This window comes from Uliginosibacterium aquaticum (genome assembly GCF_012972705.2).
Lineage (GTDB): Bacteria > Pseudomonadota > Gammaproteobacteria > Burkholderiales > Rhodocyclaceae > Uliginosibacterium > Uliginosibacterium aquaticum.
Map to the genome: position 1 here is coordinate 1,019,429 of NZ_JABCSC020000001.1, position 112,470 is coordinate 1,131,898.

The 112,470-nt window shown below is 62.3% G+C and carries 107 protein-coding genes and 6 tRNA genes (1 of these 113 running past the window's edge); 61 read left to right on the forward strand and 52 right to left on the reverse strand.

Annotation, left to right across the window (positions count from 1 at the left end; translation table 11 throughout):
• Positions 1-224 precede the first annotated feature (224 nt).
• Together HJ583_RS04645 and HJ583_RS04650 are read left to right on the forward strand one after the other, a co-directional pair.
• A complete protein-coding gene (locus HJ583_RS04645; RefSeq protein WP_170020839.1) occupies positions 225-2,465 on the forward strand; it encodes a hypothetical protein in 2,241 nt (746 codons plus the stop codon).
• A 72-nt stretch (positions 2,466-2,537) separates the two neighbouring features.
• Positions 2,538-4,961 (forward strand): pectinesterase family protein, encoded by a 2,424-nt coding sequence (locus HJ583_RS04650; protein WP_170020840.1) that lies wholly within the window; start codon positions 2,538-2,540, stop codon positions 4,959-4,961.
• A 108-nt stretch (positions 4,962-5,069) separates the two neighbouring features.
• Here HJ583_RS04650 and HJ583_RS04655 read toward each other — a convergent pair whose 3' ends face one another.
• The 5 genes from HJ583_RS04655 to HJ583_RS04675 all read right to left on the reverse strand — a co-directional run bounded on the left by HJ583_RS04655 (position 5,070) and on the right by HJ583_RS04675 (position 9,683).
• Positions 5,070-5,753, reverse strand: coding sequence for a nitroreductase (locus HJ583_RS04655; RefSeq protein ID WP_170020841.1), 684 nt, complete (start codon positions 5,751-5,753; stop codon positions 5,070-5,072).
• Positions 5,754-5,818: 65 nt separating this feature from the next.
• The gene (locus HJ583_RS04660) at positions 5,819-6,532 is read right to left on the reverse strand and encodes a FadR/GntR family transcriptional regulator (RefSeq protein ID WP_328824825.1); all 714 of its coding nucleotides are present in this window, start codon (positions 6,530-6,532) and stop codon (positions 5,819-5,821) included.
• A 207-nt stretch (positions 6,533-6,739) separates the two neighbouring features.
• Entirely contained in the window at positions 6,740-7,750 is a 1,011-nt protein-coding gene (locus HJ583_RS04665; RefSeq protein ID WP_170020842.1) for a TRAP transporter substrate-binding protein, read from the reverse strand.
• Positions 7,751-7,856: 106 nt separating this feature from the next.
• The gene (locus HJ583_RS04670; RefSeq protein ID WP_170020843.1) at positions 7,857-9,134 is read right to left on the reverse strand and encodes a TRAP transporter large permease subunit; all 1,278 of its coding nucleotides are present in this window, start codon (positions 9,132-9,134) and stop codon (positions 7,857-7,859) included.
• Positions 9,135-9,146: 12 nt separating this feature from the next.
• A complete protein-coding gene (locus HJ583_RS04675; protein ID WP_170020844.1) occupies positions 9,147-9,683 on the reverse strand; it encodes a TRAP transporter small permease in 537 nt (178 codons plus the stop codon).
• A 208-nt stretch (positions 9,684-9,891) separates the two neighbouring features.
• Here HJ583_RS04675 and HJ583_RS04680 point away from each other — a divergent pair, with 208 nt between their 5' ends.
• Positions 9,892-12,060, forward strand: a complete 2,169-nt coding sequence (locus HJ583_RS04680) for a dihydroxy-acid dehydratase domain-containing protein (RefSeq protein WP_170020845.1) — start codon at positions 9,892-9,894, stop codon at positions 12,058-12,060.
• Between the two features lie 22 nt (positions 12,061-12,082).
• Here the strand turns inward: HJ583_RS04680 and HJ583_RS04685 are convergent, their stop codons facing one another.
• A complete protein-coding gene (locus HJ583_RS04685; RefSeq protein ID WP_170020846.1) occupies positions 12,083-12,970 on the reverse strand; it encodes a hypothetical protein in 888 nt (295 codons plus the stop codon).
• A 185-nt stretch (positions 12,971-13,155) separates the two neighbouring features.
• Positions 13,156-13,710, reverse strand: coding sequence for an NAD(P)H-dependent oxidoreductase (locus HJ583_RS04690; protein ID WP_101941287.1), 555 nt, complete (start codon positions 13,708-13,710; stop codon positions 13,156-13,158).
• Positions 13,711-13,869: 159 nt separating this feature from the next.
• Here HJ583_RS04690 and HJ583_RS04695 point away from each other — a divergent pair, with 159 nt between their 5' ends.
• Positions 13,870-14,280 (forward strand): winged helix-turn-helix transcriptional regulator, encoded by a 411-nt coding sequence (locus HJ583_RS04695; RefSeq protein WP_216821658.1) that lies wholly within the window; start codon positions 13,870-13,872, stop codon positions 14,278-14,280.
• Between the two features lie 9 nt (positions 14,281-14,289).
• Here HJ583_RS04695 and HJ583_RS04700 read toward each other — a convergent pair whose 3' ends face one another.
• The 4 genes from HJ583_RS04700 to HJ583_RS04715 all read right to left on the reverse strand — a co-directional run bounded on the left by HJ583_RS04700 (position 14,290) and on the right by HJ583_RS04715 (position 21,050).
• A complete protein-coding gene (locus HJ583_RS04700) occupies positions 14,290-15,621 on the reverse strand; it encodes a methyl-accepting chemotaxis protein (RefSeq protein ID WP_170020847.1) in 1,332 nt (443 codons plus the stop codon).
• Between the two features lie 216 nt (positions 15,622-15,837).
• Positions 15,838-17,031, reverse strand: a complete 1,194-nt coding sequence (locus HJ583_RS04705; protein ID WP_170020848.1) for an MFS transporter — start codon at positions 17,029-17,031, stop codon at positions 15,838-15,840.
• A gap of 5 nt (positions 17,032-17,036) precedes the next feature.
• Positions 17,037-19,574: a DNA mismatch repair protein MutS gene (gene mutS, locus HJ583_RS04710; protein WP_408058179.1), complete on the reverse strand. Its 2,538-nt coding sequence runs from the start codon at positions 19,572-19,574 to the stop codon at positions 17,037-17,039.
• Positions 19,575-19,736: 162 nt separating this feature from the next.
• Positions 19,737-21,050, reverse strand: coding sequence for an MFS transporter (locus HJ583_RS04715; RefSeq protein WP_101941671.1), 1,314 nt, complete (start codon positions 21,048-21,050; stop codon positions 19,737-19,739).
• A gap of 305 nt (positions 21,051-21,355) precedes the next feature.
• On the opposite strand from HJ583_RS04715, the gene HJ583_RS04720 reads away from it, so the two are divergent.
• On the forward strand, positions 21,356-23,164 hold the full coding sequence (locus tag HJ583_RS04720) for an ExeM/NucH family extracellular endonuclease (protein ID WP_170020850.1): 1,809 nt from the start codon (positions 21,356-21,358) through the stop codon (positions 23,162-23,164).
• 48 nt (positions 23,165-23,212) lie between these two features.
• Here the strand turns inward: HJ583_RS04720 and ureG are convergent, their stop codons facing one another.
• The 15 genes from ureG to HJ583_RS04795 all read right to left on the reverse strand — a co-directional run bounded on the left by ureG (position 23,213) and on the right by HJ583_RS04795 (position 37,480).
• Positions 23,213-23,836, reverse strand: a complete 624-nt coding sequence (gene ureG / locus HJ583_RS04725; protein WP_170020851.1) for an urease accessory protein UreG — start codon at positions 23,834-23,836, stop codon at positions 23,213-23,215.
• 10 nt (positions 23,837-23,846) lie between these two features.
• Positions 23,847-24,521 carry an urease accessory protein UreF gene (locus HJ583_RS04730; RefSeq protein WP_217423319.1) on the reverse strand — a complete coding sequence of 225 codons (675 nt, stop codon included), beginning with the start codon at positions 24,519-24,521 and terminating at the stop codon, positions 23,847-23,849.
• A 2-nt stretch (positions 24,522-24,523) separates the two neighbouring features.
• The gene (gene ureE / locus HJ583_RS04735; protein ID WP_170020853.1) at positions 24,524-25,009 is read right to left on the reverse strand and encodes an urease accessory protein UreE; all 486 of its coding nucleotides are present in this window, start codon (positions 25,007-25,009) and stop codon (positions 24,524-24,526) included.
• A 93-nt stretch (positions 25,010-25,102) separates the two neighbouring features.
• On the reverse strand, positions 25,103-26,803 hold the full coding sequence (gene ureC, locus HJ583_RS04740; RefSeq protein WP_170020854.1) for an urease subunit alpha: 1,701 nt from the start codon (positions 26,801-26,803) through the stop codon (positions 25,103-25,105).
• 1 nt (position 26,804) lies between these two features.
• Entirely contained in the window at positions 26,805-27,110 is a 306-nt protein-coding gene (locus HJ583_RS04745; protein WP_170020855.1) for an urease subunit beta, read from the reverse strand.
• 10 nt (positions 27,111-27,120) lie between these two features.
• Positions 27,121-27,699, reverse strand: a complete 579-nt coding sequence (locus HJ583_RS04750) for a HupE/UreJ family protein (protein ID WP_170020856.1) — start codon at positions 27,697-27,699, stop codon at positions 27,121-27,123.
• A gap of 140 nt (positions 27,700-27,839) precedes the next feature.
• The gene (gene ureA / locus HJ583_RS04755) at positions 27,840-28,142 is read right to left on the reverse strand and encodes an urease subunit gamma (protein ID WP_170020857.1); all 303 of its coding nucleotides are present in this window, start codon (positions 28,140-28,142) and stop codon (positions 27,840-27,842) included.
• Positions 28,143-28,234: 92 nt separating this feature from the next.
• Complete coding sequence (locus HJ583_RS04760) at positions 28,235-29,110, reverse strand: urease accessory protein UreD (protein ID WP_170020858.1); 876 nt, start codon at positions 29,108-29,110, stop codon at positions 28,235-28,237.
• Between the two features lie 155 nt (positions 29,111-29,265).
• The gene (gene urtE / locus HJ583_RS04765; protein WP_170020859.1) at positions 29,266-29,958 is read right to left on the reverse strand and encodes an urea ABC transporter ATP-binding subunit UrtE; all 693 of its coding nucleotides are present in this window, start codon (positions 29,956-29,958) and stop codon (positions 29,266-29,268) included.
• A 68-nt stretch (positions 29,959-30,026) separates the two neighbouring features.
• Complete coding sequence (gene urtD, locus HJ583_RS04770) at positions 30,027-30,893, reverse strand: urea ABC transporter ATP-binding protein UrtD (RefSeq protein ID WP_170020860.1); 867 nt, start codon at positions 30,891-30,893, stop codon at positions 30,027-30,029.
• The gene (gene urtC / locus HJ583_RS04775; RefSeq protein WP_170020861.1) at positions 30,890-31,993 is read right to left on the reverse strand and encodes an urea ABC transporter permease subunit UrtC; all 1,104 of its coding nucleotides are present in this window, start codon (positions 31,991-31,993) and stop codon (positions 30,890-30,892) included. Before urtC ends, urtD begins: the two co-directional genes overlap by 4 nt.
• A gap of 17 nt (positions 31,994-32,010) precedes the next feature.
• The gene (gene urtB / locus HJ583_RS04780; RefSeq protein ID WP_235943698.1) at positions 32,011-33,771 is read right to left on the reverse strand and encodes an urea ABC transporter permease subunit UrtB; all 1,761 of its coding nucleotides are present in this window, start codon (positions 33,769-33,771) and stop codon (positions 32,011-32,013) included.
• Positions 33,772-33,799: 28 nt separating this feature from the next.
• Positions 33,800-35,074: an urea ABC transporter substrate-binding protein gene (gene urtA, locus HJ583_RS04785; protein WP_101941272.1), complete on the reverse strand. Its 1,275-nt coding sequence runs from the start codon at positions 35,072-35,074 to the stop codon at positions 33,800-33,802.
• A gap of 120 nt (positions 35,075-35,194) precedes the next feature.
• A complete protein-coding gene (locus tag HJ583_RS04790) occupies positions 35,195-36,601 on the reverse strand; it encodes a tetratricopeptide repeat protein (RefSeq protein ID WP_170020862.1) in 1,407 nt (468 codons plus the stop codon).
• Between the two features lie 102 nt (positions 36,602-36,703).
• Positions 36,704-37,480 (reverse strand): TIGR01458 family HAD-type hydrolase, encoded by a 777-nt coding sequence (locus tag HJ583_RS04795; RefSeq protein WP_170020863.1) that lies wholly within the window; start codon positions 37,478-37,480, stop codon positions 36,704-36,706.
• 126 nt (positions 37,481-37,606) lie between these two features.
• Between HJ583_RS04795 and HJ583_RS04800 the strand changes: the two genes are divergently transcribed.
• Complete coding sequence (locus HJ583_RS04800) at positions 37,607-37,744, forward strand: hypothetical protein (protein ID WP_170020864.1); 138 nt, start codon at positions 37,607-37,609, stop codon at positions 37,742-37,744.
• Positions 37,745-37,771: 27 nt separating this feature from the next.
• Positions 37,772-39,286 (forward strand): methyl-accepting chemotaxis protein, encoded by a 1,515-nt coding sequence (locus HJ583_RS04805; protein ID WP_170020865.1) that lies wholly within the window; start codon positions 37,772-37,774, stop codon positions 39,284-39,286.
• A 31-nt stretch (positions 39,287-39,317) separates the two neighbouring features.
• Here the strand turns inward: HJ583_RS04805 and HJ583_RS04810 are convergent, their stop codons facing one another.
• On the reverse strand, positions 39,318-40,259 hold the full coding sequence (locus tag HJ583_RS04810) for a response regulator transcription factor (RefSeq protein ID WP_101941268.1): 942 nt from the start codon (positions 40,257-40,259) through the stop codon (positions 39,318-39,320).
• Positions 40,246-43,704 (reverse strand): hybrid sensor histidine kinase/response regulator, encoded by a 3,459-nt coding sequence (locus tag HJ583_RS04815; protein WP_170020866.1) that lies wholly within the window; start codon positions 43,702-43,704, stop codon positions 40,246-40,248. The genes HJ583_RS04810 and HJ583_RS04815 overlap by 14 nt, the downstream gene beginning before the upstream one ends.
• A gap of 277 nt (positions 43,705-43,981) precedes the next feature.
• On the opposite strand from HJ583_RS04815, the gene HJ583_RS04820 reads away from it, so the two are divergent.
• Positions 43,982-46,618 (forward strand): DUF3141 domain-containing protein, encoded by a 2,637-nt coding sequence (locus HJ583_RS04820; RefSeq protein ID WP_170020867.1) that lies wholly within the window; start codon positions 43,982-43,984, stop codon positions 46,616-46,618.
• 88 nt (positions 46,619-46,706) lie between these two features.
• On the opposite strand, the gene HJ583_RS04825 is transcribed toward HJ583_RS04820, so the two are convergent.
• Complete coding sequence (locus HJ583_RS04825) at positions 46,707-47,198, reverse strand: hypothetical protein (protein WP_170020868.1); 492 nt, start codon at positions 47,196-47,198, stop codon at positions 46,707-46,709.
• Between the two features lie 118 nt (positions 47,199-47,316).
• On the opposite strand from HJ583_RS04825, the gene HJ583_RS19305 reads away from it, so the two are divergent.
• Entirely contained in the window at positions 47,317-48,270 is a 954-nt protein-coding gene (locus tag HJ583_RS19305; protein WP_170020869.1) for a DnaJ C-terminal domain-containing protein, read from the forward strand.
• Entirely contained in the window at positions 48,267-48,581 is a 315-nt protein-coding gene (locus HJ583_RS04835) for a chaperone modulator CbpM (protein WP_170020870.1), read from the forward strand. The genes HJ583_RS19305 and HJ583_RS04835 overlap by 4 nt, the downstream gene beginning before the upstream one ends.
• 25 nt (positions 48,582-48,606) lie before the next feature.
• Here the strand turns inward: HJ583_RS04835 and HJ583_RS04840 are convergent, their stop codons facing one another.
• Positions 48,607-49,821 carry an MFS transporter gene (locus tag HJ583_RS04840; protein WP_170020871.1) on the reverse strand — a complete coding sequence of 405 codons (1,215 nt, stop codon included), beginning with the start codon at positions 49,819-49,821 and terminating at the stop codon, positions 48,607-48,609.
• A 119-nt stretch (positions 49,822-49,940) separates the two neighbouring features.
• On the opposite strand from HJ583_RS04840, the gene HJ583_RS04845 reads away from it, so the two are divergent.
• Entirely contained in the window at positions 49,941-52,598 is a 2,658-nt protein-coding gene (locus tag HJ583_RS04845) for a cation-translocating P-type ATPase (RefSeq protein ID WP_170020872.1), read from the forward strand.
• Here the strand turns inward: HJ583_RS04845 and nhaR are convergent.
• Positions 52,581-53,483 (reverse strand): transcriptional activator NhaR, encoded by a 903-nt coding sequence (gene nhaR, locus HJ583_RS04850; RefSeq protein WP_170020873.1) that lies wholly within the window; start codon positions 53,481-53,483, stop codon positions 52,581-52,583. The genes HJ583_RS04845 and nhaR overlap by 18 nt on opposite strands.
• A gap of 116 nt (positions 53,484-53,599) precedes the next feature.
• Between nhaR and HJ583_RS04855 the strand changes: the two genes are divergently transcribed.
• From HJ583_RS04855 to HJ583_RS04870, 4 genes are read left to right on the forward strand one after another with little or no spacing between them, the layout of a single operon-like run.
• Positions 53,600-53,956 carry an HPF/RaiA family ribosome-associated protein gene (locus tag HJ583_RS04855; protein WP_170020874.1) on the forward strand — a complete coding sequence of 119 codons (357 nt, stop codon included), beginning with the start codon at positions 53,600-53,602 and terminating at the stop codon, positions 53,954-53,956.
• Between the two features lie 29 nt (positions 53,957-53,985).
• Positions 53,986-54,666 carry a Bax inhibitor-1/YccA family protein gene (locus HJ583_RS04860; protein WP_170020875.1) on the forward strand — a complete coding sequence of 227 codons (681 nt, stop codon included), beginning with the start codon at positions 53,986-53,988 and terminating at the stop codon, positions 54,664-54,666.
• A gap of 32 nt (positions 54,667-54,698) precedes the next feature.
• Positions 54,699-55,172, forward strand: coding sequence for a hypothetical protein (locus HJ583_RS04865; protein WP_173863639.1), 474 nt, complete (start codon positions 54,699-54,701; stop codon positions 55,170-55,172).
• 34 nt (positions 55,173-55,206) lie between these two features.
• Entirely contained in the window at positions 55,207-56,229 is a 1,023-nt protein-coding gene (locus tag HJ583_RS04870) for a TerC family protein (protein ID WP_170020877.1), read from the forward strand.
• 246 nt (positions 56,230-56,475) lie between these two features.
• Here HJ583_RS04870 and HJ583_RS04875 read toward each other — a convergent pair whose 3' ends face one another.
• The 6 genes from HJ583_RS04875 to HJ583_RS04900 form a co-directional block, all read right to left on the reverse strand.
• The gene (locus HJ583_RS04875; protein WP_170020878.1) at positions 56,476-59,199 is read right to left on the reverse strand and encodes a nitrate reductase; all 2,724 of its coding nucleotides are present in this window, start codon (positions 59,197-59,199) and stop codon (positions 56,476-56,478) included.
• Positions 59,200-59,210: 11 nt separating this feature from the next.
• Entirely contained in the window at positions 59,211-60,032 is an 822-nt protein-coding gene (locus tag HJ583_RS04880) for a type IV pili methyl-accepting chemotaxis transducer N-terminal domain-containing protein (protein WP_170020879.1), read from the reverse strand.
• 67 nt (positions 60,033-60,099) lie between these two features.
• Positions 60,100-60,411, reverse strand: coding sequence for a nitrite reductase small subunit NirD (gene nirD / locus HJ583_RS04885; protein WP_170020880.1), 312 nt, complete (start codon positions 60,409-60,411; stop codon positions 60,100-60,102).
• A gap of 210 nt (positions 60,412-60,621) precedes the next feature.
• Positions 60,622-63,072, reverse strand: coding sequence for a nitrite reductase large subunit NirB (gene nirB / locus HJ583_RS04890; protein WP_170020881.1), 2,451 nt, complete (start codon positions 63,070-63,072; stop codon positions 60,622-60,624).
• Between the two features lie 302 nt (positions 63,073-63,374).
• On the reverse strand, positions 63,375-65,075 hold the full coding sequence (locus tag HJ583_RS04895; protein WP_170020882.1) for a bifunctional protein-serine/threonine kinase/phosphatase: 1,701 nt from the start codon (positions 65,073-65,075) through the stop codon (positions 63,375-63,377).
• A gap of 171 nt (positions 65,076-65,246) precedes the next feature.
• Positions 65,247-66,455 carry a nitrate/nitrite transporter gene (locus HJ583_RS04900; RefSeq protein WP_101941252.1) on the reverse strand — a complete coding sequence of 403 codons (1,209 nt, stop codon included), beginning with the start codon at positions 66,453-66,455 and terminating at the stop codon, positions 65,247-65,249.
• Here HJ583_RS04900 and HJ583_RS04905 point away from each other — a divergent pair.
• Positions 66,454-66,672, forward strand: coding sequence for a hypothetical protein (locus HJ583_RS04905; RefSeq protein WP_170020883.1), 219 nt, complete (start codon positions 66,454-66,456; stop codon positions 66,670-66,672). The genes HJ583_RS04900 and HJ583_RS04905 overlap by 2 nt on opposite strands.
• 133 nt (positions 66,673-66,805) lie before the next feature.
• Here the strand turns inward: HJ583_RS04905 and HJ583_RS04910 are convergent, their stop codons facing one another.
• From HJ583_RS04910 to HJ583_RS04925, 4 genes are all read right to left on the reverse strand, one after another.
• Positions 66,806-67,597 (reverse strand): ABC transporter ATP-binding protein, encoded by a 792-nt coding sequence (locus HJ583_RS04910; RefSeq protein WP_101941250.1) that lies wholly within the window; start codon positions 67,595-67,597, stop codon positions 66,806-66,808.
• Between the two features lie 11 nt (positions 67,598-67,608).
• The gene (gene ntrB / locus HJ583_RS04915) at positions 67,609-68,541 is read right to left on the reverse strand and encodes a nitrate ABC transporter permease (protein ID WP_170020884.1); all 933 of its coding nucleotides are present in this window, start codon (positions 68,539-68,541) and stop codon (positions 67,609-67,611) included.
• 66 nt (positions 68,542-68,607) lie between these two features.
• Positions 68,608-69,867, reverse strand: a complete 1,260-nt coding sequence (locus HJ583_RS04920; RefSeq protein ID WP_170020885.1) for a CmpA/NrtA family ABC transporter substrate-binding protein — start codon at positions 69,865-69,867, stop codon at positions 68,608-68,610.
• Between the two features lie 392 nt (positions 69,868-70,259).
• Entirely contained in the window at positions 70,260-70,838 is a 579-nt protein-coding gene (locus HJ583_RS04925; protein ID WP_101941247.1) for an ANTAR domain-containing response regulator, read from the reverse strand.
• Positions 70,839-71,058: 220 nt separating this feature from the next.
• Here HJ583_RS04925 and rpsF point away from each other — a divergent pair, with 220 nt between their 5' ends.
• The 4 genes from rpsF to rplI are packed head-to-tail and all read left to right on the forward strand — an operon-like array spanning position 71,059 to position 72,499.
• A complete protein-coding gene (rpsF, locus tag HJ583_RS04930; protein WP_101941246.1) occupies positions 71,059-71,445 on the forward strand; it encodes a 30S ribosomal protein S6 in 387 nt (128 codons plus the stop codon).
• Between the two features lie 5 nt (positions 71,446-71,450).
• The gene (gene priB / locus HJ583_RS04935) at positions 71,451-71,759 is read left to right on the forward strand and encodes a primosomal replication protein N (protein ID WP_408058166.1); all 309 of its coding nucleotides are present in this window, start codon (positions 71,451-71,453) and stop codon (positions 71,757-71,759) included.
• A 2-nt stretch (positions 71,760-71,761) separates the two neighbouring features.
• Positions 71,762-72,034 carry a 30S ribosomal protein S18 gene (rpsR, locus tag HJ583_RS04940; protein ID WP_101941244.1) on the forward strand — a complete coding sequence of 91 codons (273 nt, stop codon included), beginning with the start codon at positions 71,762-71,764 and terminating at the stop codon, positions 72,032-72,034.
• A 15-nt stretch (positions 72,035-72,049) separates the two neighbouring features.
• The gene (rplI, locus tag HJ583_RS04945; RefSeq protein ID WP_170020886.1) at positions 72,050-72,499 is read left to right on the forward strand and encodes a 50S ribosomal protein L9; all 450 of its coding nucleotides are present in this window, start codon (positions 72,050-72,052) and stop codon (positions 72,497-72,499) included.
• Positions 72,500-72,644: 145 nt separating this feature from the next.
• Here rplI and thrC read toward each other — a convergent pair whose 3' ends face one another.
• Genes thrC through HJ583_RS04965 form a run of 4 tightly spaced genes read right to left on the reverse strand, consistent with a single transcriptional unit; the run spans position 72,645 to position 77,195 of the window.
• The gene (gene thrC / locus HJ583_RS04950) at positions 72,645-74,075 is read right to left on the reverse strand and encodes a threonine synthase (protein WP_170020887.1); all 1,431 of its coding nucleotides are present in this window, start codon (positions 74,073-74,075) and stop codon (positions 72,645-72,647) included.
• A gap of 47 nt (positions 74,076-74,122) precedes the next feature.
• Positions 74,123-75,433, reverse strand: a complete 1,311-nt coding sequence (locus tag HJ583_RS04955) for a homoserine dehydrogenase (protein WP_170020888.1) — start codon at positions 75,431-75,433, stop codon at positions 74,123-74,125.
• Positions 75,430-75,834 carry a GNAT family N-acetyltransferase gene (locus tag HJ583_RS04960; RefSeq protein WP_328824827.1) on the reverse strand — a complete coding sequence of 135 codons (405 nt, stop codon included), beginning with the start codon at positions 75,832-75,834 and terminating at the stop codon, positions 75,430-75,432. Before HJ583_RS04960 ends, HJ583_RS04955 begins: the two co-directional genes overlap by 4 nt.
• 59 nt (positions 75,835-75,893) lie before the next feature.
• Complete coding sequence (locus HJ583_RS04965; protein WP_170020890.1) at positions 75,894-77,195, reverse strand: pyridoxal phosphate-dependent aminotransferase; 1,302 nt, start codon at positions 77,193-77,195, stop codon at positions 75,894-75,896.
• 125 nt (positions 77,196-77,320) lie between these two features.
• Between HJ583_RS04965 and HJ583_RS04970 the strand changes: the two genes are divergently transcribed.
• The 4 genes from HJ583_RS04970 (at position 77,321) to HJ583_RS04985 (ending at position 80,409) form a co-directional block, all read left to right on the forward strand.
• The gene (locus tag HJ583_RS04970; protein ID WP_170020891.1) at positions 77,321-77,698 is read left to right on the forward strand and encodes an Mth938-like domain-containing protein; all 378 of its coding nucleotides are present in this window, start codon (positions 77,321-77,323) and stop codon (positions 77,696-77,698) included.
• A gap of 109 nt (positions 77,699-77,807) precedes the next feature.
• Complete coding sequence (locus HJ583_RS04975; protein ID WP_170020892.1) at positions 77,808-78,260, forward strand: peroxiredoxin; 453 nt, start codon at positions 77,808-77,810, stop codon at positions 78,258-78,260.
• A gap of 57 nt (positions 78,261-78,317) precedes the next feature.
• On the forward strand, positions 78,318-79,739 hold the full coding sequence (locus HJ583_RS04980) for a PhoH family protein (protein ID WP_170020893.1): 1,422 nt from the start codon (positions 78,318-78,320) through the stop codon (positions 79,737-79,739).
• A 130-nt stretch (positions 79,740-79,869) separates the two neighbouring features.
• Positions 79,870-80,409, forward strand: a complete 540-nt coding sequence (locus HJ583_RS04985) for a C40 family peptidase (protein WP_101941236.1) — start codon at positions 79,870-79,872, stop codon at positions 80,407-80,409.
• Between the two features lie 51 nt (positions 80,410-80,460).
• On the opposite strand, the gene HJ583_RS04990 is transcribed toward HJ583_RS04985, so the two are convergent.
• A complete protein-coding gene (locus HJ583_RS04990; protein ID WP_170020894.1) occupies positions 80,461-81,894 on the reverse strand; it encodes an ExeA family protein in 1,434 nt (477 codons plus the stop codon).
• 5 nt (positions 81,895-81,899) lie between these two features.
• Positions 81,900-83,375: a sigma-54-dependent transcriptional regulator gene (locus HJ583_RS04995; RefSeq protein WP_170020895.1), complete on the reverse strand. Its 1,476-nt coding sequence runs from the start codon at positions 83,373-83,375 to the stop codon at positions 81,900-81,902.
• 290 nt (positions 83,376-83,665) lie between these two features.
• Between HJ583_RS04995 and HJ583_RS05000 the strand changes: the two genes are divergently transcribed.
• From HJ583_RS05000 to HJ583_RS05065, 14 genes are all read left to right on the forward strand, one after another.
• On the forward strand, positions 83,666-84,487 hold the full coding sequence (locus tag HJ583_RS05000; RefSeq protein ID WP_170020896.1) for an ABC transporter ATP-binding protein: 822 nt from the start codon (positions 83,666-83,668) through the stop codon (positions 84,485-84,487).
• A gap of 7 nt (positions 84,488-84,494) precedes the next feature.
• Positions 84,495-85,271 (forward strand): lipid asymmetry maintenance ABC transporter permease subunit MlaE, encoded by a 777-nt coding sequence (mlaE, locus tag HJ583_RS05005; protein WP_217423258.1) that lies wholly within the window; start codon positions 84,495-84,497, stop codon positions 85,269-85,271.
• A 5-nt stretch (positions 85,272-85,276) separates the two neighbouring features.
• Positions 85,277-85,753: an outer membrane lipid asymmetry maintenance protein MlaD gene (mlaD, locus tag HJ583_RS05010; protein ID WP_101941231.1), complete on the forward strand. Its 477-nt coding sequence runs from the start codon at positions 85,277-85,279 to the stop codon at positions 85,751-85,753.
• Positions 85,754-85,764: 11 nt separating this feature from the next.
• Positions 85,765-86,475 carry an MlaA family lipoprotein gene (locus tag HJ583_RS05015; protein ID WP_328824828.1) on the forward strand — a complete coding sequence of 237 codons (711 nt, stop codon included), beginning with the start codon at positions 85,765-85,767 and terminating at the stop codon, positions 86,473-86,475.
• 24 nt (positions 86,476-86,499) lie between these two features.
• On the forward strand, positions 86,500-87,114 hold the full coding sequence (locus HJ583_RS05020) for an MlaC/ttg2D family ABC transporter substrate-binding protein (RefSeq protein WP_170020898.1): 615 nt from the start codon (positions 86,500-86,502) through the stop codon (positions 87,112-87,114).
• Positions 87,111-87,428, forward strand: coding sequence for an STAS domain-containing protein (locus HJ583_RS05025; protein WP_217423259.1), 318 nt, complete (start codon positions 87,111-87,113; stop codon positions 87,426-87,428). Before HJ583_RS05020 ends, HJ583_RS05025 begins: the two co-directional genes overlap by 4 nt.
• Complete coding sequence (locus HJ583_RS05030) at positions 87,424-88,338, forward strand: ABC transporter ATP-binding protein (RefSeq protein ID WP_101941668.1); 915 nt, start codon at positions 87,424-87,426, stop codon at positions 88,336-88,338. Before HJ583_RS05025 ends, HJ583_RS05030 begins: the two co-directional genes overlap by 5 nt.
• A complete protein-coding gene (locus HJ583_RS05035; RefSeq protein WP_101941227.1) occupies positions 88,335-89,090 on the forward strand; it encodes an ABC transporter permease in 756 nt (251 codons plus the stop codon). The genes HJ583_RS05030 and HJ583_RS05035 overlap by 4 nt, the downstream gene beginning before the upstream one ends.
• A gap of 3 nt (positions 89,091-89,093) precedes the next feature.
• On the forward strand, positions 89,094-89,345 hold the full coding sequence (locus HJ583_RS05040; RefSeq protein ID WP_101941667.1) for a BolA family protein: 252 nt from the start codon (positions 89,094-89,096) through the stop codon (positions 89,343-89,345).
• A gap of 100 nt (positions 89,346-89,445) precedes the next feature.
• Complete coding sequence (gene murA, locus HJ583_RS05045; RefSeq protein WP_170020899.1) at positions 89,446-90,696, forward strand: UDP-N-acetylglucosamine 1-carboxyvinyltransferase; 1,251 nt, start codon at positions 89,446-89,448, stop codon at positions 90,694-90,696.
• A gap of 10 nt (positions 90,697-90,706) precedes the next feature.
• Positions 90,707-91,360: an ATP phosphoribosyltransferase gene (hisG, locus tag HJ583_RS05050; protein WP_170020900.1), complete on the forward strand. Its 654-nt coding sequence runs from the start codon at positions 90,707-90,709 to the stop codon at positions 91,358-91,360.
• A complete protein-coding gene (hisD, locus tag HJ583_RS05055; RefSeq protein WP_170020901.1) occupies positions 91,357-92,652 on the forward strand; it encodes a histidinol dehydrogenase in 1,296 nt (431 codons plus the stop codon). The genes hisG and hisD overlap by 4 nt, the downstream gene beginning before the upstream one ends.
• A 39-nt stretch (positions 92,653-92,691) precedes the next feature.
• Complete coding sequence (pgeF, locus tag HJ583_RS05060) at positions 92,692-93,492, forward strand: peptidoglycan editing factor PgeF (RefSeq protein WP_328824830.1); 801 nt, start codon at positions 92,692-92,694, stop codon at positions 93,490-93,492.
• A 79-nt stretch (positions 93,493-93,571) separates the two neighbouring features.
• Complete coding sequence (locus HJ583_RS05065; RefSeq protein WP_170020902.1) at positions 93,572-94,495, forward strand: hypothetical protein; 924 nt, start codon at positions 93,572-93,574, stop codon at positions 94,493-94,495.
• Here HJ583_RS05065 and hisC read toward each other — a convergent pair.
• Positions 94,488-95,549 (reverse strand): histidinol-phosphate transaminase, encoded by a 1,062-nt coding sequence (hisC, locus tag HJ583_RS05070; RefSeq protein WP_170020903.1) that lies wholly within the window; start codon positions 95,547-95,549, stop codon positions 94,488-94,490. The genes HJ583_RS05065 and hisC overlap by 8 nt on opposite strands.
• Before the next feature lie 134 nt (positions 95,550-95,683).
• Here hisC and hisB point away from each other — a divergent pair, with 134 nt between their 5' ends.
• From hisB to tatC, 10 genes are all read left to right on the forward strand, one after another.
• Positions 95,684-96,271: an imidazoleglycerol-phosphate dehydratase HisB gene (hisB, locus tag HJ583_RS05075; protein ID WP_101941222.1), complete on the forward strand. Its 588-nt coding sequence runs from the start codon at positions 95,684-95,686 to the stop codon at positions 96,269-96,271.
• Between the two features lie 55 nt (positions 96,272-96,326).
• Positions 96,327-96,962: an imidazole glycerol phosphate synthase subunit HisH gene (gene hisH / locus HJ583_RS05080; RefSeq protein WP_170020904.1), complete on the forward strand. Its 636-nt coding sequence runs from the start codon at positions 96,327-96,329 to the stop codon at positions 96,960-96,962.
• Positions 96,963-97,042: 80 nt separating this feature from the next.
• A complete protein-coding gene (hisA, locus tag HJ583_RS05085) occupies positions 97,043-97,792 on the forward strand; it encodes a 1-(5-phosphoribosyl)-5-[(5-phosphoribosylamino)methylideneamino]imidazole-4-carboxamide isomerase (RefSeq protein ID WP_170020905.1) in 750 nt (249 codons plus the stop codon).
• A 3-nt stretch (positions 97,793-97,795) separates the two neighbouring features.
• On the forward strand, positions 97,796-98,554 hold the full coding sequence (hisF, locus tag HJ583_RS05090) for an imidazole glycerol phosphate synthase subunit HisF (protein WP_170020906.1): 759 nt from the start codon (positions 97,796-97,798) through the stop codon (positions 98,552-98,554).
• On the forward strand, positions 98,551-98,952 hold the full coding sequence (gene hisI / locus HJ583_RS05095) for a phosphoribosyl-AMP cyclohydrolase (protein ID WP_170020907.1): 402 nt from the start codon (positions 98,551-98,553) through the stop codon (positions 98,950-98,952). Before hisF ends, hisI begins: the two co-directional genes overlap by 4 nt.
• 20 nt (positions 98,953-98,972) lie before the next feature.
• Positions 98,973-99,296 (forward strand): phosphoribosyl-ATP diphosphatase, encoded by a 324-nt coding sequence (locus HJ583_RS05100; RefSeq protein ID WP_101941217.1) that lies wholly within the window; start codon positions 98,973-98,975, stop codon positions 99,294-99,296.
• Positions 99,293-99,637: a histidine triad nucleotide-binding protein gene (locus tag HJ583_RS05105; RefSeq protein WP_170020908.1), complete on the forward strand. Its 345-nt coding sequence runs from the start codon at positions 99,293-99,295 to the stop codon at positions 99,635-99,637. Before HJ583_RS05100 ends, HJ583_RS05105 begins: the two co-directional genes overlap by 4 nt.
• A 12-nt stretch (positions 99,638-99,649) precedes the next feature.
• The gene (gene tatA, locus HJ583_RS05110; protein ID WP_101941215.1) at positions 99,650-99,865 is read left to right on the forward strand and encodes a Sec-independent protein translocase subunit TatA; all 216 of its coding nucleotides are present in this window, start codon (positions 99,650-99,652) and stop codon (positions 99,863-99,865) included.
• An 80-nt stretch (positions 99,866-99,945) separates the two neighbouring features.
• Positions 99,946-100,455 (forward strand): Sec-independent protein translocase protein TatB, encoded by a 510-nt coding sequence (tatB, locus tag HJ583_RS05115; RefSeq protein WP_170020909.1) that lies wholly within the window; start codon positions 99,946-99,948, stop codon positions 100,453-100,455.
• On the forward strand, positions 100,455-101,180 hold the full coding sequence (gene tatC, locus HJ583_RS05120) for a twin-arginine translocase subunit TatC (protein WP_170020910.1): 726 nt from the start codon (positions 100,455-100,457) through the stop codon (positions 101,178-101,180). The genes tatB and tatC overlap by 1 nt, the downstream gene beginning before the upstream one ends.
• Before the next feature lie 36 nt (positions 101,181-101,216).
• Here the strand turns inward: tatC and HJ583_RS05125 are convergent, their stop codons facing one another.
• The gene (locus HJ583_RS05125; RefSeq protein ID WP_170020911.1) at positions 101,217-102,380 is read right to left on the reverse strand and encodes a Do family serine endopeptidase; all 1,164 of its coding nucleotides are present in this window, start codon (positions 102,378-102,380) and stop codon (positions 101,217-101,219) included.
• 55 nt (positions 102,381-102,435) lie between these two features.
• Here HJ583_RS05125 and HJ583_RS05130 point away from each other — a divergent pair, with 55 nt between their 5' ends.
• Positions 102,436-103,182, forward strand: coding sequence for a Nif3-like dinuclear metal center hexameric protein (locus HJ583_RS05130; protein ID WP_170020912.1), 747 nt, complete (start codon positions 102,436-102,438; stop codon positions 103,180-103,182).
• 70 nt (positions 103,183-103,252) lie between these two features.
• Positions 103,253-103,729, forward strand: a complete 477-nt coding sequence (locus tag HJ583_RS05135) for an FKBP-type peptidyl-prolyl cis-trans isomerase (protein ID WP_101941210.1) — start codon at positions 103,253-103,255, stop codon at positions 103,727-103,729.
• Positions 103,730-103,939: 210 nt separating this feature from the next.
• On the opposite strand, the gene HJ583_RS05140 is transcribed toward HJ583_RS05135, so the two are convergent.
• Positions 103,940-104,281 carry a hypothetical protein gene (locus HJ583_RS05140; RefSeq protein WP_170020913.1) on the reverse strand — a complete coding sequence of 114 codons (342 nt, stop codon included), beginning with the start codon at positions 104,279-104,281 and terminating at the stop codon, positions 103,940-103,942.
• Between the two features lie 328 nt (positions 104,282-104,609).
• Between HJ583_RS05140 and rimO the strand changes: the two genes are divergently transcribed.
• From rimO to HJ583_RS05180, 8 genes are all read left to right on the forward strand, one after another.
• A complete protein-coding gene (gene rimO / locus HJ583_RS05145) occupies positions 104,610-105,959 on the forward strand; it encodes a 30S ribosomal protein S12 methylthiotransferase RimO (RefSeq protein WP_170020914.1) in 1,350 nt (449 codons plus the stop codon).
• 5 nt (positions 105,960-105,964) lie between these two features.
• Positions 105,965-107,377, forward strand: a complete 1,413-nt coding sequence (locus HJ583_RS05150; protein WP_170020915.1) for an FAD-binding oxidoreductase — start codon at positions 105,965-105,967, stop codon at positions 107,375-107,377.
• 115 nt (positions 107,378-107,492) lie between these two features.
• Positions 107,493-107,568 (forward strand) — tRNA-Ala (locus HJ583_RS05155).
• Between the two features lie 26 nt (positions 107,569-107,594).
• Positions 107,595-107,670: transfer RNA gene (locus tag HJ583_RS05160), tRNA-Glu, on the forward strand.
• 69 nt (positions 107,671-107,739) lie between these two features.
• Positions 107,740-107,816, forward strand: a tRNA-Asp gene (locus HJ583_RS05165).
• Between the two features lie 44 nt (positions 107,817-107,860).
• Positions 107,861-107,936 (forward strand) — tRNA-Ala (locus tag HJ583_RS05170).
• 37 nt (positions 107,937-107,973) lie between these two features.
• A tRNA-Glu gene (locus HJ583_RS05175) sits at positions 107,974-108,049 on the forward strand.
• A gap of 67 nt (positions 108,050-108,116) precedes the next feature.
• Positions 108,117-108,193 (forward strand) — tRNA-Asp (locus tag HJ583_RS05180).
• 141 nt (positions 108,194-108,334) lie between these two features.
• Here HJ583_RS05180 and HJ583_RS05185 read toward each other — a convergent pair.
• Together HJ583_RS05185 and HJ583_RS05190 are read right to left on the reverse strand one after the other, a co-directional pair.
• Complete coding sequence (locus HJ583_RS05185) at positions 108,335-108,910, reverse strand: DUF3568 family protein (RefSeq protein ID WP_170020916.1); 576 nt, start codon at positions 108,908-108,910, stop codon at positions 108,335-108,337.
• A 103-nt stretch (positions 108,911-109,013) separates the two neighbouring features.
• Positions 109,014-109,253 (reverse strand): hypothetical protein, encoded by a 240-nt coding sequence (locus HJ583_RS05190; protein WP_170020917.1) that lies wholly within the window; start codon positions 109,251-109,253, stop codon positions 109,014-109,016.
• On the opposite strand from HJ583_RS05190, the gene HJ583_RS05195 reads away from it, so the two are divergent.
• The 3 genes from HJ583_RS05195 to HJ583_RS05205 form a co-directional block, all read left to right on the forward strand.
• A complete protein-coding gene (locus tag HJ583_RS05195) occupies positions 109,252-109,422 on the forward strand; it encodes a hypothetical protein (protein WP_158239145.1) in 171 nt (56 codons plus the stop codon). The two genes, HJ583_RS05190 and HJ583_RS05195, sit on opposite strands and share 2 nt — an antisense overlap.
• A 119-nt stretch (positions 109,423-109,541) precedes the next feature.
• Entirely contained in the window at positions 109,542-110,885 is a 1,344-nt protein-coding gene (gene hflX / locus HJ583_RS05200; protein WP_170020918.1) for a GTPase HflX, read from the forward strand.
• Positions 110,886-111,086: 201 nt separating this feature from the next.
• On the forward strand, positions 111,087-112,470 hold the 5' portion of the coding sequence (locus HJ583_RS05205) for a cellulase family glycosylhydrolase (RefSeq protein ID WP_170020919.1). It continues 257 nt past the right edge of the window; only the first 1,384 of its 1,641 coding nucleotides appear in the window; its start codon is at positions 111,087-111,089; its stop codon lies beyond the right edge, outside the window.

Here is a 112,470-nt window from a genome sequence, read left to right on the forward strand (position 1 = left end):
CTTGAAAAACTGACTTTTTGGCCCGGTTTTCCGGGCGGTAGTGGGTGGGCTTTCCACACAATGTGGGGAGAAGCCTGTGGATAATCCATCCGAAAGCCGGCCAAGGCCGCTCTGCTGCGGGGCGCGGCCGTGTTGCGCATTTTTTGCGCAGAGATGACGGTCATGTGACGCATGTCACATGAGCCCTGCGCTATGCTCGCCGCTCTATCCCGGCGGAGCCCGCGATGCGCGCATTCCTTGTCTCTTTCCTGCTGCTGCCCTTGTTCGCCCTGGCAGCGCCTGTGAAGCCCGGCTTCGATGAGGCGACATTGGCGGCGCTGCGCGAGAGCGTGGCAGAGCGCGAACAACGCTTCTTTAGCGGGGAGCAGCTGAAACCGCATGCCAGCGTAATCGACACGGCCGGGCTGCTGCTGGATGCGCTGGCCAGCGGGGCGGAACCCGCGCAGCAGTCACGCTTGCTGGCAGCCATTGATGCGCAAATTGATCGCGATACTGCGAGTCGCAGCTACGGCAATATTCACTGGTATCAGGGCGATCAGACATTGGTGGATCGCAATGGGGTGGAGTTCGTGACGCGCATGACGGCGCTGGCCTGGCTGCTCTATGGCGATCAGCTCGGCGTGGCAGAACGCCAGCAGTTGCGAAGCTTGCTGGAGTGGGCGCGGATCGGTGTGACGCGGCACGCGGTGGCCATCAGCTACACCAACATCTGGCTCATGAAATGCTGGAACCTGATCGCGCTGGGTGAAGGGCTGCAGGACGAGGCGCTGGCCCGCCAGGGCTACGCCATGCTGACGGAATGGCTGGCCTATACACGTCGCACCGGAATCAACGAGTACCTCAGCCCGAGTTATTACCCTGTCGATCTCGAAAGCCTGGCCCTGATCCATCGTCTTTCTGCCCAGCCGCAGGCGCGTGCCGAAGCACGTGAGGCACTGGACCTGCTGTGGCATGACGTTGCGCTGAACTGGTATGCGCCGGCGCGGCGCCTGGGCGGTACTCATAGTCGTGACTATGACCGGCTCTTCAACCTGGGTGGCCTGAATGCCTGGGTGAAGCGTGCGGGCTGGACGGGGGAGCCCGTTCAGCCCGCACGCGGCCCTTACACTGCCCTGGCCTGGGCACCGCCGCCGCCCGCTGCCGGCCGCTGGTTGCAGGGACCGTTCCCGCGTCTGGTGTCATCCCGCTGGGGAGAGGAGCCCGAAAAGCGCCATACGCATTACCTGGGACGCAGTTTCAGCATCGCTTCGGCCGAGTCCGGCTATTACGCGGGGCATGACAACTCGCCGCTGGTGATCAATCTGGGGGGCGGACAGGATGTACCGATCATCAACTTTTTCATGGATGGCCGTCGTGACTACTACGGTCAGAACAAGACCCTGGAGGCGGGTTCCGGTCACCTGAAGGCGCTCCACCTGCGGCCCTTCCTGGCCAGCGTGCAGCGCGAGGGAGAGGTGTTGTTCCTGGCCTCGGTGCGTGAGCGTAAGCCTGAGTATGTGGCACTGGAGTCAGTGCTGACCCTGCCGGCGAACGCCGAATTCTGGCTGGATGACAAACGCCTGGACGTGTTCCGGGCCGTCAGCCGCTGGCGACCGGATTACGCGCCGAATGGCCGCACAAGCTCCCTGCAGGTCGAAGCACGCGAGGGCGTGATTGAATTGCATCTGAGCGATCGCGATGAAGCGCAGGGTGTTGGGGTGTCGCAGAGCTTTCCGGTGCAGGGTGGGCAGCGCTATCGCCTGGCAGCCAGCTTGCAGGGTGGCGAAGTTTTTCTCTACCTGAACTACCTCGATGTAGAGCGGCGCCTGATTGGAGGCGAGCATTCGCTCAAAGTGGCGGGTGGGCAAGACGGATTTGCAATGCGTGAATTTACATTGCCGGCGCCTGAGGGGGCGGTGTGGTGCAAGGCCTGGCTGTACTCCACGCGTGCCAATCGAACCGAGCTGCGTGTGCGTGATCTGCGCTTCGAACAAGTCGGGCCTGAAGGGGCGACGCTGCTGGGCGGTTTTGATTTCCAGGTTTTCCAGCCGCAGGCGATTGCGCTACCGGCGGGCCGCACGCTCTTTGTGCGTCGCGGTGATGCGGTGGCCGCGCTGCGCCTGCTGGCTGCTTGGGATGTGGCCGGGACGCCGATCGGTTTCACTCTGCATAACGACGGACTCGCCTGGCAGGCCTTGCGCCTTACCGCCGTGCATTCGCCGCAGGCGACGGATCAGCGGGCCTCGCTGGCGATGTGGGCCTGGGCTGGCGAAGGCCTGGCTGACGAGCAGGCCTTCGCGCGCGAGCGGCAGCGGATTCTCGGCCTGGGTGGCGAGGCCACGTTGCAGGGGGATGTGGTCCGCGCCAGCGTTGGGGTATTGCAGTTGCAGGCTGACGTGGTGAGCGGCCGGCGCCTGTTGCGGCAGGGCCACGCCGAAGTGCCGGACTCGGCCTGGAGTGTGGATGGCCGGGCGTGGCAGCCCTAGCGCAGGTGTAACATGCGACCGGTTCCAGCCCTGCGTATGGCGGGCTGTTTTTCACCAAATAAAGGGGATGTGATGGCTTCTTCTCTGCGTCAAATCACACTGGCTGCCGCGACGGTTTCAGCCGCCTTGCTGGCGGCCTGCGCCGTTCCGCAGGGGGGCAGCCAGCCCGCTGCTGCGCCGTCTGCGGCTGCGCAATGCGCGCCAGGGATCTGGTTCTGCGAAAACTTCGAGAGTGGCACGCTGGCACGCTGGGATCTGCTCCCGGCGGGGGGCGCTGCCACCATCGGCAAGGCCGATGGCGTGGCCATCGTGAAAACGGAGGCCGGTAACAGCTTCATGCAATATGACGCTGGCCAGAGCAAGGGCGTGGTGGCTGCGCTCAAGAGCGAGGCTTTCGCGGGCGTGAAGACGGCGGACTACTTTGTTGAAGCCCGCATCAAGCCGATCAACAATCAGACCAGCAACAAGTTCCTGTGCCTGCTGGGCCGCTATCAGGATGTGAACAACTGGTATGGCGGCTGCCTCAACGTGCAGAACAGCGCCAGCTCCAAGGTCGAGTTTCACAAGGCCAATGGTGGCAAGTGGCTGCGCGCACGCCAGTTCCCGACCCGTAGCATCGTGAATGACCAGTGGTACAAGCTGCGTATGGAAATGAAGGGCGATACGCTCAGTTTCTATATCGATGATGACCTCACTGGCAGCTTCACCGATGCCAGTATCAAAGGGCCGGGCAAGCTGGGCCTGTGGTTGGACAACCGCTCCTTCGCCATCGACGATATCGTGGTGGGCGATGCCAGGGTCAAACCGGTCCTGCTTTCGCTGGATCAGCCGGGAGAGTGGAACGGTGAAGTGGGAGGCGCGGAGCGGGTGATCGAAGTGTCCGCAACCAAGACGGATTCTTCGGCGGACAGCTTCAGCGTGGTGTCGAGTGATCCGAAGGTGGTGGCTGTGACCCAGCAGGGCAACCAGGTCAGCCTGCGTGCGCTGAGTGCCGGCTCGGCCAGCATCACCTTCAAGAGTGGCAGCAACCCGGCTCTGCAACGTTCAGTGAAAGCCAATATCGAACCGGCCTTCGCGCTCTCTGCCGCCAGCTACGGCAATCTAGCAAAGAAAACCGAGCCGGCCGCGGGCAGCAAGGCCGCGTATGCCGATGGCGAACTGACCCTGAGCTTCGATGCGCCACCGGTGCTCAACAGCATCGGCTCCTTGCGCATCTTCCGCGCCAGCGATGATCAACTGGTCGACGTGATTCGTCCGAAGGGCGAAGGCAATGTCTTTGGCCCCTCGTCGGATGGTTTCTACCGTGGCGTGAACATGCCGCTGATGCGCGTTGTCGGCAACAAGCTCGTCGTGCGTCCGCACAACGGCAAGCTGGCGTACAACACGGCCTACTACGTGGCGCTGTCCGACAATCTGCTGAAGGACGCCAAACTCGCTGGCAAGCCCTTCACCGGGCTGGGCAAGAAGGCCGGTTGGAGCTTTGTCACCAAGAAAGCGCCGGCGGCCTCACTGACCCGGCTGACGGTAGATGACGATGGCAGCAAGGCTGACTATCGCAGCGTGCAGGGGGCGCTCGACCACGCCATGAAACTGCCGAAGGAAACGCCGGTCAGCATCAGTGTGAAGAAAGGCAGCTATGAGGAAATCCTGTTCCTGCGTGGCAAGGATAACGTCAGCATTCAGGGCGAGAGTCGCGAAGCTACGGTGATCCAGTTTGATAACTACGAGTCTCTCAATACCGGTCTTTCCATCGGCATGAACAAGCCGGTGGCCAGTGGCGGTGGGCGCGCGGTGTTTGCCGTGGGCAATGCCGACATGCTGGTGATCGATCGTCTGACCCTGAAGAACACCCATTACAAGCGTCTGGGCGTGAATGGCCAGGCTGAGACGATTTTCTTCATGGGCGACAAGGAACGTCTGATCGCGAAGAACGCCAACTTCATCAGCCGTCAGGACACCCTGCAGCTCAACGCCTACAGCTGGTTCTACAACACCCTGGTGGCGGGGGACGTGGACTTCATCTGGGGCAGCTCGAAGGCCGCCTTGTTCGAGAACAGCGAAATCCGCACCGTGGTTGATTCCACCGATGCAAGCAAGGGCGGCTATGTGCTGCAGGCCCGCGTGAGCAATGCGGCGGACAAGGGCTACGTTTTCCTCAACAGCCGCCTGACCCGGGAGGAAGGGGTGCCCGATGGCTCCACCGTGCTCGCCCGCAGTGCCGGCAGCCCGAACTACTTCGACAATGTGGTGTTCGTGAATAGCCGGATGGACAAGCACATCGCGCCCGAAGGCTGGTGGCTGAACCCGCTGCCGAATCCGGCCAAGGCCAGCGAGAAGGCCGGCTGGCGCGAATATGCCAGCGCCACCTTGCAGGGCGCCCCGCTCAACGTTGGCGGTCGTGTAGCTGCTGCCCGTGGCCTGAGTGCTGCAGAGGCCGCGCCTTACGCCACCCGCGAGCAGGTGTTCTCGGCCATCGGCTGGGCACCCAAGCCCTGAGTGCCAGCGCACACCGGCTAAAGAAAGGGGCAGCTGAGGCTGCCCCTTTTTCATGCTTGTGCGGATCGTGTGTTTGTCTGGGCGCGACGTGAGCCGAAGGCTCGTTCTTCAGTCGTGAAACTGGGTGAACTCGCTTGCCGGGATGCGCGGCAGCTCCAGGGTGTTTTCGGGAGCGCTTTCGTCGGCATAGCCCAGCGACATGCCGCAGACCACCATCTGGGTGTCGGGAATCGCCAGTTGGGCTTTCACGATCGGGTGATATTCGCAGAAGGCTGCCTGCACGCAGGTATGCAGGCCATGCGCGCGGGCAGCCAGCATCAGGGTCTGCAGGAAGCCGCCGTAGTCGATCAGGCTACCCTGGCCGAGCACTTTGTCGATCGTGAAGATCAGGCCCACCGGAGCGTCGAAGAAGGTGTAGTTGCGGGCCCATTGCTGGCGCATGCGGGCGGTGTCCTTCTTGTCGATCCCCAGCAGCGAGTAGAGCGCGAGGCCGGTGTGGCGGCGGCGGCCCAGATAGGGCTCGCCCCAGGATTCCGGGTAATAGGCGTACTCGCCCTTGTGCTCGAAGCTGGGGCTTTCGTACTCGGCGAGAATCTTTGCGCTGAGGGCTTCTTTCGCCGCTCCGGTCACAACATGCACATGCCAGGGTTGGGTATTCACGCCACTGGGCGCGCGCGCGGCAAGGTCCAGCAGCGCGAGCAGGGTGTCACGCGGAACGGGGTCGGGCAGGAAACGGCGGATCGAGCGACGACTGCCGACGATCTCGGCGAAAGAGTTGGGGGTCTGATTCATGAGGCAAGTCCGGCAAGGAAAACGATGGCGGCAAGCCTAGCAGTTTTGGACTCCGTCGCGTTTGATCAGGCCGCGCTCTCGAGCTTGATATGGGCGCGGCTGGCAGTGCGCGAGATCATGCCCTGAGCCATGTCTTCGGCGGCGACCGGGTTCTTCATGCGGATCATGTCGAACAGATCCGAGTGTTCCTTGATCGTGAGCGCCATGTGGCCGGGATCGGAAAGATAGGTGTGATCGAAGATCGCGCGCTGCAGGGCGCTGATCGCGTCGGCTAGTTGCTGGATCACGAAATTGTGGGTGGCGGCGACGATGGCGCGGTGGAAGGCGATATCGGCCTCCATGAAGGCGTCGCGATTGGTGGTGTTGGCCTTCATGCCGTTGAGCGCGGCTTCGATGGCGACGAGATTGATGGCGGTGGCGCGCTCGGCGGCCCACCGCGAGATCGCCGGCTCGATCAGGCTGCGCACTTCGATCAGCGAGGCAATCAGCGCCGGGTCGGCATCACCATCGCCGGAAAGCGCCCATTCCAGTACGTTGGCATCCAGATAATTCCATTGCTCACGCGGCATCGCAAACAGGCCGCGATAGCTCTGAGCGTCGATCAGGCGCTTGGTGGCGAGCACCTTGATGACTTCGCGCATCACGTTGCGCGAGGTGTCGTAACGTTCGCACAGCTCGGCTTCAGAGGGCAGGGCGGCTCCAGGTGTGAACACGCCCTGGACGAGGTCGCGGCCGAAGGCGTTGATCAGGCGGTCGGTCTTCGTCAGCTTGGGGCTCACTGCGGTTTCCTTCAGGTTTTCAAGCAGTCGGTATCCTAGCAGGGAAGCTGCTGAAATCCGGGGCGGTGAGGCGCCCCGGATTTCAGTGAAGGCGAGAAGGATCGGGAAAAATGAAGCGCCGCGATCCTGGCACGGCGTGCCGATGCAGCCAGCACTGGCGTACCTCAGGAAGGTGCCGCGCCGCCAGAATCACTTTCTCCCGGTCCTTTACTTGCGCAGCTTGGCGAGCTCGGCCTGCAGCTCCTTCACTACTTCGGCATGACCTGGCTGGGCGGCGAACTTGTCGACCGCCACCGTGGTGGTGGCGCGCATGCGGCCCAGCTCGGTGTCAGACGGCGTGGTGATCTGCATGCCCTTCTGCTTCAGAACTTCAATGGCCTTGGCGGAGGCGGCGCGGCTGTCCTTGCGCTCGAAGTCACGCGAGGCGGCGGCGGCTTGCTGCAGGGCCTTCTTCTCGTCGGCGGAGAGGCCGTCGTACCACTTCTTGGAGACGGTCACGATCCATGGGCTGTACACGTGGCGGGTCAGTGCCAGGTGTTTCTGCACTTCGTAGAACTTGGAGGACTCGATGGTAGTCACCGGGTTTTCCTGGCCATCCACGGTGCCGGTTTCCAGCGCGGTGAAGAGTTCCGAGAAGGCCAGCGGCACGGCATTCGCGCCGAAGCCCTTGAACATGTCGATATAGACCGGGTTCTGCATCACGCGCAGCTTGATGCCGGCCATGTCTTCCATTTTGTTGATCGGGCGCTTGGAGTTGGTCAGGTTGCGGAAACCGTTTTCCCAGTACACCAGGCCGACCATGCCCTTGGCCTGCAGCTTGTCCATCAGCTTCTGGCCGAAGGGTCCGTCGAGCACGGTGTCAGCCTCCTTCTCGTTGGCGAAGACGAAGGGCAGGTCATACACGCCGAAATCGCTGACGATGCCGACCAGGGTGGCGGTGGAGCCGACCATGATTTCCTGCGCGCCGCCGATCAGGGCGTTCTGCATCTGCGGATCACTGCCGAGGCTGGCGCCGCCGAAGCCTTTGACCTTCCACTTGCCGCCGGAGAGCTTGCCCATTTCTTCGGCGAAATAGCGCACGGCACGGCCCTGGTTGCTGTCTTCAGCCAGACCATAGCCGAAGCGTACGATGCGCGGCTTGAAGTCGGCCGCCTGGGCCGAGGCGAGGCTGCCTGCGACAGCCAGACCGATGACGATGGATTTGAAGAGACGGTTCATGATTCCTCCAGCGGATGCGGGGTTGAGAGCAAAGTCGCGAAGCGGCTTCTTGAAACGTCCCCCTCCCGGTGGGGAGGAGGATTGAGGGAGATGAAAGGAATGCCTGTCAGCGGAACCAGGCCACCGGTGCGGTGATGATTCCCGGGAAGATCACGAACAGCGCGATCAGGATCAGGTAGGCGAGCAGGAAGGGCCAGATGCCTTTGGTCGCACTTTCGAGCGAGATCTTGGAGATGCCGCAGACCACGTTAAGCACGGTGCACACCGGCGGATGGATCAGGCCGAGGGTGCCGACGAGCACGAACATCACGCCGAAATAGGTGGGGTCGATGCCGGCCTTGAGGGCGATCGGCATCAGCACCGGGCCCATCACCAGAATGGTCGGGGTCAGGTCCATCACGGTGCCCACCGCCAGCAGCAGGAGCATGATCGCCGCCATCAGGATGCGCGGATCGTGCATCAGCGGACCGAGAAATTCGGTGACCTGTTGCGGCAGATCGGCCAGCGTCACCATATAAGACGAGACCAGCGCGCCGGCACACAGGAACATCACGGTGCTGGTGGTGCGCGCCGCGTCGACCAACAGCTTGACCAGCTGAGTGAATTTCACTTCGCGGTAGATGAAGATCGCCACGAACATCGAGTAGGCGGCGGCGACTACGGCGGCTTCGGTCGGGGTGAAAAAGCCGCCACGCAGGCCACCGAGGATGATCACCGGCAGCATCAGCGCCCAGATGCCGTCCACCGCGGCCTGACCACGCTGGCCCCAGCTGCATTTGGGTTGCGGGGTGACGTCCATTTTCTTGGCCAGACGGGTCCATACAAAGATCAGCGCGAGGCCCATCAACAGGCCCGGCACGATGCCGGCGAGGAACAGGTTGGTGATCGAGGTGTTGGTGGTGACGCCAAAGATGATGAAGGGCATCGAGGGCGGAATGATCGGGGCGATGATGCCGCCCGCAGCGATCAGACCGGCCGAGCGCGGCACCGAATAGCCGTGCTCACGCATCATCGGGATCAGCAGGGTGGCAAGTGCGGCGGTGTCGGCAATTGCCGAGCCGGACAGGCTGGCCAGCAGCACCGAGGCGGCGATGGTCACGTAGCCGAGGCCACCCTTGATATGGCCGACCAGCGTCACGGCCAGATCAATGATCCGCCGTGAGATGCCGCCGGCATTCATGAGTTCGCCGGCGAGGATGAAGAAGGGCACCGCCATCAGCGGGAAGCTGTCGGCGCCGGAGAGCAGGTTCTGGGCAACCAGCTGGGCATCGAAGAAGTCCAGGTGGAACATCAATGCCACGCCGGTGAGGATCAGCACGAAGGCGATCGGCATGCCCAGCAGCATCAGGCCGAGCAGGCTGCCGAGGAAAACTACGAGTGTCATGATCGGGCCTCTTTACTGGCTAACTTCGGGGTCGGAAGCGTGGGCACGGTCGTGTGCCTGCGCTTCGCCGGGGATACGGGCGGCCGGATGGCGGGTCACGATGCGCCACAGGTTCAGGCCTACCATCGGCAGCATGGCCAGCGCGCAGATCAGACCACTGCCGGCCATCAGCGCGGTGGGGAAGCCCAGCACGGTGGAGTAGGTGTCGAGCCCGATCACGGTCTGGCTCCAGCTGCCTTCGAGAAACAGCCACAGCGCGTAGAGCATCAGCAGGTGGCTGACGATCGCGCAGCCGCGGCGCAGGCCGGCGGGCAGGTGGGCCTGAAGGATCTCCATGCCCAGGTGCGAACCATGGCGCAGGGCCAGGATCGCGCCGAGAAAGATCATCCACACGAACATCAGGCGGGCCACTTCCTCAGCGGCCGGGATGCCGGTATTGAACACGTAGCGCAGCACCACGTTGCTGCCAATGGCCAGCACCATTACGGCCAGCGCAAGCGCCATCAGCCATTCAACGGCGTGTTCGAGGCGCGGGGTCAGTTGTTTCACGATGATTCTCCTTGCTGTCGTGCCGGCCCGGCTGCGGGAGTGTTTTCGCGCACCGGACTGGCTTGGGATGAAATGTAGTGCATGAAACTCTTATGAGCCCATAGGTGTTTTCCATGATACGACGACATGTGTATTGTTGTACTACAATCATCTGGAACGCAGCCGATGGGCAGTCTCGCCCTTGCTGGTCCGGAAGGAAGAAAGCGCCATGGACAACACCGCCGTCGTGAACCCCGAATTTGCGGACCTCTATATAGAAGAGGCTTACAACCCCTATCGCAGCTGTATTCAAGGGCTGGCCAACGAGCCGATCACGGTGCGGGCGCTGTTGCGCCGGGCGGACGACCTTCTGTGCGATGAGCCGGAGTTCGCCGGTCTGGGAGATCATTCGCTGGAGGCGATCGTGGCGCGCCTGGCCGCTAACCGCCCGCGCGTGGCAATCATCCAGGGCTCGCCGGATCATCCCGCGCACATGTTCGATCACGAGCACACGCTGCGTGCTGCCGCGCGCATCTGGCAGAACGGCGGCGTGCCTTTTACCTTCGGCATTCCGGTGATCTGCGACGGCACCGCGCAGAGCAATATTGGCCAGAGCTACTCGCTGGCCTCGCGCAATCACACGGCCACCGCCGTGAACATCAATTTCGAGGGCCACAGCTACCACGCGGCCTATGTGCTCTCGGGCTGCGACAAGACGCCGACCGGCATCCTCTCCGGCCTCGCCTCGGCGGATCGCGCCCGGCGCCAGCCGGCACGCGGCACCGCGCCGGTGTGGGCGATCTTCGTGCCGGCGCATGTGCTCAAGGGCGGCACGATTCCGAAACGCACGCGCCAGAAACTGCAGGCGATCCAGGACGCCGCCATTGCCGCAGGCGACGCCCAGCTGGCTGCGGACATCGAAGAGAATTGCCACTACATCCTGCAGTGCTCGTCGGACGAAGCTTTTCTCGGCCATCTGCAGCGCGCGGAGGAGAAGGGCCTGGTGACGCGTGCCGAGGCCGATGCGATTCTTAACGAGCTGGCGGCCGCCACCTGCGACGACAAGGGCGGCATCTGTGCCTTCAACGGCACCGGCAACTCCTCGCGCACCCTGGTCGCGGCGCTCGGCTTCGTGCCGGCCGAATCGGAGTTGCTGACCGACGAGCCGGGCACCGATGTCGTGCAGCGCAATGTTGATCAACTCTTCCGCATGTTCAACAAGCCCGAGTATTCGGTCTGCAATCTGCTCGAGAAGAACTACGCCAATGCCATCCGCATCCACGGGGCGACTGGCAGTTCCTCCAACCTGATGCTGCACATGCCCTGCGTGATGCGCCATGCCGGTTATGACGTGAGCCTCTTCGACTACGCCCGCGTGCGCGATTCACACGCCGTGCCGGATGTGTTTGCCCACAGCCTCACCGAGGGGCGCGACACCTTCGTGCTGGCCCAGCAGGCCGCTGCCGGCCTGCACCACGGCATGACCAGCCTGTTCAAGGTGCTCACCGATCTGGGCGTGCCGATGGATCTGGACGCGCCGACCGTGGCCGGCCTCACCTGGCGCCAGCGTGTGGCGGCGATTCCGGTGGCCGTGTCGCCGGCGCTGCCGCAGGAAAAGTCGGTGATTCGCATCCAGCCGATCCGCGCCATTTCCGGCACCGACGTGATGCGCGGCAACTTCTTCTCGTCCTGCACGCTGAAGGTTGCCGGCATGAGCAGCGAGTCCTGGCAACGGTTCAACGGCCGTGTGTTTCTGGTGCGCTATTACGAGAACGAGATCGACTGCAACGACGACCTGCGCTCGACCAATCTCGTCGAACGCCTCGCCGCACGACCTGCGCTGACCCCCGAATTGCTCGCCGCGATCCGCCGCCACGCGGGAGCGCCGGCCGACCAGAGCGTCACCGAGATGATCACCAGTGGCGTGCTGGCCTTCGCCTTCGTCATTGCCGGGCAAGGGCCGAAGGCCTTCGGCATGCCCGAGATGTTCGCGCCGAGCCAGTACATGCGCCATCACGGGGTGATCGAGAAGACTTCGATCATGATTACCGACGGCCGCTACTCCGGCGTGACCAAGGGCGCCTGCGTCGGCCACATGGTGCCAGAAGCCTATGAGGGCGGCGGTATCGGCGCGCTGGTCGATGGCGATCTGCTGTGGGTGCAACTGGCCGAACGCCGGATCGATCTGCTCGATACGCCAGACTTCCTCGCCGGCCGCCTGCGCCCCTTGCCGGCAGCGCCGGCCCGCGCGGAACTGGTGGCCGCGCGCCGCGCGCGGATCGAGGAACGCCAGTTGCAGGTGGCAGCCTGCAGCATGATGGAAGGCGTGACCGACGCTGAATACGGCGTGGTGCCTCTGGCGGTGCACAAGCGCGCCACCCTGCGCTGGCCAGCCTGAGGCTGCGCAGGGCCAAGGGTGATCAGAAGGGCTTCTTGGGGTCGAAGTAATACTTCTGGTAATCGAAATCGATGCGGCCGATGTCCGGGTTCTGCAGGTGGAAGATGCGACGCTGATCGAGGTGGGCGAACTCCAGGGCGCTGCGGAACTCCGACAGCCAGAGCTTGCGCAGGGAGCCGTCCTTGTACGCCCTCTGCATGCCGCGGGTAATCCGTTGGAGTGCCGGGCCATTTCGTGCGCTGGAGAAGAAAAAGCGTGGCAAGGGATAGGCCAGGGCGAAAGAGCTGTCCACCAGCAGGTTCAGTTGCCCTTCATGGCTCTTCAGCTCGGGCTCCAGCTCATTGATGCCGCGGCAAAAAAGATCCACCCGGCTGGCGGCTACCATGCCGAACAGGCTCTCGTAGCTGCCAACCTCCTGCACCGTGAGCCGGTTGTGGCGCAGGATGTTCACATCCGCCCAGCCCAGGCCCTGGGCGATGGTGTACTTGCGTAGATCTTCGAAGCTTTCGAGGCGGGCAATTGCATCATGGGCCGCCGGGGAAACGAAGCACACGCGGTAGCCGGTCACACCGAAATCAACCGGAAAGCGGGCGTAGTCCAGGCCCTGGTCCAGCAAGGCATTCTGAAAAGTGGTCATCACCAGCAGGTTGGTGAGGCTACCGGCCCTGGCTTCAGCCAAGGCCCGTGCAGTATTCATGGGCGCACTGGTTCGGATCTCGTAATCGCCGTATTCCGCGCGGGTTTTCTCCAGCGCCAGCGTCACCAGTTTCAGGTTGTAGGAAGTGCGCGGATCGCTCCCGCTCTCCGCCGCCGTCAGGGTGAAGATCTCTGCCTGCAGTGTGGTGCTGCCGAACAGGCAGAAGAGCAGAGTCAGCAGTGGGATGAGGTGCTGTACGAGAGGCTGGAGCATGGCAGGCGCAAGAAGGCGGATGCAGTCATAACGGTCGCTGCGACAGATATCTGAAGCCGCCCTTCAGCATATTCGCCCCTGTTGGCCATTCTGCAGGCTTGCCCAGATTGCCGATCACGTCGTCGGCTGTTTGCGCCCAAAAAAAGGGGCTGCCGTGGCAGCCCCGTGCGATGTATCAAGTGGCTTCAGGCCTTCAGGCGTGAGGCGATTTCGGCCACCCGTGCGCCATACTTTCCGGCGGTATCCAGGTCGCCTTGCGGAATGGCTTCGGCGCCAGCGTCGGATGGCGATTGCACCAGCAGGCCAACCGAGCCGCCGAGGTTGTTGACGTCCTGGCGAGTGGAGGCCAGCGTGTTGGCCGGCGGCAGCCCAAGGCTCACCCAGATGCCGCCGTGCTGCGAAGCCAGGGTCTGCAGGCTGATCAGTGTGACGGCCTTGTCGCCATTGAGGCTGGCGCTATTGGTGAAGCCGCCGAAGACCTTGTCCTGCCAGGCGCGGGTAAACCAGGCCTTGGAGGTGGCATCGGCAAATTTCTTGAATTGCCAGGGGGCGGAACCCATATAGGTCGGCGCGCCGAAGATGATGCCATCGGCGGCTGCCAGCTCATCCCAGCCGGCCTCCGGGATATTGCCTTCGCTGTCGACTGCAAGCAGCGATGCGCTGGCGCCTGCGGCAACCGCTTCAGCAATGCGGCGGGTATGGCCATAGCCGGAGAAATACACAACGACGATCTTGCTCATGAGGACGTCCTTTCAATTGGGCACTGCTGGGGAGAAAATCTGTATCGCTTCAGGCATGAGCGTTTGGCTCGCTCGCGATGAGTCTGGATGGATGGTATCTTCTGGAAACCAGGTCAACAAGAAGGCACTTTGTACTCACCTGGTTACCTTGGAGAAACCATGTCTGTAGTGACTTCGAGTGAGCGCTGCATGTCCGGCGCCTATGACGTCTATTCCCGTCATTGTCCGGCCCGTCTGGTGCTTGATCGCCTTGCGGACAAGTGGGCGCTGCTGGTGATCGGCCGCCTGCGCGGCGGCACCCTGCGTTTCAATCAGTTGCGCCGCGAGGTGGATGGCGTATCGCAAAAGGTCTTGTCGCAGACGCTCAAGAAGCTCGAGCGTGATGGCCTGATCGGGCGCAGCGTGATTGCAACGGTGCCGGTCACGGTCGAATACTCGCTGACTGGGCTTGGCAACACGCTGGCCGAAACCATCGAGCATCTTTCGCGCTGGGCCGAATCCAACATGCCCGGCATCCTGGCCGCTCAGCAGAGCTATGACCAGCGCAGCGGCCTGACTGAAGTGCCCTGAGCGGGGGGCTCAGTTGGCTGAATGTGCCGCCGCCTCCTTCAGTTCTTGCACGATAGTGACGACTTTCCCCGCGCCGTCCTGAATCTGGCGGATCGTTGTGCCGACGTCCGAAACCATGCGGGTGCCTTCTTCAACCCCCTGCAGGCTCTTGTCCATGCTGTCGATCACCGTGCGGGTTTCGCTCTGGATCTCGCTGATCATCCGCGAGATATCCCCGGTGGACAGACTGGTGCGCTCTGCAAGCTTGCGGACTTCATCGGCCACCACGGCAAAGCCGCGCCCCGATTCTCCCGCACGTGCGGCTTCAATGGCGGCGTTCAGGGCCAGCAGATTGGTCTGGTCGGCGATTTCCTTGATCGTATTGACGATGGAAGTGATCTGGCTGGTCTTCTCACCCAGGCCATACACCTGACCCGACGAGGCATTCATCTGGGAGGACAGCTTTTCCATCTGCGCAATCGTGTCAAGAATAGTCAGATTGCCATGGTTGGAAAGCGCTTCGGCCTCCAGTGAAACTTCGCTGGCAGTTTCTGCACTCTGATGCTCGGCCTGCGCGCGCAGCACGCGCTGCGTGACATCGCTGGCGAATTTCACGACCCGGCAGGGCTTGCCCTGTTCATCCAGCACCGGGTTGTAGCTGGCCTCAAGCCAGACTGTTTGCCCCTGTTTCGTGACGCGCTCCACAAGGCCGGTGAAAAACCGGCCGCTATTGAGGGCGCGCCAGAATTCAGCATATTCCGCACTGGCGGCATGGCTGGCGGTGCAGAAAATGCGGTGATGCTGGCCGGTGATCTCGTCGTGGCGGTAACCCATGACGGCGAGGAAGGGAGGGTTGGCGGTGATGATCCGGCCCTGCATATCGAATTCGATGACCGCCATCGAGCGGTTAAGGGCATCGAGCAGGGCTTGGCTTTGCTCTGCAGCTTTGACGCGTTCCGTGACGTCGCTGGCGATCTTGATCACCTTGCAGACCTTGCCCTCTGCATCGCTTACCGGGAAATACGTGGCCTCAAGCCAGACGGTGGCGCCATCCTTGCGCAGGCGGCGGAACTTGCCCGTAAAAGACTCGCCACGGCGCAGGCGCTGCCAGAAATCACGATATTCATCGCTGTTTGCAAAGGCGGGTTCGCAGAAGATCTGGTGGTGCCGGCCAATCACTTCACTGGCGGCATAAGCCATCGTCTGACAGAAAAGAGAATTTGCACTGCGGATCACCCCATCGCTGCCGAACTCGATACGCGCCACGCTGCGATCCAGTGCTGAGGCAATTTCGCGCAGGGATGAAAGCTCGGTGCGCAGTTCCGTGATTTCCTGGGCTTGTTTTCTTGAAGGGCCGAACATGCGCTTCTCCTGTTGAGCGGCGCATGGTCTGACTCTCGCCGGCACAGCGAAGCGGACGGGTTTGCATGGCATGCGGCCGGACCATCCATTACCGGGATGGGCTTGCTTCAAGAAATAGCGGCAGGCAGGAGCAGGGGCTTGAGCAGGGAAAACCCTTTTTCCCGAAGGGGCGCCCGGAGATGCGTAGAGAGGCCGGTATTGCGTCGGCCTTTGGCGTCAGTGCGGAACTTTGGTGGCGTCCGGACGTGAGATGCCGCGCATGGCATGGGGCGTCAGCAAGGCCACGAGGACGGCGAAGAAGGCCACAACCAGCAGGCCGGTGGCGAGAGTGCTGTGCTCGGCGATGGCGCCGATCAGGGGCGGGCCGCACATGAAGCCGAGATAGCCAATGCCGGAAACGCCGGCGATACCGCTGGCGGGCGACACATTGGGCACACGGGCAGCGGCCGAGAACAGCACCGGGATCACGTTTGAAAGCCCCAGCCCGACCAGAGCGAAACCGCCGATGGCGGCCCAGCGTTCGCCGATCAGCAGGGTCAGCAGCATGGCCGCACCGGCCAGCCAGGCCGAGCACTGCAGGGTGCGGCTGGCGCCCAGCCGTCCACGCAGCCAGTCGCCACCGAAACGGCCGGCCGCCATCGCGCCGGAGAAGGCGGCATAGCCCAGCGCGGCGATGCTGGCCGGGCTGGCCAGCTCCTGGCTCATGTAGAGCGTGCTCCAGTCGTACATCGCACCTTCGCTGACCAGCGCCAGCGCGGCCAGCAGGCCCAGAAGCAACAGCACGCCATGCGGCAGGCGGAAGCCCTGATGCTGCTCTTCCGGCGAATGGGTGGCGTGGGTGGGCAGCATGGCACGCGCGGCAAACCACACCAGGGCAAAACCCGCCGCACAGGTGAGTGCAACGTGCAGCACCGGGCGAACTCCTGCTTCGGCGACGAGGCTGCCGATCAGCGCGCCCGCGAGTCCGCCCAGGCTGAAGAAGCCGTGGAAGGACGACATGATCGGCTTGCTCATCTCGCGTTCCACCGCCACGGCTTCGGCATTCATCGCCACATCGAAGCCGCCGCTGCCCAGCCCGAAGGCAAACAGCAGGAACATGAGTACCACATAGCCGGGCGCGAAAAGCAGGGCAGCCAGACTGGCGCAGACCACGCTGGCGCCGCACAGCACCACCGGGCGCGCGCCGTGGCGTGCCACCCAGCCGCCCACGCGGGCGAGCGAGATCAGCGAACCAATGCCGGCGGCCAGCATTAGCCAGGCCAGCTGAGCCTCGCTGAGGCCGAACTGCGCCTTCACGGTGGGCACATGCACGCCCCAGGTGGCGAAGAGCAGGCCGCAGATGAAGAAGTGGGCCTTGGTGGCGATGCGCGCGTGCAGTAACTGGCTTGCCGGCAGGGTGGGGTGCTCCATGGCGCTTACTGCTGCAGGGTTTTGCGCAGCGCGTAGAGTGCTTCCATGGCCTCGCGCGGGGTCATACTGTCCGGGTCGATTTCGGCCAGCGCCGACAAGGCCGGATGGCTGACCTGCGCGGGTTCCGGTTCGGGCAGCGAGGCGAACAGATCATCCTGCGGGCCGCTCGCCACTTCGCGGTTTTCCAGCGCCCGCAAGCGGCGCTTGGCGTCGCGCACCACCGCCGGCGGAATGCCCGCCAGCGCGGCAACTTCGATACCGTAGCTTTGCGAGGCCGAGCCGTCCTGCACCGCATGCAGGAAGACGATGCTGTGGCCATGTTCCACCGCGCCCAGATGCACGTTGGCGCACTCCGGGTAGTCCTGGCCGAGGCGGGTCAGCTCGAAGTAGTGGGTGGAGAAGAGCGAATAGCTGAGATTCTTGTCGAGCAGATGCTTGGCGATCGAATAGGCCAGCGCCATGCCGTCGAAAGTGGAGGTGCCGCGGCCGATTTCGTCCATCAGCACCAGGCTTCTGTCGGTGGCACCGTTGAGGATCGCTGCCGCCTCGGTCATCTCGACCATGAAGGTCGAGCGGCCGGAAGCCAGATCGTCGGATGCGCCGATGCGCGTGAAGATTGCATCGACCGGGCCGATGCGGCAGGCACTCGCCGGCACGAAGGACCCGCAGTGGGCGAGCAGCACGATCAGCGCCACCTGACGCATGTAGGTCGATTTACCGCCCATGTTCGGGCCGGTGACCAGCAGCATGCGGCGCGTCGGGGCGAGGCGGGTGTCATTGCTGATGAAGGCGTCGACCTGACGCTCGACCACCGGATGGCGGCCGGCCGTGATCTCGATGCCGGGCTCGTCCGAGAGCTCGGGCGCGCGATAGTCGAAACGTGCCGCAGCCTGAGCGAAGGCGTTGAGGCCATCGAGCAGGGCCACGGCGTGGGCGATCTGTTGCAGGCGCGGCACTTGCGGTGCGAGTTGGGCGACCAGTGCCTCGTAGAGCATCTTCTCGCGCGCCAGCGAGCGGTCCTGCGCGGACAGGGCCTTGTCCTCGAAGGCCTTCAGTTCGGGCGTGATGTAGCGCTCGGCATTCTTCATGGTCTGGCGCCGGCGGTAGTCCTCCGGCACCTTGTCGGTGTTGGCGTGGGTGACTTCGATGTAGAAGCCATGCACCCGGTTGAACTCGACCTTCAGCGTCGCGATGCCGGTGCGCTCGCGCTCACGCGCTTCCAGCGCGATCAGGAACTCGCCGCAGTTGTTCTGGATGTCGCGCAGCTCGTCCAGCTCCGCGTCATAACCGCGCGCGATCACGCCGCCGTCGCGCACCTGGGTGGCCGGTTCTTCGGCAATCGCGGCGCGCAAGAGCAGGAGTGTGTCGAGCGGGGTTTCCAGATCCATGTGGATGTGCTGTAGGAGACTGGAATCAGCCTGCGGTAGCGGCGCACGCACCGAGTCGAGCGCGCCAAGGCTCTCGCGCAGCGCGGCGAGTTCGCGCGGGCGCACGCTGGTCAGCGCAATGCGGGTGGCGATGCGTTCGATATCGGCAATCGGGCGTAGTGCTGCGGCCACGGCATTAAGCGGGCCATCGCCAGCGTCGCCCAGCAGCGCACCGACTACTGCGTGGCGCTCGCGGCAGGCATTGCGCGAAGCCAGCGGGTGATGCAGGGCATGGCGCAGCCAGCGCGAACCCATGCTGGTTTCGGTCAGGTCCAGCAGCGAGAGCAGGGTGGGCGCAGCTTCGCCGCGCAAGGTTTCGGAGATTTCGAGATTGCGGCGAGTCTGCGCATCCATGCGCAGGTAGTCGCCCTCGCTCTCGACTTTCAGCGTGGTGATGTGGGCGAGCGTCTGGCGCTGGGTGCTGCGCGCGTATTCAAACAGCGCGGCGGCGGCGGCGAGCGCCACGTTCAGCCCTTCGGCGCCGAAGCCTGCCAGATCGCGGGTGCCGAAGTGGCCGGTTAATAGTTCCTGCGCGGTCTTGGCATCGAACTGCCAGTCGGCCAGACGCCGAATCGCCGGCACGCGCGCTTCCAGCGCCGGCAGCTTGAGCGATTCGGGGATCAGCGCCTCGGCCGGGCGCAAGCGCTCCAGATGGCTGATCAGGTTCTCGGGCTCGGTCTCGACCAGGCGGAAGTCGCCATTGGCGAGGTTCAGCCACACTAGCCCCAGTACGCCGCGATGGAGTTGTACCGCCAGCAGCGGCGCCTCGGCGCGTTCGTCCAGCAGGGCGGCGTCGGTCAGGGTGCCGGGGGTGACGATACGCGCCACGGCGCGCTCCATCGGCCCCTTGGTGGCGCCCGGCTCGCCCACTTGCTCAGCGATCACGGCGGATTCGCCCATCTTCACGATCTTTGCCAGATACGGCTCCAGCGCGTGATGCGGTACGCCGGCCATCTTGATCGGCATGCCGCCTGAGGCGCCACGCGTGGTGAGCGTGATGTCCAGAATCCGTGCGGCTTTCTCGGCATCCTCGAAAAACAGCTCGTAGAAGTCGCCCATGCGATAGAAAAGCAGGGTGTCCGGATGCTGGTTCTTGATCCGGAGGTACTGCTGCATCATGGGGGTATGAGCTGCGAGTTCCTGGTCGCTGAGGGGCTTGAAGGGCTGCAAGCTGGGCTTCCTGCTGTGTGGGTGCGAAGCCGGGAATTGTAACAGCTCGGTGAACGTGCCCCTGCAGAAGGCCTGCCCCCAGCGAGCAGGGACAGGCCCGCGGGCAGCTTACCGACGGTGTTCGTTGGCCCAGCCGTAGGCTGCCAGCGAGGTGAAGGCCAGCAGCATCGCCAGTACCGATACCAGCGCCACATAGTGTGCGCCGGCCAGCGCATCCTTCTGCAGCCACAACTGAGTCAGCACGGGCGTCAGGCCGCCGAAGATTGCGTAGGCGATGTTGTAGGCGAAGGACAGGCCTGAGTAACGGATCATGGGTGGGAAGGCGCGCACGCCAACAATGGCCATGGTGGCGATGGCGCCAACGAAGAAGCCCATCAGGCCGTAATTGAACACCAGCTCGCCATAGCTCACGCCGGCGGGCAGCACGGTGAAGAAGTGGTAGGCGCTCAGGGCGAGACCGCCCCAGCTGATCAGCAGCGTCAGACGCATGCCGACGCGATCAGCCAGCCAGCCGAAGAAGCCGCAGCCGAGCACCAGCATCAGGGTGCCGACGCAGTTGGCTTCGAGCGCTGTGGCTGGCGCGATGTGGTGCATCTTCTGGAGCAGGGTCGGCGTCATCAGGATCAGTACCACGACGGCAGTGGACAGCGACCAGGTGTAGGCTCCTGTCAGCAGACAGGCCGCGCGGTGCTCGCGCAGCACGGTCTTGACGGGCATTTCTTCGGCCAGTGCACGCTGTGCGGCGAGTTCCTTGAAAACCGGGGTCTCGGACAGGAAGCGGCGCAGATACACCGAGATGAATCCGAACAGGCCACCGAGGATGAAGGGAATTCGCCAGGCATAGCTGCCGATTTCTTCCTGCGTGAAGCTGCGGTTGATGGCGATCGCGATCAGCGAACCGAGCAGGATGCCGCCGCAGATGCCCGAGGTCAGCACTCCGACGCTGAAACCGGAATGGCGTGGCGGTACGTGTTCGGACACGAAGACCCAAGCGCCTGGCATTTCTCCGCCGATAGCGGCGCCTTGCAGTACGCGCATTGCGAGCAGCAACAATGGGGCGGCCACGCCGATGACCTCATAGGTCGGCAACAGGCCGATGAGCAGGGTGGGCGCCGCCATAAGGAAGATGGACAGCGTGAACATGCGCTTGCGACCGAGTTTGTCGCCGTAGTGCGCAATGATGATGCCGCCCAGCGGGCGCGCCAGATAGCCGGCCGCGAAGATGCCCAGGGTTTGCAGCTGGATCATCCAGTCGGGCAGGGTGGATGGAAAGAACAGGCGGCCCAGTGTGGCCGAGAAGAATACGAAAATGACGAAGTCGTAGAACTCCAGCGTGCCGCCGAGCGCGGACAGGGAAAGAGTCTTGTAGTCCTCGCGTCCCATGGGACGGGATGGTGCAGGGGTCGAATCGTAGGTGGTCATGGTCTGTACATCGAAGTCGCGCCAGCTCGCAGAGGCAAACAACTGCGACCCGAACTCAGCAGACCCGGGCCGGGAGGGGCGTGAGGATTGAGGGGCGTGCCGCAGGAGGAGTCAGCTTGCGCGTGGCGCAGAATTCGCAGGCCGGCCCTGGCCGCCGCACGCATCATCCGCCGTGCGACAGTCGGGGCGGTAATCATATTCGCGCGGCCAATGGCACGCAAATTCCTGCTTTGCAAGCAGGTGTTTTGTGGGGAGCAGGGCAGGTATAGTTTGCGGCTGCCTGGCCGTACCGTCCCCCGAATTGCATGAAAAACGTCTTGCTGTTCCTTGTTGCCTTCCTCTGTCTTGCCCTTGCTGCCGAGGCTGCAGAACCCTCGGTGGTCGTGTCGATCCCGCAGATCCAGGGGCGAGGTGCGCGTAGCCCGCTGGAGGGGCAGAGCGTCACGACCACCGGGGTGGTGAGCTTAGTGACCAATCTCGGCTTCTTCATGCAGGACGAAACTGGTGATGGTGATGAGAGCACTTCGGACGGCATCTACGTGCATCAGGGCCTGATGCCCTGGGTAACGCCAGGAGATCGGGTCAGGGTCCAGGGGGGCGTGAATGAGTATGTGCCGGAGAGCAGCGCGCTGGCGCGCGCCAACCCGCATACCGAACTGACGCGTGTGCAGGTCGATATCCTGAGCTCAGGCCCGTCGCCGGTGCCGAAGCGGATCATGTTTCCCCCGGCAGCAGAGGGCGATCTTGAGCGGGTGGAGGGCATGCTGGTTGAATTGCCCGGGCTGCTGACCGTGACCCAGAACTACTTTCTCGGCCGTTACGGCCAGCTTACGCTGGCAGCAGGTGGGCGCCTGATGCGCCCTCTCAGCCAGTTCGTGGCGGGCTCCGCGGAGGCGCGGGCTCTCGCCGCGGAAAATGCCCGCCGGCGGATCGTGCTCGATGATGGCAGTAGCCGCCAGAATCCGGATCCCACTCCCTATCCGGGCAGCGGGGGGCAGGTGCGGGTCGGGGATCGTGTGCAGTCGCTATTGGGCGTGATCGACTACGGCTTGTCCGGCAACGAGGGAGCCGGGCTGACAGAGTATCGCCTTCATCCCCTTACCCCCCCCCTGTTCACGCGCGGCAATCCGCGTCCCGAGCTGCCTCCGGCGCCGAAAGGCGACCTTCGCATCGCCAGCTTCAATCTGCAGAATTACTTCATTACGCTGGATCGCAGCGGAGCGGACTGCGGACCCGGGGCTTCCCGCAATGATTGCCGCGGCGCCGACAGCGCAATGGAGCTGCAGCGTCAGCGCACCAAGATCATCCACGCCCTGGCGGCCTTGAGCGCGGATGTGGTGGGCTTGCTGGAAGTTGAGAACCGTGGCAACGAAGCGGTGCAGGACTTGGTGGCCGGGTTGAACGATCGGCTGGGAGCCGGGACTTATGCCAGCGTGTCTCTGCCGGAGGGGGGCGCCGGGAGCGATGCGATCCGCAGCGCTATGATCTATCGACCCGCGCGGGTTGTGCCGCTCGGAGCAAGCGTGAGCGATAGCCGCCCGGTACATAACCGCCCCTTGCTGGCGCAGACCCTGGTTGCGCAAGGGCGGCGCTTTAACGTGATCGTGGCTCACTTCAAGTCCAAGGGGCGTTGCCCGTCAGAACCCGGAAGCCTGGATGGGGATCTGGGCGACGGTCAGGGCTGCTGGAATGCCCGGCGGGTGGCGCAGGCGCAGGCGACGCGCACCTTCATCAGCGCCATGCAGCGGCGCAGCGGAGCGCAGGACGTATTGCTGATCGGCGATCTGAATGCCTATGCCCGCGAAGCGCCGGTACTGGACCTGGTTCATAACGGCTTGGTCGACCAGATCGCGCGTTTCGATACGAAGCCCTATTCCTACGTGTTCGACGGAGAGTCGGGCGCGCTCGATCATGCCCTCTCGAACGAAAGCCTATGGCCTCGGATCGTCAGTGCAGGGCATTGGCATATCAATGCCGATGAGCCGGTCTATCTGGATTACAACCTGGAGTTTCGTCAGCCGGCTTGCCGAAGCTGCGCCCCGGATCACTATCAGCCGGATCCGTTCCGCAGCTCGGATCACGATCCGCTCTACGTGGATATCCGGCTGCGCTGAAGCAGTCTGCCCCCTTTGGGGCTGAGCACCCCAAGGGTGCCCCAGCCTTCAGGCTGCCGTGCGCAGCATGCCCTGGGTTTCAATGAAGGCGATGATTTCGGCTAGGCCCTGGCCCGTTTTCTGGTTGCTGAAGACGAAAGGCTTGGCGCCGCGCATCTTCTTCGAGTCGCGATCCATCACCTCCAGCGAGGCGCCCACCAGCGGAGCCAGATCGATCTTGTTGATGACCAGCAGGTCGCTCTTCATGATGCCGGGCCCGCCCTTGCGCGGAATCTTGTCGCCCGCCGAGACGTCGATCACATACAGCGTGAGATCCGAGAGTTCCGGCGAGAAAGTCGCCGCGAGGTTGTCGCCGCCGGACTCCACGAAGATGATCTCCAGACCCGGGAAACGCCGGTTCAACTGGTCGATCGCCTCCAGATTGATCGAGGCATCCTCACGGATCGCCGTGTGCGGGCAACCGCCGGTTTCCACGCCGAGGATGCGCTCGGCCGGCAAGGCCTCGTTGCGCACCAGAAACTGCGCGTCTTCCGCGGTGTAGATATCGTTGGTGACCACTGCGATGTTGTATTTATCGCGCAGGGCCGTACATAAAGCGAGCGTCAAGGCGGTCTTGCCGGAGCCGACCGGGCCGCCGATGCCGACGCGCAGGGGTTGAGATGTTGAGTTCATGTTTCGTACCTCAGGATCTGAAGAGTCTTGTGTATTGGGTTTCGTGTTGGCTGCTTGCCAGCGTCATGCCGGGGGTGAAGTTTTCCCAGTCCTCTGTATCCGCTCGGCGAACGGCTTCAAGCGCGAGGGCCGGCAGGTCTTCGGCCAGCGCGACGAGCATGCGCTGGCCGGCGGTCTGGCCCAGTGGTACCAGTTTCACGGCGGCCATCACCTGATTCTCCAGCCAGGCCCACAGATAGGCGTTGGCGGCGTCTAGCTCCTCGATTTGCCAGTGCGCTGCCGCTGTGGCCCAAGGGGTAGGGAAGGCGATTTCGCGCAGCTCGAGCAACGCGGTTTTGGTGGCCTCTGGTGTGTCCGGCAGATCGCGCAACAGGCGCGCCAGCGAGTAGCCCATTTGCAGGGTTTCGGCGCGCAATTCGCTGGTTTCGCGGGTGGCGATGAACTCAGCGTTCAGACGCGCCACTTCGCAAGCGTTGCCCGCTTTCCATGCCCGCAGCAGACCGATCAGGGCTGGGGCTTCACAGCGGGCCAGTGCTAAATGCAGGGCGTCGCGAATCCAGCGTTGCGCGGCGGCTTCTGACGTGACCGCGCCCGATTCAACCGCCCATTCCAGCCCTTGCGAGTAAGAGAAGGCGCCGACCGGCAAGGCCGGGCTGGCGAGATGCAGCAGGCGTACGAGTTGCAGGTTCAAGCGCTGCCGCCCATGACGTGGATCTTGGCTTCAGTGGCGCCACGCTCAGAGTGGTGATGGCCTGGGGCATAGGCGCCAGCTTCAGGTTCGAAAGCAGCTACGATGTGTAGCAGCTCGGCGCCGAGGCCTTCGAGCATGTGTTCGAGCACGTGATCCTGCTGGATGCGCAAAGCGCCTTCGCCGACCTGCACGGCGACGTGACGGTTACCGAGGTGGTAAGCGGTGCGGGCCAGCTCAAAAGCGCTGGCGCAGCGGGCTTCGACCAGTGCTTCGGGCGCTGCGATCACTTCCACGATGCGGCCATCCTTGGCCTGCAGCTTGTCGCCACCGCGCAGAATGGTGCCGCGCGGCAGGAAGAGGCCCACCTCTTCACCGGAGGCGAGTTTGGTGCGCAGGCGGCTCTTGGTACGGGCGTCGAAATCGAGGATCAGTTTTTCAGTGGCCGGGGTGTCGGCGGGGCCGAGGGATTCGATCAGGAGCATGTCAACAAATTCGGATTGGACGTCATTCCGGCGAAGGCCGGAATCCAGTGTTTCGTGGCATCTGGATCCTGGCCTGCGCCGGGATGACGGCGATTAAAAGAGGAAGTAGCGTTGTGCCATCGGCAGGCTGGTCGCTGGTTCGCAGGTCAGCAATTCGCCATCGGCACGCACTTCATAGGTTTCGGCGTCGACCGAAATGTCGCCACACCAGTCGTTGTGGATCATGTCGGCCTTGGTGACGCCCCGGATGTTCTTCACTGCCACGAGTGGCTTGGCGAGGCCCAGATCCTTGAGTGTGCCTTTGTCCAGTGAGGCTTGTGACACGAAGGTCAGCGATGTCTTCAGGCCGCCGGCGAAGGCGCCGAACATCGGGCGGTAGTGCACCGGCTGCGGCGTGGGGATCGAAGCGTTCGCGTCACCCATCGCGGCGGCGGCGATCATGCCGCCCTTGATGATGGTGGAGGGTTTCACGCCGAAGAAGGCCGGGCGCCAGACCACCAGATCGGCGAACTTGCCGACCTCGACCGAGCCGACCACATGGCTGATGCCGTGAGCGATGGCCGGGTTGATGGTGTATTTGGCGATGTAGCGTTTGGCGCGGAAGTTGTCATTGCGCTCACCGTCGCCCTTTAGCGCGCCGCGCTGCTGCTTCATCTTGTGCGCGGTCTGCCAGGTGCGGATGATCACCTCACCGACGCGGCCCATGGCCTGCGAGTCGGAAGAGAACATCGATAGCGCGCCGATGTCGTGCAGGATGTCTTCGGCGGCAATCGTTTCGCGGCGGATGCGCGATTCGGCAAAGGCCACGTCTTCAGCAATTGAAGCATCAAGGTGGTGGCAGACCATCAGCATGTCCAGATGCTCGTCGATGGTGTTCACCGTGTAGGGGCGCGTCGGGTTGGTCGAGCTGGGCAGCACGTTCTTCATGCCGGCGAGCTTGACGATGTCCGGCGCGTGGCCGCCGCCCGCGCCTTCGGTGTGGAAGGTGTGGATGGTGCGGCCCTTGAAGGCGGCGGCGGTGTCTTCCACGAAACCGGATTCGTTGAGGGTGTCGGAGTGGATGGCGACTTGCACATCCAGCTCTTCGGCGACGCCCAGACAGGTGTCGATAGCCTGCGGGGTGGTGCCCCAGTCTTCATGCAGCTTGAGGCCGATGGCGCCGGCTTCAACCTGTTCCCTCAATGGCCCCGGCAGGCTCACATTGCCCTTGCCGAGAAAGCCCAGGTTCATCGGGAAGGCGTCAGCCGCCTGCAGCATGCGCGCGATGTGCCAGGGGCCGGGCGTGCAGGTGGTGGCAAAGGTGCCGGTGGCCGGGCCGGTGCCACCGCCGATCATGGTGGTCACGCCACTCATGAGCGCTTCGTCGATCTGCTGCGGGCAGATGAAGTGGATGTGGGTGTCGATGCCGCCGGCGGTGATGATCTGGCCTTCGCCGGCAATCACTTCGGTAGCTGCGCCGATGGCGATGGTCACGCCCGGCTGCACGTCCGGATTGCCTGCCTTGCCGATGCCGGAGATGTAACCGTTCTTGATGCCGATGTCGGCCTTGACGATGCCCCAGTGGTCGATGATCAGCGCATTGGTGATCACGGTGTCGGCTACCTCTGCGGCGGGCAGCTGGCTCTGGCCCATGCCGTCGCGGATCACCTTGCCGCCACCGAACTTAACTTCCTCGCCGAGGATGGTGAAGTCTTTCTCGACTTCGATGATCAGGTCGGTGTCGGCCAGACGCAGGCGGTCGCCGACGGTGGGGCCGAACATTTCCGCGTAGGCGCGGCGGGAAATCTTTGCCATGTCAGAGTGCTCCTTGCACGAGGCCGCGGAAGCCGAAAACCTTGCGCTCGCCGGCGTAATCCACCAGCTCCACCGTGCGGCTCTGGCCTGGTTCGAAACGCACGGCCGTGCCGCTGGCGATGTTCAGACGCATGCCGTGGGCGGCGGCTCGGTCAAAGGCGAGCGCTGCATTGGTTTCGGCAAAGTGGTAGTGCGAGCCGACCTGGATCGGCCGGTCGCCGGTATTGGCTACGCTCAGGCTGAGGGAGCGGCGGCCGACGTTGAGTTCGTGCTCGCCGTCATCCACAAGAAGTTCGCCGGGGATCATCGTGAGCTCCTCAAGCTGCCAGCAGGGTGAAACCGAACAGGGCGACGGCTGCACCACACAGGCGCGGCAGCCACACGCTGCGTTCCAGCGCGAAGCGGGCCAGCAACATGCCGAAGACATGCAAGGTCAATGTGCCGGCGACCATGCCGGAGAGCGCGGCCAGTGCTTGTTGGGCTGGCAGCTCGGCACCGTGGGCGAGGCCGTGGAAGAGTGCAAAGGCTGCGGCAATCGCTGCGCCGACGATGGCGGGCAGTTTCACCTGCAGGCCGACCAGCAGGCCCAGCACCAATAGCGAAGTAGCGATCATCGGTTCGACGGCGCCAGCCTGTACGCCTGAGAACGCGAGCAGGCCGCCGATCAGCAGCACGCCGGCAAAGGCCGCAGGCGTGATGAGGGCGGCACGTGTGTTGTGGCGGAAGGCCAGCATGCTCCACACGCCGACCATGATCATGGCGGCCATGTGGTCCAGACCGGTGAAGGGGTGGCTGAATCCGGCAAACAGGGCCGAGCCGTGGACATGATCACCACCGGCATGGGCGAAGGCGAAGGCGGGGAGCAGAGCGGCGAGGGCAATCAGAGCGCGTTTCATGGTGGACTCCTTGAGGGATTAAGCGCGTGAAGAAATCGTAGCGAGCGCGACAAGGCCGAAGTGAGGCGTGGCGGCGTACGCAAGTACCTTGAGCACCGCAACTTCGGGATTGGCGTGCGCAGTAGATTTATTCATGTGCGTCAGATGATCGGGTGGTGGACGGTGACGAGCTTGGTGCCGTCGGGGAATGTGGCTTCAACCTGGATCTCGGGGATCATCTCGGCGATCCCGTCCATCACATCGTCGCGGCTGAGCAAAGTCGTGCCATAGCTCATCAGCTCGGCAACACTGCGCCCGTCGCGGGCGCCTTCCATGATCGCAGCGCTGATGAACGCCACGGCCTCCGGGTAGTTGAGCTTCAAGCCACGCGCCTTGCGGCGTTCAGCGAGCAGGCCGGCGGTGAAGATCAGCAGCTTGTCTTTTTCGCGGGGGGTGAGTTCCATGGTATGTCCTGTGGTGAAGTGCTTGTTGTAGGAGCGGCTTCAGCGGCGAACAACATTCACGGCTGAAGCCGCTCCTACAGGATTCGGGGTGTTCAGGTTTTCCAGATGCGGGGGGCTACAGCCTCGCGTTGCAATACATGCGGCCGGGCCATGGCCCAGACTGCTTCGAAATACTGGCGGATCGCTTCGGCAGAGTCTGCCATGGCGCGAATGATCGTAACCTGTGGCAGGGCCGATAGCCCATATGTGCCGGTGCTGATGGCGAGCGAGCGCAGCGATTCGGTGAGCGTAGCGTCCGGCGTAATGCCGGCCAGCCACAGCGTGCCGAAAATCCGCTTGTTATTGAGCCCGACAGGCGAGCGCATGGTGCTGTCCGAGCCTTGCAGATGCATGGCTTCCTGCCAGAGTGGCGTACCGTCCGGGCGCTGCAGGCGCAGGCGCTGACGGAATGAGCCGGTCCTGAAGTCTTCGCCGCTGGCCTGACGGCCCAGACACAGGATGTCCCAACCGATGGCGCGGGCGCCTTCGGCGAGGTTGATGGTGGTGGTGGCGCGCGCTTGTGCCTGATCGAAGACGATCACTTCCTGCGGCAGCCATTCCAGTTTGCCGCCAGCGGCCACGCTCAGTGTGATGTCCTGCGTGGCAAGGGGCTGATCCACTCCGCGCGCCTTGTACCACTTGCCCGCGCCGGGCGTGGTGAGCTGGGCGTGAGCATCGGCGGCGACTTCGACTTCGATCTGCAACTGGTCACCGCCGGCGATGCCTGCCGGCGGATGCAGCATCAGGATCTGGCAGACCGGATCGCCTTCCGGATAGAGCGCCTTCTGCACACGCAGCGGGCCGTAGTGCTGATTGCGGGCGAGCACGCTGCGCCCCGTCCGGTTCTCCACGCGCAAGGCGAGCGAAGCCTGCCAGCCTTGGGGCTGGGTGAGGGGGGGCAGGAGCGTCGGATCAGCGGGGGCGTTCACTCGAGTTCAGGTTCAAAAGCCTATCCCGGTGCATAGCAAGAGCGGTGCCATGTCGGGGAAACGACTCCCGGCAGTACGCACACAGGTTTGAAGCTTGTTTTTAGTGCATCAGCACGTGCTTGGTGCGTGATGATGCACCAGAGTTGGGTGTTAAGTCAGATGGCGACCAGACTCTTCACATTCTCCGCCTGCATCTCGCTGCCGGGGCCTGCCTTGACAATTTCGCCGCGCGCCATGACTGCGTACTGATCGGCGAGCGACTCGGCGAAATCATAATACTGTTCGACCAGCAGGATGGCCATTTCACTCCCTTCGGCGAGCTTGCGGATGGCCGCGCCGATGTCCTTGATGATCGAGGGCTGGATACCTTCGGTGGGTTCATCGAGAATCAGCAGCTTGGGGCGCATGACCAGCGCGCGGCCGATGGCAAGCTGCTGTTGCTGGCCGCCGGAGAGGTCACCGCCGCGGCGCCCAAGCATGTCTTTCAGCACGGGGAACATCTCGTAGATGTAGCCCGGCACGCCGCGCGAGGCCTTGCCATTGGCCAGCCCCATCAGCAGGTTCTCTTCCACCGTGAGGCGTGGGAAGATCTCGCGCCCCTGCGGCACATAGGCCATGCCCAGCCCGGCGCGGGTATAGGGCGCGGCCTTGGTGATGTCACGGCCGTCAAAAGATACCGAGCCTTTGGCCACCGGCAACAGGCCCATCAGGCATTTGAGGAGCGTGGTCTTGCCCACGCCGTTGCGGCCCAGCAGGGTGGTGACTTCGCCTTGCTTGAGCGAAAGCGAAACGCCGCGCAGGGTATGGCTGCCGCCGTAATACTGGTTGAGGTTTTCGATGGTCAGCATATTCATTCCGTAGGGTGCGCAATGCGCACCATCCATGCGGTGCGCAATGCGCACCCTACATATCCCGGCTAGCGGCCGAGATACACCTCAATCACTCGTTCATCGTTCTGCACCTGCTCGAGCGAGCCTTCGGCCAGCACATGGCCTTCGTGCAGACAGGTGACCTTGCCGTTGCGGGCGGAGATCTGCTTGATGAAATCCATGTCGTGCTCCACCACCACCAGGGTGTAGTCGCCAGCCAGCTCTAGGAACAGCTCACCGCTGCGCTCGGTTTCTTCATCGGTCATGCCGGCCGCAGGTTCATCCAGCAACAGAAGCAGGGGTTCCTGCATCAGCAGCATGCCGATCTCCAGCCATTGCTTCTGGCCGTGCGAGAGCAAGCCGGCGGGCCGATGGGCCTGCTCCTTGAGGCGGATGAGTTCGAGCTTCTGCTCGATCTTGCTGCGCGCTTCGCCGGTAAGCTTGAAGAACAGGCTGGACCAGATGCCCTTGTCGGTCTTCATCGCCAGTTCCAGGTTTTCGAACACGGAGAGCTCTTCGAACACGGTCGGCTTCTGGAACTTGCGACCGATACCGGCGTGCGCGATCTGCGCCTCGTTGAGCTTGGTCAGATCGATGGTCTGGCCGAAGAAAGCGGTGCCGGCGCTGGGACGGGTCTTGCCGGTGATCACATCCATCATGGTGGTTTTGCCGGCGCCGTTGGGGCCGATGATGGAGCGCAGCTCACCCTTGTCGATGGCGAGATTCAGATTGTTGATCGCCTTGAAACCGTCGAAGGATACGGTGATGCCTTCGAGGTAGAGGATCACGCCGTGCGTGGTGTCGAGCTGGCTCGAATCAACCGGGCGCTCCAGGCCTACGGCACGGTCGAAGGCGCTCTCGGCGCCGGAGATCGGCAGACCGGGTTTCTTTTCTGTGGTCGCAGCGGCGTTCATGCGCGCTTCTCCTGCTTGCTGAAATAGCTCTGGATCTGGCCGACCACGCCGCGTGGCAGCCACAGGGTGACGAGGATGAAGATCAGGCCGAGGAAGTAGAGCCACACTTCGGGGAAGGCGACGGTGAACCAGCTCTTCACGCCGTTGATGAGGCCGGCACCGATCAGCGGGCCGATCAGGGTGCCGCGCCCGCCCACCGCCGTCCAGATGGCGATTTCGATCGAGTTGGCCGGGCTCATTTCACCGGGGTTGATGATGCCCACTTGTGGCACGTAGAGCGCTCCAGCAATCGCGCAGATCACGGCGGACAGGGTCCAGATGAAGAGCTTGTAGGGCAGCGGGTTGTAGCCGGAGAACATGACGCGCGACTCGGCATCGCGGATCGCGGCGAGCACCCGGCCGAGCTTGCTGGTAACGATGTAGCGGCCCAGCAGCAGAAAGCCGATCAGCGCCGTGGCGGTCAGGCCGAAGAGCACGACACGGGTTTCCGGCGCTGCGATGTGAAAGCCGAGGATGCGCTTGAAATCGGTGAAACCGTTGTTGCCGCCAAAACCCGTTTCGTTGCGGAAGAACAGCAGCATCGCGGCGTAAGTCATGGCCTGGGTGATGATCGAGAAATACACCCCCTTGATGCGCGAGCGGAAGGCGAAGTAGCCGAAGATGAAGGCCAGGAGGCCCGGCACCAGTACCACCAGCAGCATGGCCCACAGGAAGTGTTCGGTGCCTTGCCAGTACCAGGGCAGCTCCTTCCAGTTCAGGAAGACCATGAAGTCCGGCAGGTCGCTCTGGTAGTTGCCTTCGCGGCCGATGGCGCGCATCAGGTACATGCCCATGCCATAGCCGCCGAGGGCGAAGAAGATGCCGTGACCCAGCGAGAGGATGCCGGTGTAGCCCCACACCAGATCCATGGCCAATGCCACGATGGCGTAGCACATGATCTTGCCGATCAGCGTCACCCAGTAGGTGGAGAGGTGCAGGGCGCTGGTTTCCGGCACGACGAGGTTGAGGATGGGGACCAGAATCAGCGTGACGGCGGCAAAGGCGGCCAGTGCTGCCCAGGCCTTGGGGCCGAAGAGGCGGGCGGTGAGGGTCTTGTTCATTACTTGTAGCTCCACGCTCAATTGTCGACAAACCGGCCCTTCACCGCGAACAGGCCCTGTGGCCGCTTCTGGATGAAGATGATGATGAAAACGAGGACGGCGATCTTGGCGAGCACCGCGCCGGCGAAGCCTTCGAGCAGCTTGTTCAGCACGCCCAGACCCAGCGCGGCGTACACCGTGCCGGCGAGTTGGCCGACGCCGCCCAGCACCACGACCATGAAGGAATCGATGATGTAGCTTTGGCCCAGATCCGGCCCGACGTTGCCGACCTGGCTCAGCGCGCAGCCAGCGAGGCCGGCGATACCGGAGCCGAGGCCGAAAGCCATGGTGTCGACACGCGGCGTGGCCACGCCGACGCAGCTCGCCATCTGGCGGTTCTGGGTGACGGCGCGCACAAACAGGCCGAGGCGGGTGCGGCTCAGGATCAGGCCCATGCCGATGACGACCAGTACCGCGAAGGCGATGATCGCCAGTCGGTTATACGGCAGGATCAGGTTGCTCATGACCTGCACGCCGCCGGAGAGCCAGGCGGGGTTTTCGACCATCACGTTCTGCGCGCCGAAGAGGCTGCGCACGGCCTGAATCAGCATCAGGCTGATGCCCCAGGTGGCGAGCAGGGTTTCCAGCGGGCGGCCATACAGGTGACGGATGACCAGACGCTCCATCGCCACGCCCACCAAGGCGGAGGCGCAGAAGGAGACCGGGATGGCGATCAGCGGGTAGAACTCGAAGAGGTCCGGTGCGTGGGCGCGGATCAGGTTCTGCACTGCGTAGGCGGCATAGGCGCCGATCATGATCAGCTCGCCGTGCGCCATGTTGATCACCCCCATAAGGCCGTAGGTGATGGCGAGGCCCAGCGCTGCGAGCAGCAGGATGCTGCCCAGCGACAGGCCGGTGAACAGGCCGCCTGCGGCTTCACCCAGCTTGAGGTGGGAGTTGATCGAGTTGATGGCCTGCTGGGCCGCCACGCGCAGGGCTTCGTCGGCTTCACGGTAGCTGCTGCCCTCTTTCTCGAGCAGGGCGCCGAGCAATACCTTGGCGTTCGGCTCACCGCTGCCACCGAGGGTCTGGATGGCCGCGAGGCGGATGGCCTTGTCCGGATGTTGCAGCTGGGCGGCAGCCTGGGTAAGGCGCAGCAATTTGGCGATCTGCGGGTCAGACTCGGTGGCCAGCGCCTTGTCCAGCAGGGGCAGGATCGCCGGGTTGGCCGAGTCCTGCAGTTTCTTCACGGCTTCCAGGCGTTCGCTCTGGTCGGCCGAGGATAGCGCGAGGGCGGCGAAAGCACCGTCCAGTGCATTGGTGACGCGGTTATTGCTGACCACGTCTTCGAGTTCATCCGGCACCTTGGCCAGTTTTTCACCGCTGATGGCATCGCTGGCGGTTTCTCCATCAAAAATGATGGCTTGCTTGCCTCCGAGCGATTTGAGCGTGTCGTCGCGCAAGGCTTCGAGGATGGGCAGGGCTTCGGGATCGGCGCTGCCGGCAATCGCGTAGAGCGCGGCGACCTTGGCGTCGTTGTCGCCGGTGGCGAGCTGGAGCACCAGCTCCGGGGCAGGTTTGGCGAAGCCGAGCGGGCTGGCAAGAGAGATGGCCAGGCTCAGCAGGGCGAGAAGTGCGGGGCGCATGAAGGTCATGGCGGTCTTGAAAATCCAGGATTCAGGCGTGGCGGGCCGCGTGGCCCGGGTGTCCGGCGGTGAGGCCGGCTGCAGCAAGGGCAAGGGAATTGCCTTGATGCACGCGCGCTGCGCGCACCCGGCATGAAGAGGAAGGGGATGCATGCATCCCCTGTCCTTTCAGATCACCGGATTACTTCTTTTCCGGCTCATCCTTCTTCTTGTCGTTGCCTTCAACAAACGGGCTCCAGGGTTGAGCCTTGACCGGGCCAGGGGTCTTCCACACCACTTTGAACTGACCGTCAGCCTTGATTTCGCCGATGAACACCGGCTTGTGCAGGTGGTGGTTCTTCGGGTCCATGGTGGAGACGAAACCGCCCGGAGCCTTCACGGTCTGGCCGGCCATCGCGGCGATCACCTTGTCGGTGTCGGTGCTCTTGGCCTTCTCGACCGCTTGCGCCCACATCTTGATGCCGATGTAGGTGGCTTCCATCGGGTCATTGGTCAGCGGCTTGTCCTTGTGACCGGCGATGTTGTTCTTCTTGGCGTAGTCGCTCCACTGCTTCACGAAGGCCGTGTTGGTCGGGTTCTTGATGCTCATGAAGTAGTTCCAGGCGGCCAGGTGGCCCACCAGCGGCTTGGTATCCACGCCGCGCAGTTCTTCTTCACCCACCGAGAAGGCCACCACCGGTACGTCGGTCGCCTTCAGGCCCTGGTTGCCCAGTTCCTTGTAGAAGGGCACGTTGGAGTCGCCATTGATCGTGGAGACCACGGCGGTCTTCTTGCCTTCGGAAGAGAACTTCTTGATCTTGGCGATGATGGTCTGGTAATCGCTGTGACCGAAGGGGGTGTATTCCTCCAGGATGTCGGCATCGGCCACGCCCTTGCTCTTGAGGAAGGCGCGCAGGATCTTGTTGGTGGTGCGCGGGTACACGTAGTCGGTACCCAGTAGCACGAAGCGCTTGGCTCCGCCGCCGTCCTTGCTCATCAGGTATTCAACGGCCGGAATGGCTTGCTGGTTGGGCGCAGCACCGGTGTAGAAGACGTTCTTAGACAGCTCTTCGCCTTCGTACTGCACCGGGTAGAAGAGCAGGCTGTTCAGTTCCTCATACACCGGCAGCACGGATTTGCGGGAGACGGAAGTCCAGCAGCCGAAGGTGACGGCGACCTTGTCCTTGGAAATCAGCTGGCGGGCCTTTTCGGCAAACAGTGGCCAGTTGGAAGCCGGATCGACGACGACCGGTTCGAGCTTCTTGCCAAGCACGCCGCCCTTGGCGTTGATCTCTTCGATTGCCATCAGCACGGTGTCTTTCAACACGGTTTCGGAGATGGCCATGGTGCCGGAGAGCGAGTGCAGCACGCCCACCTTGATGGTGTCAGCGGCCGAAGCGCTGAAAGATGCGAAGCCGGCGACGGCCATGGCGGCAGACAGCGCCGAGATCTTGATGAAGCTGCGACGAGATTGCATGTGAAAGCTCCCTGAGTGTGTGGTGGTGTGCAGGCGACCGTTTCCTGATCGCGTGATGCCACTTTAGGGAGTCAGCTTCGGGAGCTGAATACGTCAGAGTGCGTAGGCGCTGCGTAGTGTTCAGCGCGACGGGCGTTGAGGCAAGGCCTGCAGCGCGACGACCAGTGCGTCAACCACGCTGCGCCAGTCGCCATGGCTGGGCTGACGGAACAGGCGCATGCCCGGGTACCATGGGCTGTCGTCGCGCTCCAGCTGCCAGCGCCAGTCGGTATTGAAATGCGGCAGCATGACCCAGCAGGGCTTGCCCAGCGCACCTGCCAGATGAGCCACTGCCGTATCCACGCTGATCACGAGATCGAGCCCTGCGATCACGGCTGCGGTATCGGCAAAGTCCCGCAGTTGCGGGCCGAGCGGGGTGATCGGGCAGGCGGCCTGCACGGTATGCGCCTCGTCTTCCCCAGTGCCTTTCTGCAGGCTCACGAAGCTTACGCCGGGGACTGACCACAGCGGCGCGAGATGTAGCAGGTGCGGCAGGGAGCGTTCGCGGTCGTTCTCGAACTTCGGATTGCCGCGCCACACCAGCCCTATGCGCAGGCCACCGCTGGGCAACACGCGTTGCCAGCGCGCCTTGTCCGCAGCATCCGGATGCAGGTAGGGCGTGACGGCCGGGATGCTGCGGGCATTGGTGCCGCAGTAGCGGGGCAGGCTCAGCGGTGGACACCAGAAGTCCCAGTTCGCCAGATGTACCGGGTGGTCGAGGGGCAGCACCTGATCGATGCCCACCAGCGTGGTAAAGAGTCGCTGCAGGCCCGGGTGGCATAGCAGTTCGACCCGTGCCGCACCGCGTGCCTTGAGCAGGCGGGCATAGCGGCCGAACTGGATCATGTCGCCATGGCCGGCCTCGCAGGTGATCAGGATGGACTTTCCCGTCAGTGCTTCTCCCTGCCAGCGGCGGATGCCAAGGGTGTCGCCGAGAACATTCTCCAGACCGGCATACCAGTCACGTGCTTCGAAGTAGCTGAGGCCTTCATCGAAATTGCCCTGGCGCAGGAGCAGGTAGCCCAGGTTGTAGCGGGCGCTGGGGTAGTCCGGCGAATGCTCGAGGGCTGTGTACAGGCAGGCTTCGGCTTCGGCGTCACGACGCAGGCTGACCAGCAGGGCGCCGAGGTTGGACCACAGGGCTGGGGTGTGCGGGTCGCTGGAGATGCCTTCGCGATAGGTGGCGATGGCGGCTTCGAAGTCCTGGCGGGCTGCCAGCAATGCGCCGTAGTTCAGGAACAGTTGCGGGCTGCGCTCGCCCAGCTCCAGGGCGTGGCGATAACAGTGCTCGGCCTCTGTCGCCTCGCCGCCCTGATCGAGTAGCAGGCCCAGATTCACCCAGGCTTGCGAGAATTCCGGTTGCAGGCTGATCGCGCGGCGGAAACAGCCCTCGGCTTGGGTACGGGTACCCGCCATCATCAGAGCCACCCCTTCATTGAAGAGGGCGTCGGCGGGCGGGGCGAGGAGGGCGCCGGAAGCGTGGTTCATGTGAGCTGGATGGGCTGCGATGCAAGCGAGGCCAGCTTATGAATTTTTCAGCGCTAGTGGGTTAACTTGATATTTTTTTACTCCTTGGGCCGGGGCGTATGTTCAGACGCGCGCCAGGATGGCCGTGACGGCGGCCGCGAAGTCATCGCAGACGAGTGCCGGGCGCTCGCCTGCTGCCTGTTCATCGGCTGGCCGGTATTTGCCGGTCCGTACGAGCATGGCGGCAACCCCGCAGGCTTGGGCGCCTTGCACATCGTCGCGCAGATCATCACCGATCATCACGGCCTCCTGCGCGCCGATGCCCAGCTCGCCCAGCGCGGCCCCGAAGAAGGCTGCAGCCGGTTTGCCGATGATGGTGGCTTGTACGTCTGCGGCGTATTCCAGGGCAGTGACGAAAGCGCCCATGTCGATCGTGAGTCCGTCGGTTTCCTGGAAGAAACGGTTGCGGGCCATGGCGATCAGCGGCAGGCCTTGTTTGAGCAGGCGGAAGGCCTGGTTCATGGCGGCAAAACTGAAGCCATCGGCCGCATCGCCGAGCACCACGGCATCCGGTGCGGCGGCGCTGGGGCCCATTTCGGCGGCAATGTCCGGGTGAATCAGCAGCCAGGGATGCAAGTGGTGACGCTGTACATATTGGTGCGTGGCATGCACCGCCGTCATCACCTCATCCGGCGCGATGCCCAAGCCCATCGCCTGCAGCTTGCCGACCACGCTGGCGCGCGGGCTGCGTGTGGTGTTGGTGAGAAAACGCAGGGGCAGCTTGGCTGCACGCAGGCGCGCCAAGGCGTCGATGGCGCCGGGCAGGGCACGATCACCGACGTGAATCACGCCGGCCAGATCGATCAGCACGCCGCGCGGGCGGGAGGGCAACTCGGGCATGGCAAGTCTCCTTGGCAGAACCTATCTTCAGCTTATGCAAGAAGCGCGCGCACTGTTGGGCATTCAAGCCGGGGGGCCGCACTGCCGATAAATGCGTGGCCTCCCTCTTTTGTCATCCGCACTGTCATGCACGACTTGCTTCGTACCCGTACTGCCCGTTGGGCCCTGCTGGCCGCCTGGCTCAGTGCCAGTTTCGGCGGGCTGCTCTATGTTGAGTACGAAGCGGCTCTGCGCGGCATCCTGTGCAGGGTGGCTACTGGCTGAAGTACGCAAACCACAGGAGCCGCTCACATGAACCCATCCGCTGCACAGAATTCCGAGCAACAGGCCTTGCAGGCTTTTCGGGCCCGGGCCGATGGGTTGTTGGCTGGGGTGCTGGGCCTGTTACTGCTGGTCTGCCTGGGCCTTGCCGTGGCTAATGGCAGCTGGTTGCCGGCGCTTCTGCTGGGCGTGCCGGCCCTCGTCGTGCCACTGGCCCTGATCCGTCTGGAGCCGGGTGGCCTGATCGCCAGACTGGCAGTGGCGGCGGCCTTCATGATTTTCTCGGGACTGATGATTCATCAGGCGCGCGGCATGATCGAGGCCCACTTCGGCATCTTCGTGCTGCTGGCCTTTCTGGTGTTGTACTGCGACTGGAAGCCGCCGGTGTTTGCGGCCGGGCTGATTGCGGTGCATCACGTGCTGTTCTCGTGGCTGCAGGCCGGCGGGCTGGGCGTATATGTGTTCCCGCAGCCCGGCACAGTCGGGCTGGTGGTGCTGCATGCGGTGTATGTGGTGGTGGAAACCGTGGTGCTGTGTTTTGTGGCCTTGCGCTTGCGCGCGATGGTGCTGGACGCAGCCGAGGTCTCCCGCTTCGCGCTGGAAGTCAGCGCCGGTCGCCTCGACTATCGCTTCGATGCCGCGCGGCGCGAGGCCAGCCCGGTGATTCAGGCGGTGGCCACGATGCAGGATCAGTTGCGCGAATCGCTGCAGCGCGTGAGCCAGGGTTCGGGTCGTCTGGCTGCACTGGTGACGCGGCTGAATGCCTCGGTGCAGGCGATTGCCGGCGATGCGGCCGAGCAGGGGCAAGCTACCCAGAGCATGGCCACGGCAATGCAGGAGATGAACGCCTCGATCAGCATGATTACCGGAGAGGCGGCGGAAGCGCGGCGTCTCGCTGCGGCCTCGCAGACGGCGGCGGCCGAGGGCGGGCAGGTGGTGCAGAATTCGGTCAGCGAAATGGGTGCGATTGCCGGGGTGATCTCGCAGGCGGCGGAGCGGGTCGAGGAGCTGGGCGAAAAGTCCGAGCGTGCCGCCCAGGTCGTCAACATCATCAAGGAGATCGCCGACCAGACCAATTTGCTGGCCCTGAACGCGGCCATCGAGGCAGCACGGGCTGGTGAAACGGGGCGCGGCTTTGCCGTGGTGGCTGACGAAGTGCGCAAGCTGGCCGAACGTACGACCAAGGCTACCAACGAGATCAACCAGATGATGGACGACATGCGCGCGGCCAAGCAGAGTGTGCTGGATACCATCGAGCAGGCGGTCGGCAAGGTCGAAGCCGGTGTGGCGCATGCGGGCGAGGCCGGTAGCCGGATGGCCCAGATCAATACCCAGACCAGCAGTGTGGGAGAGGTGGTGGAAGCCATTTCCGGCGCCCTGAGCGAACAGAGTACGGTGACGGGCGAGATCGCCAGTCATGTGGACCGGGTGTCCTGCCGGGCGGACTCGGCGACCGCTGCCACCCGAGATATTGCCCAGGAGGCGGGCGAGGTGCAGGAAGTGGCGCACGATCTGCGGGATTCGCTGGCGCGCTTCAAGCTCTGAGCGCCGGCTCGCATCGGGGGCGGGACGGCGCTCAGCCGCGCAGTTTTTCGAGTGCCAGCTTGGCGGCCGCCGTACGGTTTTCCACGCCCAGCTTCTCGTAGATGTGCTCCAGATGCTTGTTCACGGTGCGCGGTGAGGAACCGAGGATTTCGCCGATATCCGGGCTGGTCTTGCCCTTGCATACCCAGTAGAGCACTTCGGCTTCCTTGCGGGTCAGCGTGAAGGCGGCAAGCAGGGCCTCGATCTGCGCGGCATCGTTTTCTTCGCGCAATACGATCAGCCATTCGCCGTCGGCGGTTTGATCATGCAGGGTGAAGATCAGGCGCCGGGATTCGTGGGCGATGTTGAGGGGCAGCAGCGGGCTACCGGGTTCGCGGCGCGCTTGATCAAGGGTGCGGATGATCCATTGCAGCAGCGGCGGCGGCGCCAGTTCGGCAGCGCTTTCGGCCGGGAAGTAGTCGGCCAGCAGGCGGCGCGCGAGCGGTGTCTGCCAGGTGACGCGGCCGCTCTCGGGGCGCACGGCCAGGGTAGCCTGGCCAAAGGCGTCCAGTGCGCTGCGCGCCTGCTTCATCTGGCGGGCGCTGGCCAGGTGGCTGCTGATGCGGGCAATCACCTCGCCGGTGCGCACCGGTTTGCTCACGTAGTCTGAGCCGCCAGCGTTGAAGGCCGCCACCACATGCTCGGTTTCGGTGAGGCCGGTCATGAAGATGATCGGGATGTGGCGGGTGGAAAAGTCGGCCTTGAGACGACGCGCTACTTCGAAGCCATCCATGCCGGGCATCAGCGCGTCGAGCAGGATGATGTCCGGCAGGCTCTGGCGGGCGCGGGCCAGGGCCGAGTCGCCATTGATGGCGACCAGCACAGTGAAGCCGGCCTCATCGAGCGCATCGTGCAGCACGGAGAGGTTTTCCGGTACGTCATCGACGATCAGGACGAGATCGGTGCGGCTGCGGTCGAGGTCAAGCGGCGGCATCGAGGGCTTTCTTCACACGCTGTTGCAGGCTATCGAGATCGAATTGTGCCAGCAGTTCGCGTAGCGGTTGAGCCCAGGCGGCGTGCGTCGGGTTGGCCTGGCTGATCGCATCGAGGGCTGCGTGGATGCCGCGCACATAGCCCAGGCGGACTTGCTGATCGAGTTTTTCGAGCAGCGCCCGGGGCGGCTGGCTGCTGCTCTCCTCTGGCAAGGGCGCGGTGATTTCGGCGGGGGCTTCGATCCATTCCAATTGCAGCGTGCGTCCGATCCAGTCGAGCAGTTCTGCCACCTTGAAGGGCTTGAGGATAAAGTCCTGCGGGGAAACGCCAGCGTCGTTTTCCAGCCCCTTGTCGAAGGCGTTGGCCGAGAGGATGGCGATGAAGGGCGCACTGGTTTCGGTCGTAGCGTCTGTTGTAGAGGCGGACTGATCAGCCTCGGGGCGGCCCGGCGGACGCTGAGCACGAATGCGGCGGATGGTTTCCCAGCCGTCAATGCCGGGCATGGCCAGATCCATGAAGATCAGGTGCGGCTGGAAACGCGGCAGTACTTCAAGGCATTCGATGCCAGAGGCGGCCTGGTCCAGCTCGAAGCCGAGCGGAGCGAGCACGCTGGCGAGCAACTCGCGGTCGTCGGCCTGGTTGTCGACGATCAGGATGCGCCGGCGCTCGCCGCGGTAGCCGGTGTAGTGGCGGCGTGGCAGTTCGCGGGCGGCCTGGGCTGCATGCACCTGCGGCAGGAACAGGCGCACCGTGAAGCAGGTACCGATGCCGGGTTCGCTCTTCACCGAGAGCTCGCCGCCCATGAGGCCGGTGAGCATGCGCGCGATGGTCAGGCCCAGTCCCGTGCCGGAGGTGCTCTGGGCGCTGCTGCCGCGCGAGAAGGGCTCGAAGATGCGTTCCAGTTCTTCGGCAGAAATGCCGGGGCCCGTGTCTTCGATCTCGAAGGTGGCCATGTCGCGGCTGTGGCGCAGGCGGAACTTCACGCCGCCGACACGCGTGAATTTCACCGCATTGCCCAGCAGATTGATGAGGATCTGGCGCAGCCGTTTCTCGTCGGCCCGCACCACGGCAGGCGGCTCGCCGAGGCACTGGTAATCAAAGGCCAGCGCTTTATGCTGGGCCTGCAGGCTGAACATCTGCACCAGTTGCTCGAGGAGGGCGCTGAAGTCGATGGCGCGGGTCTCCAGGCTGAGCTTGCCGCCCTCTATGCGGGCGATGTCCAGGGTGCCTTCGATCAGCGACAGCAGGTGATCGCCGCTGCGCCGGATCACGCGGATGGCCTGCTGGCGGTGGCTGGGGATGGTGGGGTCATCCTCCAGGATTTGGGCATAGCCGAGGATGGAGTTGAGTGGCGTGCGCAACTCGTGGCTGATCGCGGTGACGTAACGGCTCTTGGCCTGGTTGGCCGCATCCGCCACCTGTTTGGCCTGTTGCAGGGCCTCGTCGGTGCGCTTGTGGGATTCGATCTCGCGCATCAGGAGATGGGTCTGGCGGTTCGATTCTTCCTGCGCCACCTGGCGGCTCTTGTGGGTCAGCACCAGCCACCAGGCAATGATGCCGGAGGCGAGCAGGAGCACGCAGAAAACCTTGGTGAAGGTGCTGCGGATGGCCGGCATCAAGACCGGGTCGACAAGGGTTTGGGCCTGCTGGTAGTACAGCACGCCGAGCAGGGCGGCGAGGCCGGCCAGTACCGCGCCCATCAGCAGCAGGTAGTGGCCCAGCCCGCTGTCGATGTAAGGCCACAGTGCTCGCGGCAGCAGGCGGCGCATGCCGGCAGACCACTGCGCTGAGAGGCGTGCGTCCGGCTTGCACAGGTCATGGCAGCGGGCGTCCAGCGAACAGCACAGGGAGCAGATATGGCCCTGGTAGGCCGGGCAGCGCGCCATGTCTTCGCCCTCGTACTCGCGCTCGCAGATCACGCAGCGCAGGGTGCCGGCCGCTGCGGGCACGGCCGGACGGGCGAGGTAGTACTTGCCGCCGGTGGCCCAGGCAATCAGCGGCGAGCTGATCAGGGCGGCGGCCAGCGCGATGAAGCTGGCAAAGGCCTGGGCGTTGGCGCCGAAGACGCCGAGGTAGGCAAGGATGGAGAGGGTGGAGGCGATCAGCATGGCGCCGACGCCGACCGGATTGATGTCGTACAGATGCGCGCGCTTGAACTCGATGCCGGGGGGCGACAGGCCCAGCGGCTTGTTGATGACGAGGTCAGCCACCACGGCCACCAGCCAGGCAATCGCGATGTTGGAATACAGGCCCAGCACCTGGCCGAGGGCCTGGAATACGTCCAGCTCCATCAGCATCAGGGCAATCGCGGTGTTGAACACCATCCACACCACGCGGCCCGGGTGGCTGTGGGTGAGGCGGGCGAAGAAGTTGCTCCAGGCGAGCGAGCCAGCGTAGGCATTGGTGACGTTGATCTTGAGCTGCGAAATGATCACGAAGCCGGCGGTGATCGCCACCGCCCAACCCGGATGACTGAAGACAGACTCGAAGCCGACGAGATACATCTGGTTCGGGTCGACGGCCCGGTCCACCGGCACCGAATTGCGCAGTGCGAGATAAGCCAGCAGGCAACCTCCGAGCATCTTGGCCACGCCCATCAGCACCCAGCCCGGCCCGCCGACCAGCACCGCGGCGAGCCAGCTTTTGCGGTTCTGCGCAGTCTGCGCTGGCATGAAACGCAGGTAATCGACCTGCTCGCCCATTTGGGTGATCAGCGCGATGCCCACCGTAAGTGCGGCGCCGAACAGATGCATGTTGAAGCCTGCGCCGAGGCCATTCGCACCGGGATAAACGGCCAGTTCGCCGAGCACGCCGGGGTTCTTGGCCAGCACGAAGCCAAAGGGCAGGGCCAGCAGGATCAGCCACACTGGCTGGGTGAGGCGCTGCAGGCGGCTGATCACGGTGACTCCGTGGGTCACCAGCGGAATCACCACCAGTGCACAGATCAGGTAGCCCCAGGCGGGCGGGATGTCGAAGGCGAGTTCCAGTGCGTAGGCCATCACCGCCGCCTCAAGGGCGAAAAAGATGAAGGTGAAACTGGCGTAGATCAGTGAGGTGATGGTCGAGCCGATATAGCCGAAGCCCGCGCCGCGTGTGAGCAGATCCATGTCGAGCCCGTAGCGAGCGGCGTAGAGGCTGATCGGCGTACCGCACAGGAAGATGATGATGCCGGTGGCCAAGATGGCCAGAGCGGCGTTGATGAAACCGTAATTGACCAGCAAGGTGGCGCCCACGGCTTCCAGCACGAGGAAGGCGGCGGCCCCGAAAGCGGTGTTGGCAACCTGCCATTCCGAGAGCTTGCGGAAGCTCTTGGGGGTGTAGCGCAGGGCGTAATCCTCGATGGTTTCACTGGCGACCCAGGTGTTGTAGTCGCGCCTTACCTTCACGACGCGTTGTACGGCATCGTGCTCGTCGGCACTGGCTTGGGGCAGGGGGCTGGGGTTCATCCCTGGAACGATGCAGGGCCTGTGCCCGGGGCGTCAAGCAACTGAAGTGAAAGAGTAAAAGCATTGGTTCGGAGGCGCCTGTGCCTGCGGCATTCCCGCCGATGGTGCCGGAGCATCCGGATACAGCCCCTGGCTGGTGCTCGATCCTGTACTTGTGTGCGGTGTCAGGCTCAAACAAACAGGCGTATTGTTGCTGCGCAGCATACTTCCGGCAGGCTCTTTGCCTAGTGCCGCGCCTGCCGCCTGAACCGCTTTCCGTTTCTTACCGGAGACTCGCATGTTCACCGAATTCACCCAGCAGCTACGCAACAGCTTCGAGCTGTATCAGAAGTCCTCTCACCTCTTCTCCCGCCGCAGTGAAGTTGCCAACACCCAGGCCACGGCACGCTTCAAGGAGGCTCTGGCCGAGGCCATGGGCGGCAAGATCACGCCGCAGGAGTTCTGGAGTGATTATGGCGATTACGTGGTGGATTTCGCGCAGCGCTCCGTGCTGTTCATGGACACGCTGCGCCAGCGCGGCAACAACTATCTCGAACACGTGAAAGCCGGCCAGCCTCCGCTGCTGCACTTCGATTACGAAGTGGTGCTGGATGCGCGCAAGTTCGACACGCCAGTCAATTACATGTTGCTGAAGATCATTCCGCCGGCCGGCGTGAAGATCGATCCGAAGCTGCGGCCCTACATCATCATCGATCCGCGCGCCGGCCATGGCCCTGGCATCGGTGGTTTCAAGGATGACTCGCAGGTCGGGGTGGCCCTGCGCGAAGGCCATCCGGTGTATTTCGTGTCCTTCCATCCGAAGCCCGAGCCGGGCCAGACCCTGCTGGATGTGTGCGAAGCCGAGCGCCGCTTCGTGGCCGAGGTGCGCCGCCTCCATCCGCACAGCCCCAAGCCGGTGCTGGTGGGCAACTGTCAGGGCGGTTGGGCCGCCATGATGCTGGCTGCCAGCAATCCGGAAGATACCGGCCCGATCGTGATCAACGGTGCGCCGATGTCCTACTGGGGGGGCGCCTTCAAGGAAGGCGAGGGTGACAATCCGATGCGTTACGCCGGCGGCATGCTGGGCGGCAGTTGGCTCTCTTCGCTGACGGCGGATCTGGGCAACGGCGTATTCGACGGCGCCTGGCTGGTGCAGAATTTCGAGAACCTGCATCCTTCGAATTCGATGTGGGACAAGTACTACCACGTGTTCGCCAACATCGATACCGAGCCGCCGCGCTTCCTCGAATTCGAGCGCTGGTGGGGCGGTTTCTTCCTGATGAACCGCGAAGAAATCGAGTGGATCGTGCGCAATCTCTTCGTCGGCAACTCCCTGTGGGAGGGCGATCTGCGTGCGCGTGACGGTGATCGTCTGGATCTGCGCGCGATCCGCTCGCCGATCATCCTGTTCGCCTCGATGGGCGACAACATCACCCCGCCGCAACAGGCCTTCAACTGGGTGGCTGACGTGTATGCCTCCACCGACGACATCAAGGCCAACGGCCAGGTGATCGTTGGCATGCTGCACGAAAACATTGGCCACCTCGGTATCTTCGTCTCCGGCAAGGTGGCGAAGAAGGAGCATGCGCAGATCGTCGAGGTGATGAAGTCCATCGAGAGCCTGCCGCCCGGCCTGTATGCCATGAAGATCAATGAAGAAAAGGGCGCTGGCGGCAAGATCGAGTATTCGGTGGAGTTCGTCGAGCACCGTCTGGAAGACATCTCCCTGCGCCTTAACAAGGTGGGGCGCAAGGACGAGAACATCTTCGAAGCCGTGGCCGAGATATCCAAGCACAACCAGCGCAGCTACGAGATGTTCGTACGCCCCTGGGTGAAGATGATTGCCAACGAGCCGATGGCTCAGGCCCTGCGCACCCTGCATCCGTTGCGTCTGCAACGCTGGATCCTCTCGGACCTGAATCCCATGGTGGCCTGGCTGGGCCCGGTGGCCGAGCAGGTGAAGGCCCAGCGTCGTGCCCTGCCGGCGGATGCGCCGCTGCGCAAGGCAGAGCGCTTCGGCTCCAGCATGATCAGTTCGCTGCTCGATTTCTATCGTGACATGCGCGATGGCCTCACCGAGCAGGCCTTCTTCGAGCTCTACGGCAACCTGTTCCTGATGGGGGTGGAAGATCCGGATCGGGAAGTGCCGCAAGCGGTGACCGAGCCGCGCCAGCTGGCGGTGGTGAAGGAGTCGCTGGCCGCCATCGAGCGCGGCGGCTATGCCGAAGCGCTGGTGCGCACGGCCGCCTTGATCAAGCGCCACGGCCAACCCTTCCTGCTTGAGCAGATCGAACTCAAGCGCGATCTCGAGGCGAGCTACGCTCACCTCCTGCCGAAGATGGACCGGGCTGACTGGCGCCAACTGCGCGGGGTGCAGGAAATCATCTGCCGCTACGAGCCGGCGCGTGCCCTGGCGAGCCTGCCGAAACTCCTGAGCAACGCCGATGAGCGTGCCCGTTACCTGCAACTGCTGGATGCAGTTGCAGCCGATCCGCGCTTCATCGAGCATGGTCTGGATCCGGAGCAGAAGGCGACTCTGGAAAAGATTCGCGCCAGCCTTGGGCAGCCCGCCGCTGCCCGGCCCGCACCGAAAGCAGCGGAGAAATCTGTGGCGAAGGCAGTGGCGAAAGCGCCGGCCAAGGCAGCATCCAAGCCTGCCGCCAAACCCAAGGCGGTAAGCAAAACGCCAGCGGCCAGCAAGCCGGCGGCGAAGCCTGCCGTCGCCAAGGCTGCCAGCAAGGCCGCGCCGAAGCCCGCGGGCAAGGCCAGTGCGGCCGCCAAAGCGGGCGCTGCACCAGCACCGGCAGTCGCCGCACGCAGTCTGGCGGCTGCCAAGCCTGTAGCCAAGCCTGCAGCCAAACCGGTCGCGGCCAAACCTGCGGCCAAGGCTGTTGCCGTGGCTACCCGCTCGCGCAGTCGCAAAGCGGCCAGCTAACGGCGCTGCGGTTTAGCGCGCGCGGCACTCAGCACAAAGCCGGGCTTGCCCGGCTTTGTGCGTTTTCAGCTGAGCTTCGCGCGCTGGCTCAGCGCCCGGGCGCGCGAAAACCGCTCTCGATCCAACTGCGGGCGCTTGCCTGGCTGAACCTGAAGTCTGGCCCCACCCGTAGCTCGGCGAGCAGCTCGCCGGCGGCATCGTGCGCGGACAGTGTGGCGTAGGGGTCGTCCTCGTCCGGCACGATGCTGAGCGAGACCTCGACCACGCCGTCGTCGGTGCTCACCGAGAGACGCTTGTTGAGCATCGCATGCAGATGCTGCTCGTGACGGCGGATCACTTCGGATGCGGTTTTCACCAGGGTGCTGAAGGCGGTGGCATCCAGCGGTTTGGGGTTCTTCTTGTCGCGTCCCATGGTCCACGGGCCGACCAGGGCGGGTTCCGGTTCGCCGTCGAGAATCATCTCGACCGCCCAGCCGTCGTCATCCTGGTTCTTGATCACGCGAGCAGTCCAGCCCTTGTCTTTCCACAGGCGGTCTTCGTGAACGGCGGTGGTGTCTTCATGCGGGGAAATCTTTGTCATGGCGCGATTGTACGGGCTGTGCGACGGGGCGTCGGCGGCCGGATCAAAGGGGCGCGCATCCAGCCTTGCCTGAGCCTGTGGCATAGCCTGAAACGAGTGTGTTGGGAGAGGATGCCAAGTGGAGTTCAAGGATTATTACCAGACACTGGGCGTGAGTCGCAGTGCGTCGGCCGATGAGATCAAGAAAGCCTTTCGCAAGCTGGCGCGCAAGTACCATCCGGACGTCTCCAAAGAGCCGGATGCCGAGCGCCGCATGCAGGAAATCAATGAGGCCAATGCGGTACTCTCGGATGTCGAGAAACGTGCGGCTTATGATCAGCTCGGCAGCGCACCGCCACCGGGGCAGGAGTTCCGTCCCCCGCCGGGCTGGGATAGTGGCTTCGAGTTTTCGAACCGGGGCTTCTCGTCGGGCGAAGCGGGTGATTACAGTGATTTCTTTGCTGAGCTGTTTGGCCGCATGGGCGGTGGGCCGCGCCCCCCGCATGGCCATGGCGGGGGCGCCAGCCTGCGCGGCGAGGACCATCATGCCAAGGTGGTGCTGGAGCTGGATGATACTTTCAGCGGCGCAACCCGCCAGATCTCGCTGCGCGTGCCCCGGCTTGATGAGCGGGGGCGGGTGCTGCTCGCCACACGCACCTTGAACGTGAAGATCCCGCGCGGCGTGCATGAGGGGCAGGTGATCCGTCTGGCCGGTCAGGGGGGCCCGGGCGTGGGAGGTGCGCCGGCGGGTGATCTGCTGCTGGAGGTGCATTTCAAGCCGCATGCGCGGCTGCGTGTGGAAGGCCGTGAGTTGCATCTGACACTCCCGGTCACGCCTTGGGAGGCCGCGCTGGGCGCGGTGATCAGCGTGCCGCTGCCGGGCGGCGAGCTGAAAGTGCGGATTCCAGCGGGCAGTCAGAGCGGGCGTCAGCTGCGGGTGCGTGGGCGAGGCATTCCGTCGAATCCTCCGGGCGATCTGCTACTCGACATCCAGGTCGTGTTGCCCCCGGCAGACAGCCCTGCCGCGCGCAAAGTCTATGAGGACATGGCGCATGCGCTGGCCTTCGATCCGCGTCAGGAGACTCAAGCATGAGCACCCATGATGATGAAATCCTGATCGGCAGCCTGCTTGATGAGAGCTGGCTGACCCTTGAGCAGGTTGCGGCTGCGTGTGCGGTGGAGCCAGACTGGCTGATCCTGCACATTCAGGAAGGGCTGTTTCCGCGCGTCGAATGTCTGGCTGGAACCTGGCGTTTTTCCAGCGCCTGTTTGCTGCGTGCCCGGCGCATGCGTCAGCTGGAGCGTGATTTTGATGCCGGCCCCGAGCTGGCTGCATTGGTGGCCGACATGCTGGATGAGCTGGATGCCTTGCGTGAAAGCCTGCGCAAGGTCGGGCAGGGCTGAGCCTGCGGCGCTCTGATGCCTGTGCTCAGGCCTGCAGGCGTTCGCGTTTGGCCAGTTGCGGGAAGAGCTTGATCCACAAGCCGACGATCGCCAGCGTCCCCAGCCCGCCCACGACCACCGAACCGACTGCGCCGAAGGCCGCCGCGGTGGCGCCGGACTCGAACTCACCGAGCTGGTTGGAAGCGCCGATGAAGATCGAGTTCACCGCGCTGACCCGGCCGCGCATCTCGTCTGGCGTTTCAAGTTGCACCAGCGACTGGCGGATTACGACGCTGATCATGTCCGCCGCGCCCGAAATCGCCAGCATCGAGAGTGACAGCAGAAAACTCGTCGACAGCCCGAACACCAGGGTCGCCAGCCCATACACGGCCACCGAGCCGAACATCAGCTTGCCCGCGCCACGCTCGATGCTGTGATGGGTCAGCCAGATCGACATTGCAAACGCGCCCACGGCCGGCGCAGCGCGCAGGATGCCCAAGCCCCAGGGGCCGGTATGAAGAATGTCGCGCGCATAGATCGGCAGGAGTGCGGTGGCGCCGCCCAGCAGCACCGCGAAGAGGTCCAGCGAGATCGCGCCGAGCACCGGCTTGCGCTGCCAGATGAAGCGGATGCCCGCGAACAGGCTGTCCCAGCTCACCGGCTGACGCGAGACGGCCGGTGCATGGTCATAGCGCACGCGGGCCAGAAAGATCAGCGCCGCAAGGAAGAGCAGGCCGCACAGTCCATACACCGTCTCGGCACCGGCCACATAGACGAAGCCGCCCGCGGCTGGCCCGGCAATGATGGCGAACTGGGCGCCGGCCGAGTTGAAGGCCAGTGCGCGCGGCAGGATTTCGGCCGGCACCAGCAGCGGTGCGAGGGCCTGCTGGGTGGGCATCTGGAAGGCCTTGGCGGCGCCCAGCGCCACGGAAGCCAGCAGGATGTGCTCACGGCTGATCCAGCCAGAAAGCGTGCCCCATACCATCGCCAGCACCACCAGTGCCTGCGCCACGAGACACAGGCCCAGCACGCGGCGGCGGTCAAAGCGGTCGGCAACATGGCCTACCACCAGGGTCAGCGCGAGCGCCGGCAGGAACTGGGCGAGGCCCACAAGGCCCAGATCCCAGGCGCTGTGGGTGAGGTCATACATCTGCCAGCCCACGCCCACCATCAGCATCTGGTTGGCCATGGTGGTGAAGATGCGCGACACCCAGAAAGACAGGAAGGCGTGCTGGCGGAAGAGGGGATTTTTAAGCTGCATGCTGCGGATTATCTCGCGCTTTGGGCGGGCGTTTGGCAAGGATTGTGGGCTGAGCGCTGATGAACTGCCCGAAGCGTCGATTCAGTTAGGTTTTCAGCAGGTCCGGACTAGGCTGAAACATGAATCCCCATAGCCTGCATATCGCGCAGCAGAGTCCCGCAGCGGCACTCGCCACTCTGGGCAGTTCGGCGCAGGGGCTGACGGCAAGCGAGGCCGCCCGGCGCTTGATCGAGTTCGGCGTGAATCAGGTCACGGCGCCGCCGCGTGATCCCTTGTGGTTGCTGCTTCTGCGCGAGTTCTCGCATTTCTTCGCCCTGATCCTGTGGCTGGCCGCGGGGCTAGCCTTCGTGGCGGCATATTTCGATCCCGGCCAGGGCATGTTCGAACTGGGCCTAGCGGTGCTCGGGGTGATCGTCGTGAACGGGGCCTTCTCCTTCTGGCAGAGCTACCGCGCCGAGCAGGCGCTGGCGGCGCTGCGGGATCTGCTGCCGCAGCTGGTGGAGGTGCGCCGCGACGGGGCAACACTCACCGTGCCGGCCGCTGCGCTGGTGCCGGGCGATCTGGTGCTGCTCGGTGAGGGCGCCAAGGTGCCGGCCGATTGCCGCCTGGTCGAGGCCTCCGGGGTGCGGGTCGACATGGCCACGCTGACCGGCGAATCCCGCCCGCGGGCGCGCGAAGCGGCACCGGACGCTGAGGCCGACCCGCTCGCCGCGCGCAATCTCCTGCTGGCGGGCACCTTGTTGGTGGCGGGAGAGTGCAGTGCGCTGGTGTTCGCCACCGGCATGCACACGGAATTCGGCCGCATCGCGCATCTGACGCAGACCGCGGGTGAGGTCGAGTCGCCCCTGCAACGCGAGATCCGCCGCGTGTCGCGCATCGTCGCCCTGCTGGCGCTGGGACTCGGCGTGGCCTTCTTTGTCATCGGCCATTTCATCGGTCTGCCGTTCTGGGCGAACTTCATGTTTGCCATCGGCATCATCGTGGCCAACGTGCCGGAAGGGCTCTTGCCCACGGTGACGCTTTCGCTGGCGCTCGCCACCCAGCGCATGGCCAAACGCCACGCCCTGGTGCGCCATCTGCCGGCGGTGGAGACGCTGGGCAGTGCGACGGTGATCCTCACCGACAAGACCGGTACCCTGACCCAGAACCGCATGGCGGTGCGCGAGGTCTTCGTGGCCGCAGCCCACCATCTGGCGGCCAAGCGCTGGCCGCGGGTGGATGACCGCCACCTGCGCGCGGTGGCGCGGGTCTGTCACAACCTGAAATTCCCGGCGGGCGAAGCGCTGGGCGACCCGATGGAAATCGCCCTGTGGACTTTTGCCGGCGAGATGCCGGATACCGGTGAGCGTGTGGGCGAGATCCCTTTCGACACCGAACGCCGGCGCATGTCGGTGCTGACCCGGCATGCCGATGGCACGGGCGACCTGTGGTGCAAGGGCGCACCGGAGTCCGTTTTGCCGCTGTGCACGGGCTGGATGCTGGGCGACGCTCTGCAGCCGCTGGACGAGGCGGCGCGGCAGATGTTCGAGCGCGCGCAGAACGACATGGCCGATCGCGGCCTGCGTGTGCTGGCCTGCGCCTGGAAGCCGCTTGCCAGTGGCGCGACCGGCGCGGAGCAGGGCCTGCATCTGTGTGGCCTGGTCGGGCTGGAAGACCCGCCTCGCCCCGATGTGCACGAGGCGGTTGCGCGCTGCCACGGTGCCGGCCTGCGCGTGATCATGGTGACCGGCGATCATCCGCACACCGCGCTGGCGATTGCGCGCGAGCTGGACCTGATCCGCACGCCGCAGCCGGTGGTGCTCACTGGTGACGCGGTGCGGGCCATGAGCCCGGCCAGTTTGCAGCTGGCGCTGGCTGCGCCGGAAATTCTCTTCGCCCGCGTCTCGGCTGAGCAGAAGATGCTGATCGTGCAGGCCTGTCAGGCACGCGGCGAGATCGTGGCGGTGACTGGTGACGGGGTGAATGATGCGCCGGCTCTCAAGTGCGCCGATATTGGCATCGCTATGGGGCTCTCTGGGACTGATGTGGCGCGCGAGGCGGCGGACATCGTGCTGCTCGACGATCACTTCGCCACCATCGTCAATGCCATCGAAGAGGGGCGCGCGGTGTTCGACAACATCCGCAAGTTCCTGACCTACATCCTCAGCTCCAACATCCCGGAGATCGTGCCTTATCTGGCTTTCGTGCTGCTGCGCATCCCGCTGCCACTGACGGTGATCCAGATCCTGGCGGTGGATCTGGGCACTGACATGCTGCCTGCCCTCGCGCTGGGGGCCGAGCCGCCGCATGCAGGGGTGATGCGTCGGCCACCGCGTCCGCGCGGGGAACGTTTGCTGTCCTGGCCGCTACTGGCGCGCGCTTATCTGTTTCTTGGTCCGCTGGAAGCACTCGGTGCGATGGCGGCCTTCTTCTTCGTCCTGCACGCTGCCGGCTGGCAGTACGGCGACGTGCTGGCGCCGCGCGATCCGCTCTATCTGCAGGCGACCACGGCTTGCCTGATGGCCATCGTGCTGGCGCAGATGGTGAATGTCTTCGTCTGTCGCCATCCGCAGTTGCCACTCTGGCATTTTTCGCTGCTTGAAAACCGGCTGTTGCTGGCCGGGCTGGCACTGGAGTTGGGGCTGTTGCTGCTGATTATCTACACCCCACTGGGCAACGTGCTCTTCGGCACGGCGCCGTTGGCCGCCGTGGTGTGGGGCTACGCGCTGCCGTTTGCCGCTTTGCTGGGGGGGCTGGAGGAGGCACGCAAGGCCTGCATGTCACATTGGTGCAAATAGCTCGCCACGGGCGGCATTGCAGATGGCGAGCACGCAGGGATGAGTGATCCGCCGTTCAATCGAAATGGCATAGAAATCCTGCCAGATGGCCGCTGTACGCCCCAGCAGCTTTACACCGTACTGACTGATGATTTCCGCTTCCAGAATCGTGGGGGCGGCAAAGATGCCATGACCTTCACGACCGAAGGCCTTGAGCAGGGCACTGTCGTCGAAGACGCCGGCTACGTTCGGATACAGGTGCTCGCTCTCGAGCCAGCGGTCGAGCTGTTTCTGGACTTCGGAGTCGTCGCCATGCATGAGCATCGGCATGCCGTTGAGCGTGGCCGGAAAGCTGCCTGTGCAACGGGCCGCCAGTTGTGGCGCCGCAAAGAAACTCTGGCCGGAGCGCCCCAGCTTGTGGTTATAGGCCTTGACCGAGAGGCCTGCGGGGATCGGGCTGTCGGCGATCACCAGATCCAGTCGGTGGGTAGCGAGTTCGGCCATCAGGCTGTCCAGCTTCCATTCCCGACACACGATGCGCACCGGCTCTGGCAGGCGCATGGCCGGTTCCAGCAAGTGGTAAACGATAGATTTGGACAGGGCATCCGCCACGCCGACCCGGAACTCGATGGCTCGCCCGGACGGGGTTTCAGTGCGAAGAACCTGTTCCATCTCGGCGCCGAGCGAAAAGATCTCGTCGGCAAAGCTGAAAACGGTCTTACCGGCTTCGGTGAGTTCCAGCTTGCGCCCGCGCTTCTGAAAAAGGGCTTTGCCGAAGCGATCCTCCAGCAGCTTGATCTGCCCGCTGAGGGTTTGCTGTGAGGTGTGTAGCGCCTCGCTCGCCGGTAGTAGGCCGCCTGATTTCGCGACCATCCAGAAGTAGTGCAGATGCTTGTAGTTGGTCATTTTTATACTCCTACTTTTTCGGAGTATCTGTTTTGATAATCCGAATTTTCAATGCAAGTCTCTGCGCCTAGAGTGAGGCATGTCAATACCGACATCTCTTGAAAGGGAAGCAGATCATGCATATCGACATCCAGTTTCGTGGGATTGATGTGAGCCAGGCCTTGCGTGAGCACGCCGAGCGGCGTGCGCGCTTCACTCTCGGACGGCTCGCGGGGCGGATCGCACGCGTGAGCATCAGCCTGGTGGATATCAACGGCCCCAAAGGTGGTGACGACAAATCCTGCACGGTGCAAATCAGCCTGCAACAGCCGGGCTCCGTCGTGGTGGAGGAGTTGGGCGCCGACCTGTATCAGGTGCTGGACCGCAGCCTGGCGAGGGCCGGGCGCACGGTAGTGCGGCGACTGGAGCGCCAGGCACGCCAGCGCTATGCGGCACGCAGTGAGCGCATCCCGGCCGAGGCCGAGTTGGTTTGAAGATTCTTGATTCTTAGAGGAGTGTGAGCATGACAAACGGTATTTCTGCCTACAGAACGGGCACGCTGGCAGGGGATGCGTCGCTGCTCGGCACGCATCGCGTACTTCGCAATACCTATGCGCTGCTGGGCCTGACGCTGCTGTTCAGCGCGGTGGTGGCGAGTCTCAGTACTGCACTGGCTTTGCCGGCCCCCGGATTGCTGCTAACGCTGGGGGGCTTTTTCGGCCTGTTCTTTTTGACCGCAAAACTCTCCAACTCCGGCTGGGGGCTGCTGTCGGTGTTCGGCCTCACCGGTTTCATGGGCTACACCCTCGGACCTGTCCTTAGTCGTACCTTGGCGCTGCAGGACGGCGGCATGATCGTGGCCATGGCACTGGGCGGAACAGCCGTGATCTTTTTCGCCCTGTCGGCCTGGGTTCTGGCGACCAAGCGGGATTTCAGTTTCATGGGTGGTTTTCTGTTCGTGGGGATGGTGGTTGCGTTTCTGGCCGGGCTTGGCGCGATGTTCTTTCAGGTGCCAGGGCTGGCTCTGGTGGTGTCGGCGGTCGTGGTGCTGCTGATGGCCGGGATGATCCTGTATGAGACCAGCAACATCATTCATGGCGGAGAGACGAACTACATCATGGCGACGGTGAGCCTCTATGTGTCGATCTACAACCTCTTTACCAGTCTGCTGAGCCTGCTCGGTATGGGCGGTAATGATGAATGAGTGGCATGGCCTGATCGAATAAAAGGAGAAAAATGATGCGTAGTTATGCGAAGAACAGCCCCCAGGCCGCCGCCCGCTTTCTCGTTTTGACGGCGCTCGCGGATGGTGATCTGGACCGGCTGGAGCTGGCAGTCCTGGATCATTTTCCGGCCTTGAGAAAGCTGGGTATCGATCGTGATCTGATCGATGTCGTGCTGGGCGATTTCTGCGAAGACGCGCAGCGCAGCCAGCGGGTGGGGCCTGACTTCAAGCTTGAATTCAGGCCCGGCGATATCGCCCGTTTGCTGGCAGACATTGATCAGCCGGATTTGCAGCGCAGCCTCTGCCGTGCAGCGCTGAGCGTGATCGGGGCCGACCAGCTTGTGCATTCGGGCGAAGCCATCCTGTTGTGGGCTGCACTGGATGCATGGGATCTACAATTGGCCAATGTTTTGCGCAGCCCTCAACCATTCATTCCGAAGCTTCGGCCGGACAAGCCTTACCAGTCGAATCCTGCTTCGTACTGAGTCACTCAGACGATTCTCAACCGGATAAAAAATCATGCTGACTGTTGGTACGCCTTTGATGTGGACGCTGTTCGCGCTGTTCGTCCTCCTGGCGCTTGCTCTGGATTTCTTTGCACTCAGCCGCCAAGGCGCCCATAGAGTCTCGATGCGTGAGGCGGGCGTCTGGTCGCTGGTTTGGGTGGCGGTTTCCTTCCTGTTCATGGGCTGGCTATGGTGGTATCTCGGCGGGCTGGGGGACGACGCTACAGCGCGAGAGCTGGCCAATACCAAGGCCATCGAATTCACGACGGGTTATCTGATCGAGAAAGCCCTGGCGGTGGATAACGTCTTCGTGTTCCTGATGCTCTTCACCTATTTCGCAGTACCCGCCGAGTTTCAGAAACGCGTCCTCATGATCGGGGTGCTGGGTGCCCTGGTGCTGCGTGCGGTGATGATTCTGGTGGGGGCCTGGCTGATCGCCCAGTTCCACTGGATCCTCTATGTCTTCGGCGTATTCCTGCTGTTTACCGGCATCAAGATGTGGTGGGCTGCCGGACAGGAGCCAGATCTGGACAACAACCCGGCGCTCAACTGGATTCGCCGCAAGGTGCGGATCGCGCCGGACTATGACGGCGAGAAGTTCTTCACCTTCGTGAAGGGCGTGCGCATGGCGACTCCGCTGGCGATCGTGGTGGCGCTGATCGGCATCGTCGATGTGGTGTTCGCGGTGGACTCGATTCCCGCGATCTTCGCCATCACCACCGACCCGTTCATCGTGCTGACCTCGAATGTGTTCGCCATTCTGGGGCTGCGGGCGATGTATTTCCTGCTGGCCGGCGCGCATGAGCGTTTCCACCTGCTCAGCTATGGCTTGGCACTGGTGCTGGCTTTCATCGGGATCAAGATGCTGATCGTCGATTTCTACAAGATCCCCGTGGCCCTGTCGCTATCGGTTACTTTTGGCATCCTGGTCATCACCATGCTGCTGTCGGTCTTCATCCCGCCCAAGGGCAAGAGCGGCACTGCCTACCCGTTTGCGGCGAAGAAGGGTGAGTCTTCAGGAAGTGAAAAGACCTGAGCAGTGTTCGGTTCAGTGTGTGCAGCGAGGCCTCACGGCCTTGCCTGCAAGCGGCACATGAAGCATCGAAAGATGAGGAAGAGGGAGACGCAGCTTCAGGTCTCCCTCTTTTGGCTTGAGAGCTCAAGATTTTTCGTGTCTTCGTGTCTTCGTGTGGAATGCTTTTCGCTCTCACGAAGGCACGAAGACACGAAGTTTTGCACGGTGTCTTTCGATCTATTTGATGGCCGACTTTATAGGCCAGCGTCAGACGACGGCCTTGCTGCCTTCCGCGATCAGGCGCTTCAACTCCGGCACGCAGGAGCCACAGGATGTGCCGCACTTGAGCCCTTCCTGCAGTTTGGCCAGATCGGCGCCAGCGGCCACTGCGACCTTGATTTCGTTCTCGGATACGTTGAGGCAGTTGCACACAATGCGTCCGCGGCTGTTGCCGGGGCCGGGCGGCTTGGGCAAGGGAGCGAAGAGCCAGCGGCGCACGGTATCGGTCGGGGCGCGCTCGATCATCAGTTCCTTGAGCCAGCCCGCAGCGGCGGTTTCACCGGTGAGGCGCAGGCCGGTGAGGATGCCTTCCTCGACCATGGCCTTCTTGCTCACGCCGCGGCGCGCATCGGCATAGGCCATGCATTGATCGCCCTGCAGATCCATCAGGGCGTCGAGTTGCTCCAGCCATTCGGTCGGGATCGGTTCGCTGTGGGCGATGCGCAGCACCACCGATGGAAAGTCGCGTCCAGCCAGCGAGATGGCGGCGTAGTCGAACTTGGGGAGCCAATGTGACAGCGCAGCAGCGCGTTCCAGGGCGAGGCCGTTGGCAGCGTCGGCATATACGGCGCTTCTCATCAGCAGGGCCTGGTGCGGCAGATCGACCTTTTCGATCTGCACCGCTGCGTGCTTGAGCTCGGGTTGCTTGGAAAAGGGGTCGACGGTGTTGAGCGTGAGTTCGTTGGCGCCTGAGGAGGAGAGCAGATTGCGCCCCCAGTGCATGGCGATGAAGGCGTGGCCCGGCTTGATCTCTTCGGTGGCATAGGCGCGCAGTACCACCTTGCCGCGCCGGCTCTTCACGCTGACGAGGTCGCCATCGCGCAGGCCACGGCGTTCGATGTCCGCCTTGTTGAGTTCGATGCGTGGCTCGTCGACATGGGCGTAGAGGCGGGCAGCCTTGCCGGTGCGGCTCATGCCGTGCCACTGATCACGCAGACGGCCGGTGGTCAGACGCAGCGGATAGCGAGCGTCGATGGCCTCAGAAGTCAGTGTGGTGGCTGGCACGACGAATTTTGCTTTGCCGGACTCGGTTTCGAATTTGCCATCGGCATACAGGCGGGAGCGGCCTTCCGAGGCGCCGGCCGGGAAGGGCCATTGCTGCGGACCGAGTTCATCGAGCACGGCGTAGGAGAGGCCGGTGATGTCCAGATCGCGGTCGCGGGTGGATTCGGCATGCTCCAGGAAGACGGATTCGGCGTTGGGGTAGGCGAAGAGACGATGAACGTCCTTACGGCCGAGCTTCGCGCCGAGGCAGAGCGCGAAGTCGCGCGCGATGGCCCAGTCTGCGCGGGTTTCGCCGGGACCGGGAATGGCTGCATTCACATGGGTGATGCGTCGTTCGGTGTTGGTGACCGTGCCTTCCTTCTCGGCCCAGGTCAGGGCCGGCAGGAGCAGGTCGGCGTAGGCTGCGGTTTCGGTGTTGGCATAGGCTTCCTGCAGCACCACGAATTCGCACTTCTCCAGCGCCTCGCGGATCAGGGCCTGTTGCGGCATCGAGTGGGCCGGGTTGGTGCAGGCGATCCACAAGGCTTTGACCTTGCCTTCGCGCACCGCTTCGAATAGTTCGACGGCAGACAGACCGGGTTTCTCCGGTACGGACTCGATGCCCCACAGCGCAGCGACCTCGGCACGGTGCGCCGGGTTGGCCAGATCGCGGTGGCCCGAGAGCAGGTTGGAGAGGCCGCCGACCTCGCGTCCGCCCATGGCGTTGGGCTGGCCGGTGAGCGAGAAGGGGCCGCAGCCGGGTGTGCCGATCTTGCCAACGGCGAGTGACAGGGCGATCAGCGCGGTGCCGTTGTGGGTGCCGTGATGCGACTGGTTCAGGCCCATGCACCACAGGGAGAGCGGGGCCTGAGCTTCGCCCCACCACCTGGCGGCGGTGATGATGTCCGCTTCATTCACGCCGCAGATCTGCGCGGCGGTGGCCGGGGTGGCTTCGCGCACAGCTTCACGCAGGGCTTCGAAACCTTCGGTGTGCTCGCGCACCCACGGCATGTTCACATAGCCTTCCCACAGAAGCACGTGGAGCATGGCGTTGAACAGCCAGATGTCGGTGCCTGGCAGAATCGCCAGATGCAGGTCGGCGCTTGCGGCAGTGTCAGTGCGGCGCGGGTCCACCACGATGATCTTCATGCCGGGCCGGGCGGCCTTGGCGGCTTCGATGCGGCGGAAGGCAATCGGGTGGGCAAAGGCCGGGTTGGCACCGGCGATCAGCAGGCAGTCGGTGTGATCGAAGTCTTCATACGCGCAGGGCGGTGCGTCGGCGCCCAGCGTCTGCTTGTAGGCGGCCACCGCGCTGCTCATGCACAGGCGCGAGTTGGTGTCGACGTTGTTGGTGGCAATCAGACCCTTGGCGAGCTTGTTGAAGACGTAGTAATCCTCGGTCAGCAGCTGGCCCGAGAGGTAGAAACCGACGGCGTCCGGGCCGTGCTCGGCGATCACGCTGGCGAACCTGTCCGCCGCCGTATCCAGCGCCTGCTCCCAGCTCACCCGGGCGCGCGGCTCGGCGCGGCCCTGACGCAGCTCGGGAAAGATCAGGCGGGTTTCCGGACGGGCGGTGAAGTGCAGGGTCGAACCCTTGGAGCACAGGCGGCCGAAGTTGGCCGGGTGATCCGGGTCGCCACGCACTTCGATCACGCGGGCGCCATCATGCTGGATGATGACGCCGCAGCCGACGCCGCAGTAGGGGCAGGTAGCCTTGGTTTCAGCCATGTTTGCTCGGTTCAGCTCAGGGTTGCGTAGAGGCCGGTCAGCTTGTCCATGACCTGGAGGATGTTCTCCGAGCTCACGGCCACGCTGTTTTCAAGATAGGCCTGCTCGTGCTGCTTGGCATTGCCGCGCAGGGCGTCGTCGAAGAACATCCACTGGGTTTCGGCGAGCTTGATCCAGGATTCGGTGTCCTTGGTGTTCTCCGGCGCCATCTTGAGGGTCTGCATAGCGGCCACGAATTCCTTGCGTGCCGCGTCGAGGCCCTTGCTCACTTCGGGCGTGTTCACGCCGGTCACGCTGAAGAAGTAGAACTTGGACATGCGTTGGGACAGCATGCGCTGGCGTCCGGCGATGTTCACCAGCTTGCCGAGCGAGCCGCCGTGCAAGGCTTCAAGCTGCTGGGTGCCCTGGTGGGCCAGCGCCAGCACTTGCTCGTTGAGTGCGGCGACGGTCTTGAGGCCGTCATTGCTGGCCGGTGTGCCGACCACGCGCCGGTAGTCCAGCCAGCGGGTGGCCAGTTGCTCGTAGGTCTGGATCAGTTCCGGCGCATTTTTCCTGGCGGCGAACTCGCGCAGGGTCTGCAGCTGCTTGTCGAACAAGGCCATCGAATCGGCCAGCAGACCGCGTGCATCGGCTTCGCGCACGCCGCGCAGTTGCTGGGCATACAGCTTGGCCATGCGTTGCGACAGCATGCGCTGGCGACCGGCTTGGTTGATGGCCTCCAGCATGCCGATCTCTGCCGGCTTCTGGGGGGCAGCCAGCGCACGGGCTGCCAGGGGGAGGGCGCCAAGTGCGAAGAGCACACGACGCCTGGTGGGGTTGAGGCTGCTGTTCATGTTGTTTTCCTCGATCTCTGTGCAGGGGCTTTGGGCGCAATCCGCTTCGCTTGTTGCGCCCGACAAATCAAACCGACAGCCACACCTCGCCGTTTTCGAGCTTGGCGGCGAAGGATTTGGTGCAGCCCACATCGGGGGCCTGGGCTTCGCCGCTGTCCAGATTGATCTTCCAGCTGTGCAACGGGCAGGTGACCTGCTTGCCATGCACGATGCCTTGCGAGAGCGGGCCTTGTTTGTGCGGGCACTTGTCATGCACGGCGAAGACTTCGTCTTCCGAGGTGCGGAATATGGCGATGTCACCGTGCTTGGCGGTCTTTACGACGCGCGAGCCGAGTTGCGGGATGTCGGTGAGGGCGCAGATTTTTTTCCAGTCGGACATGGTTGTTCTCTCGGGAGTAGTGAGTCAGGCGTCGTGAGGTGGGGCAGGGGTTTTCTACGCCCTGCGCGCAGCTCACGAATGTGTCTCTTCGTCGTCAAAACCGAAATCGGTTTCCCATTCGCTCATGATGTTTCTCCTGTCAGATGTGCAGGGAACTCCTTAGGGCCGACTTCGGTCGGCGATGTGCGGCTGAAGCCGCACCTACAGAGCTCAGGCCGTGAAGTCTTCGTAAGCCGCGCGCAGCGTGCCCTTGTCGGCCAGGGTGCTGCGTTCGAGCCACGGGTCGGTGTAGTCCTGCAGCGCGTAGAGCAGGCGCTCGTAGAGTTCGCGGCGCAGTGCTGCGTTCTCGACGATCTTGCCCTTCACGTACTCCAGGCCCACGCGCTGCACGTAGTGCACCGTGCGCTCCAGGTAGAAGCCTTCTTCGCGGTAGAGCTGGAGGAAGGCGCCGGAGTACTCCATGACTTCCTCGTCGGTCTTCACCTTGCAGAAGAACTCGGCGACTTCGGTCTTGATGCCGCCGTTGCCGGCCACATACAGCTCGTAGCCGGAATCCACACCGATCACGCCGACGTCCTTAATGCCGGCCTCGGCGCAGTTGCGCGGGCAGCCTGAGACAGCGAGCTTGACCTTGTGTGGGCTCCACATGCCGAAGAGCATCTTCTCGAGCTTCACGCCCATGTCCATCGAGCGCTGGGTGCCGAAGCGGCAGTGCTCGGCGCCCACACAGGTCTTCACTGTGCGGATGCTCTTGCCATAGGCGTGGCCGGAGACCATGCCGGCTTTCGACAGATCCGCCCAGATCTTGGGCAGGTCGTCCTTCTTCACGCCGAGCAGATCGATGCGCTGGCCGCCGGTGACCTTCACCGTGGGTACGGCGTACTTGTCCGCTGCATCGGCGATGGCGCGCAGCTCGTCGGGCGTGGTGAGGCCGCCGAGCATGCGTGGCACCACCGAGTAGGTACCGTCCTTCTGGATGTTGGCGTGGGCGCGCTCGTTGATGAAGCGGCTTTGCGCGTCATCCTTGGCCTCGTGCGGCCAGGTGGAGATCAGGTAGTAGTTCAGTGCCGGGCGACAGGAGGCGCAGCCATTGGGCGTCTTCCAGGCCAGCGCGTGCATCACGGCCGGGATGCTGGTCAGGTGCTGATCGCGGATCGCCTTGCGAACTTCGCCATGCGAATGATCGGTACAGGCGCACACCGGCTTGGAGCTTGAGTCTGCCGGTGTGTAGGCGCCGCCCACGGTGGAGGCGATGATCTGCTCGACCAGGCCGGTGCAGGAGCCGCAGGAGCTGGAGGCCTTGGTGTGTTTGCGCACATCGTCCAGCGAGAACAGGCCGTTTTCCTTGATGGCCTTGACGATGGTGCCCTTGCATACGCCGTTGCAGCCGCAGATCTCGGCGGTGTCCGGCAGGCTGGCGGCCTGGTTCTGGCCCTTGTGCCCCGCGTCGCCGAGGTGGCTCTTGCCGAAGAGCAGGTGATCGCGGATGTCGGCGATGTTCTGACCATCCTTGAGCATCTGGAAGTACCAGGAACCGTCAGCGGTGTCGCCATAGGCCACGGCGCCGACGATCTTGTCGTCCTTCACCACCACGCGTTTGTAGACGCCCGCCGCCGGGTCGGAGAGCACGATGTCCTCAGTGCCTTCGCCGCCGGAGAAGTCACCGGCCGAGAACACGTCGATGCCGGTGACTTTCAGCTTGGTGGAGGTGACCGAACCCTGATAGCGGCCGATACCGAACTGGGCGATGTGGTTGGCGGCCACCTTGGCCTGCTCGAAGAGCGGGGCCACCAGGCCGTAGGCGATGCCACGGTGGTTGGCGCATTCGCCCACGGCATACACGCGCGGATCGTAGGTCTGCATCGTGTCATTGACCACGATGCCGCGGTTGCAGTGAATGCCGGCCGATTCGGCCAGCGCGGTGTTGGGGCGGATACCGGCAGCCATCACCACCAGATCGGCCGGCAGGCTCTCGCCGCTCTTGAGCTTGAGTGCGCAGACGCGGCCACTTTCGCCCTGCACCAGTTCGGCGGTGTGGGCGCCGAGGCGGAACTGCATGCCGCGGGCCTCGAGCTCCTTCTGCATCATGTTGGCCGCGGTCTTGTCGAGCTGGCGTTCCATGATCCACTCGCCGATGTGCACCACGGTGACGCTCATGCCACGCAGGATCAGGCCGTTGGCGGCTTCCAGGCCGAGCAGGCCGGCACCGATCACCACTGCGTGCTTGTACTGGGCGGCGGCATCGATCATCGCGTCGGTATCGGCGATGTCGCGGTAAGCGATCACGCCCGGCAGATCCTTGCCTGGCACCGGCAGGATGAAGGGATTCGAGCCGGTGGCGAGTAGCAGGCGGTCGTATCCGGCTTCCGTGCCGTCCTCAGCGAAAACCTTGCGCGCCTTGCGATCGATCTTGACGATCTTCTTGCCGGTCTGCAGGGTGATGCCGTTGTCCTTGTACCAGTTCCAGTCGTTGAGAATGATGTCCTGGATGGTCATCTCGCCGGCGAGCACCGGCGACAGCATGATGCGGTTGTAGTTGGGATGAGGTTCGGCACCGAAGACTGTGATGTCGTACATGTCCGGAGCGATCTTGCGCAGCTCCTCGAGCGTGCGCACACCGGCCATGCCATTGCCAACCATGACGAGCTTGAGCTTTTCCATGCTGTTCCCTCTGTTGAAAGCTGAGGACGTCTTGACATACGTCCTGTTCATAAATCTTCAGCTACACCAGAGATCGCCCTTGACCCTGTCCGGACAGCTTCGTTGCTGGCCGGTTGCGTACAGCAGGATTGCCCCGCCGTACTTGGTGCTCGATATTGATCCAAATCAAAGCATGCGTTGTGCCAGGATTTTTAACTCATTGAAATTCAAGGGTTGAGTGGTTTTGACAGGCCTTTTCTCAGGCCTTTGATGCACTCGCGGAGGGCGAGGATGCACGCTCTTGAAGCATGGCGCCGCACTCTTTATTTGCTCAGGATCAGGAGCAGCAGGAGCAGGTTGGCGATCAGCGACAGGGCGCACACGAGTTTCAGCAAGGCATGCGGATCGCGCTCCAGCAGCGGGCGCTGGCGTGGCACCGCGAGCGGGCGGTGGGCGCCGCGCTGCAGGGCCAGCAGGAATTCTTCGGCGGTTTCGAAGCGGCGCTCCGGCTCGCGTGCCACGGCTTTCAGCAACACCGATTCGAGCCATTCCGGCAGATCCGGCCGGTAGCGCGTGGGCGGCACCGGGTCGCCAAAGCGTGGATGCTGGAAGGGTTCGATCTCGCCATACGGATACTTGCGGGTGGCGAGTTCGTAGAGCGTGACGCCAACGGCGTACAGATCGCTGGATTCGTTGGCGCGCGGGCGCTCGGCACCTTGCTGGAAGAGCTCCGGCGCCATGTAGGAAGGGGTGCCGGGATTGTTGATCTCGCCGAAGCGTTCGCCTTCGTGCTGGCCATCGGCGGCCGCTACGCCCAGATCGAGGATGCGCAGGCGCCCATCGGCACCCAGGTGCAGATTGTCCGGCTTGATATCGCGATGCACGATGGCCAGCCGATGCAGAGTGGCCAGCCCCTTGAGCAGGCGCTCTCCCGTCTCGGCCACTTCGGTCGCATTGAAGCGGTGGCCGCGGGTGAGGCGCTGTTTGAGGCTCTCCCCTTCGTGCCAGCTCATCAGGTAGTACAGGTGGCTGCGCGAGGGCCGCGAGATCACCTGCGGAAAGGCCGCATCGGTGACCCGGCGGGCAATCCACTCCTCGTGGGCGAGTGCGGCGGCATCCTCCAGGTCGGCACTGGCATGCAGGGTCTTGAGTACGGCGATACCGCCGGCGGGCATGCGCACACGGTAGAGCAGGGTGATGCGTGAGTCGTGCAGCACATCAAGCACCTCCAGCCCGTCCAGGCTTTGCCCCGGTTTGAGGCGCGGCGGCAGCGGCAACTCGCGCAGGCGGGCCAGCGAGTCGCGCAGGGTGTCGCGCGGCAATTCGCTGACACGAATTACCAGGGCCGTGCAGTTGTCCTGTGCGCCACTGTCGACCGCCCCGTCGGCCAGTGCGAAAGCAGCTTCCTGAGCGTCCGGATGGCTTTCGATGAGGCTCTGGATGCGTGCATCGCGCAGCGTGCCCCACACCCCGTCGCTCAGCAGGATGAAGCAGTCGCCCTCGTTCAGCTCGCCTTCGCCGAAGTCGATGGACAGATGCTTGTCGAGGCCAACCGCGCGGGACAGGACGGTCTTCAGCTCCGGGTGCTCCCACACGTGATCCTGGGTCAGGCGGCGCAATTGCCCTTCACGCAGCAGATAGATGCGCGAGTCGCCTACATGCGCCGTGATCCAGCGCCGGCCTCGCAGAACCACCGCCGAGAGCGTGGTGGCCATGCCGGCAGTTTCGCTGCGACGGGCTGACTGCGATACCAGCCAGCGGTTAGCCGCGCCGATCACCTTGTCCAGTGCCTGAGGCACGGCCCAGGTATCCGGCGTGGCGTAGTAATCGCTGAGCAGACTGCGCACGGTGAACTCGGCGGCTTCGCGCCCATTGGCGTGGCCGCCCACGCCGTCCGCGACCACTCCGAGCAGGCCTTTGTTGTCGAGCTCGGCCCCTTCCGGCGTGACGGCGCCGACGAAATCCTCGTTGCGGGCGCGCGGGCCAGTCAGCGAGGCGTGGCCGAGGGAGACGGTAAGGGGCATGGTGGTAGCGTGTGGTGGAGCGAACGTTTTTTTTGCGTGGCATTGGAATACTGGCGTATTCCAATGCCGGCTCAAAGCTACATCGAACGCTGCCGGACCGGACGTATGTGCGTACGGCGAGGCGGCGCGTTCCTCATTCGCAAAGCATGCAGATCTGCAAGCTTGCCCGGATCAGATCTTGGCGGCGACCGCTGCGCCCCAGGTGGTGCGCCAGCGGGTCTTTACACCGGTGAGGCCCAGCAATGCAGCCACCGCGAGACCGATGAAGATCAAGAGCCCCATCTGGTAGCTGCCGGTGTGTTGCTTGGCGTAGCCGAGGCTGGAGGCGAGGTAGAAACCGCCGATGCCGCCGGCCATGCCCACGAGTCCGGTCATGACGCCGATGTCCTTGCGGAAGCGTTGCGGCAGGAGCTGGAATACTGCGCCGTTGCCCATGCCCAGTGCGAGCATGGCAATCGAGATCACGCCAGCGGCGAGCCAGACGTTGCTGATGCCGGCGCTCACGATGGCAAGGAAGATCGCGGCCACGATATAGACGCCGGTGAGCATCTTGATGCCGCCGATGCGGTCTGCGAAGTTGCCGCCCATGGCGCGCGATACGCTGCCGGCAAACACACAGGCCGCGGCGAAGTAGCCAGCGGTCTTGGGGTCCAGGCCGTATTCGCCGTTGAAGAAGATGACCAATGAACTGGCCAGTCCCGAGAAGCCGCCAAAGGTCACCGAGTAGAAGAACATGAACCACCAGGCATCGCGATCAGTCAGTACTTTGGCATAGTCGGCGAGGCGCTTGGGTGGCGGGCTGTTGGGGGCATCCTTGGCGATTGCGCAGTAGATGACGAAGACGATGCCGAGCGGGATCAGGACGAGGCCGAAGACATTGTTCCAGCCTACGGCCATGGCCAGGCCCGGGGCGAACAGGGCGGCCAGCACGGTGCCGGAGTTGCCGGCACCGGCGATGCCCATGGCGGTGCCCTGATGCTCCGGCGGATACCAGCGCGAGGCCAGCGGCAGGGCTACGGCAAACGATGCGCCGGCCACGCCGAGGAAGATAGCCAGCACCAGGATCTGGGTGTAGCTATGGATGCCGAAATACCAGGCACAGCACAGTGCGCCGAGAATGATCAACTGGCCGATCAGGCCGGCTTTCTTGGGCTGGATCTGGTCGACCAGTACGCCCATCACCAAGCGCAGTAGCGCGCCGGCGAGCAGGGGGGTGGCGACCATGAGGCCTTTCTGGGCGGCGCTCAGTTGCAGATCCACGGCGATCTGTACGGCCAGCGGGCCGAGCAGCACCCAGACCATGAAGGCGAGGTCGAAATACAGGAAGGCGGCGAGCAGGGTCGGCGTATGGCCGGCCTTGAGAAAGGATTGCTTGTCCATGGATCTGCTTCTCTCTGTGGGTTGGCTTGAAATTCAGCTACCAGAGATCGCCGTTGATCCTGTACTGCGCGACGTCTTTGTCGTGCAATTGCACGCCCCGGCTTTTTACAGGGCTTGGTGCTTTGTTGAGGGTTTTAAGCAGATCCCGGGCCATTTTTCACAAGAGACTGATTTGATTGGCTTTGATTGGCCGTCTGGGGCGCTGAAAAGGCCTTGAATGGCTGGGCGTGCCCCGTTTGTGGGCGCGCGCTGCCCTGTCTTGAGGCTCGAGCGGGTGTTCGAGGGGCTGAACAACAAAACGCCCGCAGGCTTGCAGGCCGGCGGGCGCTCAAACAACTGCTGGAGGAGGGTCAGGCGGCTTTCCGGACTTGCTTCTGGTACAGGAACTCGATGATCGCAGCCCGGCAGCGGGTGTACTCCGCGTCGTTGGCGAGCGTCAGGCGATTGCGCGGTTTGGCCAGATTCACTTCGAGGATCTCGCCGATGGTGGCGGCCGGGCCGTTGGTGAGCATCACCACGCGGTCGGACAGCAGCACAGCCTCATCCACGTCGTGGGTCACCATCACCACGGTGGCGCCGGTTTTCTGCATTACACCGATCAGTTCGTCCTGCAGGGCGGCACGGGTCAGTGCGTCGAGTGCGCCGAAGGGCTCGTCCATGAGCAGGATTTTGGGTTCCATCGCAAAGGCGCGGGCGATGCCGATGCGCTGCTTCATGCCGCCGGAGATCTCACCGGGGTGTTTGTCTGCTGCATGCGCCATGTGCACCATTTCGATGGCGGCCATGGTGCGGGCCTTGAGTTTGGCTTTGCCTTCCTTCTGGCCAAAGACGCGCTCCACGCCAAGATAGACATTTTCGAAGCAGGTCAGCCAGGGCAGCAGCGAGTGGTTCTGGAACACGACGGCGCGCTCCGGGCCGGGGCCGGCGATTTCGCGTCCGCCACAGATGAGCGCTCCATCGGTGGGCAGGGTGAGGCCGGCGATCAGGTTCAGCAGTGTGGATTTGCCGCAGCCCGAGTGCCCGATCAGCGAGACAACTTCGCCTTCGTTGATCTGCAGGTTGATGTCACGCAGGGCGACGAAAGAGCCTTTCTTGGTTTCGAAGCTCATGCCGACGTTTTCAATCTGTACCAGTGATTTCATGACGGTTCTCCTCAGCTGTTGCTGTCGTAGCTGAATTTCTTGGCGATCTGGATCAGCAACTGCTCCAGCAGCAGGCCGACCAGGCCGATCACGAAGATGGCGATGATGATGTGCTCGACCTTCAGGTTGTTCCATTCGTCCCACACCCAGAAGCCGATGCCGACGCCGCCGGTGAGCATTTCAGCGGCCACGATGACCAGCCAGGCCGTACCGATCGAGAGGCGGATGCCGGTCAGCATGTAGGGCAGAACAGAAGGGAAGAGAATCTTGGTGATGACCTTCCATTCGGAGAGGTTCAGGACCCGGGCCACGTTGAGGTAGTCCTGCGGTACGCGCTGTACGCCTTGAGCGGTGTTGAGGATCATCGGCCAGATGGAACAGATGAAGATGGTCCAGGTGGCGGCCGGGTCGGCCTTCTTGAACACCAGCAGGCCGATCGGCAGCCAGGCCAGCGGGGATACCGGGCGCAGCAGCGAGATGATCGGGTCCAGCGCGGCGCTGAGGAACTTGAAGCGGCCGATCATGAAGCCCAGCGGGATGCCGACGGCGGCGGCAAAGCCAAACCCGATTGCAACGCGCTTGAGCGAGGACAGGATGTTCCAGCCGATACCCTGGTCATTCGGGCCATTGCTGTAAAAAGGATCGGAGAACAGGGTGACGGCGGCATGCCAGACGACTTCCGGTGTCGGAATGCCTTTGTTCTTCATCGAGACGATGGCCCAGATACCGACCAGCAAGGCGAAGCCTAGGATCGGAGGGAGGAGAGCGCGCAAGGCGCGGCCGATTGGCTCGGCGTAGTTTTTAGGCGCCGGCTTGCTCGCGGCGATGGTGGTGGGGGCTGCACTGGTCATGTGATTCTCTGTCGTCCTGGCGGGGCTTGTGGGCTCGGCTGCGGGCGCCGGGTTGCTGCTGTTGGCGGTAAGGCTCAGGCTGGCTGCACTCATGATCGTTACTCCTGATCGGGCGGGGCTGGAGCCCCGCCCGTTGACTGGATTCAGAACGCCCGGTTGTCAGGCCTTGATCTTGAAACTCTCGGCATACTTCTTTGGATCCTTGCCGTCCCACACCACGCCGTCGATGAGTTTCGAGCTGCGCATGTCGGACTTCGGGATCGGCGCCTTGACGATGGCGGCGGCCTGCTTGTAGAGCTCGATCTGGTTGATCTTCTTGGCCACGCCCAGGTAATCCACGTCGCCCTTGAGCAGGCCCCAGCGCTTGTGCTGGGTGAGGAACCACATGCCATCGGAGAGGTAGGGGAAGTTCACCGTGCCGTCGTTGTAGAACTTCATGTAGTTCTTCTCCGACCAGGTCTTGCCGAGGCCGTTTTCATACTGGCCGATCATGCGACTGCGGATGACATCGGTATCGGTGTTGACGTAGGCCTTGGCCGACACGGTTTCCGCCGTCTTGCTGCGGTTGGCTGCGCTGGCGTCGATCCACATCGAGGCTTCGAGAATGGCGCAGATCATGGCGCGCGCCGTGTTCGGATACTTGGCCACGAATTCAGCCGTGGCGCCCAGCACCTTCTCGGGGTGATCGGCCCAGATATCCTGGGTGGTGGTGGCGGTGAAGCCGATCTTGTCAATGATGGCACGCTGGTTCCAGGGCTCGCCCACGCAGTAGCCGTCCATGTTGCCCACGCGCATGTTGGCGACCATCTGCGGCGGCGGCACCACGATGGTCTTCACGTCCTTCATCGGGTTGATGCCCTGAGCGGCCAGCCAGTAGTACAGCCACATGGCATGGGTGCCGGTCGGGAAGGTCTGGGCGAAGGTGTATTCCTTGTCCTTCTTGGCAATCAGCTTGGCCAGCGAGGGGCCATCCACGGCGCCTTTGTCACGCAGTTCGTTCGAAAGCGTGATGGCTTGACCGTTGTGATTCAGGGTCATCAGGATGGCCATGTCCTTCTTCGGCCCGCCGACTCCCAGATGCACGCCGTAGACCAGGCCGTAGAGCACATGTGCTGCATGCAGCTCGCCATTGACCAGCTTGTCGCGAACGCCGGCCCAGGAGGCTTCCTTGGTGGCGTTGATCTTGATGCCGTATTTCTTGTCCAGGCCCAGTACGCTGGCCATGACCACGGAGGAGCAGTCGGTCAGTGGGATGAAGCCGATGTTGACTTCAGTGAGCTCCGGCTTGTCGCTGCCGGCTGCCCATGCGCTGCTGGCGGGAAGCAGACCGCTGGCGGCCACGGCGGCGGCGCTGCTCACGGCAGCACCTTGCTTGAGGAAGCTGCGTCGGCTGAGGTTGGCATCGTATTTCTCCGTCATGATTCTCTCTCCGGGGTAATTGGAAGGGCACCAAAAGAAAACGGCGCCACAGCTCCTTGGCTGCCGACTTGGCAGAAGAGCTGGACGCCGTTGTCCATGCAAGCCATCTTTGGCTCGACTTCAGTGGAGAGTTAGCATGGGGCGTGCCAGATTCCTGGATTCCTTGCGCTACAAGGGCTCGATGTTGATGGAGCGCTTCTTGGGAGTAGCCCGGCAGGAAAAATGACGCACTGCGAATGTGCCGGAATGGCGCCCAGGCACCAGTTTGATCCGAATCAAAAAACCATTTTTATAAAATGGTTTATGCGGAGCGCTTGTGCTACGGCTTCTTTCCCGGCGCTGGGCGGGCCCGTCTTGCTTGTCGGGCAGGGAAGGCAGGGCGAGGGTCGGGTTCAGCCGAGCAGCAGATCTGCTGCCGAGATGATCTGCTCTGCCACTTCGCCGATCTTGCGGCCGCGCTCCATCGCCAGCTTGCGCAGGGCGTGATAGGCCTCGTCTTCGCTCATGTTGCGGGATTTCATGAGGATGCCCTTGGCGCGATCGACCAGGGTGCGTTCGGAAAGTTTGCGCTGGGCTTCATCGCGCTCCTGGCGCAAGGCCAGGTATTCCTCGAAACGCAGGGTGGCAACCTTGAGCAGGCTTTGCAGGCGCTCGGGGGCTAGGCCATCCACTACATAGGAAGAGACGCCGGCACGCATGGCCTGGCGAATGACGTCGTCCGCATCGTCTTCGGCAAACATCAGCACCGGGCGTGGCATCTTGCGGTCCAGCACGGCGAGGTTCTCTAGCGTGTCGCGGCTGGGGGATTCGGTATTGATCAGTACTACGTCGGGCTGCAGCTGCTGCACCCGGTCGTGGAGTTCGATTGCATCGGGCAGTACCGCTGCGACCATATGGCCGGCGCGGGTCAGACCCTCGCAGATCTCCAGGGCGCGTTCCTGGATTTCGTCGATGACGAGTATCTTGAGCATGTTGGGGCAGGGCTGTTTTCAGTGTTATGAGCGAAGTATTACGCAAGAACGGTTGCGTATGGAAAGCCGCTTGAAGCCTCCTTTCAGTATGGTCTTTGGGCGCGGCTGGCGAAATGACGGGTTCGCTTGCCCTGAAAGCCTTTTTGCACTAGTATTGCGGGTTCCCTTGCTCCACCGGTACGCATGCCGGGGAGCTGTTTTCAACCCGTAAGGAGTCCGCATGCGACACTACGAAATTGTTTTTATCGTCCATCCGGATCAGAGCGAGCAGGTGCCCGCAATGATCGAGCGCTACAAGTCCGTCGTGGCTTCGCGCAATGGACAGATCCATCGTCTGGAAGACTGGGGCCGCCGTCAGCTGGCTTACCCGATCCAGAAGATCCACAAGGCTCACTATGTTCTGATGAACATCGAAGTGGATCAGCCGACCCTCGACGAAATCGAGCACGCGTTCAAGTTCAACGACGCCGTGCTGCGTCACCTCACCATCAAGATGAAGAAGGCTGTTACGACTCCTTCGCCGATGATGAAGGAAGAGAAGTCCCGTTCGCTGACCCCGGCTGCCGCTGAAGAAGCCAAGCCCGAGGCTGCTCAACCGGAAGCCTGAGCGGAGTGAGCGGGGAGAACACGGTTCGTATCTCCGGAGTCCTGGTCGCAAAAGAAGCTATGCGATGGACGCCTGCCCGGGTACCGGTGCTGGAATTGCGCATCGAACATCAGAGCCGGCAGATGGAAGCCGGTGCGGAACGTGAAGTCTCCTGCGAACTCAGTGTCAGGGCTGTCGGCCCCGCAGCACAGCAGATCGAAGTGGTAGCACCGGGCAGCAGAATCGCCATCGAAGGCTTTCTCGCTGCCAAGAGCGCCCGAAATCGGGCTCCGGTACTGCACATCAGAACATTTGAATTGTTGGAAGGAAATTAATCATGGCATTCAGGCCCAAGAAAGACGAAAAGAAGGGTGGCAATCGCGGCGGTGGCTTGTTCAAGCGTCGCAAGTTCTGCCGTTTCTCCGCCGAGAAGATTGAAGAGATCGATTACAAGGACACCGAAATCCTGAAGGATTTCGTGACCGAGCACGGCAAGATCATGCCGGCACGCATCACCGGCACCAAGTCCGGCTACCAGCGTCAGCTGTCTACCGCGATCAAGCGCGCCCGTTTCCTGGCGCTGCTGCCTTACACTGACCTGCACCAGTAATCCGGGGGACTCACGATGCAAATCATTCTGCTTGAAAAAGTCGTCAACCTCGGCAACCTGGGCGATGTCGTCAACGTCAAGGAAGGTTACGCTCGTAACTTCCTGATCCCGAGCGGCCGTGCCAAGCGCGCGACTGCTGCCAGCCTGGCCGAGTTCGAAGCTCGCCGTGCTGAACTGGAAAAGATTGCCGCTGAAAAGCTGGCAGGTGCTCAAGCCGCAGCCGCCAAGGTGGAAGGTGTGACCGTTCAGATCGTCCGCAAGGCCGGCGTGGATGGTCGTCTGTTCGGTTCCGTCAGCACTGGCGATATCGCTGAAGCGCTGGTGGCACTGGGCCACCCGGTCGAGAAGGCTGGCGTTCGCCTGCCGAATGGCGCCATCAAGCTCGTGGGCGACCACGCGATTGAAGTGGCTCTGCACACCGACGTGGTGGTTCCGGTTACGGTTTCCGTGCTGGGCGAACACTGATATTGGCGCCCATCAGGGCGCTGTATCAAAGGAAAGGGCCGCGAAATCGCGGCCCTTTTTGTTTGTGGTGATCCGAATTGTGTAGGGTCGGGGTCCACAAAAAAGGGCCGCCACAGCGACCCTTCGGGACAGGTGCCGGTAACGCTCAGCGCGTGTGCTGCACCACGAAGTCTTTAACCTTCTGCACATCCACAGGCATTTCTTCCACGCGCTGCGGCAGGGCTTCGATGTTCTGCATGCTGGCCGGGCGCCAGGGTTTCTCGCCCAGCGCTTCGATGATGGTCTCTTCGAATTTCGCGGGCAGGGCGGTTTCCAGTACGATGGTCGGGATGTCGGCGTCGCGGTGCTCCAGTGCCACCTTGATGCCGTCGGCCGTGTGGGTGTCGATCATCAGGCCGTAATCCTTGTACACGCGGCGGATCGTGGCGAGGCGGTCGGCGTGGCTGGAAGAACCCGAGACGAAGCCGAACTCATCCATGCGTGCCCAGTACGGCGTAGCGGAGAGATCGAAGTAGCCACCGGAATCCACGGCTTTCCACAGTTCGGCCACCACCTTCGGATCGCGGCCGACGAGATCGAAGATGAAGCGCTCGAAGTTCGAGGCCTTGGAGATGTCCATCGACGGGCTGGAGGTGACCTTTACGTCGGCGGTCTTGCGCGGCTTGTAGGCGCCGGTGCGGAAGAACTCGTCGAGCACGTTGTTTTCGTTGGTGGCGAGGATCAGCTTGCGGATCGGCAGGCCCATCATGCGCGCGATGTGGCCGGCGCAGATGTTGCCGAAGTTGCCCGAAGGCACCGCGAAATTTACTTCCTGATCGTTGCTGGTCGTCGCGGCGAGGTAACCCTTGAAGTAGTAGATGACCTGCGCGGCCACGCGGCCCCAGTTGATCGAATTCACTGCGCCGATCTTGTACTTGGCCTTGAAATCCAGATCGTTGGACACGGCTTTGACGATGTCCTGCGCGTCGTCGAACATGCCATGCACGGCGATGTTGAAGATGTTCGCATCCTGCAGCGAGTACATCTGGGCGCGCTGGAAGGCGCTCATGTTCTCGCGCGGCGAGAGCATGAAAACGCGCACGCCTTTCTTGCCGCGCATCGCGTATTCAGCCGCCGAACCGGTGTCGCCCGAGGTCGCACCGAGGATGTTGATCTCCTCACCGCGCTTCGCGAGCACGTACTCGAACAGGTTGCCGAGCAACTGCATCGCCATGTCCTTGAAGGCCAGGGTCGGGCCGTTCGAGAGCTCCTGGAGGTAGAGATTGTTCTCCAGCTTGCGCAGCGGCGTGATCTGCTTGGCGTCAGAGTCCGGGCGGCCGTTGCAGTAAACCTGCTCCGTGTAGGTCTTGGCGGTCAGCGCACGCAAGTCGTCCGCCGGAATGTCGGTGGCGAACTTCGACAGGATCGTGAAAGCCAGCTCCGCGTAACTCATGCCACGCATGGCGCTGAGCTCGGCGTCGGTAACTTGTGGATATTCGGCCGGCAGCGACAGGCCGCCGTCCTGCATCAAACCTCCGAGCAGGATGTCGGAGAAGCCGAGTTGCGGCGACTGGCCGCGGGTGGAGATGTATTGCATGGTTGCGGGATTCCCGTGCCCGGGCGCCGTGGCGCCCGGCTATGCGCTTAGTTGAGTTCTTCCAGACGGATCTTGGTGACCTTGCCGACGACAGTGGCGAGATCTTCGATGCGCGTAATCGCCGCATTGACCTGGCCTTCGATGGCAACGTGCGTCAGCAGGATGATGTCGGTCTGCGATTCGCCTTCGCCCGGTTCTTTTTGCAGCATGGCGTCGATGGAGATCGCGCCGTCGGCGAGGATGCGGGTGATGTCGGCGAGCACGCCGGTTTTGTCTTCCACGCGCATGCGCAGGTAGTAGGCGGTCTGGACTTCTTCGATCGGCAGAATCGGCAGGTCGACCAGCTGGTCAGCCTGGAAGGCCAGTGCCGGCACGCGGTGCTCGACGCTGGCGGTAGCCAGACGGGTGACGTCCACGAGGTCAGCGATCACGGCCGAAGCGGTCGGCTCGGCGCCGGCGCCCTTGCCGTAGTACAGCGTCGCGCCCACGGCGTCGGCCTGCACCAGCACAGCGTTCATCGCGCCTTCCACGTTGGCGATCAAGCGCTTGGTGGGGATCAGGGTCGGGTGCACACGCAGCTCGATGCCGGCGTCGCGGCGGCGTGCAATGCCCAGCAGCTTGATGCGGTAACCGAGCTGTTCGGCATACTTGATGTCGGTGGCTTCGAGTTTGGTGATGCCTTCGATATAGGCCTTGTCAAACTGCACCGGGATGCCGAAGGCCATGGCAGACATCAATGTGATCTTGTGTGCAGCGTCCACGCCTTCGATGTCGAAGGTCGGGTCGGCTTCGGCATAGCCGAGGGCTTGCGCCTGCTTGAGTACGTCGGCGAAGGGCAGGCCCTTGTCGCGCATCTCGGACAGGATGAAGTTGGTGGTGCCATTGATGATGCCGGCGATCCATTCGATGCGGTTGGCAGACAAGCCTTCGCGCAGCGCCTTGATGATCGGGATGCCTCCGGCGACGGCGGCTTCGAAGGCCACGGTCACACCCTTGGCCTGTGCGGCGGCGAAGATTTCCTTGCCATGCACGGCGAGCAGGGCCTTGTTGGCGGTGACGACGTGTTTGCCGTTTTCGATGGCGGCAAGGACCAGATCTTTAGCGATGGTATAGCCGCCGATTAGTTCGACGACGATGTCGATTTCCGGGTCGCGGACCAACTCGAAGGCATCGGCTGTGATGCGCGCGGCACCGCCGGTGACTTTTGCAGCGAGCTCCGTGTTGCGGTCAGCCACGGCGGTGATGCGGATCGGGCGGCCGGCGCGACGGGTGATTTCCTCCGCGTTACGGGAGAGGACAGTCCAGGTGCCGCCGCCTACGGTGCCAATGCCCAGCAGGCCTACATTCATCGGTTTCATACGCGCTGTTTCTTGAAGTTGAACGAGGTGATTACGAAGCCTTCGCGAAAATAGAAGCGGTGCGCTTGCTGGCGCTGCGTGCCGGAGTCCAGCACCAGCGCCTCGGCGCCGCGCTGCTGCGCTTCCATTTCAAGCTGGGCAATGAGGGATTTTCCCACGCCTTGGGAGCGTAGTGCTGCATCGGTGACCAGATCATCGATGTAAAACTTGATGCCGTCGAAGGTGTTCTCGTGCCAGCGCCATACCGCCAGGCCGCAAACGGCTTCGCCACGTATGGCCAGGGTCATGCGTGCTCCGCCGGCAAATACGCGCCGCATCTTGGCGGCGTAATCAGCAGGCAGGGCCGGGCGTAGCTGACGATGGATGCTTTCCGCGCGGGCGAGCCAGACAGGTTCTGTCACGTCTCCGGCGTCGTCGCAGACATTTATTAGAGAGAGTGGCGCGTGCCCGGTCATGCGGCTCAGCGACCGTGGCGTTTGCGGTAAGCATCGAGAAAGCGGGCGATCCTGCTCATGACCTCAGTGAGATCGTCCGAGTTCGGCAGGAAGACCACGCGGATGCGGTCCGGCGTCGCCCAGTTGAAGCCGGTGCCCTGCACCATCAGTACGCGCTCGGCTTCGAGCATTTCGAGCACAAATTGCTGGTCGTCCACGATCGGATAGAGCTTCGGATCGAAGCGCGGGAACATGTACAGCGCGCCCTTGGGCTTGACGACGCTGACGCCGGGCATCGAACTCAGTGCCTCGTAAGCGATGTCGCGCTGACGGGTGAGTCGTCCGGTGGGTTTGACCAGATCATTGATCGACTGATAGCCGCCCAGTGCAGTCTGGATGCCGAACTGAGCCGGCACATTAGCGCACAGGCGCATCGTTGCCAGGATGTTGAGGCCTTCGATGTAATCGCTGGCATTGCGCTTGTCGCCGGAGACGACCATCCAGCCGGCGCGGTAACCGCAGGCGCGGTAGTTCTTGGAGAGGCCATTGAAAGTGAGGAACAGCACATCATCGGCCAGTGAGGCCATCGAGGTGTGCGTCACGCCGTCATAGAGCACCTTGTCGTAGATCTCGTCGGAGCAGACGATCAGGTTGTGCTGACGGGCGAGTTCAATGATTTCGCGCAGCACATCGTCCGGATACACGGCGCCGGTCGGGTTGTTCGGGTTGATGACGACGATGGCTTTGGTGCGCTTGGTGATCTTGGCCTTGATGTCGTCAATGGCCGGCAGCCAGCCGTTATCCGGATCGCACAGGTAATGGCGGGCCTTGCCACCGGACAGATTCACCGCTGCGGTCCATAGCGGGTAATCCGGTGCCGGCACCAGCACTTCGTCGTCGTTGTTCAACAGGGCCTGCATGGCCATCACGATCAGTTCGGAGGCGCCATTGCCGATGTAGATGTCGTCGACATGCACATTGGCAATCTTCTTCTCCTGCGTGTAATGCATGATCGCCTTGCGTGCCGGGAAGATCCCCTTGGAGTCGACATAGCCCGCCGCATTGCCCATGTTGCGGATCATGTCCTGGGTGATTTCCTCGGGCGCTTCGAAGCCGAAAGCCGCCGGATTGCCGGTGTTCAGCTTGATGATGCGATGGCCTTCTTCCTCCATCTGGCGCGCGCGCTCCAGTACCGGGCCACGGATTTCATAACAGACGTTGGCGAGCTTGTCGGACTTGGCGATCGAGCGGGCCACGGCACGGGCGGCGGCTTCCGAAGCCCCAGGGGTTTCGTTGGTCGCGACGTGCAGGGTGTGGCCGTGTTTCATGATCGGAGCTCCGGTAGGCGGGGCAACTGCCCCTTGAACCCTCTATGATAGCGAATCCCTGCCAATCCCCGAAGGGGCGCGGCCCGCCGGAATGGCCCGGTATTCCTGCCGATACACTTGTTTCCATGAAGCTCAATCGCGAAGCCGCCAGCGGCATCCTTCTTGTCGACGCCCACGACCCTCAATCCATTACCGTGCGGGGCGTGGCCTGGTCGCACAGTCTGTTGATCACGCCCGATGGGGTGCAGGCCTGGGCTGTTGCCGGTTTTGCTGCGCTGGATGCCGCGAGCCTGGCTGCTGCCTGTGCGCTGCAGCCCGCTGTGCTGTTGATCGGCACTGGAGTGCGTCAGCGCTTCCCCGCGCCGGCCGTGTTGCGCCCGTTGATTGAGGCGCGTATCGGCTTTGAAATCATGGATACCGGGGCGGCCTGTCGCACCTACAACCTGCTCGCCAGCGAGGGGCGGCGAGTGGCCGCAGCCTTGATTCTGGAAGTCGCTGCCTGAGTAATCAAGGGCTTGCGAAGCCGGCTGGCCGGGCTGTTGCGAGGGGCTGGAAATGCCGATACGCTGCACCTGAATGCTCGATTTCCTCATAAGCGGAGCACATAAAAACATGAGTCTGTCAGCCCCCGACATCAGCCTGCCGGCAACCGGTGGAGCCCCCGTTTCGCTGGCCGCCCTGGCCGGACAGAAAATCGTTGTGTACTTCTACCCCAAGGACAACACGCCCGGCTGCACCACCGAAGGTATCGACTTTGCGCGCCAGCATGCCGAGTTCGCAGCTGCGGGAGCGGTGGTGTTCGGTGTTTCGCGCGACAGCGTGAAGTCCCACGATGGCTTCAAGTGCAAGTTCGAGTTCCCGTTCGAGTTGCTCTCGGATGCAGACGAAAAGCTCTGCGAAGCCTTCGGCGTGATCAAGATGAAGAATATGTATGGCAAGCAGGTGCGCGGTATCGAGCGCAGCACCTTCGTATTCGACGCGGCAGGCCAACTGGCGCGTGAATGGCGTGGCGTGAAGGTGGATGGCCACGTGCAGGAAGTTCTGGAGTTCGTTCGCTCTCTTTAAACGTTATTAGGCGGCTTGCCGCCTGCTGGACCCTTCCTTCGACTCTCGAAAGCAGACATGGCCACCCGTAAAAAAGCAGTTACGCCGCCACCCACCAAGCTGTTTGTTCTCGACACCAACGTGCTGATGCACGATCCGACCAGTCTCTACCGCTTCGAGGAGCACGATGTTTTCGTGCCGATGATGACCCTCGAGGAACTGGACAATAACAAGAAGGGCATGTCCGAAGTCTCGCGCAACGCGCGCCAGGCCAGCCGGACCATGGATGAGGTGGTCACGACCTGTGAGCATCACATCGAGCAGGGCATCCCGTTACAGGAGCCCTCGCGGGGCCAGGCTTCCGGGCGCCTTTACCTGCAGACCGAGGCGATTGACTCCACGCTGCCCGCCTCGGTGCCGACTGCCAAGGCGGATAACCAGATTCTCGCCGTGGTCATGTACCTCACCGAGAAGCGCAAGGATCGCCATGTGATCCTGGTGTCGAAAGACATCAACATGCGCATCAAGGCCCGTGCGCTGGGGCTGGAGGCGCAGGATTACTTCAACGACAAGGTGCTGGAGGATACGGATCTCCTCTACACCGGGATGCGCGAGTTGCCGCCGGATTTCTGGGAAACTCACGGTAAGGACATGTCTTCCTGGAAGGAAGCCGGGCGGACCTATTACAAGATCCGTGGCCCACTCTGCGCTGAGCTGGTCATCAACGAACTGGTTTTTCAGGAAGGCGAAAAGCCGTTGTACGCCATCGTGAAGCAGAAGGATGGCCCGGTCGTGGTGCTGGAGTCGCTGATTGACTTCACCCACCAGAAAAACAACGTCTGGGGCATCGTAGCGCGCAACCGTGAGCAGAACTTCGCCTTGAACCTGCTGATGAACCCGGAGGTCGATTTTGTTTCGTTGCTCGGCCAGGCCGGCACCGGCAAGACCCTGCTGACACTCGCGTCAGCCCTGACTCAGGTGCTTGAAACCAAGCGCTACGCCGAAATCATCATGACCCGGGTGACCGTGCCGGTCGGTGAAGATATCGGCTTCCTGCCCGGTACAGAGGAAGAGAAGATGGCGCCGTGGATGGGGGCGTTGGAAGATAACCTCGAAGTGCTTAACGGCAGCCCGGATGATGGTGGTTATGGTGGTGAGTGGGGGCGGCAAACCACGCGCGACCTGATTCGTACCCGGATCAAGGTGAAGTCGCTCAACTTCATGCGCGGGCGCACCTTCCTGAACAAATTTTTGATCATCGATGAGGCGCAGAACCTGACCTCAAAGCAGATGAAGACCCTGATCACGCGTGCGGGCCCTGGTACCAAGGTTGTCTGCCTGGGCAATATTGCGCAGATCGACACACCCTACCTGACCGAAGGTAGTTCAGGCCTGACCTACGTGGTCGATCGTTTCAAGGGCTGGGAACACAGCGGTCACATTACCTTGCAGCGTGGCGAGCGCTCGCGTTTGGCCGATTACGCGGCTGAAACCCTCTGAAACCGGCGTATGCGGGCCGCCGCTTTGTTTTTGAGCAAAGCGGCGGCCTTGTTTTACGGCGCGGATTTCCCTGTCAGCGGAAATCCGTCACGGTTTACAGTCTCTTTCTGCTGAGGTTATAGTCCGGTCCATGCGAAACCTGCCCAAACGTCTTGTCGTGTTGTCCCTGCTGCTGGTCACTGCCGTGGCCAGTGCACAGGAGGCCGCGCCTGCTGCCCAGGGCGAGCAAGGTGCTGTCGGCAGCCTGATCGACAAGGGTTTCGGTTATCTGGGCATCAAATATCGCTTGGGAGGCACTGGTCCCGAAGTGGGTGGTTTTGATTGCAGCGGCTTGGTGCGCAAGGTGTTTGGTGATGCGCTGGGCCTCAATCTGCCCCGGACGGCGGCTGAAATGGCCCGCATTGGCGACAAGGTTGGCGCTCAGGATCTCAAACCGGGCGATCTGGTGTTTTTCAACACCATGCGCCGCGCGTTTTCGCACGTCGGCATCTACGTGGGGGATAACAAGTTCCTCCACTCTCCGTCGAAAGGTGGCGTGGTGCGCGTCGAGGAGATCGACAGCAGTTACTGGATGAAGCGCTTCAATGGTGCGCGCCGTCTGGTGCCTGAAGCCCAGGCCGCTCCGTTGGCCCCGCCGCCCTTGCTGGCAGCTCCGCCTCTGGAGCGTTGATTCCTACCCCGTTCTGTATAAAGGCCATCCTTGCGATGGCCTTTGTGTTTTTCAGCGCAGGGACTTGAAGGGGCGGACGAAAGCTCCACCGGCACGGATCCAGCCCGGCAGTTTGGCGAGACCGTTCTGGGCAGCAGTGGCATCAGGATAGCTGCCGTAGATCACCCCGATGGTCTGGCGTGGGTCGTTCTTGACGACGTAGAGGCGTAGTTCGCTCACGTCGATGGCTTTGGCTGCGGCCGGAATGAAGTTCTCCAGCGTGGAGGCATTGGAGGCCGGGATCGAGCGCAGCTGGATGAACCACTGTTTGTCACTGATCTGTTGCATGTCGGCACGTGAGGCCTGCAGGCGCTCGCGGGCGAGCACACCAAGCTGTTCCGGAATCGGGGCGAAGCGTTCTGTGTCAGTGTTTGAGGCGCTGTTTGACGGAGTATTCGTGATGAGCGCCACCGCTGGGTTGGAACGGGCGGTGAGTGCTGCAGTGGCAGTCTTGGCCGGCGGGCTTGTCGTGCTGGCTGCGCTGCTGTCTGTAGATTGCGTGCTTGCCGGTGTCGAGGCGCTTGCTTCTGGTGTAGTGGTCGGGCTGCCTGGCACGCGTTGCTGCCACAGGTAGCCGGCGCCTGCCAAGGCGATCAGCAGCAGGGCTGCCAGGCCGATCTGGCTAATGCGTTGCCAAGGAATGGGGGCATGGTAGTCCGCGTCGCGCAAGGCGGCTTCGGCGTGGCGTTGGTTCAGGGTGTGGGTGTTGTCGGCGAAGGCCGCCAGCAGGGTTTTGTCGGCGAGAATGTTGATGCGCCGGGTGAGGCCTCGCGAGGCATGCACGATCAGGTTAAGCACCTTGTCGCCGAAAAGCTCGGGGCCGCGGTAGCCCGCGGCACGCAGGCGGAAATCGAGGTAGTCACGGGTTTGCTGCCGATCCAGTGGCTGCAGGCGAAAACTCTGGGTGATGCGTTCGCGCAGAGAGCGCATGGGTCGTTCGGCCAGGATCGCATCCAGTTCGGGCTGGCCGAAGAGCACGATCTGCAGCAGCTTGCGCGTGCTGGTTTCGAGGTTCGAGAGCAGGCGGACCTGGTCCAGGGATTCGCGCGGCATGGCGTGCGCTTCGTCGATGATGGCGAGTACGCGCCGGCCTTCGGCATATAGCGTGATCAGACGACGCTCGATCTGGCGCAGCAGGCTGTGGCCTTCTTGCGCTTCGACCTGCAGTTCGTGCGCCACAGTGGCGATCAGTTCGCTCGGGCTGAGGCTAGGGTTGGCGATGTAGATCACCAGCGTGTCGGTGGGCAGGCGGTCGATCAGCATGCGACACAGCATGGTCTTGCCGGTACCGACTTCTCCGCTCACGCGGATGATGCCTTCATCATTGCTGACTGCGAATAGCAGCGCTTCGAGTAGCGGTCCCCGCTGAGCGCCGGTGTAGAAGTGTTCGGTTTGCGGTGTGATCCGGAACGGGGGGTGACTGAGTCCGAAATGTTCGCGATACATGGCGGCTATCCCTGGCTGGAGGATTCGTTGGCCGGCGCTTGGCTGGCGTAGCGCGCGAGGGTGTCGATGCGGCTGTAGAGGGTTGAGCGATTCAGGCCCAGCAGGCGTGCGGCCTGGCTCATGTTGCCGTGGGCCAGTTGCAGGGCGGCGGCAATCCAGTCGCTTTCCACGCGGCGTAGCTCTTCATCGAGAGATACGCTGCCACAAGCCTGCAGGCGGGCGAGCAGGGCAGCCTGCTCGGCTGGGGCTGCCATGACGGCTGGTGAGGGGCTGGCTGGTTGGCTGTCGGGGTCGGATTCGAACTCGGCTTCTAATTGGGCTGCGCTGATTGCGAGGCCGGCATGGCGGCTGAGTAGGCGCGCGACGATGTTGCGCAGCTCGCGTACATTGCCAGGGAAGTCGTAGCCAAGCCAGGCCGTGCGGGCGCTAGGCGTCAGCGAGCATGGCGGCACTTGCAGCTGGTGAGCGTAATCGTGCACATAGTGCTCAAAGAGCGCTAGGCGATCTTCGCCGAGACTGCGTAAGGGCGGCATTACCAGGCGCAGAACGGAGAGCCGGTGGTAAAGATCCGCCCGGAAGCGGCCGGCACGTACCTCGCCACGCAGATCGCGATTGGTGGCGGCAATGATCCGGGCGCCGGTATGGCGGCGCTGGGTTTCGCCAAGACGCTGGTATTCGCCGGACTCAAGCACGCGTAAAAGCTTGGGTTGCAAGTCCAGCGGTAGCTCGCCGATTTCGTCAAGAAACAGTGTGCCTTCACGCGCCTCCTCGAAGCAGCCTGCTTGAGCACCGACTGCACCGGTAAAGGCGCCACGTGCATGGCCGAACAGGGTGGCTTCGATCAGGCCAGGAGAGATGGCGGCGCAGTTCAGGGCCACGAAGGGTTTGTCGTGGTGGCGAGCCAGTTCGTGCAGGGCCCTTGCGGCGATTTCCTTGCCGGTGCCTGATTCGCCTTCGATCAAGACTGGAAATGGCGTGGTGGCGCTGCGTTGCAGCTCTGCGCGCACAATCTGCAACGCGGGGTGGGTGCCGCGAATGCGCTGCAGGGCCAGCGGTTGCTGGCGCTCAGCCTCTTCTTGTCGGCGTAGCTGCAAAGCGCGTTGCAAGGCTTGACGCAACTGGTCCGGGCTGGCGGGTTTTGCTATGAACTCGAGGGCGCCGAGGGCGCGGGCATGACGAGCGTGAGCCTCTTCGTCCTGTCCCGAGAGCACAATGATTTTGCACAGGGGGTCGCTGGCTAGAAGTTCGCCGATCAGTGCGAGGCCCTCGTCTGCGCGGTGCGGGTGCGGGGGGAGTCCCAGATCAAGTAGAGCCAGCGCCGGAGGCTTGCCGGCGGCAAGGATTTGCCGTCGCGCGTCGCTGCGGCTTTCGGCAATGCACAGATCGAAATCGGTGGCCAGAATGTAAGCGAGCGAGCTGCGAATCAGCGGATCGTCATCAACGAGCAGCAGGCTTGGGCGCGGAGCAGTGGCTGCAGGCATGCAGTGGCGGCAATCTGGATGGTGAACAGGGTTGTGTCCAGTGTAGCGTATTCGATCGCCCTGACCGGCGGCGAGCTTGAGGGTGGATGCTCTGAGGCCTGTCACCCTTGAGCCCGCATTGGTGAGCTTTTGCAGATTTTGACTTACATACATGCACGGATGTATGTATATTAAGTCCTCGTTTTCATATCGCGAGAAAGCGGATTCCTAGTCATGGGTGTGCGCTGCCGCGCAAACGTGACGTGCTAAAATCCGCTTCCCCCGCTGAGCCCCCGACAGCAGCCGATACTTTGAACACACAGAGCAAAACTCCTTCTTTGGTTGAAGTGCGCGATCTGCGCTTTGGATATGGCGACCGTGACGTGCTGCAAGGCGTGAATCTGGTCGTGCCGCGTGGCAAGGTGGTGGCCATCATGGGCGGATCCGGCTGTGGCAAGACCACACTGATGCGTCTGATCGGTGGGCAGCTCAAACCGCGTGGAGGTGAGCTCAAGGTGTGTGGTCAGAGCGTGCCGGCGCTGGATCGAGAGGGGCTGTACGCCTTGCGCCGACGCATGAGCATGCTGTTCCAGTTCGGCGCCTTGTTCACCGACATGTCGGTGTTCGACAACGTGGCTTTTCCGATGCGCGAGCATACGGCTTTGTCCGAGCCGATTGTTCGTGATCTGGTTCTGATGAAGTTGCATGCGGTCGGTCTGCGTGGCGCAGCACAGTTGTTGCCCAGTGAACTTTCCGGTGGTATGGCCCGGCGCGTGGCGCTGGCGCGGGCCATTGCACTGGACCCAGAGCTGATGATGTACGACGAGCCTTTCGCCGGGCTGGATCCGATTTCGCTGGGCGTGATCGGTCAGCTGATCCGCAAGCTCAATGATGCGCTGGGGGCGAGTTCGATTGTGGTGACCCACGATGTGCATGAGTCCCTGCAGATCGTCGATTACATCTACTTCCTGTCTGAAGGCAAGGTTGTGGCTGAAGGGACGCCGGATGAAATCCGCGCCTCTACCGATCCCTGGGTGCATCAGTTCGTGTGGGGTGAGGCGGATGGTCCGGTGCCCTTCCAGGTGGCGGCCGAGCCCTATGAAACTGCCTTGCTGGGGGTGAGCCGTGCTTGAGTCTGTGTTGTCTGTATTGCAGGGCATTGGTGCGCGCACCACGGCCGCTGTGTGGCACCTGGGTTTCGCCACTCGATTTTTCGTAGCAGTCTTGCTGGCTTCCGGAACGAGTTTCAGGCGTATCCATCTGACTCTGCGCGAGGTTTATTTTTCCGGCGTGCTGTCGCTGGTGATCATCATGGTGTCCGGCCTTTTCGTCGGCATGGTGCTGGGTTTGCAGGGGTATGACACATTGGCGCGCTACGGCTCTGAAGAGGCGCTGGGTGTGCTGGTGGCCTTGTCATTGGTACGCGAATTGGGGCCGGTGGTTGCAGGCCTGTTGTTTGCCAGTCGTGCCGGCTCGGCGATTACGGCCGAAATTGGTCTGATGAAAGCCACCGAGCAGCTCGACGCGATGGACATGATGGCGGTGAACCCGATTGCGCGCGTGGTGGCTCCCCGGTTCTGGGGCGGCGTGATATCGATGCCTTTGCTGGCTGCACTGTTCTCGGCAATGGGAGTGCTGGGCGGCTACATTGTGGGAGTCGTGCTGATCGGCACGGATACCGGCAGTTTCTGGGGCCAAATGCAGGCCTCGGTTGATTTCAAGCGTGACATCCTGAACGGCGTGGTGAAAAGCGTGGTGTTCGGGGTGGCGGTGTCCTGGGTGGCAGTGTTCGAGGGCTATGACTCGGATGCCACGGCAGAGGGCGTTTCGCGCGCAACCACGCGTACCGTGGTGACCTCCTCGCTGGCCATTCTCGGGCTGGATTTCATTTTGACCTCTCTCATGTTCAGGGGCTGACGGATATGAAGCGCACTACCATCGACATTTGGGTGGGTATTTTTGTGGTGATCGGGTTTGGAGCCTTGCTGTTTCTGGCGATGCGGGTAGGTAACCTGGGCGGCAGCAAGCTGCGCGATCCCTACGAGCTGCAGGCCAAGTTCGACAATATCGGCGGCCTCAAGGTCCGTGCTCCGGTCAAGAGTGCCGGGGTAGTGGTTGGCCGGGTGGAGAAGATCGTGCTTGATTCGCAGACCTATCAGGCCAACGTGACCATGCAGATGGATGCGCGCTACGCCTTCCCGCAGGACACTTTCGCGACGATCAACACTTCTGGCCTGCTGGGTGAGCAGTACATCGGCCTCGAGCCGGGCGGTGATGAAAAGACGCTGGCTGCTGGCGAGGTGATCAAGAAAACCCAGTCTGCTGTCGTGCTTGAAAAACTGATCAGTCAGTTCATGTTCAGTACGGCCGAAGGCTCTTCCGTCAAAGCCGGTAATTGAGGTCTGCTGAAGTGAGTCCCCGCAGTCTGCTTTCGCTTTGTTTGTTGGTACTGCTCGCTTTGAGTGGCTGTGCCAGCACGAGTGGTCATCCCGATGATCCGTGGGAGGGCATGAATCGCAAGGTTCAGACTTTCAACGACAATCTCGATGACTACGCCGCCAAACCCGTAGCCGAGGTTTACAGAGCCAGCGTGCCCTTGCCCACGCGTACCAACGTGAGCAATTTCTTCGGTAATCTCGAAGACGTGTGGATCGGGGTGAATAACCTGCTGCAAGGCAAGCCGAGGGATGGTTTGACTGATTTGAGCCGTTTTGCCGTTAACTCCACGATCGGCATCATTGGTTTCTTTGACGTGGCGACCGAGCTGGGCCTGGAGAAGCATGACGAGGATTTTGGTCAGACTCTCGGGCGCTGGGGGGTTCCGAGTGGCCCCTATCTTGTTTTGCCGCTGGTTGGCCCCAGTTCAGTACGTGATGCCGGTGGTTTCGTGGTGGACAAGCTGGCGAACTATCCCGACTACTTCATCGAAAGCGTGCCGATGCGTAATGCCGGCTACGTAACCAAGTTTGTTGATACGCGTACGCGTCTGCTCGGTGCGGAGTCCGTGCTGGAAGACGCTGCGCTTGATAAATACAACTACCTCAGAGGTTTTTATCTGCAGCGCCGCAAGAGCCAGATTTACGATGGCCGGCCGCCGCGTGAAGACGATGACTACCGCTGAGCCACTTCCCTCAAGGAGTAGAGAATGAAACTGATCAAGTTCCTGTCGAGTCTGTTGCTGTCGGTTTTTGCCCTCCAGGCCGTGGCGCAGGAGGCGCCGGACGCGCTGGCCAAGCGTGTGATGAACGAAGTGCTGGAGATCGTGCGTACTGACAAGTCCATCCAGTCGGGTGATCAGAAGCGCATTTTCGAGCTGGTGGATGCCAAGGTGCTGCCGCATTTCGATTTTCGTCACATGACAGCACTGGCCATGGGGCGCGAGTGGCGGAATGCTTCTGCCGAACAGAAAGAAGCAATGACGGCGGAATTCAAGATCCTGCTGGTGCGCAGCTATTCGAATGCGCTGGCCCAGTACAAGAATCAGACCATCGATTTCAAGCCGATCCGCATGCAGGCCGCGGATAGCGATGTGATCGTGCGTACCGAGGTCAAGCAGGCCGGCACCAAACCGGTGTCGATCGATTACCAGATGGAAAAACTGGCCGAAGGCTGGAAGGTTTACGACGTGATGGTGGCCGGGGTGAGTCTGGTGACCAATTATCGCGAAACATTCGCGCAGGAGATCAAGGCTGGTGGTATCGACGGCCTGATCAAGAGCCTGAAGACCAAGAACGCTCAAGCCGAGGTGGTCAAGAAGTGATTTCCGAACGCGACGGTCAGCTCTTCATCACGGGGGCCATGAATCAGCAGACAGTGCCGGAGCTGCAGCCGGAGGGCGAGCTGCTGGTCGTGCAGGCCGATCGCGTGGTGAATCTTGCGGGGATCGAAGCCGTGGATTCGTCCGCGGTTGCCGTGCTGCTGAGCTGGAAGCGGGCTGCACTGGCAGCTGGCAAGCAGCTGTCTATTGTGTCGGCCCCGGCGGCATTTGTCAGCCTTGCCAGCCTGTATGGCGTAACGCCCTTCCTTTTTCCTGAACTTTCCGCCGACGGTAGCCGCACCAGTGTCCAGCATTGATTCTCCCGCCATCCAGGTATGCGGGGCAGTCAAGCAGTTTGGCTCGCTGCAGGCGCTGGCTGGTGTAGACCTCGAAATCCGGCAAGGTGAGTTCTTCGGTCTGCTGGGGCCTAATGGTGCCGGTAAGACCACCCTCATCTCCGCGCTCGCTGGTTTGCAGCGCCTCACTGCAGGTTCGATCCGGGTGATGGGGCATGACGTGGTGAGTGACTACCGTGCCGCACGCAGCAGCCTCGGTGTGGTGCCGCAGGAGCTGGTTTTCGATCCTTTCTTCTCGGTGCGCGAGTTGTTGCGCATCCAGTCCGGCTATTTCGGCATCCGTCGCAATGATGACTGGATCGACGAGCTGCTTGCCAGTCTGGACCTCACCAGCAAAGCCGATACCAACATGCGCCAGCTCTCTGGCGGCATGAAGCGCCGGGTGCTGGTGGCCCAGGCACTGGTGCACAAACCTCCGGTGATTGTGCTCGATGAGCCCACGGCCGGCGTCGATGTGGAATTGCGGCAGACCCTGTGGGTCTTCATCCGCAAGCTCAACGAGGCGGGCCACACCATCGTGTTGACCACGCACTACCTGGAAGAGGCTGAAGAGTTGTGCGGGCGGATAGCCATGCTCAAGGCTGGGCGTGTCATCGCGCTTGATACCACGCCGAACATTCTTGCCCGTGTCAGCCACCATGCCCTCAAGCTCCGGGTAGCAGGACTTGATTGCCTGCCGGCTGCGCTGCAGACACAGGGTGCGGTGTTGCAGGACGGTATGCTGCAGATTCCCTTCGAGCGCCATGCGCAGATAGAAAGCTTGCTGGCGGCGGTTCGTGAAGCCGGGGCCGGGATTCTGGAGGTTGAAGTCGCGCGTCCCGATCTGGAGCAGGCCTTCGTCGAAATCATGAATGCGGAGGTCACGGCATGATCGCCTTCCGTACCCTGCTTTACAAAGAAACATTGAGGTTCTGGAAAGTCAGTTTCCAGACCGTGGGGGCGCCAGTACTCACCTCGGTGCTCTATCTGATGATTTTTGGTCATGTGCTCGAAGGCCGTCTGCAGCCCTTCGATGGCGTCAGCTATACCAGCTTCCTGGTTCCGGGACTGGTGATGATGAGTGTGCTGCAGAACGCGTTTGCCAACAGTTCGTCCTCGCTGATCCAGAGCAAGATCACCGGCAACATCGTGTTTGTGTTGCTGCCGCCGATCTCCTGGCTAGAGTTCTATGCCGCTTACGTCATTGCTTCCATCGTCCGCGGCGTGGTGGTGGGCGGTGGGGTATGGCTGGCGTCGCTGTTTTTCAGCTGGACCGGAGTGGCGCATCCTCTGTGGGCACTGGCTTTCGTGGTGCTGGGCGCGGCCTTGCTGGGCACGCTGGGTGTTGTCGGCGGGATATGGGCGGACAAGTTCGATCAGCTCGCGGCCTTCCAGAACTTCTTGATCATGCCGCTGACCATGCTTTCCGGAGTGTTCTATTCCATCAACTCGCTGCCGCCCTTCTGGCAGGCATTGTCGCACTTCAACCCGTTCTTCTTCATGATCGATGGTTTCCGCTATGGCGTTTTCGGCGTCTCCGACGCGTCGCCCTGGTTGAGCCTTGCCATCGTGAGCGCCGCGCTGCTGGTGCTGGCCGGGATGTGTCTGAACATGCTGCAGCGTGGTTACAAACTGAGAGGTTGAATGATGTTTCAAGCCAGCGAAATCCAGCGTTTGATCGAGCAGGGGCTAGCCTGCGACACCGTGATCATCGAAGGTGATGACGGCGTGCATTTTTCCGGCATCGTCGTGAGTGCCGAATTCGAGGGCAAGATGCGCGTGCGCCAGCATCAGGCCGTGTACGCCACGCTGGGAAGCCTGATGGGCAACGAAATTCATGCCTTGCAGCTCACCACCTATACCCCGGCCCAGTGGGCCGAGTTGCAGAAAACCCTTTGAATTGAACCGGCCTGCGGGCCATTGAAGAGGAATACGGGGAACGAGTGGCAGGCAAGGGTTTGTAGCCTTTTCACCTCTCCTTCCCCTTTCACTGAACGACATGGACAAACTCCTGATTGAAGGCGGTGCCCGCCTGAGTGGTGAAATCAGCATCTCCGGCGCCAAGAATGCGGCTTTGCCGATTCTGTGCGCTGCGCTGCTCACCGCCGAACCGGTGACTTTCACCAATGTGCCGCAACTGAAGGACATCGGTACCTTGCTGCACCTGCTGGCCGATATGGGCGTGAAGGTTGAGCGCAACGGCGATACGGTGACCCTGAACGCTGCTGTGATCAGCAATCCGGTGGCGAGCTACGAGCTGGTCAAGACCATGCGTGCGGCGATCCTGGTACTGGGCCCGCTGGTCGCCCGTTGTGGTGAGACCAAGGTGAGCTTGCCCGGTGGTTGTGCGATCGGTGCCCGCCCGGTGGATCAGCACATCAAGGGGCTGCAGGCGATGGGCGCGGAAGTGTCGGTCGAGCACGGCTATGTGCTGGCAAAGTCGCCGCGTCTGCGTGGTGCCCGCCTATTTACCGATATGGTGACCGTGACCGGTACCGAGAATCTGATGATGGCGGCCTGTCTGGCCGAGGGCGTAACGGTGATCGAGAATGCCGCACGCGAGCCGGAGGTTGTCGATCTCGCCAACTGCCTCGTCTCCATGGGGGCACAGATTTCCGGCGCCGGTACCGATGTGATCCGCATCAAGGGCGTTGATCGTCTGCATGGCACCACACACCGCATCATGCCGGACCGCATCGAGACCGGCACCTATCTGTGCGCTGCGGCCGTCACCGCTGGTGATGTACGTCTGCTGAACACCTCGTCAGCTTATCTCGATGCTGTGGTCGACAAGCTGATGGATGCTGGCTGTGAGGTCATTTCGGAGCGCAATGCGATTCGCATCACGGCGCCAGCGCGCCTGAAGGCCGTGAGCCTGCGTACTTCGCCTTACCCGGCTTTCCCGACCGACATGCAGGCCCAGTTCATGGCTATCAACTGCGTGGCGGAGGGCTCGTCGATCATCCGCGAGACGATTTTCGAGAATCGCTACATGCACGCGGTGGAGTTGCAGCGTCTGGGCGCCAATATCAAGATTGATGGCAGCACGGCCTTCGTGACCGGCATCGAAAGACTGCAAGGCGCCACGGTGATGGCGACCGATCTGCGCGCCTCGGCGAGCCTGGTGATTGCGGGCCTGGTGGCGGAAGGTGAAACCACCATCGAGCGTATTTACCACCTTGATCGTGGTTACGAAAAGCTGGAAGAAAAACTGGCTGCACTCGGCGCGCGCGTGCGTCGCACCAGCTGAGGACGGGATTGTGAGCACTTACAACGGTATTACCCTAGCGCTTTCCAAGGGCCGCATTTTTGAGGAAACCTTGCCGCTACTCGCTGCGGCCGGCATCGAGCCAGTCGAGAATCCTGAGTCTTCGCGCAAGCTGATCATCGGCACCAATCGTGCTGATGTGCGTCTGGTGATCGTGCGCGCCTCAGATACGCCGACCTATGTGCAGTATGGCGCGGCCGATCTGGGCATTGCCGGCAAGGACACCCTGATCGAGCATGGTGGTGCTGGCCTCTACCAGCCGGTCGATCTGAATATCGCCAAGTGCCGCATGAGCGTGGCCGTGCCGGAAGACTTTGATTACGCGGCCGCCGTGCAGCGCGGCGCGCGCATCCGCGTGGCCTCGAAGTACATCAAGATTGCCCGCGAGCACTTCGCAGCCAAGGGCATGCACGTCGACCTGATCAAGCTTTACGGTTCGATGGAACTCGCCCCGCTGGTGGGGCTGGCGGACGCCATTGTTGATCTGGTGTCGACCGGCGGCACCCTGCGCGCCAACAAGCTGCGTGAAGTAGAGGAAATCATGCAGATCAGCTCGCGCCTGATCGTCAATCAGGCTTCGCTGAAGGTGAAGCGCGAGTTGCTCCAGCCGGTGATCGAGGCTTTTGCCGGAGCAGTCAAACCATGAGCCAGATCCGCCGCATGAACTCGGCCGAACCCGGCTTCATTGCCGCGCTTGATGCGTTGCTGGCCTTCGACAACAGCACGGATGTGCGCGTGGATGCGGCAGTCACCGAAGTGCTGGCGGCGGTGCGCGCGCGCGGCGATGCTGCCGTGATCGAGTTCACCAACCGCTTCGATCAGCTCGACGTGGCGGATATGGGGGCCCTTGAGTTGCCCAAGGCTGCGTTGCAGGAAGCGCTCGACAGCCTGACGCCCGAGCAGCGCAGCGCGCTGAACATCGCCGCGGCGCGGGTGCGGACTTATCACGAAAAACAGTTGCTGGAATCCTGGAGCTTCACCGAGCACAACGGCACGCGCCTCGGACAGAAGGTGACACCGCTGGATCGCGCCGGCCTGTATGTGCCGGGTGGCAAGGCGAGCTATCCGAGTTCGGTGCTGATGAATGCGATTCCGGCCAAGGTGGCAGGTGTGGCGGAGCTCATCATGGTGACGCCAACCCCGCGCGGCGAACGCAATCCTCTGGTGCTGGCTGCTGCAGCGATTGCTGGCGTGGACCGGGTGTTTACCATCGGTGGCGCACAGGCTGTGGCCGCTCTCGCCTATGGCACGCAGACGATTCCGCAGGTCGACAAGATCGTTGGTCCGGGCAACGCCTATGTGGCTGAAGCCAAGCGCCGCGTATTTGGCACGGTGGGCATCGACATGGTCGCAGGTCCGTCAGAAGTGCTGGTCATCTCTGATGGTTCGGGCAACCCTGACTGGGTGGCAATGGATCTCTTCGCCCAGGCCGAGCATGACGAAGTGGCGCAGTCCATCCTGCTGTGCACCTCGGAAGCCTTCATTGACGCTGTCGCTGCCTCGGTTGCCAGACTGTTGCCGGACATGCCGCGCAAGGAAATCATCGCTGCCTCGCTGGACAATCGCGGTGCCCTGATCAAGGTGGCAAGCCTGAACGAGGCCTGCGAGATCGCCAACCGCATCGCGCCGGAGCATCTGGAGCTGGCCATTGAAGATGCCGAACCGTGGGTCGAGCGCATCCGCCATGCCGGCGCGATCTTTGTGGGCCATAGCTCGGTCGAATCGCTGGGCGACTATTGCGCCGGGCCGAATCACGTATTACCTACCATGCGCAGTGCGCGTTTCTCCTCGCCGCTGGGGGTCTATGACTTCCAGAAGCGCACCAGCATCATTCACATGTCAGTTGCCGGTGCAGCTGAACTGGCCCCTGTTGCTGCGACACTGGCTTATGGTGAAGGCCTGCAGGCGCACGCGAAGTCGGCTGAATATCGCAAATAGAGCAACCCGGGTGAAAGGCTGCAGGCCGGATCCGGGTATGTGTTGTGGACGCTCCCGGGCTTTGCTTTGCTGCACCCGGACTACGGATCGATACGCCTGGATATGCCCGAGCTAAAACTCATTACGCCTGACTGGCCCGCACCGGAAAAGGTTCGGGCCGTTTCGACGACGCGCTGGGGCGGTGTCAGCACCGGAGCCTATGCTGCGTTGAACCTGGGCAAGCATGTTGGTGATTCACTTGAGAACGTGCTGGAGAATCGCCGTCGTCTGGTGGCCAAGCTGCCTATGGAGCCCTTGTGGCTGGAGCAGGTACACGGTACTACCGTCGTCAATGCAGCCTGTACATGCCCGGATGCGCAGGCAGATGCCAGCGTGGCGCGCATGAGCTACCAGATCTGCAGTGTGATGACGGCCGATTGTTTGCCAGTGCTGCTCTGTGATATCGCCGGCACAGCCGTGGCCGCAGCACATGCGGGCTGGCGGGGGCTGGCGGGGGGCGTGCTGGAGAACTCCGCGCGCGCCATGCAGGTACCGGCCACCTCGATCATGGCTTGGCTCGGCCCCGCCATCTCGCAGGCGCGCTTCGAGGTCGGTGATGAAGTGCGGACGGCTTTCCTGGCGCATACGCCCGAGGCAGCTGAGGCCTTCCTACCGGGTAAGGCACAGGGGAAATGGCAGGCTGATCTGTATCTGCTGGCACGGCAGCGCCTGGCTTTAATGGGGGTGACGCAGGTGTATGGTGGCGATCGCTGCACCTATGATGAAGCGGACGCTTTTTTCTCGGCGCGTCGAGACGGTACCCAGTCGGGGCGACAGGCTTCCCTTGTCTGGCTTGAATAGGGCGGACAGCCCGTCAGTGCAGTAGGGGGCAATAATGCTCTAGGGTAGATTGAGGTGCTGAAAGTTGGTTTGGTGCCGTATGTCTTTTTCCTCCTTGCTGAGCAGTGTTCTGCCGCTCGCAGCCCTTCTCTTTTTCTCCAATCTGGCTCTTGCAGAGGATGTTTTACGCCGTTTTGGTCCACTCCAGGATACGGGTGCCGCTGGGCATGACTATGCTGGACGGGTTCTGGATGAGGCGATGCGACGAACCAGGTCAAGCTATGGTGCATATCGCATCGAGACCCGGCAAGTGCCCATGGGGCGTGAAGAGCAACTACGCAAGATGCTGCTCGGTGACGAGGTCAATGTTTCGGTCGTCGCAACTCAGCCTTCTTGGGAGTTGCAACTTCTGCCGATCTATATTGCGCCGGATATGGGCCTGTCGAATTACCGGATTGCTTTGACAACTGCAGAAGTGCAGCCGAAGCTCAGCGCAGTAGGGAGTCTTGATCAGCTGAGAGCGTTGCGGGTGGGGGTGGGAGAGGCCTGGTCGTCACGGCGGGTGCTGGAGATTGCTGGCTTTGCGGTGTATACGGAGGAGAGTGCCAAGCCTTTGGTGGCTCGGCTGTTGGCAGGGAAAATTGATTACTTTCCGCGTGGCCTGAATGAAGTGTTTGCCGAGTTCGACGAGCTTCGATCAGTGTCTCCCAGTTTGCGTGTCGAGCAGGACATCCTGCTCAAGTTTCCTTTGCCGGGCTATGTGTTTGTTTCGCCAGCCCATCCGCGTTTGCACAAACGACTCACTGCGGGCCTCGAAAGCATGGTGCGGGACGGCAGCTTGTTACGCATGCTCAAGCGGCATTACGCAGATGTGTTCAAGCGTGCGCGCCTTTGCGAGCGGCGCGTATTCCTGCTTGATAACTACAATCTCCTTAACCCTAAGCCCTTGCAGCGCAAGGAATTATGGTTCGACGCCTTTGATCCCCGTAGTGGTGTGTGCAAGAAGACGCGCAAACTCAGCTGAGGATTTCCTTCAGTGCGGCGACCAATAGGGAGCATTGCGCGTCAGTGCCGATGGTGATGCGCAGAAACTGATCGATTCGCGGTAGCTTGAAGTGGCGCACGATGATGCTGCGGGCGCGCAGTGCCTGTGCCAGTTCGGCGCCATCGCGCTTTGGGTGGCGTGCAAAAATGAAGTTGGCGGCCGAGGGCAGCACTTCGAAACCGAGTGCCTGCATCTCGGTGCTGAGTGTTTCGCGGCTGGCGATCACGCGCAGGCGGGTATCCTCAAACCAAGCGACGTCATCCATGGCGGCCGCGGCGGCAACGATAGCCATGCGGTCCAGCGGATAGGAGTTGAAGCTGTTCTTAACGCGCTCCAGTCCCTCGATCAGGTGCGCCTGACCGACCGCAAATCCGGCCCGTAGCCCTGCCAGCGAGCGACTCTTGGAGAGCGTCTGGATGACCAGCAGATTCGGGTGGCGTCGGGTCAGACTCACGGCGCTTTCTCCACCGAAGTCGATATAGGCCTCATCGATGACGATTACCGCATCCGGTTGGCCTGTAGCGAGGCGCTCGATGTCTGCCAGGGGGAGCAGACGCGAAGTAGGGGCGTTCGGATTGGCGAGGATGATCGCGCCCGCTTCACGGCCGAGATAGTCGTCGACGCAAATGCCGAATTGCGCGTCCAAGGCCACGGTTTCGTAGGCGATGTCGTAGAGCCCGCAATACACCGGATAGAAGCTGTAGGTGATGTCCGGGAAGAGCAGGGGTTTGTCGTGTTTCAGGAGACCCATGAAGACATGCGCCAGCACTTCGTCCGAGCCGTTGCCGACAAATACGCAGGTAGGCTCCACGGCGAAAAAGCGGGCGACCGCCTGCTTGAAAAGATCGGAGTTCGGGTCCGGGTAGAGGCGCAACGCATCGCTAGCTTCGCTGGCGATGGCGGCCAAGGCCTTGGGCGAGGGGCCGTAAGGGTTCTCGTTGGTATTGAGCTTGACCAGATTGGCGATCTTGGGCTGTTCGCCCGGCACGTAAGGGGTCAGGCGATGAACAAGATCGCTCCAGTAGGCACTCATGGATTCATTCCGAGGGTTTCGTTGCGCGGCAATCACGGTCTTGCAGATGGTGCAAAGCCGCACCAATGCTATCATAGGGCTTACCCGGACGCCCTTGTGCCGGGCTTTCACTTCCTTCGACATGGGCCCCCGCCATGAGGCAAACCGAAGTCAGCCGCAACACTCTTGAAACCCAAATCACAGTAAGCCTCAATCTGGATGGCAGCGGTGCGGCCAAGCTTGCCAGCGGCGTGCCTTTTCTGGATCACATGCTTGATCAGATTGCCCGCCACGGCCTGATTGATCTGACTGTTGAGGCCAAGGGGGATCTGCACATTGATGCCCACCACACGGTGGAGGATGTGGGTATCACGCTGGGTCAGGCCTTTGCCAAAGCCGTGGGTGACAAAAAGGGTCTGCGCCGTTATGGCCACAGCTACGTGCCGCTGGATGAGGCCTTGTCGCGCGTAGTGGTGGACCTCTCGGGCCGCCCCGGGCTGGAGTTCAATGTGGATTTCACGCGTGCCATGATTGGTTCGTTTGATGTGGATCTGACCCGCGAGTTTTTTCAGGGTTTCGTTAATCATGCCGGCGTGACGCTGCATATCGACAACCTGCGTGGCAAGAACGCACACCATCAGTGCGAGACGGTGTTCAAGGCCTTTGGCCGAGCCCTGCGCGCAGCATGTGAAGTCGATGAACGTGCCGCTGGCGCCATGCCGTCGACCAAGGGCACGCTCTAAAGCCTCCAGAGGGGCTTTGCCCTTCACTCCTCACTTCGTCGCGAAGCTCACAGAAATGAAGATCGTTGTAGTCGATTACGGCATGGGTAACCTGCGTTCGGTTGCCAAGGCCATTGAAAAGGTGACACCCGCCAGTGCCAGTGTGCTGATCAGTAGCGAAGCCGCGCAGATCCATGCGGCAGATCGCGTGGTGGTGCCCGGCCAAGGCGCCATGCATGACTGCATGCGCGAATTCATGGGGCGTGGTCTGCGCGAAGCGGTGCATCAAGCTGCGCAGAGCAAACCTTTTCTGGGTGTATGCGTTGGCATGCAGATGCTCTTCGATCACAGCGAAGAGGGTGACACGCTGGGCCTCGGTTTCATCCCGGGGCAGGTCAAGCGCTTTGCTGATGGCATGAGCGGGCCGGATGGCTTGCGTCTGAAGGTGCCGCATATGGGCTGGAACCGGGTTGATCCCACGCGTGCTCATCCTCTGTGGGCGGGTATCGAACCGGGGGCACGCTTCTACTTCGTGCATAGCTACTACTGTCAGCCCGATGATGGGTCGGCGAGCGCGGCGACGACTGATTACGGCCTGCGCTTTACCTCGGCGGTGGCCCAAGCTAATATTTTTTCAGTTCAGTTCCATCCGGAAAAGAGCGCTGCAGCCGGCCTGCAACTGCTTTCCAACTTCGTGAACTGGCAGCCCTGAGCCTGACCCATAAGGAACGCCCGGATCCTCCGGAATCACTTCACCGCTTGCCTCCAAGCGCTTACGCCCCCTGAAAAATCATGCTGCTCATTCCCGCGATTGACCTCAAAGACGGCCACTGCGTTCGCCTGCGCCAAGGCGAGATGGAAGGTGCCACGGTCTTCTCCGAAGACCCTCGCGCCATGGCCCGGATGTGGCTCGATAAAGGCGCACGTCGCCTGCATCTGGTCGATCTGAATGGCGCTTTTGCTGGCAAACCCAAGAACGAAGCGGTCATCAAGGCCATCTGCGAGGAAGTCGGCGACGACATCCCGGTGCAACTGGGTGGTGGCATCCGCGATCTGGATACCATCGAGCGCTATCTGGACGACGGTATCAGCTATGTGATCATTGGCACTGCTGCGGTCAAGAACCCTGGCTTCCTTCACGACGCCTGCAGCGCCTTTCCGGGCCATATCATCGTTGGTCTGGATGCCAAGGACGGCAAGGTGGCTGTCGATGGCTGGTCCAAACTGACCGGGCACGACGTGATTGATCTGGCCAAAAAATTCGAGGACTACGGTGTCGAGTCCGTGATCTATACCGATATCGGCCGCGATGGCATGCTGTCCGGCGTGAACATCGAGGCGACCGTGAAACTGGCTCAGGCCCTGCGCATTCCGGTGATCGCCAGCGGCGGCATCACCGATCTGAAGGATATTGATGCGCTGTGTGCTGTCGAGTCTGAAGGCATCATGGGTGCCATTACTGGCCGGGCCATCTACGAAGGCACGCTGGATTTCGAAGCGGCTCAGGCGCGTGCCGATGAACTCAATGGCGAGGCTGACTGATCAATGCTCGCCAAACGCATCATCCCCTGTCTCGATGTCACCGCCGGACGTGTCGTCAAGGGCGTCAATTTCCTTGAGCTGCGCGACGCCGGTGATCCCGTCGAGATTGCACGCCGCTATGACGAGCAAGGGGCGGACGAGCTGACCTTTCTGGATATCACGGCGAGCTCCGACGAGCGCAACATCATGCTGCATATCGTCGAACAGGTGGCCAACCAGGTTTTTATTCCGCTAACGGTGGGCGGTGGCGTGCGCTGTGTTGAAGATGTTCGACGCCTGCTCAATGCCGGTGCGGACAAGGTCAGCATGAACAGCGCTGCGGTATACAACCCCGATCTGGTGGCCGAAGCCTCCGGCAAGGTTGGTAATCAGTGCATCGTGGTGGCGATAGATGCCAAGCAGACTGCGCCGGGCAAGTGGGGGGTATTCACTCACGGCGGACGCAAGCTCACCGAGCTGGATGCCATCGAATGGGCCCAGCGCGTCGAAAAGCTTGGCGCCGGTGAAATCCTTTTGACCAGCATGGATCGTGACGGCACCAAGATCGGTTTTGATCTGGCGCTGACCCGCGCAATCTCTGACGCGGTGAATATCCCGGTGATTGCGAGTGGTGGCGTGGGCAATCTGCAGCACCTCACGGATGGGGTGATCGAAGGTCGGGCGGATGCAGTGCTGGCGGCGAGCATCTTTCACTACGGTGAGTACACCGTTCGGCAGGCCAAGGAATACATGCGCGAACGCGGCGTGGAGGTGAGACTGTGAGCGAAGACAGCCGCTGGCTCAATGATGTGGTGTGGGATGAGCAGGGCCTGGTGCCGGCTATTGCTCAGGATGCGGATACCGGCGAAGTGCTGATGTTTGCCTGGATGAATCGCGAGGCGCTGGCGCTGACAGCTGAAAAGCGCGAGGCCGTGTATTGGTCGCGCTCCCGGCGCAAGCTGTGGCACAAGGGCGAGGAGTCCGGCCATACTCAGCGCGTACGCGAAATCCGTATGGATTGTGATGGTGATGTCGTTCTGCTGAAGATTGAGCAGGTGGGAGGCATCGCTTGTCACACCGGCCGCCGCAGCTGCTTCTTCCAGCGTCATCTGGATGGTGGCGGTTGGGAAGACGTCGAGCCGGTTCTGAAAGATCCGGCCGAGATTTACGCCAAGAAATAATCCTGTAAAAGGCCTCAGCCATGATTGATCCGGAAGTTCTGCAACGCCTGTCGGCGACGCTTGAAGCGCGGAAATCCGCACCGCCCGAGTCGTCCTATGTTTCCAGCCTGTACGCCAAGGGAACTGACGCGATCTGCAAAAAAGTGGCCGAAGAGGCTGCCGAAACCATCATGGCAGCCAAGGATGGGGATCTGCGCCACATCGTGTATGAAGTTACCGACCTGTGGTTCCACTCGCTGATCCTGTTGTCGCAGTTCGGTTTGTCGGCGGATGACGTGCTGGGCGAGTTTCGCCGGCGCGAAGGCATTTCAGGCATAGAAGAAAAGAATTCCCGCAAATCATGAGCGACTGTATTTTCTGCCGCATTGCCCGTGGCGAGATCCCGTCCGGCAAGGTGTACGAGGATGAGGAAATCCTAGCGTTCAAGGATATCCATCCGCAGGCGCCGGTGCACGTATTGATCGTTCCTAAGAAGCACATCGCAACACTTGCGGATGCTACGCCGGAAGATGCACCGGTTCTGGGGCGCATGCTCGAACTGGCTCCGCGCATTGCCAAAGAGTTGGGGGCGGGCGAGGGCTTCCGTACCATCATCAACACCGGACGGCATGGTGGGCAGGAGGTGTATCATCTGCACCTGCACATTCTTGGCGGGCAGCCAATGCCCGCCATGCTGAAATACTGAGGAGAGCTGCACATGGGTTCGTTGAGCATCTGGCATTGGCTGATTGTTCTGGTCATCGTTCTGCTGGTTTTCGGCACCAAGAAACTGCGCAATATCGGCGAGGATCTCGGCGGTGCGGTGAAGGGCTTCAAGCAGGGCATGAAGGAAGGCGCAGACGACAAGCCAGCGGAGAAGATCGCTGCTGCCTCCAATACTGTGGAAGGTGAAGCGCGCGAAAAGAAGGACTGAGCGGGAAGTCATTCCCGAGTGGGGGCGCGCGTGAGCGCCCCTTTGTTTTTGTGCTGCAGGATTGATCTGACAGGCCCGGCATGTTCGATATTGGTTTTTCCGAGCTTCTTCTCATCGGCATCGTGGCGCTGGTTGTCTTCGGCCCCGAAGAGTTGCCGCGTGTGGCGCGTACAGTGGGCCATCTGCTTGGCAAGATGCGCCGCTATGTTGCAGATGTGAAGTCCGACATCAGTCGCGAAATGGAAGCTTCCGAGATGAAGACGCTGGTGGCTGATGTGCAGGAGTCTGCGCGGAGTCTGCAAGCGTCCATCAACGAGCAGGCGCAGGCTTTTCAGGCTGAGCTGTCGGCAGGAGCTGCCGCTGTCGAGCAGGAAGTCAAGGCGCTGGCCGAACCGGTGGTGCAAGAGCTGCCCCCGCCCGCCGAGACTCAAGCCGTGGCCGTGTTGCTTGAGCAAGTGCCGGCAGAGACCGTGGCTGCTGAGTCCGATCTCTTCGCCTCTTCCGAGCCCACTCCGCCGCCCCAACGCGACGACAGTCAGCTCGATCTCTTCGGAATGCCTGTCGAGTCAGTGAAAGTGCACAAGGGGTGATGGGCGTGGATTCGCAAGAAAGCTTCATTTCCCATCTGGTCGAGCTGCGCAATCGCCTGATCTATTCCTTGCTGGCCGTGCTGGTGGTTTTCCTGTGTCTGGTGTGGTGGGCCAAGGATCTCTACGCGTTGATGGCAGCGCCTTTGCTGGCCGTACTGCCGCAAGGCGGGCAGATGATTGCGACAGACGTAGTGGGCGTCTTTCTGGTGCCGATCAAGGTGGTGGCTTGGCTCTCCTTGCTGATTGCTATGCCTTTCATCCTCTTTCAGGCCTGGTCCTTCATTGCCCCGGGCCTGTATGCCCATGAGAAGCGTCTGGCTTTGCCGCTGCTGGTCGCGAGCTGTCTGCTCTTCGTGTGCGGCATGGCTTTCGCCTATTTCATCTTTTTTCCGGGCATGTTCAAGGTCATGGCCAGCTTCACGCCCGAGGGCGTAGCTTGGATGACTGATATCGACAAGTACCTGAGCTTCGTGATGGGCATGTTCCTCGCGTTCGGTGCGACTTTCGAGGTGCCTGTGGCAGTCGTGCTGTTGGTTGCATTGGGGATCGTAACGACCGCCAAATTGGCTGAAGCGCGGCGTTTCGTGATCGTGGGGGCATTCGTGGTCGCCGCTGTTGTTACGCCTCCAGACGTTGCTTCGCAATTCATGCTGGCCGTGCCGATGTGCCTGCTGTATGAAGTTGGCATTCTAGTGGCGCGCATGCTGGAGCGCTCGCGCAGCTGAGTCTGCCGCCAGGCGTTCGAGCTGCGCCGGCTGGCTTTAGTCCTGTGCCGCTTGTGTGGGCAAAGGGCGCTGGGCGATCTGCAACACGGCTTCCATGGTCTTGCCCTTGCGGATGATGGCGGCCTTGGCGAGTTGGCCCGGCGGCAGGCTGGCGACGGTTTCAAGCACGCCGTGAGCGTTGTTGATGGCCTTGCCATCCAGCGCGATGAGCACGTCGCCCGCTTGCAGGCCGCCTCGAGCCGCCGGGCTATTGCGGGCGATGCCGGCAATCAGCGCACCTTTCTGCGGCAGTTGAAGGGCCTGGGCGAGTTCGGGCGTGATTTCCTGTACCTGAATGCCGATCCAGCCCCGGGTGACCTGCCCGTTCTTGATGATCTGCTCCATGATGCTGCGAGCAGTGCCGGCCGGAATGGCGAAGCCGATGCCCAATGAGCCGCCGGAGCGCGAGTAGATCGCAGTGTTGATACCGACCAGCTGACCTTTGGTATCGACTAGCGCGCCTCCTGAATTGCCGGGATTGATCGCCGCATCGGTCTGGATGAAGTTCTCGAAGGTATTGATACCAAGATCCGAGCGGCCCAGAGCACTGACAATCCCCATGGTGACTGTTTGTCCGACACCGAACGGGTTGCCGATGGCCAGCACCACGTCTCCTACGCGCACGCTGTCTGCCGTTGCAAAGCTGATTGCGTGCAGTGCTGTCTTGCTGTCGATGCGCAGTACGGCCAGATCTGTCTCAGGGTCACGGCCGACAATTCTGGCTCGGTATTTCTGCCCGTCGTTGAGGGCGACCTCGATGGTGTCCGCGGCTTCGATCACATGATTGTTGGTGAGGATGTAGCCTTCGCCGCTCACCATCACGCCGGAGCCCAGTCCCGAGCTGCGTTGCGGGGTGCGCTCGGGGGTGCCGAAGAAATGGCGGAAGAAGGGGTCGTTGAAGAGCGGGTGGCGGGGAGCTTCGATTTCCTTGCTGGTGAAGATGTGCACCACAGCAGGTAAGGCCGCTTGGGCCGCGTTGGCGTAGCTGTCCGCGGCGCGGGCCGGGCTGGGTGTTGTCTGGGCAGAGGATTGGAGTGCTGGCGGAGGCGCTTCGAAGAGCGTGGGGCGACTCACCCATTCGGGTTTCAGGGTTGTGATCACGAAGAGTACGCCCAGCGCGATGGTCGCGGTCTGGGCAAAAATCAGCCAGAGACGTTGCATAATTCACCGTTCGCAGACGCGCTGTCTGCCGTGATCAAGTGCAGGGAGAGTTGTCATGGACCGCCAGGAACTCCAGAGCATTCTGGATACGCTGCTTGAGTGCGGCCGCTTCAACGATTATTGCCCAAACGGTTTGCAGGTGGAAGGACGCGCCGGGATTGCGCGCGTGGTCTGCGGAGTGACGGCCAGTCGGGCGTTGATCGAGCGTGCCATTGCATTGCAGGCTGATGCAATCATCGTGCATCACGGTTGGTTCTGGAAGTCCGAGGACCCGCGTGTGACCGGGATTCGTCGTCAGCGCCTGGGGCTTTTGCTGGCCCACGATATCAACTTGTTCGGTTATCACTTACCGCTAGATGCGCATCCGGTGCTGGGGAACAATGTGCAGCTTGCACGGGTGCTGGGCTGGCAGGTCGAGTCGCCATGTGCGGAGCAGTCGCTTGTGTTATTGGGCAGCTTGCCGCATGCGATGCCTGCCGGTGAGGTGGCGCGCTCAGTGGCTGCCCGTCTCGCCCGTGAGCCGCTGCTGATCGCCGAGCCGCAACGTGTTGTCCGGCGTGTGGCGTGGTGCACCGGTGGCGCTCAGAGTTACTTCGAGCACGCGATTGCTGCTGGGGTTGATCTTTTCCTGTCTGGCGAAATTTCCGAGCAAACCGTGCACCTCGCGCGTGAAACCGGTGTGGCCTACCTAGCAGCAGGGCATCATGCCACCGAGCGATATGGGGTGCAGGCATTGGCGACGTGGTTGCAGCGCGAGCATGAACTGGAAGCGATCTTCGTGGATATCGACAATCCGGTTTGAGCGACCGGGTTTCCTCCAGAACCTGGTTCGGGGACAATGGCGTCCCGCCTCACTTTGCAAGAGAAAGTCCATGAAAATCACCAAAGACAGTGCTGTAACCGTAAGCATGAAGGTCAGTACAGACAAAGGAATGCCTGTCGACGATGGCAAGCGCCCGGTTTCCTACCTGCATGGTGGTTACGACAATATCTTTGCCAAGCTGGAGGAGGCACTTGAGGGGCAAGAGCCGGGTTACCAGGTCAGCTTGTCACTAAGCGTTGAGGACTGTTTCGGCGAACGGGATGAGGCTTTGGTGCAGAGCATGCCCAAGGCCGAGTTTCCTCCCGGAGTAAAAGTCGGTGGCCAGATTCAGCGACCGGGTCCGGATGGTGAGCTGCGCTATTTCTTTGTCACCAAGATCAAGGGCCCGGTGGTTTTGCTGGATGGCAACCATCCGCTTGCCGGTCAGGCCTTGAGTTTTGTGCTCAAGGTGATTGATGTTCGCGCCGCTACAGCCGAGGAAATTGCTCACCAGCATGTGCATGGTGAGCACGGGCATCACCACTGAGAAGCTATTCACGATTTGACGGCGAGGCCGCTCATTGATAACTGAGAGGGCTCATGCGCTGCTCGGAATCCTCATTTATCAACATAAACTCCGGTTCCTGTGCGGCTCTTCACGCTGCTGACGGCCTCTCGCTACAGATCGTGAACAGCCTCTAAGATCGATCGTGGCTGGGCAGGGGCTCCCGAGGGGGCGCCCCTGAGCAGGGCAGACTCATTCAGACGAGTCGCTCCCCATGCCGCTGTTGTCATCCGGGCGGATTACCGAGCTGATCACCGAGCCGGTCTTGGTGTCGAAGTCAACGTATAGCAGAGCCTTGAATGCGGCGGTGTCCTCGGTCTTGTAGACCAGTGACGAAGTGCCGTTGCTCCATTTCGGAGTAGCGACCGGTTTGCCGAACATCTGGATGACTTCGTCCTTGCTTTGGCCAGCCTGTATCTGCTGGGCCTGTTTCAGGCTGACAAAGCCGGGAGCCGGCTTTGGGGCTGCGGCGAAGCTGCTCGAAATGCATAGACTGGTCAGGACTGCAAAAACGATATTGCGTGTTTTGAGCATGATGTGACTCCTTTTTTGTTGGGGGTGTCGCCCGGAAAAGCAGCTGACACAGCCAACTTAGTCAGCATCGCGTCCAAAGTCCGGGGGCTGCCCGATGGTCGAAATAATGCCGTGTTCATTTTTATTGCCTTGCTGCATGGCCTTTTCGGTGTTTTTCTGCCATGAAGCGTACGTTGGGGATGCCCCCTGAGGCGAACGGGTTTTCCTTACTGCGCGTGGGGTTCTTGGCCTCAAACAGTCGGGATTTCACCTGATCCGGGCTAAAATGCAGCATCAGAGAGAGGCGTGGCCGGGTGGCTGCGCCTTGTGTTTTTTTAAGGTTGAATACATGAGCAAGAATTCCACGCCCCGAGTCGGTTTTGTGTCGCTAGGCTGCCCGAAAGCGGCGAGCGACGCCGAGAGTATCCTGACCCGTCTGCGCGCTGAGGGCTACGACGTCGCTTCGCAATATCAGGGTGCCGATCTGGTGGTCGTGAATACCTGTGGTTTCATCGACGCAGCGGTTGAGGAGTCGCTCGATGCGATTGGTGAGGCGCTGGCCGAAAACGGCAAGGTGATCGTGACCGGCTGCCTCGGCGCCAAGAAGGATTCGGCGGGGCGCGGTATTGTTGAACAGACGCATCCCAAGGTGCTTGCTGTGACCGGTCCGCACGCTACGGAAGAAGTGATGACGGCGGTGCATCAGTACCTGCCCAAGCCACATGACCCCTTCACCGATCTGGTTCCACCGCAGGGTGTGCGCCTCACGCCGGATCACTATGCCTATCTGAAGATTTCAGAAGGCTGCAACCATCGCTGCAGCTTCTGCATTATCCCCTCGCTGCGCGGGGATCTTGTTTCGCGCCCGATTCACGATGTGCTGCGCGAGGCTGAAACTCTTGTGAAGGCCGGCGTGAATGAGTTGCTGGTGATCTCCCAGGACACCAGCGCGTATGGCGTGGATGTGAAATACCGCACCGGTTTCGTGGATGGCCGCCCGGTGAAAACCAAACTCTACGACCTGTGTAAGGAGCTCTCCGAGCTCGATGTGTGGGTACGTTTGCACTATGTCTATCCCTACCCGAGCGTGGATGACATCATTCCGTTGATGGCCGAGGGCAAGATCCTGCCGTATCTGGATGTGCCTTTCCAGCACGCCAATCCGCGTATTCTCAAGGCCATGAAGCGCCCGGCTAACGCTGAGAACAATCTCGAGCGCATTCGCCGCTGGCGCGAAATCTGTCCGGATATCACCATTCGCTCCACCTTCATTACCGGCTTCCCGGGAGAGACCGAGCAAGAGTTCGAAGAGCTGCTCGAGTTCCTCGATGAAGCCAAGCTAGATCGTGTGGGTGCTTTTGCCTATTCGCCGGTAGAGGGGGCGACGGCCAATCAGTTGCCGGGCGCCGTGCCCGATGAAGTGCGTGAGGAGCGCAAGCGCCGTCTGATGGAGTTCCAGGAAGACATCTCCACCCAGCGTCTGGAGGCCAAGATCGGTCGCGAAATCGTCGTGCTGGTCGATGAGATCGACGAGGAGGAGGGGGCTATCTGCCGCTCCGAGGGCGATGCGCCGGAAATCGACGGACTGGTGATCGTGCCGGAAGGGCGCGACATGGAGGTTGGTAAGTTCTATCAGGTGCGCGTCACGGATTGCGACGTACACGACCTCTACGCCGAGCCGGTGTGGGCAGACGAGTAAGCGCCGTGACGCAGGCATTTCTGGCAGCGTTGCGGTCCATCGTCGGTGAGGCGAATGTGCTGACGACGGAGCCGGACTGTGCCGCCTATGAAGAAGACTGGCGTGGGCGCTACAAGGGGCGTGCATTATGCGTCGTGCGTCCGGGCTGTACCGATGAGGTGGCTGCCGTTGTACGGGCCTGTGCGGCGGCTGGCGTGCCCATGGTGCCTCAAGGGGGCAATACCGGCCTGGTTGGTGGCGGCGTGCCACATGCAGGGGGCGATGAAGTCCTCATCTCGTTGGCACGCCTGAACCGGGTGCGCGCTGTGGACGTTGTTAATAACACCTTGACGGTGGAAGCCGGTTGTACGCTGGCTGCTGTGCAGGCTGCAGCGGCGGAGCAGGGCCGCTTGTTCCCCTTGTCCCTGGCCTCCGAGGGTTCTTGTCAGATAGCCGGCAATCTCGCCAGCAACGCTGGCGGAGTGCAGGTGCTGCGCTATGGCAACACCCGCGAGCTGACGCTGGGGCTTGAGGTTGTACTGCCTGACGGGCGGATCTGGAACGGTTTGCGTGGCTTACGCAAGGACAATACCGGCTACGATCTCAAACATCTTTTTATCGGTTCCGAAGGCACGCTGGGCATCATTACCGCGGCCGTGCTCAAACTCTTTCCTTCCCAGAGCCGTCGTGCCGTGGCCTGGCTGGCGCTGCCGGATGCCGGGGCGGCTATCCACTTGCTGGCGAGTTTGCGTCAGCGCGCAGGAGAGCGCCTCACGGCTTTCGAAATCGTTTGCTCGGCAGCACATGAGTTAGTGCTCCAGAAAATGCCCGGCAGCGTGCGTCCGCTGGCTGAACCTGCACCCTGGTATGCACTTGTCGAGCTGGCTGATAGTGATCTGGCAGCCGAGCTTGAAATTTTGCTTGAAACTGCGTTGAGTGAGGCGTTTGAAGCTGGCTGGGTGATTGATGCCGTGTTGGCAGGTAAGGAAAGCCAGGCTCAGGCCTTGTGGGCCTTGCGTGAAAACATTTCTGAAGCGCAGAAAAAGGACGGCATCAGCATCAAGCACGATGTGTCGGTGCCGGTCAGCGCGATTCCGGCCTTTTTGCAACAGGCAGATGCAGCGTTGGAAGCAGCCTTCCCGGGCGTGCGCATCGTGGCTTTCGGGCACGCAGGGGATGGCAATCTGCACTACAACCCCTCGATGCCGCAAGGGGGCGAAGCCAATGTGGCGTTCGTAGCCCGGACGACCGAGGTCAATCGCATCGTGCATGACATCGTGGCGGCACTGGGCGGATCGATCTCGGCCGAGCATGGTCTTGGCCAGCTCAAACGCGACGAAATCCTGCGCTACAAGAGCGAAGTCGAGATGGACATGATGCGCACCATCAAGGCCGCTTTTGATCCGCGCGGGCTGATGAATCCGGGCAAGCTTCTGTAGCGGAAACGCGTCGTGCCGGGCGGCTGGATGGCGATGCGCTTTCATGCAAATAACTTCGCGAAATGGTCTTGACGAGGTGCCGATCGCTGTCTAGAATCTCGCTTCTTCGCTGGACGGGGGTATAGCTCAGCTGGGAGAGCGCTTGCATGGCATGCAAGAGGTCATCGGTTCGATCCCGTTTACCTCCACCACTCCAACGAAGAAAAAGCAGTACCAGGTCCCCATCGTCTAGAGGCCTAGGACACCGCCCTTTCACGGCGATAACCGGGGTTCGAATCCCCGTGGGGACGCCAGATTCGAGGATGTTGCAATAGCCGCGCAACGTTCAGCAGTTCAAAGGCTGCAGCTTCTGCTGTGGTCATGGAGTGGTAGTTCAGTTGGTTAGAATACCGGCCTGTCACGCCGGGGGTCGCGGGTTCGAGTCCCGTCCACTCCGCCAACTTTCGAGCCTTCCTTCGGGAAGGGTCGGGACCCTGTCGGTACGGGGGTATAGCTCAGCTGGGAGAGCGCTTGCATGGCATGCAAGAGGTCATCGGTTCGATCCCGTTTACCTCCACCATTTACCGACAGCGCGCAAGTGATTGCGCACAGGCCAAGTCCCCATCGTCTAGAGGCCTAGGACACCGCCCTTTCACGGCGATAACCGGGGTTCGAATCCCCGTGGGGACGCCACAGATTCGAGGGTGCTGCAGTTTGCGGCATTCGCAAGAGCAAGGAGTGCAGTTCAGGCTGCGCTCATGGAGTGGTAGTTCAGTTGGTTAGAATACCGGCCTGTCACGCCGGGGGTCGCGGGTTCGAGTCCCGTCCACTCCGCCAAAAAAAAGCAACGCCCTGCAAAATCGTGAAACCGGTTTTGTAGGGCGTTTTGCTTTACTGCATCGGAACCTGTCTGGTGATGTAGCGGATGAGCCTGCTGCTTTTGCCTGCCATCCACTTAGGGCATGGAGAAAAAAGAGCTCAGATGGAGTCGCGGCGCTTTGCTGTGCTGCTGGTTTTGCGGCCCGGGGTGTTTGTCTGGGGAACCGGGGCTTTGTACTTGGCCTCGTTGAGAGCGCCGCGTCGGCTGGCTTCGGCCTCCGCTTCAGCCGCTGCGATGTTCATGTTCTCCAGGATACGCTCGATCTGAACCACGATTTCCTGAGCAGTGGCGTAATCGAGGCGGAAGAAATCCTTGCGCGCTTCTACGTCCACCCGGGTCAGATTGCCGGAGAGTGTCTCCAGGCCGATCGTGATCTTCAGTTCTCCGACCCGGGCACGGGTCTGTTGGCCGTTCAGGGTGCTGTTGACCTCATCTACCTCCAGCATCATCTTGCGCGTGGCCAGTTGCATGGCGTTATCGACCTTGCTGAGCGGCTCGCTGAAGGTGCGCGTGGCGGTGCCGGTCATCTGGTGCGACAGGCCAGCGCCTGCTCCAGCCCCAGCCAGGCTGACCGCTAATGCCGCACAACCATTCAGGCACAGCAGGGTCAGCAGGCAGACCGGCATCTTCAGGCTGGAGATGAGCGTTCGGAGGGCGGTCGGGCTGTTTTTCATGATCTGGAGGGCGAGGCGTTTCGATGAGGTGCCAGGATCACCGAGCAGCCCACATGCCAGTGAAAGGGTGTTCCGCGTCGCTCTGACGAAAGCGCATAAAACGTTACTGAGCGGTTGTTTTTACCGGTGGAGTGGCGCCTTTGGAATGCGCAGCAAGCACCGGCACGTACATGCAGCTGCCGATCTGCGTCACTCCTGAGCGGAGTACGCCAGTCTTCGGGATGGCGGAGGCTCCTATCAACGAAACGGAAGTGTGGATCAGAAAATTCTGTGGAACATTCGCTTGCGTACGTTTTCTATCCATTAGCTGCAATTGATGCAGCTTGAGGAGGATCGAAAACATGAATATTCGTCAGGAACTGGGCCTGCTGGCCGAATTGTATGACTCGCCGCTGCTCTCTGAGGTGAGCAAGCAGCGCGTGCGCCGCGCGCTGAATGAAGCGCAGACGGTGGCCGAACGTAATCGGGTGATGGCGGAAGTGCGGGTTAGCCTGCGCTGCCTGCTGGCTTGAGTCTGCATGGCACAGCCTCTGCGCGAGAGTATTTCGCATTGAATGCTGGTGGGCTCGGGTTTCGGGTGCAGAGCCATGTACCATCCGGCTTCATTTGTTAGAAGAGAAGCCCCTCCCGCATGAAACAGGAAGACCAAGCCCGCCGCGCGATCATGGCTGCGGTGCAACTGCCGCAGGTTAGTGATGTCGAGTTCGAAGCTTCGCTCATGGAGCTGCGCGAGCTGGCAAAAACGCTGGGCTTTACGGTGGTGAAGTGCTTTGTGCAGAAGCGCGCTGGTTTTGACCAGACAGGCTACCTCGGGGTGGGCAAGCGCCAGGAAATCGCCGAGTACGTGAATGGTGTGGCCGCTTTTGATGAACTCGATGGCACACCGCTGCTAAGCGAGCCGGAGGGGGGCGAGATCGAGGCGCTTCTGGTTGATCACGAAATTTCGCCTTCGCAGGCCCGTAACCTGGAGTTGGCCGTGGGCTGCGAGGTGATGGACCGCACCATGGTTATTCTCGAGATCTTCCACCGCAATGCACGCTCGCGGGCAGCCAAGGCACAGGTCGAGATCGCGCGGCTCGGTTACATGGCGCCGCGCCTGCGTGAAGCGGCCAAGCTGGCCGGGCCGCAGGGCCGCCAGCGTAGCGGCATGGGAGGGCGGGGGGCTGGTGAATCGCATACCGAACTGGACCGCCGCAAGATCCGCGACCGGATCGCCGAGCTGCAGCTCGAGATTGTTGCCATGGAGGCCGAACGCAAGACTCAGCGTGCGCGCCGCCAGGAGCGCAAAGGCCTCGCCGGAGTCGCCCTGGTAGGCTACACGAATGCCGGCAAGTCCACCCTGATGCGGGCACTGACCGGCAGTGAGGTGCTGGTGGCCAACAAGTTGTTTGCGACGCTCGATACCACCGTGCGCGCCCTCTACCCGGAGAGCGTACCGCGGGTATTGGTGAGCGATACGGTGGGCTTCATCAAGAATCTGCCGCATGGCCTCGTGGCCTCGTTCAAATCCACGCTGGACGAGGCGCTGGATGCGGAGTTGCTGCTGCATGTGATCGACGCGAGCGACCCCGGGTTCGAGCGCCAGCTCGAAGTGACCGACCATGTGCTGGCCGAGATCGGTGCGGACGAGTTACCGCGCATCCGGGTCTTCAACAAGATCGATTTCGTGGGCGACGAAGCCGCTCAGGCCGCCTGCACAGCCGCTTTGCGCGAAAAGTATCCGGACTGCGTGGTGATGAGTGCGCGTAATCCGGCTGACGTGGCTCGCATGCACGCTCGCATCGTGGCCTTCTTCCAGCAGGATCTGGTCGAGGGCGAGCTGCTCCTGCCCTGGTCTGCGCAACAGTTGCGCAAGGACATTTATGCCAGCTGCGCAGTGCTGGAAGAGAGTGCCAGCGAAGAGGGAGCCATTTTCCGGGTGCGCAGCGAAGCGGAAAACCTTGAGCAGTTGAGAACCCTGATCGCGCAGGCCTGATCTGCCGGCCCGGCCGGTTTTATCCGGCCGGCATGAGTCCAGGTGGATACAGGGCAGACTCCGCTGGTGCGGCGCATCGCACTCGCCTGTCGGCCCACCCGCGTTTCCCCGGCGCAGCCCGCATAAGCTGCGAGCGCCATTCAATCCGGGCGGCTGGCGTAGCTATTGCGCCAGGCCGCACGAATATCCGGGGAGTCCACCATGCAAGTCCGACGCATCCTTTCTGCACTACTGTGCACGACCGCATTGACCTTGAGCGCGGCTGCACAGGCCTATTCGGTCAACGACAGCGGCCGCCTGCTCAATGCCCAGGGCCAGGAAATCCGCCTCAACGGCGTGAACTGGTTCGGTTTCGAAACCACCAATTACACCCTGCACGGGCTGTGGACGATCAACTGGAAAGACTCGATCGCCCAGATCAAGGCCAGTGGTTTCAACGCTGTGCGCCTGCCGTTCTGCCCCAATACCCTGCGTGGCGTGGCCCCCAACAGCATCAATTATTCGGCCAACCCGGATCTTTCCGGATTGAACTCGCTGCAGTTGCTCGACAAGGTGGTGAAGCAGCTCTCGGCTGAAGGCATGTATGTGCTGCTGGATCATCACCGCCCGGACTGCAACGCGATTTCCGAGCTGTGGTACACCGACAGCTACACCGAAGCACAGTGGATCGCCGATCTCAAATTCGTGGCTGATCGTTACAAGAGCGTCGCCGGCGTGATTGGCCTGGATCTGAAGAACGAGCCGCATGGAGCGGCAAGCTGGGGCAACAGCAAGGCCGCCACGGACTGGAACAAGGCCGCCGAGCGTGCAGCCAAGGCCGTGCTGGCTGTGGCGCCGGACTGGCTGATGTTCGTCGAAGGCATCAGCGCCAATGATGGTTGCTCGGATTACCGCGCTTACTGGTGGGGCGGCAACATTACCCCGCTGAAGTGCTATCCGCTGGACATCCCGCGTAACCGCCTGGTGCTCTCGCCGCACGTGTATGGCCCGGACGTTTACATGCAGCCGTATTTCAGCGACAGCGCCTTCCCGAACAACATGCCGGCGATCTGGGATGCCCAGTTCGGTTTTGCGGCCAGCCTCAACTACGCGGTGGTGCCGGGTGAGTTCGGCGGCAAGTATGGTCAGGGTCAGGCCAAGGACAAGATCTGGCAGGACAAGCTGGTCGATTACCTGATCGAGCGCCGCATCACCAACTTCTTCTACTGGTCGTGGAACCCGAACAGCGGTGACACCGGCGGCATCCTGCAGGATGACTGGAAGACCGTGCGCAGCGACAAGCTGGCCCTGCTCAAGCGCCTGATGGTGGTGAATGCCTCGAGCAGCAGTGCTTCGTCCAGCGCAGCTGCCTCGAGTAGCGCCGCTTCCAGTGCTGCCGCGTCTTCGCGTGCGGCCTCCAGCAGCAGCGTCAGTAGTGCGGCCAGCTCCTCCCGCGCCGCGTCCTCTGCGACTGCGTCGAGCGCAATGGCAGCCAGTTCTTCGCGCGCTTCGTCCAGCGCCGCTTCATCCGCCGCCAGTTCGGCCGCCCGCAGCTCGGCGACCAGTTCTGCAGCGAGTTCGGCGAGCAGCTCCAGCGCCGCGGGGG

Coding starts and splice junctions, on each gene's coding strand:
- HJ583_RS04645 (WP_170020839.1), top strand. CDS start 225: ATGCGCGCATTCCTTGTCTCTTTCCTGCTGCTGCCCTTGTTCGCCCTG.
- HJ583_RS04650 (WP_170020840.1), top strand. CDS start 2,538: ATGGCTTCTTCTCTGCGTCAAATCACACTGGCTGCCGCGACGGTTTCA.
- HJ583_RS04655 (WP_170020841.1), bottom strand. CDS start 5,753: ATGAATCAGACCCCCAACTCTTTCGCCGAGATCGTCGGCAGTCGTCGC.
- HJ583_RS04665 (WP_170020842.1), bottom strand. CDS start 7,750: ATGAACCGTCTCTTCAAATCCATCGTCATCGGTCTGGCTGTCGCAGGC.
- HJ583_RS04670 (WP_170020843.1), bottom strand. CDS start 9,134: ATGACACTCGTAGTTTTCCTCGGCAGCCTGCTCGGCCTGATGCTGCTG.
- HJ583_RS04680 (WP_170020845.1), top strand. CDS start 9,892: ATGGACAACACCGCCGTCGTGAACCCCGAATTTGCGGACCTCTATATA.
- HJ583_RS04685 (WP_170020846.1), bottom strand. CDS start 12,970: ATGCTCCAGCCTCTCGTACAGCACCTCATCCCACTGCTGACTCTGCTC.
- HJ583_RS04690 (WP_101941287.1), bottom strand. CDS start 13,710: ATGAGCAAGATCGTCGTTGTGTATTTCTCCGGCTATGGCCATACCCGC.
- HJ583_RS04695 (WP_216821658.1), top strand. CDS start 13,870: ATGTCTGTAGTGACTTCGAGTGAGCGCTGCATGTCCGGCGCCTATGAC.
- HJ583_RS04700 (WP_170020847.1), bottom strand. CDS start 15,621: ATGTTCGGCCCTTCAAGAAAACAAGCCCAGGAAATCACGGAACTGCGC.
- HJ583_RS04705 (WP_170020848.1), bottom strand. CDS start 17,031: ATGGAGCACCCCACCCTGCCGGCAAGCCAGTTACTGCACGCGCGCATC.
- mutS (WP_408058179.1), bottom strand. CDS start 19,574: ATGCAGCAGTACCTCCGGATCAAGAACCAGCATCCGGACACCCTGCTT.
- HJ583_RS04715 (WP_101941671.1), bottom strand. CDS start 21,050: ATGACCACCTACGATTCGACCCCTGCACCATCCCGTCCCATGGGACGC.
- HJ583_RS04720 (WP_170020850.1), top strand. CDS start 21,356: ATGAAAAACGTCTTGCTGTTCCTTGTTGCCTTCCTCTGTCTTGCCCTT.
- ureG (WP_170020851.1), bottom strand. CDS start 23,836: ATGAACTCAACATCTCAACCCCTGCGCGTCGGCATCGGCGGCCCGGTC.
- ureE (WP_170020853.1), bottom strand. CDS start 25,009: ATGCTCCTGATCGAATCCCTCGGCCCCGCCGACACCCCGGCCACTGAA.
- ureC (WP_170020854.1), bottom strand. CDS start 26,803: ATGGCAAAGATTTCCCGCCGCGCCTACGCGGAAATGTTCGGCCCCACC.
- HJ583_RS04745 (WP_170020855.1), bottom strand. CDS start 27,110: ATGATCCCCGGCGAACTTCTTGTGGATGACGGCGAGCACGAACTCAAC.
- HJ583_RS04750 (WP_170020856.1), bottom strand. CDS start 27,699: ATGAAACGCGCTCTGATTGCCCTCGCCGCTCTGCTCCCCGCCTTCGCC.
- ureA (WP_170020857.1), bottom strand. CDS start 28,142: ATGGAACTCACCCCCCGCGAAAAAGACAAGCTGCTGATCTTCACCGCC.
- urtE (WP_170020859.1), bottom strand. CDS start 29,958: ATGCTGACCATCGAAAACCTCAACCAGTATTACGGCGGCAGCCATACC.
- urtD (WP_170020860.1), bottom strand. CDS start 30,893: ATGAACGCCGCTGCGACCACAGAAAAGAAACCCGGTCTGCCGATCTCC.
- urtC (WP_170020861.1), bottom strand. CDS start 31,993: ATGAACAAGACCCTCACCGCCCGCCTCTTCGGCCCCAAGGCCTGGGCA.
- urtB (WP_235943698.1), bottom strand. CDS start 33,771: ATGCATCCCCTTCCTCTTCATGCCGGGTGCGCGCAGCGCGCGTGCATC.
- urtA (WP_101941272.1), bottom strand. CDS start 35,074: ATGCAATCTCGTCGCAGCTTCATCAAGATCTCGGCGCTGTCTGCCGCC.
- HJ583_RS04790 (WP_170020862.1), bottom strand. CDS start 36,601: ATGAACCACGCTTCCGGCGCCCTCCTCGCCCCGCCCGCCGACGCCCTC.
- HJ583_RS04795 (WP_170020863.1), bottom strand. CDS start 37,480: ATGCCCGAGTTGCCCTCCCGCCCGCGCGGCGTGCTGATCGATCTGGCC.
- HJ583_RS04800 (WP_170020864.1), top strand. CDS start 37,607: ATGCACGACTTGCTTCGTACCCGTACTGCCCGTTGGGCCCTGCTGGCC.
- HJ583_RS04805 (WP_170020865.1), top strand. CDS start 37,772: ATGAACCCATCCGCTGCACAGAATTCCGAGCAACAGGCCTTGCAGGCT.
- HJ583_RS04810 (WP_101941268.1), bottom strand. CDS start 40,259: ATGCCGCCGCTTGACCTCGACCGCAGCCGCACCGATCTCGTCCTGATC.
- HJ583_RS04815 (WP_170020866.1), bottom strand. CDS start 43,704: ATGAACCCCAGCCCCCTGCCCCAAGCCAGTGCCGACGAGCACGATGCC.
- HJ583_RS04820 (WP_170020867.1), top strand. CDS start 43,982: ATGTTCACCGAATTCACCCAGCAGCTACGCAACAGCTTCGAGCTGTAT.
- HJ583_RS04825 (WP_170020868.1), bottom strand. CDS start 47,198: ATGACAAAGATTTCCCCGCATGAAGACACCACCGCCGTTCACGAAGAC.
- HJ583_RS04835 (WP_170020870.1), top strand. CDS start 48,267: ATGAGCACCCATGATGATGAAATCCTGATCGGCAGCCTGCTTGATGAG.
- HJ583_RS04840 (WP_170020871.1), bottom strand. CDS start 49,821: ATGCAGCTTAAAAATCCCCTCTTCCGCCAGCACGCCTTCCTGTCTTTC.
- HJ583_RS04845 (WP_170020872.1), top strand. CDS start 49,941: ATGAATCCCCATAGCCTGCATATCGCGCAGCAGAGTCCCGCAGCGGCA.
- nhaR (WP_170020873.1), bottom strand. CDS start 53,483: ATGACCAACTACAAGCATCTGCACTACTTCTGGATGGTCGCGAAATCA.
- HJ583_RS04855 (WP_170020874.1), top strand. CDS start 53,600: ATGCATATCGACATCCAGTTTCGTGGGATTGATGTGAGCCAGGCCTTG.
- HJ583_RS04860 (WP_170020875.1), top strand. CDS start 53,986: ATGACAAACGGTATTTCTGCCTACAGAACGGGCACGCTGGCAGGGGAT.
- HJ583_RS04865 (WP_173863639.1), top strand. CDS start 54,699: ATGATGCGTAGTTATGCGAAGAACAGCCCCCAGGCCGCCGCCCGCTTT.
- HJ583_RS04870 (WP_170020877.1), top strand. CDS start 55,207: ATGCTGACTGTTGGTACGCCTTTGATGTGGACGCTGTTCGCGCTGTTC.
- HJ583_RS04875 (WP_170020878.1), bottom strand. CDS start 59,199: ATGGCTGAAACCAAGGCTACCTGCCCCTACTGCGGCGTCGGCTGCGGC.
- HJ583_RS04880 (WP_170020879.1), bottom strand. CDS start 60,032: ATGAACAGCAGCCTCAACCCCACCAGGCGTCGTGTGCTCTTCGCACTT.
- nirD (WP_170020880.1), bottom strand. CDS start 60,411: ATGTCCGACTGGAAAAAAATCTGCGCCCTCACCGACATCCCGCAACTC.
- nirB (WP_170020881.1), bottom strand. CDS start 63,072: ATGGAAAAGCTCAAGCTCGTCATGGTTGGCAATGGCATGGCCGGTGTG.
- HJ583_RS04895 (WP_170020882.1), bottom strand. CDS start 65,075: ATGCCCCTTACCGTCTCCCTCGGCCACGCCTCGCTGACTGGCCCGCGC.
- HJ583_RS04905 (WP_170020883.1), top strand. CDS start 66,454: ATGGATCTGCTTCTCTCTGTGGGTTGGCTTGAAATTCAGCTACCAGAG.
- HJ583_RS04900 (WP_101941252.1), bottom strand. CDS start 66,455: ATGGACAAGCAATCCTTTCTCAAGGCCGGCCATACGCCGACCCTGCTC.
- HJ583_RS04910 (WP_101941250.1), bottom strand. CDS start 67,597: ATGAAATCACTGGTACAGATTGAAAACGTCGGCATGAGCTTCGAAACC.
- ntrB (WP_170020884.1), bottom strand. CDS start 68,541: ATGAGTGCAGCCAGCCTGAGCCTTACCGCCAACAGCAGCAACCCGGCG.
- HJ583_RS04920 (WP_170020885.1), bottom strand. CDS start 69,867: ATGACGGAGAAATACGATGCCAACCTCAGCCGACGCAGCTTCCTCAAG.
- HJ583_RS04925 (WP_101941247.1), bottom strand. CDS start 70,838: ATGCTCAAGATACTCGTCATCGACGAAATCCAGGAACGCGCCCTGGAG.
- rpsF (WP_101941246.1), top strand. CDS start 71,059: ATGCGACACTACGAAATTGTTTTTATCGTCCATCCGGATCAGAGCGAG.
- rpsR (WP_101941244.1), top strand. CDS start 71,762: ATGGCATTCAGGCCCAAGAAAGACGAAAAGAAGGGTGGCAATCGCGGC.
- rplI (WP_170020886.1), top strand. CDS start 72,050: ATGCAAATCATTCTGCTTGAAAAAGTCGTCAACCTCGGCAACCTGGGC.
- thrC (WP_170020887.1), bottom strand. CDS start 74,075: ATGCAATACATCTCCACCCGCGGCCAGTCGCCGCAACTCGGCTTCTCC.
- HJ583_RS04955 (WP_170020888.1), bottom strand. CDS start 75,433: ATGAAACCGATGAATGTAGGCCTGCTGGGCATTGGCACCGTAGGCGGC.
- HJ583_RS04965 (WP_170020890.1), bottom strand. CDS start 77,195: ATGAAACACGGCCACACCCTGCACGTCGCGACCAACGAAACCCCTGGG.
- HJ583_RS04970 (WP_170020891.1), top strand. CDS start 77,321: ATGAAGCTCAATCGCGAAGCCGCCAGCGGCATCCTTCTTGTCGACGCC.
- HJ583_RS04975 (WP_170020892.1), top strand. CDS start 77,808: ATGAGTCTGTCAGCCCCCGACATCAGCCTGCCGGCAACCGGTGGAGCC.
- HJ583_RS04980 (WP_170020893.1), top strand. CDS start 78,318: ATGGCCACCCGTAAAAAAGCAGTTACGCCGCCACCCACCAAGCTGTTT.
- HJ583_RS04985 (WP_101941236.1), top strand. CDS start 79,870: ATGCGAAACCTGCCCAAACGTCTTGTCGTGTTGTCCCTGCTGCTGGTC.
- HJ583_RS04990 (WP_170020894.1), bottom strand. CDS start 81,894: ATGTATCGCGAACATTTCGGACTCAGTCACCCCCCGTTCCGGATCACA.
- HJ583_RS04995 (WP_170020895.1), bottom strand. CDS start 83,375: ATGCCTGCAGCCACTGCTCCGCGCCCAAGCCTGCTGCTCGTTGATGAC.
- mlaD (WP_101941231.1), top strand. CDS start 85,277: ATGAAGCGCACTACCATCGACATTTGGGTGGGTATTTTTGTGGTGATC.
- HJ583_RS05020 (WP_170020898.1), top strand. CDS start 86,500: ATGAAACTGATCAAGTTCCTGTCGAGTCTGTTGCTGTCGGTTTTTGCC.
- HJ583_RS05035 (WP_101941227.1), top strand. CDS start 88,335: ATGATCGCCTTCCGTACCCTGCTTTACAAAGAAACATTGAGGTTCTGG.
- HJ583_RS05040 (WP_101941667.1), top strand. CDS start 89,094: ATGTTTCAAGCCAGCGAAATCCAGCGTTTGATCGAGCAGGGGCTAGCC.
- murA (WP_170020899.1), top strand. CDS start 89,446: ATGGACAAACTCCTGATTGAAGGCGGTGCCCGCCTGAGTGGTGAAATC.
- hisD (WP_170020901.1), top strand. CDS start 91,357: ATGAGCCAGATCCGCCGCATGAACTCGGCCGAACCCGGCTTCATTGCC.
- HJ583_RS05065 (WP_170020902.1), top strand. CDS start 93,572: ATGTCTTTTTCCTCCTTGCTGAGCAGTGTTCTGCCGCTCGCAGCCCTT.
- hisC (WP_170020903.1), bottom strand. CDS start 95,549: ATGAGTGCCTACTGGAGCGATCTTGTTCATCGCCTGACCCCTTACGTG.
- hisB (WP_101941222.1), top strand. CDS start 95,684: ATGAGGCAAACCGAAGTCAGCCGCAACACTCTTGAAACCCAAATCACA.
- hisH (WP_170020904.1), top strand. CDS start 96,327: ATGAAGATCGTTGTAGTCGATTACGGCATGGGTAACCTGCGTTCGGTT.
- hisA (WP_170020905.1), top strand. CDS start 97,043: ATGCTGCTCATTCCCGCGATTGACCTCAAAGACGGCCACTGCGTTCGC.
- hisF (WP_170020906.1), top strand. CDS start 97,796: ATGCTCGCCAAACGCATCATCCCCTGTCTCGATGTCACCGCCGGACGT.
- HJ583_RS05100 (WP_101941217.1), top strand. CDS start 98,973: ATGATTGATCCGGAAGTTCTGCAACGCCTGTCGGCGACGCTTGAAGCG.
- HJ583_RS05105 (WP_170020908.1), top strand. CDS start 99,293: ATGAGCGACTGTATTTTCTGCCGCATTGCCCGTGGCGAGATCCCGTCC.
- tatA (WP_101941215.1), top strand. CDS start 99,650: ATGGGTTCGTTGAGCATCTGGCATTGGCTGATTGTTCTGGTCATCGTT.
- tatB (WP_170020909.1), top strand. CDS start 99,946: ATGTTCGATATTGGTTTTTCCGAGCTTCTTCTCATCGGCATCGTGGCG.
- tatC (WP_170020910.1), top strand. CDS start 100,455: ATGGGCGTGGATTCGCAAGAAAGCTTCATTTCCCATCTGGTCGAGCTG.
- HJ583_RS05125 (WP_170020911.1), bottom strand. CDS start 102,380: ATGCAACGTCTCTGGCTGATTTTTGCCCAGACCGCGACCATCGCGCTG.
- HJ583_RS05130 (WP_170020912.1), top strand. CDS start 102,436: ATGGACCGCCAGGAACTCCAGAGCATTCTGGATACGCTGCTTGAGTGC.
- HJ583_RS05135 (WP_101941210.1), top strand. CDS start 103,253: ATGAAAATCACCAAAGACAGTGCTGTAACCGTAAGCATGAAGGTCAGT.
- HJ583_RS05140 (WP_170020913.1), bottom strand. CDS start 104,281: ATGCTCAAAACACGCAATATCGTTTTTGCAGTCCTGACCAGTCTATGC.
- rimO (WP_170020914.1), top strand. CDS start 104,610: ATGAGCAAGAATTCCACGCCCCGAGTCGGTTTTGTGTCGCTAGGCTGC.
- HJ583_RS05185 (WP_170020916.1), bottom strand. CDS start 108,910: ATGAAAAACAGCCCGACCGCCCTCCGAACGCTCATCTCCAGCCTGAAG.
- HJ583_RS05195 (WP_158239145.1), top strand. CDS start 109,252: ATGAATATTCGTCAGGAACTGGGCCTGCTGGCCGAATTGTATGACTCG.
- HJ583_RS05190 (WP_170020917.1), bottom strand. CDS start 109,253: ATGTTTTCGATCCTCCTCAAGCTGCATCAATTGCAGCTAATGGATAGA.
- hflX (WP_170020918.1), top strand. CDS start 109,542: ATGAAACAGGAAGACCAAGCCCGCCGCGCGATCATGGCTGCGGTGCAA.